General features: G+C 37.1%; 117 protein-coding genes, 4 pseudogenes and 2 riboswitches (2 of these 123 running past the window's edge). Of the genes and pseudogenes, 88 read left to right on the top strand and 33 right to left on the bottom strand.

Annotated elements, in window-relative coordinates:
* From SB717_RS10440 to SB717_RS10450, 3 genes are all read left to right on the top strand, one after another.
* Positions 1-1393 carry the 3' portion of an MrcB family domain-containing protein gene (locus SB717_RS10440; RefSeq protein ID WP_410903660.1) on the top strand. The gene continues 242 nt to the left of window position 1, outside the view, so the window shows 1393 of its 1635 coding nt (coding positions 243-1635); its start codon lies beyond the left edge, outside the window; it ends in the stop codon at positions 1391-1393.
* Positions 1347-3059 carry a DUF2357 domain-containing protein gene (locus tag SB717_RS10445; RefSeq protein WP_410903661.1) on the top strand — a complete coding sequence of 571 codons (1713 nt, stop codon included), beginning with the start codon at positions 1347-1349 and terminating at the stop codon, positions 3057-3059. Before SB717_RS10440 ends, SB717_RS10445 begins: the two co-directional genes overlap by 47 nt.
* Before the next feature lie 186 nt (positions 3060-3245).
* Positions 3246-3644 carry a hypothetical protein gene (locus SB717_RS10450; protein ID WP_013057259.1) on the top strand — a complete coding sequence of 133 codons (399 nt, stop codon included), beginning with the start codon at positions 3246-3248 and terminating at the stop codon, positions 3642-3644.
* A gap of 21 nt (positions 3645-3665) precedes the next feature.
* Here the strand turns inward: SB717_RS10450 and ku are convergent, their stop codons facing one another.
* The 4 genes from ku to sspO form a co-directional block, all read right to left on the bottom strand.
* Positions 3666-4499 (bottom strand): non-homologous end joining protein Ku, encoded by an 834-nt coding sequence (gene ku / locus SB717_RS10455; RefSeq protein ID WP_410903662.1) that lies wholly within the window; start codon positions 4497-4499, stop codon positions 3666-3668.
* A 150-nt stretch (positions 4500-4649) separates the two neighbouring features.
* The gene (locus SB717_RS10460) at positions 4650-5090 is read right to left on the bottom strand and encodes an Hsp20/alpha crystallin family protein (RefSeq protein ID WP_410903663.1); all 441 of its coding nucleotides are present in this window, start codon (positions 5088-5090) and stop codon (positions 4650-4652) included.
* Positions 5091-5242: 152 nt separating this feature from the next.
* On the bottom strand, positions 5243-5383 hold the full coding sequence (locus tag SB717_RS10465; RefSeq protein WP_013057256.1) for a small acid-soluble spore protein P: 141 nt from the start codon (positions 5381-5383) through the stop codon (positions 5243-5245).
* Positions 5384-5595: 212 nt separating this feature from the next.
* Positions 5596-5745, bottom strand: coding sequence for a small acid-soluble spore protein SspO (gene sspO / locus SB717_RS10470; protein WP_013083371.1), 150 nt, complete (start codon positions 5743-5745; stop codon positions 5596-5598).
* Positions 5746-5966: 221 nt separating this feature from the next.
* On the opposite strand from sspO, the gene acnA reads away from it, so the two are divergent.
* From acnA to SB717_RS10490, 4 genes are all read left to right on the top strand, one after another.
* On the top strand, positions 5967-8687 hold the full coding sequence (acnA, locus tag SB717_RS10475; protein ID WP_410903664.1) for an aconitate hydratase AcnA: 2721 nt from the start codon (positions 5967-5969) through the stop codon (positions 8685-8687).
* A gap of 195 nt (positions 8688-8882) precedes the next feature.
* Positions 8883-9482, top strand: coding sequence for a TlpA family protein disulfide reductase (locus SB717_RS10480; RefSeq protein ID WP_074680967.1), 600 nt, complete (start codon positions 8883-8885; stop codon positions 9480-9482).
* 212 nt (positions 9483-9694) lie between these two features.
* Positions 9695-9838, top strand: coding sequence for an FbpB family small basic protein (locus tag SB717_RS10485; protein ID WP_013057252.1), 144 nt, complete (start codon positions 9695-9697; stop codon positions 9836-9838).
* Positions 9839-9882: 44 nt separating this feature from the next.
* Positions 9883-10026 carry an acid-soluble spore protein N gene (locus SB717_RS10490; protein ID WP_074680969.1) on the top strand — a complete coding sequence of 48 codons (144 nt, stop codon included), beginning with the start codon at positions 9883-9885 and terminating at the stop codon, positions 10024-10026.
* A gap of 31 nt (positions 10027-10057) precedes the next feature.
* Here SB717_RS10490 and SB717_RS10495 read toward each other — a convergent pair whose 3' ends face one another.
* Complete coding sequence (locus SB717_RS10495; protein ID WP_410903665.1) at positions 10058-10669, bottom strand: hypothetical protein; 612 nt, start codon at positions 10667-10669, stop codon at positions 10058-10060.
* Positions 10670-10841: 172 nt separating this feature from the next.
* Between SB717_RS10495 and tlp the strand changes: the two genes are divergently transcribed.
* The 3 genes from tlp to SB717_RS10510 all read left to right on the top strand — a co-directional run bounded on the left by tlp (position 10842) and on the right by SB717_RS10510 (position 13121).
* Complete coding sequence (gene tlp / locus SB717_RS10500; RefSeq protein ID WP_013057249.1) at positions 10842-11084, top strand: small acid-soluble spore protein Tlp; 243 nt, start codon at positions 10842-10844, stop codon at positions 11082-11084.
* A 106-nt stretch (positions 11085-11190) separates the two neighbouring features.
* On the top strand, positions 11191-12612 hold the full coding sequence (locus SB717_RS10505) for a phospholipase D family protein (protein WP_410903666.1): 1422 nt from the start codon (positions 11191-11193) through the stop codon (positions 12610-12612).
* A gap of 86 nt (positions 12613-12698) precedes the next feature.
* The gene (locus SB717_RS10510; protein ID WP_074680972.1) at positions 12699-13121 is read left to right on the top strand and encodes a YbgC/FadM family acyl-CoA thioesterase; all 423 of its coding nucleotides are present in this window, start codon (positions 12699-12701) and stop codon (positions 13119-13121) included.
* Between the two features lie 40 nt (positions 13122-13161).
* On the opposite strand, the gene SB717_RS10515 is transcribed toward SB717_RS10510, so the two are convergent.
* Positions 13162-13452 (bottom strand): HesB/YadR/YfhF family protein, encoded by a 291-nt coding sequence (locus tag SB717_RS10515; RefSeq protein ID WP_074680974.1) that lies wholly within the window; start codon positions 13450-13452, stop codon positions 13162-13164.
* 379 nt (positions 13453-13831) lie between these two features.
* Positions 13832-14425: a glycerol-3-phosphate 1-O-acyltransferase PlsY gene (gene plsY / locus SB717_RS10520; protein ID WP_014459891.1), complete on the bottom strand. Its 594-nt coding sequence runs from the start codon at positions 14423-14425 to the stop codon at positions 13832-13834.
* 205 nt (positions 14426-14630) lie between these two features.
* Here plsY and SB717_RS10525 point away from each other — a divergent pair, with 205 nt between their 5' ends.
* The 4 genes from SB717_RS10525 (at position 14631) to SB717_RS10540 (ending at position 20813) form a co-directional block, all read left to right on the top strand.
* On the top strand, positions 14631-15044 hold the full coding sequence (locus SB717_RS10525) for a CoA-binding protein (protein WP_074680978.1): 414 nt from the start codon (positions 14631-14633) through the stop codon (positions 15042-15044).
* A gap of 333 nt (positions 15045-15377) precedes the next feature.
* Positions 15378-17354 carry a DNA topoisomerase IV subunit B gene (parE, locus tag SB717_RS10530; protein ID WP_013057241.1) on the top strand — a complete coding sequence of 659 codons (1977 nt, stop codon included), beginning with the start codon at positions 15378-15380 and terminating at the stop codon, positions 17352-17354.
* Positions 17351-19777, top strand: a complete 2427-nt coding sequence (gene parC, locus SB717_RS10535; RefSeq protein WP_074680982.1) for a DNA topoisomerase IV subunit A — start codon at positions 17351-17353, stop codon at positions 19775-19777. Before parE ends, parC begins: the two co-directional genes overlap by 4 nt.
* A 214-nt stretch (positions 19778-19991) precedes the next feature.
* Positions 19992-20813, top strand: coding sequence for an alpha/beta fold hydrolase (locus SB717_RS10540; protein WP_410903667.1), 822 nt, complete (start codon positions 19992-19994; stop codon positions 20811-20813).
* On the opposite strand, the gene SB717_RS10545 is transcribed toward SB717_RS10540, so the two are convergent.
* A complete protein-coding gene (locus tag SB717_RS10545; protein WP_049817118.1) occupies positions 20799-21440 on the bottom strand; it encodes a LysE family transporter in 642 nt (213 codons plus the stop codon). The two genes, SB717_RS10540 and SB717_RS10545, sit on opposite strands and share 15 nt — an antisense overlap.
* 151 nt (positions 21441-21591) lie before the next feature.
* Here SB717_RS10545 and SB717_RS10550 point away from each other — a divergent pair, with 151 nt between their 5' ends.
* The 5 genes from SB717_RS10550 to SB717_RS10570 all read left to right on the top strand — a co-directional run bounded on the left by SB717_RS10550 (position 21592) and on the right by SB717_RS10570 (position 24305).
* On the top strand, positions 21592-22359 hold the full coding sequence (locus SB717_RS10550) for a YqcI/YcgG family protein (protein ID WP_182006777.1): 768 nt from the start codon (positions 21592-21594) through the stop codon (positions 22357-22359).
* On the top strand, positions 22334-22642 hold the full coding sequence (locus tag SB717_RS10555) for a cupin domain-containing protein (protein WP_013057236.1): 309 nt from the start codon (positions 22334-22336) through the stop codon (positions 22640-22642). Before SB717_RS10550 ends, SB717_RS10555 begins: the two co-directional genes overlap by 26 nt.
* A gap of 21 nt (positions 22643-22663) precedes the next feature.
* A complete protein-coding gene (locus SB717_RS10560; RefSeq protein WP_029714965.1) occupies positions 22664-23251 on the top strand; it encodes a cysteine hydrolase family protein in 588 nt (195 codons plus the stop codon).
* A 90-nt stretch (positions 23252-23341) separates the two neighbouring features.
* Positions 23342-23833 carry a GNAT family N-acetyltransferase gene (locus SB717_RS10565; protein ID WP_410903668.1) on the top strand — a complete coding sequence of 164 codons (492 nt, stop codon included), beginning with the start codon at positions 23342-23344 and terminating at the stop codon, positions 23831-23833.
* 103 nt (positions 23834-23936) lie between these two features.
* Positions 23937-24305: a hypothetical protein gene (locus SB717_RS10570; RefSeq protein WP_410903669.1), complete on the top strand. Its 369-nt coding sequence runs from the start codon at positions 23937-23939 to the stop codon at positions 24303-24305.
* 36 nt (positions 24306-24341) lie between these two features.
* Here the strand turns inward: SB717_RS10570 and SB717_RS10575 are convergent, their stop codons facing one another.
* The gene (locus SB717_RS10575; protein ID WP_410903670.1) at positions 24342-25781 is read right to left on the bottom strand and encodes an amino acid permease; all 1440 of its coding nucleotides are present in this window, start codon (positions 25779-25781) and stop codon (positions 24342-24344) included.
* A 102-nt stretch (positions 25782-25883) separates the two neighbouring features.
* A riboswitch (Lysine riboswitch) is annotated at positions 25884-26068 on the bottom strand.
* 174 nt (positions 26069-26242) lie between these two features.
* A riboswitch (TPP riboswitch) is annotated at positions 26243-26343 on the top strand.
* 32 nt (positions 26344-26375) lie between these two features.
* On the opposite strand from SB717_RS10575, the gene thiT reads away from it, so the two are divergent.
* The 7 genes from thiT (at position 26376) to SB717_RS10610 (ending at position 34362) form a co-directional block, all read left to right on the top strand.
* Entirely contained in the window at positions 26376-26981 is a 606-nt protein-coding gene (gene thiT / locus SB717_RS10580; protein ID WP_049817120.1) for an energy-coupled thiamine transporter ThiT, read from the top strand.
* Positions 26982-27137: 156 nt separating this feature from the next.
* Positions 27138-28556 carry an ethanolamine ammonia-lyase reactivating factor EutA gene (locus tag SB717_RS10585; protein WP_410903671.1) on the top strand — a complete coding sequence of 473 codons (1419 nt, stop codon included), beginning with the start codon at positions 27138-27140 and terminating at the stop codon, positions 28554-28556.
* A gap of 26 nt (positions 28557-28582) precedes the next feature.
* Complete coding sequence (locus SB717_RS10590; RefSeq protein WP_410903672.1) at positions 28583-29953, top strand: ethanolamine ammonia-lyase subunit EutB; 1371 nt, start codon at positions 28583-28585, stop codon at positions 29951-29953.
* Positions 29954-29967: 14 nt separating this feature from the next.
* Positions 29968-30681, top strand: a complete 714-nt coding sequence (gene eutC, locus SB717_RS10595) for an ethanolamine ammonia-lyase subunit EutC (protein ID WP_029714911.1) — start codon at positions 29968-29970, stop codon at positions 30679-30681.
* A 21-nt stretch (positions 30682-30702) separates the two neighbouring features.
* The gene (gene eat, locus SB717_RS10600; RefSeq protein WP_335537674.1) at positions 30703-32052 is read left to right on the top strand and encodes an ethanolamine permease; all 1350 of its coding nucleotides are present in this window, start codon (positions 30703-30705) and stop codon (positions 32050-32052) included.
* A 139-nt stretch (positions 32053-32191) separates the two neighbouring features.
* Positions 32192-33124 (top strand): TcaA NTF2-like domain-containing protein, encoded by a 933-nt coding sequence (locus tag SB717_RS10605; protein WP_410903673.1) that lies wholly within the window; start codon positions 32192-32194, stop codon positions 33122-33124.
* Between the two features lie 47 nt (positions 33125-33171).
* Complete coding sequence (locus SB717_RS10610) at positions 33172-34362, top strand: TcaA NTF2-like domain-containing protein (RefSeq protein WP_410903674.1); 1191 nt, start codon at positions 33172-33174, stop codon at positions 34360-34362.
* Positions 34363-34415: 53 nt separating this feature from the next.
* On the opposite strand, the gene SB717_RS10615 is transcribed toward SB717_RS10610, so the two are convergent.
* Positions 34416-35426, bottom strand: a complete 1011-nt coding sequence (locus SB717_RS10615; protein WP_410903675.1) for a DUF3231 family protein — start codon at positions 35424-35426, stop codon at positions 34416-34418.
* A gap of 321 nt (positions 35427-35747) precedes the next feature.
* Here SB717_RS10615 and SB717_RS10620 point away from each other — a divergent pair, with 321 nt between their 5' ends.
* Positions 35748-36830 carry a tyrosine-type recombinase/integrase gene (locus SB717_RS10620; protein WP_410903676.1) on the top strand — a complete coding sequence of 361 codons (1083 nt, stop codon included), beginning with the start codon at positions 35748-35750 and terminating at the stop codon, positions 36828-36830.
* Between the two features lie 142 nt (positions 36831-36972).
* Entirely contained in the window at positions 36973-37407 is a 435-nt protein-coding gene (locus SB717_RS10625) for a hypothetical protein (RefSeq protein WP_013083346.1), read from the top strand.
* Between the two features lie 36 nt (positions 37408-37443).
* Here SB717_RS10625 and SB717_RS10630 read toward each other — a convergent pair whose 3' ends face one another.
* The gene (locus tag SB717_RS10630; protein ID WP_060745525.1) at positions 37444-37896 is read right to left on the bottom strand and encodes a MarR family winged helix-turn-helix transcriptional regulator; all 453 of its coding nucleotides are present in this window, start codon (positions 37894-37896) and stop codon (positions 37444-37446) included.
* Positions 37897-38094: 198 nt separating this feature from the next.
* Between SB717_RS10630 and SB717_RS10635 the strand changes: the two genes are divergently transcribed.
* Both SB717_RS10635 and SB717_RS10640 read left to right on the top strand, forming a co-directional pair.
* Positions 38095-38883, top strand: coding sequence for an HAD family hydrolase (locus tag SB717_RS10635; RefSeq protein WP_029714917.1), 789 nt, complete (start codon positions 38095-38097; stop codon positions 38881-38883).
* Positions 38884-39305: 422 nt separating this feature from the next.
* Positions 39306-39815 carry a hypothetical protein gene (locus SB717_RS10640; RefSeq protein ID WP_410903677.1) on the top strand — a complete coding sequence of 170 codons (510 nt, stop codon included), beginning with the start codon at positions 39306-39308 and terminating at the stop codon, positions 39813-39815.
* A gap of 78 nt (positions 39816-39893) precedes the next feature.
* Here the strand turns inward: SB717_RS10640 and SB717_RS10645 are convergent, their stop codons facing one another.
* The 3 genes from SB717_RS10645 to SB717_RS10655 form a co-directional block, all read right to left on the bottom strand.
* Entirely contained in the window at positions 39894-41174 is a 1281-nt protein-coding gene (locus SB717_RS10645; RefSeq protein ID WP_029714919.1) for an Nramp family divalent metal transporter, read from the bottom strand.
* Between the two features lie 156 nt (positions 41175-41330).
* Entirely contained in the window at positions 41331-42260 is a 930-nt protein-coding gene (locus SB717_RS10650; RefSeq protein ID WP_410903678.1) for a PD-(D/E)XK nuclease family protein, read from the bottom strand.
* A gap of 408 nt (positions 42261-42668) precedes the next feature.
* Complete coding sequence (locus SB717_RS10655; RefSeq protein ID WP_029714921.1) at positions 42669-43163, bottom strand: hypothetical protein; 495 nt, start codon at positions 43161-43163, stop codon at positions 42669-42671.
* Positions 43164-43579: 416 nt separating this feature from the next.
* Here SB717_RS10655 and SB717_RS10660 point away from each other — a divergent pair, with 416 nt between their 5' ends.
* On the top strand, positions 43580-44080 hold the full coding sequence (locus SB717_RS10660; RefSeq protein WP_025751765.1) for a GNAT family N-acetyltransferase: 501 nt from the start codon (positions 43580-43582) through the stop codon (positions 44078-44080).
* A gap of 34 nt (positions 44081-44114) precedes the next feature.
* Here the strand turns inward: SB717_RS10660 and uraH are convergent, their stop codons facing one another.
* The 3 genes from uraH to SB717_RS10675 are packed head-to-tail and all read right to left on the bottom strand — an operon-like array spanning position 44115 to position 46330.
* Complete coding sequence (uraH, locus tag SB717_RS10665) at positions 44115-44471, bottom strand: hydroxyisourate hydrolase (protein WP_410903679.1); 357 nt, start codon at positions 44469-44471, stop codon at positions 44115-44117.
* Complete coding sequence (gene uraD / locus SB717_RS10670; protein ID WP_410903680.1) at positions 44468-44995, bottom strand: 2-oxo-4-hydroxy-4-carboxy-5-ureidoimidazoline decarboxylase; 528 nt, start codon at positions 44993-44995, stop codon at positions 44468-44470. Before uraD ends, uraH begins: the two co-directional genes overlap by 4 nt.
* 12 nt (positions 44996-45007) lie before the next feature.
* Complete coding sequence (locus SB717_RS10675; protein WP_410903681.1) at positions 45008-46330, bottom strand: nucleobase:cation symporter-2 family protein; 1323 nt, start codon at positions 46328-46330, stop codon at positions 45008-45010.
* A 270-nt stretch (positions 46331-46600) separates the two neighbouring features.
* Between SB717_RS10675 and SB717_RS10680 the strand changes: the two genes are divergently transcribed.
* From SB717_RS10680 to SB717_RS10700, 5 genes are all read left to right on the top strand, one after another.
* Positions 46601-47188, top strand: coding sequence for a lysophospholipid acyltransferase family protein (locus tag SB717_RS10680; RefSeq protein ID WP_410903682.1), 588 nt, complete (start codon positions 46601-46603; stop codon positions 47186-47188).
* A 20-nt stretch (positions 47189-47208) separates the two neighbouring features.
* A complete protein-coding gene (locus SB717_RS10685; RefSeq protein WP_028413188.1) occupies positions 47209-47694 on the top strand; it encodes a hypothetical protein in 486 nt (161 codons plus the stop codon).
* Between the two features lie 219 nt (positions 47695-47913).
* Complete coding sequence (locus SB717_RS10690; protein ID WP_410903683.1) at positions 47914-48987, top strand: branched-chain amino acid aminotransferase; 1074 nt, start codon at positions 47914-47916, stop codon at positions 48985-48987.
* A 588-nt stretch (positions 48988-49575) separates the two neighbouring features.
* Positions 49576-49857: a hypothetical protein gene (locus SB717_RS10695; RefSeq protein ID WP_410903684.1), complete on the top strand. Its 282-nt coding sequence runs from the start codon at positions 49576-49578 to the stop codon at positions 49855-49857.
* A 412-nt stretch (positions 49858-50269) separates the two neighbouring features.
* A complete protein-coding gene (locus SB717_RS10700; RefSeq protein WP_014459925.1) occupies positions 50270-51196 on the top strand; it encodes a manganese-dependent inorganic pyrophosphatase in 927 nt (308 codons plus the stop codon).
* Positions 51197-51214: 18 nt separating this feature from the next.
* Here SB717_RS10700 and SB717_RS10705 read toward each other — a convergent pair whose 3' ends face one another.
* Entirely contained in the window at positions 51215-52159 is a 945-nt protein-coding gene (locus SB717_RS10705; protein WP_029715017.1) for an alpha/beta hydrolase, read from the bottom strand.
* Positions 52160-52384: 225 nt separating this feature from the next.
* Between SB717_RS10705 and ilvD the strand changes: the two genes are divergently transcribed.
* On the top strand, positions 52385-54061 hold the full coding sequence (ilvD, locus tag SB717_RS10710) for a dihydroxy-acid dehydratase (RefSeq protein ID WP_013083330.1): 1677 nt from the start codon (positions 52385-52387) through the stop codon (positions 54059-54061).
* A gap of 66 nt (positions 54062-54127) precedes the next feature.
* Here ilvD and SB717_RS10715 read toward each other — a convergent pair whose 3' ends face one another.
* Complete coding sequence (locus SB717_RS10715) at positions 54128-54556, bottom strand: GNAT family N-acetyltransferase (RefSeq protein ID WP_410903685.1); 429 nt, start codon at positions 54554-54556, stop codon at positions 54128-54130.
* A 364-nt stretch (positions 54557-54920) separates the two neighbouring features.
* On the opposite strand from SB717_RS10715, the gene SB717_RS10720 reads away from it, so the two are divergent.
* Positions 54921-55709, top strand: a complete 789-nt coding sequence (locus SB717_RS10720; RefSeq protein ID WP_251533527.1) for a DUF4240 domain-containing protein — start codon at positions 54921-54923, stop codon at positions 55707-55709.
* Between the two features lie 47 nt (positions 55710-55756).
* Here SB717_RS10720 and SB717_RS10725 read toward each other — a convergent pair whose 3' ends face one another.
* Positions 55757-56734, bottom strand: a complete 978-nt coding sequence (locus SB717_RS10725; protein WP_074681022.1) for a DMT family transporter — start codon at positions 56732-56734, stop codon at positions 55757-55759.
* Positions 56735-56834: 100 nt separating this feature from the next.
* Here SB717_RS10725 and SB717_RS10730 point away from each other — a divergent pair, with 100 nt between their 5' ends.
* On the top strand, positions 56835-57392 hold the full coding sequence (locus SB717_RS10730) for a helix-turn-helix domain-containing protein (RefSeq protein ID WP_013057203.1): 558 nt from the start codon (positions 56835-56837) through the stop codon (positions 57390-57392).
* Positions 57393-57436: 44 nt separating this feature from the next.
* Here SB717_RS10730 and SB717_RS10735 read toward each other — a convergent pair whose 3' ends face one another.
* Positions 57437-57721: a hypothetical protein gene (locus SB717_RS10735; RefSeq protein ID WP_028408390.1), complete on the bottom strand. Its 285-nt coding sequence runs from the start codon at positions 57719-57721 to the stop codon at positions 57437-57439.
* A 95-nt stretch (positions 57722-57816) separates the two neighbouring features.
* Entirely contained in the window at positions 57817-58155 is a 339-nt protein-coding gene (locus SB717_RS10740; RefSeq protein WP_074681026.1) for a hypothetical protein, read from the bottom strand.
* 336 nt (positions 58156-58491) lie between these two features.
* Here SB717_RS10740 and SB717_RS10745 point away from each other — a divergent pair, with 336 nt between their 5' ends.
* The 6 genes from SB717_RS10745 to SB717_RS10770 all read left to right on the top strand — a co-directional run bounded on the left by SB717_RS10745 (position 58492) and on the right by SB717_RS10770 (position 66173).
* On the top strand, positions 58492-59610 hold the full coding sequence (locus SB717_RS10745; RefSeq protein ID WP_074681028.1) for a GAF domain-containing sensor histidine kinase: 1119 nt from the start codon (positions 58492-58494) through the stop codon (positions 59608-59610).
* Positions 59611-59625: 15 nt separating this feature from the next.
* On the top strand, positions 59626-60264 hold the full coding sequence (locus SB717_RS10750; RefSeq protein ID WP_074681030.1) for a response regulator: 639 nt from the start codon (positions 59626-59628) through the stop codon (positions 60262-60264).
* A gap of 139 nt (positions 60265-60403) precedes the next feature.
* Positions 60404-60943, top strand: coding sequence for an NADPH-dependent FMN reductase (locus tag SB717_RS10755; RefSeq protein WP_074681032.1), 540 nt, complete (start codon positions 60404-60406; stop codon positions 60941-60943).
* Positions 60943-62160 (top strand): MFS transporter, encoded by a 1218-nt coding sequence (locus SB717_RS10760; RefSeq protein WP_410903686.1) that lies wholly within the window; start codon positions 60943-60945, stop codon positions 62158-62160. The genes SB717_RS10755 and SB717_RS10760 overlap by 1 nt, the downstream gene beginning before the upstream one ends.
* Before the next feature lie 132 nt (positions 62161-62292).
* Entirely contained in the window at positions 62293-65499 is a 3207-nt protein-coding gene (locus tag SB717_RS10765) for an SNF2 helicase associated domain-containing protein (RefSeq protein WP_410903969.1), read from the top strand.
* 17 nt (positions 65500-65516) lie between these two features.
* Entirely contained in the window at positions 65517-66173 is a 657-nt protein-coding gene (locus SB717_RS10770) for an MtnX-like HAD-IB family phosphatase (protein WP_074681038.1), read from the top strand.
* Between the two features lie 11 nt (positions 66174-66184).
* Here the strand turns inward: SB717_RS10770 and SB717_RS10775 are convergent, their stop codons facing one another.
* Positions 66185-67279, bottom strand: a complete 1095-nt coding sequence (locus tag SB717_RS10775) for an acetyl-CoA C-acyltransferase (RefSeq protein WP_312036163.1) — start codon at positions 67277-67279, stop codon at positions 66185-66187.
* Positions 67280-67292: 13 nt separating this feature from the next.
* A complete protein-coding gene (locus SB717_RS10780; RefSeq protein ID WP_410903687.1) occupies positions 67293-67850 on the bottom strand; it encodes a biotin transporter BioY in 558 nt (185 codons plus the stop codon).
* A 154-nt stretch (positions 67851-68004) separates the two neighbouring features.
* Between SB717_RS10780 and SB717_RS10785 the strand changes: the two genes are divergently transcribed.
* The 12 genes and pseudogenes from SB717_RS10785 (at position 68005) to SB717_RS10840 (ending at position 80166) form a co-directional block, all read left to right on the top strand.
* The gene (locus tag SB717_RS10785; protein ID WP_074681044.1) at positions 68005-69438 is read left to right on the top strand and encodes a class I adenylate-forming enzyme family protein; all 1434 of its coding nucleotides are present in this window, start codon (positions 68005-68007) and stop codon (positions 69436-69438) included.
* Complete coding sequence (locus SB717_RS10790; protein WP_074681046.1) at positions 69425-69886, top strand: GNAT family N-acetyltransferase; 462 nt, start codon at positions 69425-69427, stop codon at positions 69884-69886. The genes SB717_RS10785 and SB717_RS10790 overlap by 14 nt, the downstream gene beginning before the upstream one ends.
* Positions 69887-69994: 108 nt before the next feature.
* Positions 69995-70516 (top strand): YxiF family protein, encoded by a 522-nt coding sequence (locus tag SB717_RS10795; protein ID WP_410903688.1) that lies wholly within the window; start codon positions 69995-69997, stop codon positions 70514-70516.
* 427 nt (positions 70517-70943) lie between these two features.
* On the top strand, positions 70944-71720 hold the full coding sequence (locus SB717_RS10800) for a DUF4046 domain-containing protein (protein WP_074681050.1): 777 nt from the start codon (positions 70944-70946) through the stop codon (positions 71718-71720).
* Positions 71721-72156: 436 nt separating this feature from the next.
* Positions 72157-73779, top strand: a complete 1623-nt coding sequence (locus SB717_RS10805) for a spore germination protein (RefSeq protein WP_410903689.1) — start codon at positions 72157-72159, stop codon at positions 73777-73779.
* Positions 73769-74994 (top strand): annotated as a pseudogene (locus SB717_RS10810) (Ger(x)C family spore germination protein). The gene SB717_RS10805 and the pseudogene SB717_RS10810 overlap by 11 nt, the downstream one beginning before the upstream one ends.
* A 21-nt stretch (positions 74995-75015) precedes the next feature.
* Positions 75016-76128: a GerAB/ArcD/ProY family transporter gene (locus tag SB717_RS10815; RefSeq protein ID WP_098622035.1), complete on the top strand. Its 1113-nt coding sequence runs from the start codon at positions 75016-75018 to the stop codon at positions 76126-76128.
* A 212-nt stretch (positions 76129-76340) separates the two neighbouring features.
* Positions 76341-77441, top strand: a complete 1101-nt coding sequence (locus SB717_RS10820) for a GerAB/ArcD/ProY family transporter (RefSeq protein ID WP_074681058.1) — start codon at positions 76341-76343, stop codon at positions 77439-77441.
* A 706-nt stretch (positions 77442-78147) separates the two neighbouring features.
* Positions 78148-78525: a YxiJ family protein gene (locus SB717_RS10825; RefSeq protein ID WP_410903690.1), complete on the top strand. Its 378-nt coding sequence runs from the start codon at positions 78148-78150 to the stop codon at positions 78523-78525.
* Between the two features lie 169 nt (positions 78526-78694).
* Positions 78695-79267 carry an NUDIX hydrolase gene (locus SB717_RS10830; protein ID WP_410903970.1) on the top strand — a complete coding sequence of 191 codons (573 nt, stop codon included), beginning with the start codon at positions 78695-78697 and terminating at the stop codon, positions 79265-79267.
* Between the two features lie 134 nt (positions 79268-79401).
* On the top strand, positions 79402-79596 hold the full coding sequence (locus SB717_RS10835; protein ID WP_410903691.1) for a hypothetical protein: 195 nt from the start codon (positions 79402-79404) through the stop codon (positions 79594-79596).
* 357 nt (positions 79597-79953) lie between these two features.
* On the top strand, positions 79954-80166 hold the full coding sequence (locus tag SB717_RS10840) for a hypothetical protein (RefSeq protein ID WP_074681076.1): 213 nt from the start codon (positions 79954-79956) through the stop codon (positions 80164-80166).
* On the opposite strand, the gene SB717_RS10845 is transcribed toward SB717_RS10840, so the two are convergent.
* Positions 80141-80629 carry a CBO0543 family protein gene (locus SB717_RS10845; protein WP_074681078.1) on the bottom strand — a complete coding sequence of 163 codons (489 nt, stop codon included), beginning with the start codon at positions 80627-80629 and terminating at the stop codon, positions 80141-80143. The genes SB717_RS10840 and SB717_RS10845 overlap by 26 nt on opposite strands.
* Before the next feature lie 413 nt (positions 80630-81042).
* On the opposite strand from SB717_RS10845, the pseudogene SB717_RS10850 reads away from it, so the two are divergent.
* From SB717_RS10850 to SB717_RS10865, 4 genes and pseudogenes are all read left to right on the top strand, one after another.
* Positions 81043-81186 (top strand): annotated as a pseudogene (locus SB717_RS10850) (orotidine 5'-phosphate decarboxylase / HUMPS family protein); the annotation flags it as partial.
* 22 nt (positions 81187-81208) lie between these two features.
* Positions 81209-81763 (top strand): NAD(P)H:quinone oxidoreductase, encoded by a 555-nt coding sequence (gene wrbA / locus SB717_RS10855; RefSeq protein WP_410903692.1) that lies wholly within the window; start codon positions 81209-81211, stop codon positions 81761-81763.
* 237 nt (positions 81764-82000) lie between these two features.
* Complete coding sequence (locus SB717_RS10860) at positions 82001-82465, top strand: CBO0543 family protein (protein WP_410903693.1); 465 nt, start codon at positions 82001-82003, stop codon at positions 82463-82465.
* Positions 82466-82542: 77 nt separating this feature from the next.
* Positions 82543-83022 (top strand): hypothetical protein, encoded by a 480-nt coding sequence (locus tag SB717_RS10865; RefSeq protein ID WP_410903694.1) that lies wholly within the window; start codon positions 82543-82545, stop codon positions 83020-83022.
* Between the two features lie 142 nt (positions 83023-83164).
* On the opposite strand, the pseudogene SB717_RS10870 reads toward SB717_RS10865, so the two are convergent.
* A pseudogene (locus tag SB717_RS10870) lies at positions 83165-83272 on the bottom strand (M4 family metallopeptidase); the annotation flags it as partial.
* Positions 83273-83444: 172 nt separating this feature from the next.
* On the opposite strand from SB717_RS10870, the gene SB717_RS10875 reads away from it, so the two are divergent.
* The gene (locus SB717_RS10875; RefSeq protein WP_335537596.1) at positions 83445-83876 is read left to right on the top strand and encodes an ASCH domain-containing protein; all 432 of its coding nucleotides are present in this window, start codon (positions 83445-83447) and stop codon (positions 83874-83876) included.
* A 316-nt stretch (positions 83877-84192) separates the two neighbouring features.
* Positions 84193-84685, top strand: a pseudogene (locus tag SB717_RS10880) (peroxiredoxin family protein).
* Between the two features lie 559 nt (positions 84686-85244).
* Here the strand turns inward: SB717_RS10880 and SB717_RS10885 are convergent.
* Both SB717_RS10885 and SB717_RS10890 read right to left on the bottom strand, forming a co-directional pair.
* Entirely contained in the window at positions 85245-85475 is a 231-nt protein-coding gene (locus SB717_RS10885) for an alpha/beta-type small acid-soluble spore protein (RefSeq protein ID WP_060745551.1), read from the bottom strand.
* Positions 85476-85977: 502 nt separating this feature from the next.
* Positions 85978-86538 carry a DUF2711 family protein gene (locus SB717_RS10890; protein WP_335537598.1) on the bottom strand — a complete coding sequence of 187 codons (561 nt, stop codon included), beginning with the start codon at positions 86536-86538 and terminating at the stop codon, positions 85978-85980.
* A 238-nt stretch (positions 86539-86776) separates the two neighbouring features.
* Here SB717_RS10890 and psiE point away from each other — a divergent pair, with 238 nt between their 5' ends.
* Together psiE and SB717_RS10900 are read left to right on the top strand one after the other, a co-directional pair.
* Entirely contained in the window at positions 86777-87196 is a 420-nt protein-coding gene (gene psiE, locus SB717_RS10895; RefSeq protein WP_016764251.1) for a phosphate-starvation-inducible protein PsiE, read from the top strand.
* A gap of 513 nt (positions 87197-87709) precedes the next feature.
* Positions 87710-88450, top strand: coding sequence for a hypothetical protein (locus tag SB717_RS10900; RefSeq protein WP_410903695.1), 741 nt, complete (start codon positions 87710-87712; stop codon positions 88448-88450).
* Between the two features lie 490 nt (positions 88451-88940).
* Here the strand turns inward: SB717_RS10900 and SB717_RS10905 are convergent, their stop codons facing one another.
* Entirely contained in the window at positions 88941-90503 is a 1563-nt protein-coding gene (locus tag SB717_RS10905; RefSeq protein WP_410903696.1) for an alpha-amylase family glycosyl hydrolase, read from the bottom strand.
* A gap of 427 nt (positions 90504-90930) precedes the next feature.
* On the opposite strand from SB717_RS10905, the gene pxpA reads away from it, so the two are divergent.
* From pxpA to mug, 11 genes are all read left to right on the top strand, one after another.
* Positions 90931-91692 (top strand): 5-oxoprolinase subunit PxpA, encoded by a 762-nt coding sequence (gene pxpA, locus SB717_RS10910; RefSeq protein ID WP_074681101.1) that lies wholly within the window; start codon positions 90931-90933, stop codon positions 91690-91692.
* A gap of 24 nt (positions 91693-91716) precedes the next feature.
* Positions 91717-92955, top strand: a complete 1239-nt coding sequence (locus SB717_RS10915; RefSeq protein ID WP_074681103.1) for an NRAMP family divalent metal transporter — start codon at positions 91717-91719, stop codon at positions 92953-92955.
* Between the two features lie 52 nt (positions 92956-93007).
* Entirely contained in the window at positions 93008-93799 is a 792-nt protein-coding gene (locus tag SB717_RS10920) for a putative hydro-lyase (protein ID WP_410903697.1), read from the top strand.
* 17 nt (positions 93800-93816) lie between these two features.
* Complete coding sequence (gene pxpB, locus SB717_RS10925; protein ID WP_410903698.1) at positions 93817-94572, top strand: 5-oxoprolinase subunit PxpB; 756 nt, start codon at positions 93817-93819, stop codon at positions 94570-94572.
* Complete coding sequence (locus SB717_RS10930; RefSeq protein ID WP_335444252.1) at positions 94569-95564, top strand: 5-oxoprolinase subunit C family protein; 996 nt, start codon at positions 94569-94571, stop codon at positions 95562-95564. Before pxpB ends, SB717_RS10930 begins: the two co-directional genes overlap by 4 nt.
* Before the next feature lie 22 nt (positions 95565-95586).
* Positions 95587-96048: an acetyl-CoA carboxylase biotin carboxyl carrier protein gene (gene accB / locus SB717_RS10935; RefSeq protein ID WP_251461112.1), complete on the top strand. Its 462-nt coding sequence runs from the start codon at positions 95587-95589 to the stop codon at positions 96046-96048.
* Between the two features lie 28 nt (positions 96049-96076).
* Entirely contained in the window at positions 96077-97441 is a 1365-nt protein-coding gene (accC, locus tag SB717_RS10940) for an acetyl-CoA carboxylase biotin carboxylase subunit (protein ID WP_410903699.1), read from the top strand.
* A gap of 157 nt (positions 97442-97598) precedes the next feature.
* Positions 97599-98363 (top strand): IclR family transcriptional regulator, encoded by a 765-nt coding sequence (locus tag SB717_RS10945; protein ID WP_410903700.1) that lies wholly within the window; start codon positions 97599-97601, stop codon positions 98361-98363.
* 27 nt (positions 98364-98390) lie between these two features.
* Entirely contained in the window at positions 98391-99200 is an 810-nt protein-coding gene (locus SB717_RS10950; protein WP_098622048.1) for a uroporphyrinogen-III synthase, read from the top strand.
* A 586-nt stretch (positions 99201-99786) separates the two neighbouring features.
* Positions 99787-101115, top strand: a complete 1329-nt coding sequence (locus tag SB717_RS10955; protein ID WP_410903701.1) for a coiled-coil domain-containing protein — start codon at positions 99787-99789, stop codon at positions 101113-101115.
* 68 nt (positions 101116-101183) lie between these two features.
* Positions 101184-101696, top strand: a complete 513-nt coding sequence (mug, locus tag SB717_RS10960) for a G/U mismatch-specific DNA glycosylase (RefSeq protein ID WP_410903702.1) — start codon at positions 101184-101186, stop codon at positions 101694-101696.
* A 20-nt stretch (positions 101697-101716) separates the two neighbouring features.
* Here mug and SB717_RS10965 read toward each other — a convergent pair whose 3' ends face one another.
* Together SB717_RS10965 and SB717_RS10970 are read right to left on the bottom strand one after the other, a co-directional pair.
* A complete protein-coding gene (locus SB717_RS10965; protein ID WP_410903703.1) occupies positions 101717-102826 on the bottom strand; it encodes a metallophosphoesterase in 1110 nt (369 codons plus the stop codon).
* 146 nt (positions 102827-102972) lie between these two features.
* Positions 102973-103272: a hypothetical protein gene (locus SB717_RS10970; protein ID WP_013057177.1), complete on the bottom strand. Its 300-nt coding sequence runs from the start codon at positions 103270-103272 to the stop codon at positions 102973-102975.
* 156 nt (positions 103273-103428) lie between these two features.
* Here SB717_RS10970 and SB717_RS10975 point away from each other — a divergent pair, with 156 nt between their 5' ends.
* The gene (locus SB717_RS10975; protein ID WP_144644958.1) at positions 103429-103929 is read left to right on the top strand and encodes a metallophosphoesterase family protein; all 501 of its coding nucleotides are present in this window, start codon (positions 103429-103431) and stop codon (positions 103927-103929) included.
* A gap of 29 nt (positions 103930-103958) precedes the next feature.
* Here SB717_RS10975 and SB717_RS10980 read toward each other — a convergent pair whose 3' ends face one another.
* Entirely contained in the window at positions 103959-104183 is a 225-nt protein-coding gene (locus tag SB717_RS10980; RefSeq protein WP_014459961.1) for a hypothetical protein, read from the bottom strand.
* A gap of 149 nt (positions 104184-104332) precedes the next feature.
* On the opposite strand from SB717_RS10980, the gene SB717_RS10985 reads away from it, so the two are divergent.
* The 10 genes from SB717_RS10985 (at position 104333) to SB717_RS11030 (ending at position 114201) form a co-directional block, all read left to right on the top strand.
* Positions 104333-106315 carry a methyl-accepting chemotaxis protein gene (locus SB717_RS10985; RefSeq protein ID WP_410903704.1) on the top strand — a complete coding sequence of 661 codons (1983 nt, stop codon included), beginning with the start codon at positions 104333-104335 and terminating at the stop codon, positions 106313-106315.
* A 79-nt stretch (positions 106316-106394) separates the two neighbouring features.
* Positions 106395-106532, top strand: a complete 138-nt coding sequence (locus SB717_RS10990) for a hypothetical protein (RefSeq protein ID WP_176547879.1) — start codon at positions 106395-106397, stop codon at positions 106530-106532.
* A 196-nt stretch (positions 106533-106728) separates the two neighbouring features.
* A complete protein-coding gene (locus tag SB717_RS10995; protein WP_410903971.1) occupies positions 106729-108165 on the top strand; it encodes an FAD-binding protein in 1437 nt (478 codons plus the stop codon).
* On the top strand, positions 108162-108725 hold the full coding sequence (locus tag SB717_RS11000; protein WP_410903705.1) for an MFS transporter: 564 nt from the start codon (positions 108162-108164) through the stop codon (positions 108723-108725). The genes SB717_RS10995 and SB717_RS11000 overlap by 4 nt, the downstream gene beginning before the upstream one ends.
* A 101-nt stretch (positions 108726-108826) precedes the next feature.
* Positions 108827-109018: a hypothetical protein gene (locus tag SB717_RS11005; protein WP_025751820.1), complete on the top strand. Its 192-nt coding sequence runs from the start codon at positions 108827-108829 to the stop codon at positions 109016-109018.
* Positions 109019-109132: 114 nt separating this feature from the next.
* Entirely contained in the window at positions 109133-109324 is a 192-nt protein-coding gene (locus SB717_RS11010) for a hypothetical protein (RefSeq protein ID WP_074681134.1), read from the top strand.
* Between the two features lie 395 nt (positions 109325-109719).
* Entirely contained in the window at positions 109720-110064 is a 345-nt protein-coding gene (locus tag SB717_RS11015; protein WP_033579059.1) for a Na-translocating system protein MpsC family protein, read from the top strand.
* Positions 110065-110252: 188 nt separating this feature from the next.
* Complete coding sequence (locus SB717_RS11020) at positions 110253-111047, top strand: formate/nitrite transporter family protein (RefSeq protein WP_410903706.1); 795 nt, start codon at positions 110253-110255, stop codon at positions 111045-111047.
* A gap of 749 nt (positions 111048-111796) precedes the next feature.
* A complete protein-coding gene (locus tag SB717_RS11025) occupies positions 111797-113758 on the top strand; it encodes a GTP-binding protein (RefSeq protein WP_410903707.1) in 1962 nt (653 codons plus the stop codon).
* 131 nt (positions 113759-113889) lie between these two features.
* Positions 113890-114201, top strand: a complete 312-nt coding sequence (locus SB717_RS11030; protein WP_074681144.1) for a hypothetical protein — start codon at positions 113890-113892, stop codon at positions 114199-114201.
* Positions 114202-114259: 58 nt separating this feature from the next.
* Here SB717_RS11030 and SB717_RS11035 read toward each other — a convergent pair whose 3' ends face one another.
* Positions 114260-114781 carry an LURP-one-related family protein gene (locus SB717_RS11035; RefSeq protein WP_410903708.1) on the bottom strand — a complete coding sequence of 174 codons (522 nt, stop codon included), beginning with the start codon at positions 114779-114781 and terminating at the stop codon, positions 114260-114262.
* Positions 114782-115005: 224 nt separating this feature from the next.
* Here SB717_RS11035 and gad point away from each other — a divergent pair, with 224 nt between their 5' ends.
* On the top strand, positions 115006-115343 hold the beginning of the coding sequence (gene gad, locus SB717_RS11040) for a glutamate decarboxylase (protein ID WP_410903709.1). It continues 1066 nt past the right edge of the window; 338 of the gene's 1404 nt are visible here — the first part of the coding sequence; its start codon is at positions 115006-115008; its stop codon lies off the right edge, out of view.

Raw genomic sequence — 115343 nt, forward strand, 5'->3', positions numbered from 1 at the left:
TGAAGACGGTCAGCGCATTTACTTAGTCATGATGAGAGGAGACTCAGAAGAAGGAACCGATCTGAAAGACATTCGGTTTTTTACTCCTGAACATACCCGCGTATTGAAAGATAATCATATTGTCATTGGTACAAGCATGGAAGCGAAAAACTTTGAGGATAGAGTAGCCCTTTACCTTCCTTACAATATAGCAGACTTACCTAGCAATGATCAGCTTCAAGATGACTTGCATTTACTGCTAAGCATGCATGAACAGTATATAAAAACATACGGAATGAGCAAAGAGATGATTGGAGACAAAGACGCCATCGTCCATATTCATGAGTATATTGGGAAATCTGGATTTACATATGAACGACATGATATAGCCAACGCCTACTTTGCTTTAAAGACTAAACCGTTTATTGTTTTATCCGGAATGAGCGGGACAGGAAAAACAAAGCTTGCTCAGCTCTTAGCAGATAGTATCGGTGCCACGATTGAAAATGGAAGACAAGTGCTCATTCCGGTTCGGCCCGATTGGCACGATAGTTCAGATTTATTAGGATATATTGATTTAAGAGGAGATTTTCGCAGAGGATCGTTTCTGTCCATTATGCAGCAAGCCATTCAGCATCCAGCTTACACATATGTTGCCATATTGGATGAAATGAACTTAGCTCGAGTTGAACATTATTTTAGCGATATTTTAAGCGTAATGGAAAGCAGAAGCTGGTCAAAAGGAAAAATCAAAACGGCTCCGTTATTTCCTGGACATAAGATGTTCCGAGATATTTATTTGCCGTCTAACCTTCTCATTATTGGTACCATTAATATGGATGAAACAACTCATGGGTTTAGTCAAAAGTTGTTAGATCGTACCAACACCATTGAGTTGAATAAGATTCAGCTAGATTCTTTTGATTTTTTAGATGATAGAGATCCACCTCGGCACAGCATTGAAAATGTACAAATTCAAAGTCAATATGTTCACTTAAAAGATGCGTATGCTGAACATGCTGAGCTCATTCACGAAGTAACAAATGAACTGCTAACCGTCAACGAGATGCTTACAGAAGTCGATTTGCAAATAGGTTACCGCGTACGCGACGAAATATGCTTTTATCTAATTTACGCAGTGAAAAGCGGGATGTTTACATTTGATCAGGCATTTGATTTTCAGGTGTTGCAAAAAGTTTTGCCTCGTATTTCAGGAAGCGATGCTTACACATTTGATCTATTAAAAAACCTTTATTATTACTGTACAAATACGCTGCTCGATGATGAATTTGAGACAGCTGTCGTAAATGCAGACGGGATGAGATTTCCTAAAAGTGCACGCAAAATAATGGAGATGATGAGACGTTTTGAAGTATACGGATACACGTCATTTTGGATTAATACCGTACGTTGAAATTGAAACCGATACGTGTACGGTGGTTATAAAAGGGAAGAATAAGAAAAAAATAAAATCTGCAGAAGAAGTGATGTTTTTTTCTTGTACGGGAAAAGGAATTACACATGTAAAAGTACTAAATCAAACAAAAGGCATGATGACTTCCAAACCGCCGCTTGAGCCTTTATTTTTTGAAAATGAAACCTATCAAATTACAGTTGTTTCAAAAAATGAAACAAGCCTGTTTGTTACCCACGATTCAAAAGCAGTTGAACAAAGTTTTCAAACCGTAGGATTTCCCTACATTTTGACGGGAAATATAAGCTTTCAAAATGAAGTAGGGTATTCTACGTTTCATGTTTACAGTGAAAGAGAAAAAGAGCTGTCCTTTACTCTTGAAATTTTCCCATCAAAGATGAGCTACAAGACAGATTATGTACACATGGTTGATGAAGTGAACGGATACATTCATGATTTGGCATACGATATGCTTCGTAAAACATATATTGAAGCGAAATCTGTTTGGTCTAAGCAAGCAACATGGACGGAATTTTATCATGTTCTTTCTCACTATATGAAACCCTTTCTTCATTCTGTGCGTCAGATTGAAAATCAGCCGTTTCAATCGGTAAAAGTTGAACATGAGCTCATGAGAGGAGATCAAATAAAAAAACAAGATAGCCGTGCTATATCTTTTGTCCGAACACACCCTACCTATCTTGCATCTTCAAGCAGGGGGATTAAAATTAATCGAAATATAAAAGTAGTACCCACAAAAGCGATTGGCACCAGGCATGTGTCTACCTATGATAATCTGGAAAATCAAAGTGTTAAATGGATGATGACGCAGCTGTACCATAAGCTAACTGCACTAATTGACAAATTAATAGAAGACAGATATGTAAAAAAAGAGGCGGTGTCGGCTCTAGAAACCAATCATACCGAGTTAAAAAGGCTGTTAAACAATGTGTTTTGGCAACGGGTGAAGACTCTCCAAGCTTCAACTCTTCCTTCTACACTCCGTACGGCACCTCGCTACCGTGAAGCAAGCAGATACTTTATGTTCTTAACGCGAGGATTGGCTCTTAACGGAGAATTTTACCACCTTTCGTTAAAAGATATCGCAACTCTCTACGAATACTGGACGTATGTTAGTCTTTTAAAGAAGCTGCAAACTTACGGCAAGCGGATAGAACAAAACATTATGACAACGACAGAACAAGGGTTGAACGTGAGGATTCAGGCCTCTTACCATCGTTTTCAGGTGGGAAAAGCAGAAGTCACGCTATGGTATCAAAAAGAATATCATCATACTCATACCGTTATCCAAAAGCCGGACTTGCTGCTTGAAGTAAAGCAAGGGGAGAAAAAAAGCGTATATCTTTTTGACGCTAAGTATCGTATTAAACCAAATCACGATACGCCTTCTCCTAGAGAAGAAGATATTAATACCATGCATCGTTACCGAGACGCTATTGTAGAAGAAAATGGGATAAAACCGGTACAAACAGCGATTGTGCTGTTTCCAGGGAAAGCGGAGGGCTATAAGCAGCATCATTTTTATAAAAGTATTGAACGCGTTGGAGTGGGTGCGCTGCCTTTTTTGCCGGGAGAGGAAGGGCTAGTAGAAGAATTTATTGAAACTATTTGTACGGAAGAACCAAATCTTTTCAGCGCTGAGTAGGTAAATAGATAGAACGTGAACAAGCCTTTTTTTATGCGTTGACATAGTGTTAAGTTTTTTATGTTTTGATGACATTTCGAGATTTTAGTTGTATTTTCCTGTTGAATTTTCTAGAATAGTAGAGAATAAAACCGTATCAAAAAGAAGTCGTATCATGTGCAGAGAACGTATCAGGAGGACAACGAAGTGAAAAAGATTCTACTATTCACGTTAGTAGCGCTATTGGCAACTTTTTTTATTGACAGGGTATACAGCGAACGCAACCAAGCGCAACTTCAGCAAACCGTAATTAATGAAATCAAAAAAACAAATCAAAGTAAAGAAGAAGCTTCCATCCTTGATTTTAATGAATTATGTGATTTTAGATGGGATAAAGTATATGTTTTTGGACCGGAAACGACTCGCAGCGAGGTAAATGAAAAGCTGGGCTTCACGTGGTCTGAAGCAAAAGCAAAAGGTATTGGAAAAGATAAAAAAGATAACTTTATTGTCTTTGTAGAAAATAATCAAGTAACGCAATATTTAAAAATACCGGCGTCATATGGAACTATCGTTCCTAAGACTTCTGTTGCAAATGAAAGCTAACGAAGAAATTCGTTAGCTTTTTTATGCTTTCTTTTTTAAGGATGAAGTTTTTTTCTCTGCTGTTGATTTTGTCGGCTGTAAAGTAGAAGGATCTATGCTCACTTTTAACATTTCCATTAAATGTCGAATATCTCTTTCTTCGCTTCCGCTGCTTTTTGTAACTTCGCCTTGATTTATTTTTTGCTGAATGACGTTTTGTAAGGCGTCTCGATAGTTGTTTTTGTAAATAGACGGATTAAAAGAAGTAGATAGCTTATCAATTAATTCCACCGTCACTTGTGTATCACTTTCATTAATAGAAGAAGTACTAGATAAGTTAGGCACATCTGTGACTGAACGAAGCTCTTCTTCAAAATGCATCGTGTGAAGAACGAGAGAGCCACCCACGGAACGAATAATGGCGATTTGCTGTTTGGAATATAAAAATACATTGGCAATACCGACTTTATTCGTTATTTCAAGTGCATTTAACAACGTATAATAAGCTTTTAGGCTCGTTTCTCCAGGAGAGATATAGTATGGCTTATCAAAAAACAGGGGATCAATGTCATCTAACGAAACAAAGTGTAACAATTCAACAGCTTTGTTTGCTGCAAAGGGCTCTTTGACACTGTCAATTTCCTGTTGTGAAAGTACAACAAACTGACCGGTCGCTGTTTCGTATCCTTTAACCAGTTCATCGGATTCTACTTCTCGTCCACACGTTTGGCAATGTTTTTCTTGATGAATAGGTGTAAGGCAAACGGAGTGTAGCGTGCGCAGCTTTACATCTTTTTCTTCAATTGCTCCGTGGAGTTTAATAGGGATATCAATTAATCCAAAGCTGATTTTACCTTTCCAAGCAGTATGAAGCATAAACGTTCTCCTTTTACTCTTTTTTAGTAGTGTGCCGTAAAAAAAATTAGATATCCCATTGTTTTGAAAAGAAAAACTTTCTAAAAAAACTATGTGCTAAATAAACAATTAAATAGTTCCAATAAAGCTGCAGATGTTGTCTCTGCAGCTTTATTGGAACTCAATAGGGACTATTTGCTGATTAGATTCATTTGTCTCATGTTTAGAAATCGTAATTTCGAGGATTTCGTTACTAAATGTAGCGGTAATTTTTTTATTCATCAATGGAAATGGAAAGTCGATTGTACGTTCAACGCTTTCTTCCATTTGTTCTCTTGCAAGCGTTCCTTGCTTTTCATCATGAAATTCTCTAATACAGTATTTTTTGGCTGTCAGCTGTAAATGGTCAGGTTGTATCTGAACGATAATATCCTTAGGGTGATACCCTAATAATTCAGCTTCGACAATAAATGATTGTTCTGTTTCAAATAAATCTATACGAACGGAATCATAATCTAAATAACTCATAAAGGGATTTGAAAGCATGACTTCTAACAACTCTTGAAAGCCTTTTACAAACATTTGGTCTGCTGGCAGACGCTTGTTTTTCATTTCTGCGTTCCTCCATTATTTAAACTGTTTCACTTTACTATCATATGCGCGTTTATGTACTTAGTGAACTCCTGCGCAAAGAATAAGCTTGAAGTCCTAGCTGTCTTTTCCACGCATAAAAAAGCAAGCTCTGTAGAGAGCTTGCCGCTGTTTTACATATCATGTCCGCTATTGTGTTTTTGACGAGAATGCTTACGGTTTTTTACTTTATGAGATCCGCTTAGCGGTTCTGGCTGTCCAGAATTGCTTTTTGGCGCATTTCTTCTGATGTCTTTGCTGCTGTTTTTGTTCATAGTTAAAGCCTCCCTTTCATTTATTAGGGTAGGATAGTGACAGGGAATTTATCCGATGAAAAATTCCCCTTTCTAAAAATAGGTTTAACAAAAACAGGAAATGGGAACAAAAAAAAAGCGTCATATATAATGACGCCTTCTCGTTAGATTTCATGGAGTTAAACGATTTTGCTTTTCTAACTAGTGATTAGTATATCCAATAAGAGATTGTTTTACTGATTTTTTTTGCGTTTTTTATTATTTTGTTTCTGTTGTTCCGTTAATGGTTCATTTGAAAATTCTTCATTATAACCCGCTCCTTTTCCTTGAGCGCTAGCCGCGTTAGCTCCAGGAATGACGTGGTTTGACTTGCGTTTAGCCATGTTGAATCACCTCCGTTTCTAGCATGCGTAAAAATCAATGAAATATGAATTATTAGAAAAATAAAAGGAAGATGGAAAAAAGTTATAAGCAAAACTTATGTTAATTAATAACATTCTTTTTATTTACTTATGTATAATATTATATTAAGATAGATGGTGAAGGGAATAGAGGATGGGGTAAGTAAATCCTTTATACATAGAATTTGAAGGGGGTAAAAGCAATGACTAAAAAAGACGTTTTTAACGCTCGTTCGTCATTCGATCTTAATGGCAGCACATATAATTATTACCGCTTACAAGCTTTAGAGGAAGCAGGTTTAGGTAACGTATCTAAGCTGCCGTATTCAATTAAAGTATTATTAGAATCTGTTCTTCGTCAGGTAGATGGCCGTGTTATTACAAAAGAACACGTCGAAAACCTTGCAAAATGGGGAACAAAAGATATTAAAGATATCGATGTTCCTTTCAAACCATCTCGTGTTATTCTTCAAGATTTCACTGGAGTTCCAGCGGTTGTAGACTTAGCGTCACTTCGTAAAGCAATGGCTGATTTAGGAGGAGATCCTGACAAAATTAATCCAGAAATTCCAGTAGACCTCGTTGTCGACCACTCCGTACAAGTTGATAAAGCAGGTACAGCTGACTCATTACGAATTAATATGGACCTTGAGTTTCAACGTAATACAGAGCGCTATAATTTCTTAAGCTGGGCTCAAAAATCATTTAATAACTACCGTGCAGTTCCACCAGCTACTGGTATCGTGCACCAAGTAAATTTAGAATATTTAGCAAACGTTGTTCATGCTGTTGAAGAAGATGGTGAATTCGTAGCTTTCCCTGATTCTCTAGTAGGTACTGACTCTCATACAACCATGATTAATGGTATCGGTGTTTTAGGATGGGGTGTTGGCGGTATTGAAGCGGAAGCAGGTATGCTTGGTCAACCTTCTTATTTCCCAGTTCCTGAAGTAATCGGTGTTAAACTTGTTGGTGAATTACCAAACGGCACTACAGCTACAGACTTAGCGTTAAAAGTTACGCAAGTGCTTCGTCAAAAAGGAGTAGTCGGAAAATTCGTGGAATTCTTCGGTCCTGGCGTAGCAGAACTTCCATTAGCTGACCGTGCAACAATCGCTAATATGGCTCCTGAATACGGTGCAACATGTGGATTCTTCCCCGTTGACGCAGAAGCATTAGCATACATGCGTTTAACAGGAAGAGATGAAAAAGACATTCAGGTTGTCGAACAATATACAAAAGAAAATGGTTTATTCTTCACACCAGAAAATGAAGATCCAATTTTCACTGACGTTGTTGAGATTAACCTTGCAGAAATTGAAGCGAATCTTTCTGGTCCAAAGCGTCCGCAAGATTTAATTCCACTTTCTCAAATGCAAACAGAATTCAAAAAGGCTTTAACAGCTCCTGTTAGCAACCAAAGCTTCGGACTTGATGCTAAAGACGTGGATAAAGAAATTACGTTTAAGCTTGCAGACGGTTCAGAAACAACAATGAAAACAGGTGCCATTGCCATTGCGGCTATCACAAGCTGTACGAACACATCAAATCCTTACGTCTTAGTAGCAGCTGGTTTAGTTGCCAAAAAAGCAGTAGAAAAAGGATTGGATGTTCCAGCTTATGTGAAAACGTCATTAGCACCAGGTTCAAAAGTAGTAACGGCTTACTTGCAAAATTCAGGATTACTTCCATACTTAGATAAAATCGGCTTTAACATCGTAGGTTACGGCTGTACGACTTGTATCGGTAACTCTGGTCCATTAGCAGCTGAAATTGAAGAAGCGATTGCAGACAACGACTTGCTTGTAACGTCTGTTCTTTCAGGAAACCGTAACTTTGAAGGACGTATTCATCCATTAGTAAAAGGTAACTATCTTGCTTCTCCGCCGCTTGTTGTAGCATATGCACTGGCTGGAACAGTAGATGTAGATTTACAAAAAGATCCAATCGGTATTGATACAGACGGAAATGAAGTATTCTTTAGTGACATTTGGCCTTCTCAAGATGAAATTAAAGAAGTTGTTAGCCGTACGGTAACGCCTGAATTATTCCGTAACGAATATGAGCGCGTATTCGATGATAACGAGCGCTGGAATGAAATTAAAACAAGTGAAGATGCTCTTTATACGTGGGAGAATGATTCAACGTACATTCAAAACCCACCTTTCTTTGAAGGGTTATCAGAAGAGCCAGGTGAAGTAGAACCGTTAAATGATCTTCGCGTAGTAGCGAAATTTGGTGACTCAGTGACAACGGATCACATTTCACCAGCGGGTTCAATTGCAAAAACATCACCTGCAGGTCTTTACCTTCAAGAAAACGGTGTAGAACCAAGAGACTTTAACTCATATGGTTCTCGTCGTGGTAACCATGAAGTGATGATGCGCGGTACATTTGCAAACATTCGCATTAAAAACCAAGTAGCTCCTGGTACAGAAGGCGGCTGGACAACACACTGGCCAACAAATGACGTAATGAGCATTTATGATGCTTGTATGAAATACAAAGAGCAAGGTACAGGTCTTGTTGTACTTGCAGGTAAAGATTACGGCATGGGAAGTTCTCGTGACTGGGCAGCAAAAGGCACAAACCTTTTAGGTATTAAAACAGTAATCGCTGAAAGCTTTGAGCGTATTCACCGTTCAAACCTAGTATTAATGGGTGTTTTACCTCTTCAATTTAAAGATGGTGAAAGCGCAGATACATTAGGTTTAACTGGAAAAGAAACAATTGCAGTAGCGGTTGATGAAACAGTAAAACCACGGGATCTTGTAAAAGTAACAGCAACTGATGAAGCTGGAAACAAAAAAGAATTTGAAGTACTGGTTCGTTTCGATAGTGAAGTTGAAATTGATTACTATCGCCACGGTGGTATCCTTCAAATGGTGCTTCGTGATAAATTACAGTCTAAAACACATGCGTAAGGTATAAAGAAAAAGAGCGGTTCTCATGAGCCGCTCTTTTTTTATGCAAACGCACCGTTTTCGACAAAAAGTGAGAGGGGAATATGTTATATTATAAAAGAAAATGCCTGATAAAAGGATTATTTTAGTAGATATTGCACATATCTATTAGTACATAGATTATCATTTTTTAGAAGAAATAAAGGAGCCGATCATATGGTTAAAAAAATAATTGCGGTCTTGCTTCTAGTAGGCTTTCTTAGCTACGCACTTTGGCAAGGGCTTTCTCCAAATGAAGCATCCGATAATTCTAACTTAAGCGAATACAAGGATTTAAATATCAAAAAAGGCGATAGTGCTCGTCAGGCTTCGGGTCAAGCTTATGGGTTAGAACCAAAAGATACAGCACCTCCGTTTACACTGTTAGATACGAACGGAAAAACTGTTCAATTATCGGACTTTAAAGGAAAAAAAGTTATTTTAAACTTTTGGGCCACATGGTGTCCGCCGTGTCAAAAAGAAATGCCCGATATGCAAGCGTTTTATAAGAAATATGGAAACGACGTACAGCTGCTTGCAGTTAATTTAACTTCATCAGAAGGCAGTAAACAGGCAGTATCTAAGTTTCTGAAAGAAAAACAATTTACGTTTCATGTATTATTGGACGACCAAGATACTGTAGGAAGTAAAAAATATCGGGTGTCCACCATTCCGACATCTTACTTTATAGATGAAGAAGGTAAAATTGTTCAGCGAGTGAATGGTCCAATGACGCTTAAACAAATGGAAAACTTTGCTCAACAAGCAGTGAATTAACTTCGCTGCTTGTTTTATTAAACATGAAACTTATTTACTTTATCATCGTATATATAGATAGGTCAGTAAACATGTCAAACTTTCTTACAACTTTTCAAAAAGTATGTTTACTTATCTGACAAATTGGTTACAATATAGATAGTTGTATGATATCAGTTTCTTTAGATTTTTCAGATTTTTCACAAAAATTACATAAAGTAGGTGTTGGAATCATGAGAAAATTACGCAAACGTTCATTTGAAGAGTTAGTGCAAGAAAATAAAACACAGCTGTTAAAAGATCAGTCCGAAATTGAGCGCATTGAAATGGAAATTGAAAAGCGTTTAGAAGACCGTATGCTAGAAAGAGCTGAATAAGTTTGAAGTAAGTTGGTTAGAGTAACGGTGAGGAGGGGATAAGCATGGGAAACCCTAAAAAACAAAGCAAAACTTTTGTTCCGAATCACATCGGCACTCAACCGAGAGAAGCTGGTGGAAATAACGGAAAACAAATGCAAGATAAATCCGGCAAGCATCCTCAAGTTATTCAAACCAAAGGTGAATGAATAAAAAGTCGCTGAATTCAGCGACTTTTTATTATTTGAATTCTACTGTGAATAAATAAACGTAAGGGTTGCTCGAAATAAGCTCTTTAACAACTTCTCCGTCATCGGTTGAAAGCGGAGCAACTCGTATGCCACTGCCATCGTCACCAAATAAAGCAGCAACTGGATATGGTTTATTCATTTTCACTTTTTGTTTTCTCTCTAATCCAGTAAAGGAATAGCCGTTCATTTTTGGGGGTTTTTCCTCTTCTATTCCTAGGTTTGTATCGTTGCTTCCCACATTAAACATAACTTTGTGAGTATCATCATCGATTTTATATGTAATAGCAAACATGTCAAATTCTTTTGAAACAGTCAACCCTCCTGAAAATAAAGGTTCTTTTGCTTTTCCCTTTTCGTAATAAGTAGCTTTTACATAAGCTTCTTTTGCGTCACTAGGAGCTTTCACATCGTATGCAATGATATTGCTTTTGTAGTCCAGGTTTGTCACAGCTAACATTTTTTCTTCATGTTTTGAGTAATGATGAGGCTTCATAAAGGCACTTGCTGTCAATTTTGATGCCAATGAGGTTTGTGACATAAAAAATACGGCAAGCACTGCAATAAAGATGACGCTTAGTAATGTTATCATTCGTTTGGTCATAGCGATTCCCCCTTTGTATGTACGTATTACCATATTATGTATGTTTTATATACATATTTTAACTTGATTATAATTATATTATGTAAACTAAAATCATTTTTTTCCACTTATAGAGATGAACAAATCCGGCATACTACAATTGTAACAAAGTTATTTTGAGGAGGAAGATACAATGGCATGGAATAAACCAAATCCAGATGATCGCAGTGATAACGTTGAAAAATTACAAACAATGGTGCAAAATACAATGAAAAACATTGAAGAAGCAGAAGAAGCAGCTGCATGCAGCACTGAAGAAGAACGTCAGCGCATTCAGCAAAAAAATCACAATCGCGAAGTAAGTATCGAAGCAATGCGCAGCGAAATAAAAGATGAGTCAGAAGCTCGTCAAAATGGTTACGAAGGTACGATTTAATAAATAAAACAGCGACAATAAGCAGCTAAAAATAAACGATTTTAGCTGCTTTCTTTCTATATTTTTTTAGTAAGGTCAATACTAATACAAACTAGCGAAGAGGTTTATGCAGGTGAAAAAGAAAGTAATAAGGATTTTGGTCAGTTTACTTGTCGTCTTGATTATTGTGGGCTCTTATCACACGCATAAGCCCTTGCCTAAAGGAGTTTCATACGAAAGTAAGCCCCACAAAGTGGAAGATGTATTTCTTTTATCAGACCTAACGTATCAAGACCAGCAGACGTCTGTTTCTGAACAACATATTTTTCAAGCAGTTATGAATGCAATTGATGAAGCAAAAACTTTTATTATTATGGATATGTTTCTATTTAATGGCTACTATAACCATGGGCAAAAGTTTCCTCACCTTAGTGATACGCTTGCAAGTAAGCTGATTGAAAAGAAACGAAAACATCCTAATGTCGAAATAGTCTTTATTACGGATGAAATAAACACAACCTACGGCTCACATGATTCAAAGTGGTTAGATTCACTGCGGCTGAACGGAATCAAAGTGGTGCAAACTAATTTATCTAAGCTCAGAGATTCCATTCCACTATATTCTGCAGTGTGGAGAACTTTTGTTCAGTGGATGGGTGAAAAAGGAACCGGGTGGATAACGAATCCTTTCGGAAATAATGCGCCTAAGGTAACGGCCCGTGCTTATCTTAAGTTGTTAAATGTAAAAGCTAATCACAGAAAAGTAGTAGCAACCGATCAAAGCGTTATTATTTCTTCTGCCAATCCTCATGATGCAAGTTTTTATAATTCTAACATGGCCTTTGAAGTAAAAGGGAATATCATTGGAGATGTGGTAAAAAGCGAACAAGCCGTGTCTGATTTTTCTTACGGAGGAAGGTTACCTCTATATAAAAAGAAAGAAAAAGAAAAGGGAGACCTCTATGTTCAGCTGCTATCAGAAGGCAAAATCTATAAGCACGTATTAAGTGGTTTACATCATGCTAAACAAGGTGACGATGTGTGGCTTGGCATGTTTTATCTTGGAGATCGAGACGTAATAAAGGCCCTTTTGAAAGCTTCTGAACAAGGAGCAAACGTACGGTTAATTTTAGATCCTAACGAAAATGCGTTTGGAAGAAAAAAGTTCGGACTGCCTAACCGTCCAGTAGCGGCAGAACTCGTTAAGAAATCTAAAGGTAATATTAAAATTCGCTGGTATCATACAGGAATAGAGCAGTATCATTGTAAAACCTTATTAATTCAAAACAAAAGAAACGCCACTATTATTGCAGGGGCAGCAAATTTCACCAAGCGAAATTTAGCTGATTTAAACTTAGAAACGGATATTAAAATATCAGGATCTTCTAACGAAAAGGTTATGACCGAACTAAACGCTTATTTTGACCGTCTATGGACAAATAAAGGTCACACATATACGCTTCCCTATAAAAAGTATGAAAATAAGATGACGCGGCTGGAAACATTGATATACCGAATTCAAGAAGCGCTTAGTCTTACAACCTACTGAGTCAGGACCAAACTAGTAGGAGTATATTCTCCTTATATGGTAAGATAAAACAGGAACAGTGCAATAGTGCAATAGGAGGTAGAATCATGCTAGTATCGAAGAAAGAAATCGAAGTGCGCTATGCAGAAACCGACCAGATGGGCGTTGTGTATCATGCTAACTATTTAGTATGGATGGAAATAGGCCGAACGCAGTTTATCAGTGATTTAGGTTTTAGCTATGCACAAATGGAAAGAGACGGTGTGCTGTCCCCAGTTATTGATATACAGGCGTCATATAAAACGCCGCTTCATTATGGCGAGACAGCTGTGGTACATACTTGGGTTGAGAACTATGACGGTCTACGCGTTGTGTACGGATACGAGATTTTTAATTCAAATGAAGAACTTGCGTTAACAGGAACATCGTCGCACGTATGTGTGAAAAAAGAAAACTTTAAGCCTATTTCGATTCGTCGTAATTATCCGGAATGGCATAAAGCCTATGAAGATGCCAAAAAGCAGGGTTAAGCGTAAAAATAAAAAGCATCGATAAATCGATGCTTTTTTCTTACGCTTCGTAATGAAAGTCAGGTTCTTTTGTTTCTTCATTATAGTTCACGGTCAAATCATGACCATCAAAGTACCAAAGGTCTTCATCTTCTACGAAAAATGTTAAACCGTCAACTTTTGTTTCAACGCCAACGTTTTTAGGAGAATCTGTGCTTACACCTAAAGAAAAACCTTTTTGAACGTTGCTGCATCCGCCGTAGCGAACAAAAAAGCGAATTGTTTCGTTTCCTTCTAGCATCATTTCGTCTTTGTACCACGTAGCTGCTGCTTCTGTTACTGTTAATTTCATTAATTATGCTCCTTCCAATACTGCGGATACATTTATTATAGTAGAAAGGTAGATAAATTACCAATATATACGAATCCAGCTAGGAAGGAATGAGATAAAATAAAATAAAACGATTTAATATAGAGGTGAAGGCTTCATTTCTATATTAAATCGTTTCATTCTTTCATTTGAAATCATATTGTTTTCCAATGGTTTCCCAGCAGTGAACGCAGTAGCGGCTTCCTTCTAGCTGTGAATCCATTTTCTTATTTCGTTTGCAAATAGGGCATTTTTTCTTCACATCATTCACCTCCTTATTTTAGTATCAGTATAACTAATAAATAAGAAATGTATTCGCTTACAAAACCGTTATAAAAAAAGAAATAAGAGGAAGCTCCTCTTATTTCTTTTTACCTGATAAAAATGTGACTTTCGGTTCTGTTTTGTTAAGAATTCGCGTAATATTTGCCCGGTGTCTGTAAATGACAAAGGCTACAATTACACCAATAATCATAATAAGCATGTAGTCTTGTTTAAACAGCGTGTAGATAAAGGTTAATACCCCGGTAACCATTGATGACAGTGATACATACTTTGTTATGTATAAGCAGATAAAAAAACATAATAGCACGAAAACAAATAAAAGAGGTTCATAACATAAAATCACTCCGGCAGATGTGGCAACAGCTTTCCCGCCTTTAAATTTCGCGAAAATAGGAAAAATATGACCAATGACAGCAAATAAACCAATGAAGAGAATGTTTTGATTTGTATCAAATAAAAGCGGTAAAGAAGCTGCTAGGGTGCCTTTTAGAATGTCTCCAAGCGTAACGATAATTCCGGCTTTTACACCTAATGTACGAAATGAGTTGGTGCCGCCTAAATTGCCGCTTCCATGCTCTCGTATATCGATGCCGTATCCTAGTTTTCCAACAACTAGTCCAAAAGGAATAGAGCCCAAGATATAGGCAAGAATAGGTAATAAATAATTCATGTTTGAAAGCTCCTTTATTTCTATATCGTTTCTATTTTACCATGAGATACTTAAAAAAACATAGCTAGTTTTGGGTGAGAGACAATTATTTTAAAAAAAGAAGACGTTTACAAAAATAGAGAAAACGGGTACTATATGCAGGAAATCAACTATAAATCGCGAATGTTGTTCAGTACATATTATATAGCTAAGAGAGGTAATAGACATGTCCATTAAAATTCCTTCCCGTCAAGAGCTTGGTAAAATATTAAAAAAAAGCAAGCGCATTGCTGTAGTAGGTTTATCAGATAATCCTCATCGAACGTCTTATATGGTTTCAGAAGCCATGCAGCAGCAAGGTTACGAGATAATTCCGGTGAACCCCACAATCAACTCAGCGCTCGGCGTAAAAGCCGTATCTTCATTAAAAGAAGTTGAAGGGCATATTGATATCGTTAATGTATTTCGTCGCTCTGAGCATTTGCTTGAAGTTGCAGAAGAGTTTTTAGAAGTAGATGCAGACGTATTTTGGGCACAATCTGGTTTAATTAATGAAGAAGCATATGACCTGCTCGCTAAAAAAGGGTATACTGTAGTTATGGATCGTTGTATAAAAGTCGAGCATGCTTTAACAAAGTAAGATCTATAAGCAGAACAACCAACCCATGCACACTGCTTGCATGGGTTTCACCATGCGTTGAAATAGTAAGAGAGTTTCCGCTACAATAGACGTTAGACAGCTAGCTTTATCAGGCTTATAATCCATGAATACACAAGATATTGCTTTTATAATACGGAAATTTGTGCTAAAATCTTGTAAGTACGCAAAAATAGAAACATACGTTCTGTTGATGCGAACACTATAAAATTAAAAGATAGGATACATGATCATTTATTCTTAGACACGAAGCGCAAACGTTTGTGTTTCATACATAATGTAGTAATGTTCGTTGTGATGAAAGGGGTAGTATGAATGGCTCGGAAACAACAATTTAATTATAATGAAGATGCAATTCAAGTACTAGAAGGATTAGATGCCGTTCGTAAACGTCCTGGTATGTATATTGGAAGTACGGATACACGAGGTCTGCATCATTTAGTATATGAAATCGTCGACAACTCTGTCGATGAAGCTCTAGCAGGCTACGGAGAAGAAATTATTGTAACCATTCACAAAGATAATTCAATTTCTGTACAAGATAAAGGTCGAGGTATGCCAACGGGCATGCATAAACTAGGAAAACCAACGCCTGAAGTTATTTTAACCATCTTGCATGCAGGAGGTAAATTCGGACAGGGTGGATATAAAACAAGCGGAGGCTTACATGGAGTAGGTGCATCTGTTGTAAATGCGCTGTCTGAATGGTTGACTGTAACTATTCATAGAGATGGATTTATTTATGAACAGCGTTTTGAAAATGGAGGAAAGCCGGTTACGACGCTAGAAAAAATAGGGAAAACGAAAAAAACGGGAACAACGATTCATTTCAAACCAGATGCCACGATTTTTTCAACAACCGTGTACAATTATGATACGCTTTGTGAACGGCTCCGCGAATCGGCTTTTCTGTTAAAAGGATTCAAAATAGAATTAATCGATAAAAGGCATGATCGTCACGATATCTTTCATTATGAAACAGGTATTCAAGCCTTCGTTTCATATTTAAATGAAGAAAAAGATTCACTTCATCCAGTCGTCTTTTTTGAAGGGATTCATCATAATATTGAAGTTGAATTTGCCTTTCAATTTAACGATGGTTATTCTGAAACCATTTTATCATTTGTTAATAATGTTCGTACCAAAGATGGCGGAACGCATGAGTCCGGTGCAAAAAGCGCTATGACGCGTGCATTTAATGAATACGCCCGTAAAGTAAGCCTGCTAAAAGAAAAAGACAAAAACTTAGAAGGAACAGATATACGAGAAGGCTTAGGAGCCATCGTTTCCGTTAGAATACCTGAAGAATTGCTTCAATTTGAAGGACAAACAAAAGGAAAGTTAGGTACAAGTGAAGCTCGTTCGTCCGTAGATGCAGTTATTTCTGAAAAACTTGCCTATTTCTTAGAAGAAAACCCGGACGTAAGCTCTCTTCTTGTAAAAAAAGCAATCAAAGCTGCTCAAGCGCGTGAAGCGGCCCGAAAGGCGAGAGAAGACGCAAGGAACGGGAAGAAACGAAAGCGTCAAGAAACCGTTCTAAGCGGGAAGTTAACACCTGCGCAATCAAGAAATCCTCAGAGAAACGAACTGTACTTAGTCGAAGGGGATTCCGCCGGAGGTTCAGCAAAACAAGGAAGGGATCGCCGCTTTCAAGCTGTGCTGCCACTGCGAGGAAAGGTTATCAATACCGAAAAAGCCAAGCTTCAAGATATTTTTAAAAACGAAGAAATTAGTACAATCATCCACGCGATAGGCGGAGGAGTAGGCGCAGATTTTACAATTGATGATATTAACTACGATAAAATAGTCATCATGACCGATGCGGATACGGATGGCGCTCATATTCAAGTGCTTCTGCTAACGTTTTTCTACCGCTATATGAAACCGCTTGTGGAAGCAGGAAAAGTATTTATTGCTCTTCCACCGCTCTACAAAGTAAGTAAAGGGTCAGGTAAAAAAGAAGTGGTTGAATATTCATGGAGTGACGAAGAATTGCAAGGTGCAATTGACAAGGTAGGAAGAGGCTATATGATTCAGCGCTACAAAGGTCTCGGTGAAATGAACGCAGATCAGCTTTGGGAAACAACAATGAACCCAGAGACGCGTACGCTGATTCGTGTTCGTATTGATGATGCTGCCCGCGCTGATCGTCGTGTGACCACTTTGATGGGCGATAAAGTAGAACCTCGCAGAAAATGGATTGAAAGTAACGTAGCGTTTGGATTAGAAGAAGATCCAAATATTTTAGATAATGAAAATGTATTAACGGTCGCAGAGGAGGACGTACAATGACACAAACAGAACGCTTTTTAGATTTACCTCTTGAGGATGTACTAGGCGACCGTTTTGGTCGATACAGTAAATATATTATTCAAGAGCGCGCATTGCCGGATGCAAGAGACGGGTTAAAACCCGTTCAGCGCCGTATTTTGTATGCAATGCACGTAGATGGAAATACAGCAGAAAAAGGGTTTCGCAAGTCAGCTAAAACTGTAGGAAACGTAATTGGTAACTATCACCCTCATGGTGATTCATCTGTATATGATGCCATGGTTCGAATGAGTCAAGAATGGAAAGTTAGAAATGTATTAATCGAAATGCACGGAAACAACGGAAGTATTGATGGAGATCCCCCAGCAGCAATGCGTTATACAGAAGCGCGCCTTTCATCGATTGCTGCAGAACTTCTACGAGATATTGACAAACAAACGGTTGAGTTTGTGTCTAACTTCGATGATACAAGCAGCGAACCAACTGTGTTACCGGCTATGTTTCCTAACTTGCTAGTGAATGGATCCACAGGTATTTCAGCTGGTTATGCTACGGAACTTCCTCCCCATCATTTAGGTGAAGTAATTGACGCAACGATCATGCGAATTGATAAACCAACGTGTACAATTGAAGAGTTGATGACGGCTATTCAAGGTCCTGATTTTCCTACGGGGGGAATCATTCAAGGTGTAGACGGAATTAAGAAAGCCTACGAGACAGGTAAAGGGAAAATTATTATTCGCGGAAAAACGGAAGTGGAGTCCATTCGCGGCGGAAAACAGCAAATTGTTATTACGGAAATTCCATTTGAAGTAAATAAAGCCAACCTTGTTAAGAAAATGGATGAGCTTCGTTTAGATAAAAAAGTGGAAGGCATTGCTGAAGTTCGCGATGAAACGGATCGTACCGGCCTGCGTATCGTAGTAGAACTAAAAAAAGATGCAAATGCTCAAGGAGTACTTCACTTCCTTTATAAAAATACAGATCTGCAAGTACCGTATAATTTTAACATGGTTGCTATTGCTAAAAAGCGACCAAAGCTTATGAGTTTACCTAACATTCTTGATGCTTATATTGATCATCAAAGAGAAGTGGTAACAAATCGTTCTAAATACGAACTGCAAAAAGCACGTGAACGCGAACATATTGTAGCAGGATTGATTAAAGCACTGTCGATTTTAGATGAAGTTATTGCAACCATTAGAGCTTCTAAAGATAAGCGCGATGCTAAAAATAATTTAATTGCTAAATATGAATTTACAGAACCTCAAGCAGAAGCGATTGTGTCGCTTCAATTATACCGCTTGACAAACACGGACATTACAGCTCTACAGGCGGAAGCTGAAGAGCTAGGTGCTAAAATTAACGAGTTAGAAGAAATCTTACATAGCGAGAAAAAACTTTTTAATGTAATCAAAAAAGAATTACGCCGTGTAAAAAAGCAATACAGTACAGAACGCCGCTCAAAAATTGAAGCAGAAATCGAAGAAATTAAGATTAATCTGGAAGTGATGGTTCCATCTGAAGAAGTGATGGTAACAGTCACAAAAGACGGATACGTAAAACGAACAAGTCTTCGTTCTTACGCCGCGTCTAACGGGCAAGACTTCGGTATGAAAGATACGGACCGAATTTTAGCGAAATATGAAATTAATACAACCGAAACACTGCTCATCTTCACAAACAAAGGGAACTATTTATATATGCCAGTGCACGAACTTCCTGATATCAGGTGGAAAGACATGGGGCAGCATATCATGAACATTGTTCCAATTGATAAAGAAGAGCAAATTGTACGGGCGATACCGGTAAAAGAATTTAAAGAAAATCAGTATCTGCTTTTCTTTACGAAAAATGGTATGGTCAAAAAATCCGAATTACTTCAATATAAAGCACAGCGCTACTCCAAAGCTCTTGTCGCCGTTAATTTAAAAGGCGATGATGAAGTAGTCGATGTATATCAAACGGATGGTAAAAAACAAGTGTTTATTGCCACTCGCTCTGGCTATGGACTGCGTTTCCGGGAAGAAGAAATCAATATTGTAGGAACTCGCGCTTCTGGTGTAAAAGGAATTAACTTAAAAGACGAGGATTATGTTGTAAGCGGCGTTGTCTTCGATGAAGATGAAGCTCTATCAACGGAATTATTTATCGCCACGCAGCGAGGAGCTGTGAAAAAGACAAAAATTACTGAGTTTGAAGAATCAGCACGAGCAAAACGAGGGCTAGTGATGGTCCGAGAACTGAAATCTAATCCGCATCAAATTGCAAAAGTAAAAGTAATCTCTAAAGAACATTACATGATAGTGGAATCATCTAAAGGTCAGATCGAGCAAGTTGATCCATCTACAATGCGAGCTAGCGACCGATACAGCAACGGTTCATTCATATTGGACCAAAGCGAAGCTGGAAATTTAGTTGATGTGTGGCTGGAAGAAAAATAACAAAAAAAGTAGTAAAGTTTTTAAAGCTTTACTACTTTTTTTGTCTAATGTTTTTAAATTAAACTATGTTCTAAATAAACAATATAAAATAATTTTTCTACTCCTTATCCCAAATAAACATAATACACCTCCTACACAAGCCTTTAAGAAACTTTTGAATGTTCCAATTGTCCTAAACATATATATATATAAGAACATCTAGGAGGTGTTATACATGAACTCTTTTATTCACGTAACTCCTAAAACAAAACTTTTTGTTCGGGATGTTGGAAAAGGGGAACCCGTTCTTTTCCTTCACGGGTGGCCTGTTAACGCTAAAATGTACGAATACCAATTTACAACGCTTCCGGCCCGCGGTATTCGATGTATCGCCCCTGATCTTCGCGGATTTGGAAAATCAGATGCGCCTTTCACCGGCTATTCTTACAATCAATTAGCAGATGATATTCGCATGTTAGTAGAAAAGATGGGACTTAAAAATTATACGCTAATAGGCTTTTCTATGGGGGGAGCTATTGCCATTCGATATATGAGCAGACACTTAGGATATGGAGTGAAGAAGTTAATTTTATTAGGGGCAGCGGCTCCAAGCTTTATTCGAAAAACTGATTTTCCATATGGACTTCCTGTTGAAGAAGTAAATACAATTATTCAAAATACGTATAGAGATCGTCCTAACATGCTTGAAGACTTTGGGAAAAAGTTTTTTAATCAGCCTACCAGCTCAGCTTTTAGAGGATGGTTTCAAGATTTAGGTTTAGAAGCATCTGGCCATGGAACGATTAAAACTGCGGTGTCTTTACGAGACGAAGACTTGCGGGAAGATTTGAGTCAAATTTTCGCTGAGACATATATATTACACGGAAAAAAAGATCAAATTTGTCCATTTGATCTTGCAAAAGTTATGAATCGTCATATTTCATTTTCTACACTTATTCCATTTGAAAATAGTGGACACGGCCTTTTTTACGATGAACGTGAGAAAGTAAATGACACCCTTATTGAACTCATCGCTAAAAGCTCAGCCCATAAGTAAGGATACACATTTAAAACCGAATTGGCAGCCAAATAAAAAAAGTAAAAAACCAGCACCTAACGTAATGAGGCGAAAAAGCTTCGGCGTGATAAATTTTCTTGTGAAATGAATGCTGCTCGCAATATTTAAATTCCAAAGAATGATGCCAAAAATAATAAAGAAGCTGTGAAAAAAGACGGATAGCCACGTTTGACTTTGGAGGCTTTCGCTTAAGCTTGACCCAAATACGCCAAACCAAAACACAATATTTAAAGGGTTCATAAGAGCAATGAAGAAACCTGTAAAAAATGACTTATCTCTTTTAGCAGGGGGGGTATTTATATCTACTGAAAAGGAACGAGAGACAGCTTGTTTCATACTTTGAAAGCCAATAAATGTGAGCATGACAAAGCCAGTTGCATACAGTGCAACAGTAACAGCCTGCATCTGAACAAAAGGTGTTAACCCTATTAAAATGAGGAGCATAAATAAAATATCGGCCGTCATGCCTCCTAAACCAACTAGCCAAGAAGCCCAAAATCCTTTTGTCAGACCTCTTTTAATCATTTCTATATTAATTGGCCCTACCGGTGCTGCGAGACTAATACCTAGAATTATTTGTTTTATAGCAATCAAAAACCACTCCACGAACACAGCCTCCTTTCTAACTTGTCCAATAGTAGCTTATATATATATAGATTAGAGTTTTATAATTTAGAAGCGGCATTTAGTTAAAAATACTCATAAACTTTTTTTTTTTAATACACATGTAACGTTGATTTCCATAAGGAGGGTTTTAATGGCATCAAAAATGCTTTTTCGAGCTAATGAAATTTTAGAGTCCACGCATGTCCCGTTCTGGGGAAAAGATGCTTTTCAATATTTCCAAAGCGATATATTATCAGAAGAAAATCCATTTCCCTGTATATTAGGGGTAGAAGGCTTTAAAAAAGATTTACTGCGTTTTTCATTTGTGACTACTCCTTACAACTATCAAGATATTAGGCATGCAGCGTCGGCACTTAGAGAATACATAGATACATTTAAGAGCATAGGTCGCTATACATCCTTTGTGTTATTCTTTAAGCCTGAACATAAAGAACGTTCAATGGAAGAGTACGAAACGATGTTTTGGGATACGCTGACGTTTCTTCATCAAATTGATCAAAAGAAATGGCCGCAAGACATTCCAAAAGACCCGAAAGATGCATTATGGGAGTTTTGTTTTCACGGAGAACCTATTTTTGTCGTCTGTAATACGCCTGCTCATTCTTTACGTAAAAGCCGTAAGAGCAGAGGATTTATGATTACATTTCAGCCGCGGTGGGTGTTTGAAGGTATGACAGGGGATTCAAAAATAGGGAAGCACGTACAAAAAGTCGTTCGCGATCGGTTAAAAACATATGATGACGTATCAGCTCACCCCGAGTTAGGCTGGTATGGGCAGCAGGAAAACCGAGAGTGGAAGCAATATTTTTTACACGACGATAATAACTATACTACAGGACAGTGTCCGTTCAAATTAAAAAGGAGTGAGCAGCATGGACGTAAAAAAAGCCTCTATTAAAAAAGGAGTTGGCGGAAAGTTTGAAGAAGTAATTAAAGAGCTGCTTCCGGCGTATACTGGATACGTTGAAGTACAGCACGATATTGCTTTTCAAACACATCCGTCTCATACGCATCCAACTGATGAAATTCTTCATATACTTGAAGGATCTATTTACTTTACAGTTGAACGTGATACGGTTCTATGTCAGGCAGGAGATCGGATACATTTACCGAAACAAACGGTTCATTCTTCAAAAGCCGGTCCTGATGGATGCACATACGTTATTTCCATTTTAAAATAAAGACGAAAGAAGATGATGCTTATGCTACGTTCCCGGCCAGTGTTGCTGCTTATCGATGTACAAGAAGGGTTTTATTCACCCGAGTGGGGAGAAAGAAACAATTTAGATGCAGAAAAGAATATGCTGACGCTACTGCAAGCATGGAGGCGTCAAGACTATCCTGTCATTCACGTGCAGCATGCATCAGAAAATCCAGATTCTCCTTTACACCCAAGTTCAAAGGGATTTCAGTTCAAAGAAGGATTTGGTCCACAAGAAGACGAATACTTAATTCGCAAACACGTGAACAGCTGCTTCATTGGAACAGAGCTAGATAGCTATTTAAAATCAAATGGCTATGATACGCTTATCTTAATAGGACTAACTACTAATCACTGCGTCTCTACGACTGCGCGCATGGCTGGAAATCTAGGGTATAGGACGTATGTTGTGAACGATGCAACGGCTTGCTTTGATTGTACGTCCTACGATGGGAAAACAAAGCTGTGTGCAGAAGATGTACATACATTCGCACTGTCTTCCTTGCACGGAGAGTTTGCAACGGTCGTTTCTACAAAAGAGACACTTCAAGTTCTTCAAACCTTTCAATATGCTCAAAATCATAACTGATGTGCATGCGCACATCGGTTTTTTATGTAGATTATGTTTCTTAAAAGAAGTAAAATAAAGATAATTCTATACTATAAGGAGTTTGTACATATGATCATTCGTTATGCTAAAGAAGAAGATTTACCTATGCTTGTTGAAATTTATAATCAGTCCGTTCAAACAAGTGCTGCTACTTTTGACTTAACGCCTGTAACAGTGGAACAAAGAAGGGGCTGGTTTAATAATCATATTAGCAATGATCTTTTTCCACTTATTATTGCAGAAAAAGATGGAGTAGTAGCGGGCTATGCTTCGCTTTCCTCGTATCGAGATAAAGAAGCATACATTCAAACAGTAGAGCTATCGATTTATATTGATAAAAATCAACAAGGGCATGGTATTGGAAAACAGCTTATGAAGCGCATTTTGGAATTGGCTAAAGAACTCGACCATCACGTTGTCATTTCAGGAATTACAAAAGGGAATGATATCAGTATCAAAATGCATGAGCAATTTAATTTTACGTTTTGCGGAGAATTTAAAGAAGTAGGCTGGAAATTTGATCAGTGGCAAGATGTGCTTTTTTATCAGCTTATTTTATAAGATGTATGACACCTTTACACATTGTAACGTTTTAGTTTCATGTGTAAAGGTTATTAAAATAATAAGTTGTTTTATTATTTTAATACGAAAGGTGTTAGCTATCATGAATACACATTTTCAGTATCAACATCTAAGAGCTGTGCCGAAAAGATGGTCCAAAAAAGAACTGCATATCCAGCTGAATAGAATCAAACACAATTCTGAACTATCTACTATAGCAGCAGATCCGCTTTTTCATCTGTTAGAATGTACCCATTCTGGCCTTCAGACGAAACAAGAAATCATAGACTACATCCAAACCATTCCTAATCACCAACTTCCATCTTTTGTAACTCATTTAAGCAGGTTGATTCAGCATATTTATTATATAGAAGCTGCTGATTACCATAATCGCCCCCTCAAAGGTTATATGCTTGTTATGAAAAACCAACCCGCCTATATATCTCTTCATTTTGCTGATCAGCTCATATAAAAAAAGCTCTCTATTCAAAAGAATAGAGAGCTTTTTTTATTCGTATTTTTTCACTGTTACTTGACATTCTTTTAACGAGATAAGCTTCGACTTTTTCGTCCATTTGTATCCTAACCAAACAATTAAGAATAAAGGCAGTCCGATATAAGAAACAAGTACACCGTACCAGTCAATCGAGTCACCCATAAACGCCGAATAGTTTTGGCCTAAAATAACAACGGCACATAAAATAAAGGCAAAGATAGGGCCAAATGGGAAAAGTTTTGCATGATATGGAAGTTCACTCAAATCATGACCTTGAGCAACAAATGCTCTTCTAAAACGATAGTGGCTGATCGCAATTCCTAACCAAGCAATAAAACCAGACATACCAGAAGCGTTAAGTAACCATGTGTATACCGCACCATCTCCAAAAAATGAAGCACCAAATGCAAGTGTACCGACAAGTGCCGTTGCGATTAAAGCATTAACCGGAACGCCTCGTTTATTCACTTTTGCTAAGAACCTCGGTGCTTTTCCATCTTTCGCTAAGTTCCACAACATACGTGTAGAAGCATACATACCTGAGTTACCAGCAGATAAAACAGCTGTTAAAATAACGGCATTGATAGCTGATGCAGCAAACGCTAGACCCGCTCGTTCGAATATTAAAGTAAACGGACTTACTCGCACATCATCACTTGCTAAGGAATCCGCTGTGTATGGAATAAGCATCCCGATAACAAAAATAGCTAAAATATAAAATAACAAGATGCGCCAGAAGACTTGTTTAACTGCGCGAGGAACCGTTTTTTCCGGATCTTCACTTTCTCCAGCTGCGACTCCAAGCAACTCTGTTCCTTGGAATGAAAAACCAGCAGCCATAAAAATACCTAATACCGTAAAGAATCCACCGTGAATAGGTCCATCACCAAGCGTGAAGTTTTTAAAACCCGGTGCTTCATTGTTAAAGATACCAAAAATCATCATAATACCAATAACTAAAAAGATAATAACCGTTATTACTTTAATTAACGAAAACCAAAATTCCGATTCACCAAATCCTTTTACAGAAAGGTAATTAAGCCCAAACATAATTAATAAAAAGAGGGCACTCCATAAAATAGAGGAAGAGTTTGGGAACCAAAATTTCATAATAAGGGCTCCAGCGGATAATTCAGCTGCAATCGTAATAGCCCAGTTGTACCAATAGTTCCAGCCGAGAGCGAAACCAAAGGATGGATCTACAAACCGAGACGCATACGTACTAAACGAACCGGCTTCAGGCATATAAGCTGCGAGCTCCGCCAGGCTGGTCATCAAAAAGTAAACCATGACGCCAATGATCGCGTAAGCTAAAAGCGCTCCCCCAGGTCCTGCTGTGTGAATTGCTCCACCACTTGCTAGGAATAAACCGGTTCCGATGGCTCCTCCTAATGAAATCATCGTTAAGTGGCGAGATTTCAACCCACGTTTTAATTCTTGCTGCTCTTGCATAGATAAATACTCCTTTCGAATGTACGGAAAGAGACGGGATAACATAAAAAAAGCCCGCAGTATATGTGCGCGCTTTTAAATCTGAAAACCGCGTCAACCTTCCGTGAAGATAGCTCTTCACATCATTCGCATGATGTGACAGTTCTGTTCCTGTTCGGAGACAGCCCCAGCTTAAATCAACCGAGAAGTGATTTAAACTTCGGCAATTTTTCCTTTCAAGCAACATCCTCAATGTTCTCTGCATTTCCGTTACTTTACTATTAAAAACTGCGACCTCTACCTCATCGATTAGGATGAGGGTTTTTTATATTCAATTGACATAAAAGAAGTATATCAAATACTAAAACGATTGTCATTATAAAAAATAGATTCAGAAAATAGAAACATCTTTGAAATCTCTCGAATCTATTTTGTGACATATGGTATAATAAATAGTGTCTTCATAATACATAAATATCCGAACGTACCACAGGGGGAGCCGCCGTGCTGAGAGTGAACAAATTGTTCAGACCCTTCGAACCTGTTAGTTAACGCTAGCGTAGGAATGTGGGAATAGTAGCATATATTTGCTTACTCCTGTGTAAACCGTTTGATATGAATGATTCAAAAACAGGAGTGAGAAACGTGAATAAGGCATTACCTTTACAGGCTAAAATTGAAATAGCTATTTTTGCAGCATTAGCACTTTTACTTGATCTTTTGCCTTCCATTAAGATTGCAACGGCTGTGAGTATTTCGTTCTCCATGGTGCCCATTTTTATTATGTGCTTTCGCTGGGGAGTAAAAGGCGGAGCTCTATCTGGTCTATTATGGGGGCTTTTGCAGTTAGCAACAGGGACGGCTTATATTTTAACAGCACTGCAAACGTTTATTGAATATATTGTGGCTTTTGCTTTTATAGGTTTTGGAGGTGTTTTTTCACAATCTATCAAAACAAATTTAGCTAACAATAACAGATCAAAAGCTTTTGTTTTAATTGTTCTATCCCTTATTATCGGCAGCTTCGCACGTTATTTCTGGCACTTTATTGCTGGTATTATTTTTTGGGGATCATATGCGCCAAAGGGAATGTCCGCTCTGTGGTATTCTTTTTCAATGAACGGAATTTCAATGGTAGGGTCATTAATAGCCTGCTTAATCATTCTTTCACTATTAATTCCATCGGCATCAAGAATGATTGTAACTAAATCACACTCATAATAAAAAAGACTAAATCTACCAAGGTTTAGTCTTTTTTGTCATTTGTCACCTTTGTTTACACAAAAGCATGTCAGGTTTGATAACATAGTTAGTGAAATATTCAAAAAAATGTTTTATGATAATCACCATATTCAAACGAGATAAGGGATTGATCGTATGCTACAGAAATGGATGATGAGCATAGGGTTAGATATTGGAACAAGCACAACAAAACTGATTGTAAGCAAGCTGTTAATAGCAAATCAACAAAATCAGTTTACGCTGCCAGGCTGTCAAATTATTGATCGTCGCGTAACGTATGCAAGTTCCATCTATACAACACCTATGGTAAACGAGGTTGAAATCGATGTCCGAAGGTTAATGCTATTACTAGAAAAAGAATACAAAAAAGCAGGGATCTCCTTAGATCAAGTGGAGGCAGGCGCTGTGATCATTACAGGAGAAACGGCTCGGAAGCAAAATGCAGAGAGTATCGTTCATTATCTAGCTGAACACGCTGGGAACTTTGTTGTTGCAACAGCTGGTGCTGACTTAGAAGGAATGTTAGCAGCAAAAGGATCGGGAGCAATCGAACGCTCTCTTGAAACAAATCAAGTGATTGCCAATGTCGATGTAGGGGGAGGCACCGCTAACATCGCTTTATGTCAAAATGGCAAAGTGATAGAGACATTCACATTGCATGTAGGCGGAAGATTAATTCGTCTGAATTCAGATGGTCTTGTTACCTACGTTTCGTCTTATTTAACTGAATTTTTAAAAAATAATTCTTTGATGCTGTATGAAGGTGAAAAAGCAACATTTGAAAAACTCTCTTCTATCTGTCAATTGCTAGCTGAAGAAACCGTGAATTATGTAAGAGCACTGACTCAAACCTCTTCGCTGCTCGTTTCTCTTCATATAAGATCTTCTATCCAACCGGAAACAATCATGGTTTCAGGAGGAATAGGAGCAATGATGAAGAAACATAAGCCAAAAACAGTGAAGGAAGTGGCCATACACAGAGATATCGGTCCGCTGCTAGCGTATCACTTTCAATCCATACAGGTATCTCAAGCCGCTGAAACAACGCGCGCTACTGTCATTGGAGCCGGCATGCAAAATACAGAAGTTAGCGGGTCAACCGTATACATTGGGTCTAAACGGCTGCCGCTGAAAAATATTCCGATCATAGAAATACCCGTACAGCAAGAGGATGAGTGGAATCCGCAGCTGTTTCAAGAAAGAGCTCGAACGGCATGTATGCAGGCTTCAACTGTTTTCAGTGCAGAAGATCCTCCCGCTGCTATTGCTTTATCTCATTTTCCTTACTGCAGCTATAAGATGCTTCAAGAATTAGCAAAAGTAATAAGCGCTGAATTCATTGCTTGTTTTAAGGGAGCTAAGTGCCTCGTTGTTTTATGCGAGCAAGATATTGCAAAAGCTTTAGGACAAGCACTAGCCAAACAGAAGAAAGAATTAGAAATTATTTGTTTAGATCAAATTGATTTTACCCACGGAGATTATATCGATCTAGGGTTACCCGTAGCTGGAGAGGCAATCTCTGTTTCGGTTAAAACGCTCGCTTTTTCATCATAATCCACTGAACATACAAGGAGGAAAAGATGTTTAAAACTACCCGATTGTTAGGAGAAACATTTTCATTTTATAGCTTAAAAGAAATCATGGCCAAAGCAAACGAAGAGCGTTCTGGAGATCAGCTAGCGGGAGTTAGCGCTGAGTCAATGAAAGAACGAATGGCAGCCAAACAAGTTCTAGCTGGTATCACACTTGCTGATATTCGAAATTATCCACTGCTAAGTCCAGATGAAGACAATGTCTCAGCGTTAATCGAAAGTCAAATTGATTCATCGGTTTACGACATTATAAAAAATTGGACAGTAGGGGAGTTAAGAGAATACATCTTATCTGATGAGCATACCAGAGAAGACCTTCTTGCGCTTAGCAAAGGGTTAAGTAGCGAAATGATTGCGGCAGCTACTAAAATTATGTCCAATTTAGATTTAATTCAAGGAGCAGCAAAAATAGAAGTGCAAACCACTTGTCAAACGACTATCGGCCAAAAAGGCGTATTGGCTTCAAGAGCCCAGCCTAATCATCCTTCAGATAACTTAAAAGGAATGAGAGCATCTCTCTACGAAGCGTTAAGCTATGGAATTGGGGATGCGGTTATTGGAATTAACCCCGTTATTGACACAACGGATAATATCTACGCGCTTTTAAATGAAACAAAAAATATAATCAATGAATGGTCCATCCCTACTCAAAACTGTGTGTTATCACACGTAACGAGTCAGATGAGAGCAATCGAAAAAGGAGCATCTGCTGACTTGATTTTTCAAAGTTTAGCAGGAACAGAAGCCGGTAATGATTCATTTGGGATTTCACCCTCTATGCTCGATGAAGCAACAGCGTTAATTCATGAAAAAGGGACGGCAAAAGGTCCAAACCGCTGGTATTTTGAAACAGGACAAGGTTCTGAACTGTCAGCAGAAGCTCACTATAATATTGATCAAGTAACGCTCGAAGCTAGATGCTACGGCTTAGCTCGCCACTACAAGCCTTTCTTAGTTAACACGGTTGTTGGATTTATTGGACCTGAATATTTATATAACAGCAAACAAGTCCTGCGAGCTGGGCTAGAAGATCACTTTATGGGCAAAATGCACGGCTTGCCTATGGGAGTAGACGTATGTTACACCAACCACATGGATGCTGATCAAAACGATATGGATAATTTAAGTATGCTTCTAGGAACAGCTGGGGTGAACTTTGTAATAGGAGTGCCCATGGCTGATGACTGCATGCTAAACTACCAGTCTCTTAGTTATCATGATATCGCAACCGTGCGCAACGTACTTGGCCGTACTCCAACGCCATTATTTCAAAAATGGCTAGAAGATCAGCATATTATGGAAAACGGACGCTTTACATCAAGAGCTGGAGACCCAACTATTTTTATGAATTTGATTTAAGGAAGGTGGTTACTATGATACCAAAGTCAAATCGCGATCCGCTTGAAACACTTAAACAATTTACCCCTGCCCGCATAGGTGTCGGCCGTACGGGAACAAGACCGCTAACAAAAGACGTTTTATCTTTTCGTACAGATCACGCCGCAGCTGTAGACTCTGTATACGGAACAGTTTCAGAAGATATTCTATCTGAGTTTAACCTTTTTTCTGTGGATACAAGAGTGAAGTCAAAAGAACATTATTTAAAACGACCGGATCAAGGAAGATTATTAGCAGATGACGCTAAGAAAGAGATTTTAAAAAACTGCGTGCAGCAGCCTGATATACAAGTAGTGGTATCAGATGGACTGAGCGCTAAGGCAGTTGAAGAAAACATGAGCGACGTGTATCCTGCTTTAATTGATTCCCTGCAGTCATATGGGCTTCGTGTCGGGACTTCATTTTTTGTAAAAGGAGGACGAGTTGCATGTATGGATGAAATTGGCGAGATCATAAAACCAAAAGCACTTGTGCTATTGATTGGAGAGCGACCTGGACTGGTCAGTGCTGAATCAATGAGTGCTTACATGTGCTATGAACCTAACAAAGGCAAAAAAGAGTCTGATCGTATGGTTATTTCTAATATTCATAGAAGAGGAACGCCTCCTATTGAGGCAGCCGCACATATCGGTACCATGATTGACAAAATGATCAAGCAGCAAACAAGCGGTGTACACCTTATTGTCTAAACATCAAAAGGAGGAAACGGTATGGCGTTACAAAAACAATTAAAACCTATTCATTTATGGGCTATTTCAGTCGGCATGGTTATTTCGGGGCAATACTTTGGGTGGAATTACGGGTTTGAACAAGGCGGGATTATCGGACTTGCAATTGCAACCTTGATTGTAACCGTGTTTTATACCACGTTTATGTTCAGCTATGCAGAGCTTTCAACATCTATCCCGCAAGCCGGTGGACCCTCAGCTTATGCAAGAAGAGCACTTGGACCTTTCGGCGGATACATCGCCGGGATTGCATGCTTGCTTGAATTTATTTTTGCGCCTCCTGCTATTGCGGTATCAACAGGAGCATACCTGCACTTTCTTATCCCAGCAGTTAACCCTGTATATGCAACAGTAGGTGCCTTTATTTTCTTTGTTTTACTAAATTTAATCGGGGTAAAAGAAGTAGCAGTGATTGAGCTTACAGCTACCATTGTCGCACTAATTGGTTTATCTATTTTTTATGTAGCTGGTTTGCCTCATGTACAAACATCAAATATTTTTAACGATCATTCATTTATTAATGGTCCAACAGGAGTACTAGCAGCTATTCCATTCGCTGTTTGGTTTTATCTAGCAATAGAAGGCGGAGCGATGGCTGCAGAAGAAGTTGAAAACCCTAAGAAAAACATCCCTAAAGGGTTTATTGGGGCGATTATTACTCTAGCAACGGCAACCTTGTTTACGCTATTTGTAACAGCAGGACTTGGCGGAGGAAGCGGGAAGCTAGCTGATTATCCACTTCCACAGGCGCTGTCTTCTGTATACGGAAACAGCATTTCAACGGTTGTTGCTATTATTGGATTATTCGGATTAATTGCTAGTTTAAATGGAATCATCATGGGGTTTTCAAGACAAACCTACGCGCTTGCACGAGATGGTTACTTTCCTAAATTTCTTGCTAAAACAAATAAAAAAGGAGTTCCTGTCGGCGGTTTGTTGATTCCAGGAGCAATCGGTGTGATTTGCGCTGGATCTGCCACGTTTGCCAATGCTCTTATTATCTTGTCTGTATTCGGAGCAATGATGATGTACTGCATCAGTTTAGTTTCTCTTTTTATTTTACGCAAAAAAGAACCTAACCTGTCTCGTCCTTTTAAAGTAAATTACCCGGTAGTGCCAAGCATTGCCTTAGTATTAGGGATTCTGTGCTTATACAGCATTATAAAATACAGTGTTCTTACAACAAATTTAATGCTGTTTGGTGTTTCTCTACCTTTAATGTACGTGATTCTTGGAATTTTCCTTCTTTCAATTATTTACTATGTTCTTTATGGTTCAAGACAGCTTAAAAAAGAGGCTTCCAATTCATATAAAGAAGCATCTATTAAATAAGTAGAAAAACGGCTGCTGTAAAAGCAAGCCGTTTTTCTTGTGAAATTAAAGGGTTGAGCGTTTTTTTGTAGAATGATATACTAGGTCTGTTTGTTGGAAGAATATACATACATTTATATTAGATAAAGAAGGGGCAATTATGATGAACAAACGTAATACAATCATTATCACGGTTGTTTCATCTATTCTGTTATCAGCCTGTCAGCAAGAAGAAACAATAAAAGACGGAAATACAATGATAGTAGAAAAAGATGCAAAAAAAGTACTAAACGAACCAAAAACACAGGTAGAAAGCATTCAATCAATTGATTTGAATAAAGAAGCAATGAGCGGAAAATTTATCACAGCCTGGATGACTGATTACTTTTCAGCGTTCGGAAAAGCAATTGATCAAAACTCTTTTAATGATCTAAAAGCTTTTTTGAAAGCGGACAGTTCTTTTTATAAAGAGCAGAATCTTCTTGTTGAAAATTTCACACGACAAGGCATCGAGCAGAAGAAGCAAACGTTCCATATTGTCAATTGGTATGAAGAACCTAACCATGTGTTTAAAATACAAACCCACGAGGAAAGCTTATTAAAACAGCCCGGTAAAGATCCTTACAGCAAAGTTTGTGACCGTCTTTATACAGCTGTTTACCAAAACGATACGTTAAAGTTATCGAGTGTAGAACCATTCGACTTTTCATCTAAACCAAATACAAACACTGAAAATCCCACTACACAAACAACAGATTTACACGACTACGATGGAAAATGGACCACTGGCAATGATAACGGATCTCCTATCATTCAATTTCTTGCTACATCCAACTCGGAAGCGACGATTAAAATAAATTCGTACCAGCCACCTAGCAAAATCCGCGTGTCAACCGTTGAACAAAAAAATATTCGCTTTGAAAATAACCAAGCAACCATTGAATATGAAAATGATGGACAAGGAAATAAAGGCACCATTGTCATTACGCTTAAAGAAAACTCCATTTCGTTACTTGCTAAAACAGATCAAAATAAAAAGGCAAAATGGGGAATTCCAAGCGGTGATTACGTGCTCGATACGTTTGAAAATTAAAGACCATTTTAAGAACAGACTAAATTCGGCGTTGAGGAGGACACCTTATGCATAAAAAATGGACGATCGCATTCGTTCTACTGCTGCTAATGGTTTTGACGGCCTGTGAAGAAAAAGAAACAGTTAAGTTATCCAAACCAACCGAACCTTCCTCAGATGAAGTGATCCCAAAGGATCAAGCTAAGTCATCTATCAAGCCTGATTTTGTATCAGAAAAAAAAGCAGAAAAAACTGCGGTTGAGACGATGAATAAAATTTCAAGTACCTATAAAGAATTAGGCGAAGAGTATGAATGGGATAATGAATCTAACCCTGCTGATTATGAAACGCTAGAAAAAGCGCTAACGCCATATGCAACATCATCTTTAATTGCAACAAAGTTAAAAAGTATCTCCGCTAACTACTACTGTAAAGAATGTAATATGAGCTTTTTCCCTGATGTTAATCATGTTATTCGATTTGAACTTATTAACAATCATGCTGGACAATTTTCGGTGTCAGCCATTGAGCCAATTAGTAAAGAAGGAAGCGGCGGGCTGACCATCTACATGAATTTCAAATACGTAAATAAGCAATGGAAGTTAAATGAATGGGATGAAGTTACCTATCACCAAAAATACCTTAACATTACGGCTGATGAATATATGGAATACGTGAAGTCAATTAATCCTTCTAGCGACATTTCATACCAAGGTGAAACTACTCGCACAAATGAAAAAGGGGAAAAGGAAGAAATCTTGATTTTTAAAGAGAATAATAAAAAATATGCCATCAGCAAAATCAGTTCTCAGCGCATCGACGATTTTAAAGAAGATGAAAAAGAAAAAGAAGAGAAAGAAGAAAAAGAGTTTAATTTAAAAAATATCCAAAAGGTTGATCAAGAAACAGCAGATATTTTTATTGAACATTATTTACGAGATTTAACAAAGTCCATTAACACGAATAAATTTGAACACGTACAGCCATATATCGAGCGGGACAGTGTTCTATGGAATGATCAAAAGCAGCTTGTGAAGATGCTTTATGAAAGGGACATTCGAGAAGAACTTGTTGACTATTCAGTATTAGACGTCGAAACCGCGAGTGAAGAAGAAGGTGAAACGTTCTATACAATCCGAACAAAAGAAGTTATTTCAATTACAACGAACGGTCAAAGTCAAGAAAAAGAGTATTATCGAACGTATACCGTTTCTTATAACGATAAACGGTTGCACTTGACTAAAATTGAATCACTTTAAAAACCATCACGCAGAGCGTGATGGTTTTTATTTACAGATAAGTTCGCAGGATATCAAGATAATTCTTTCCGATCATCGGCTTGTGGCAGTTTTTCTATCCATCCTTTTTTGATCATTATTCGCCCAAAAAAGGAGATCGTTTTTAAATCCCTTAAAATAGAAGCATCGCAATGTCCGGCTACATCTATTCTCATACTAGTTATCATAGCCGCAGCATAATATGTAGTAGCCAAATGAAACAAAAATCCTGCATGAAACACCATTAGTTTATCAGAAAAAAGGGCTACATCAGAATTTGTAATTTCAACATCCAATAAGCGCGGAGACTGCAGATTTTCTTCTTGAAGTAATGAAGAAAAAATATTTATATTTTTACTGGCTGTATGCAGACATTCATCCCTAAAGTTATGGATATCTTTATCGTTGGTTACCTGTTTAAAGCCATTCACAAGCGCTTTAGCTGCAATACTCTTTTTTAAGTTAAAATAAATGTTTCCAGCTTCCATTGAGTTCAACTGTCTTTTATCTCCGAATAGGTCCATAACATATCCCCATTCTGTAATTGATTGACCTCTGTCTGTTTTAGAAAAGTAGGGAGATCGTTGATAAATACCTTTTGATATAAGAATTTCAATAGATTTATTATAAAGATCCATCGCATCAATATTGCATTGATAATAATGGTCACGGATATCTTTGCGTGCTGAAACACTAAAAGATATACTATATCCAGCTAATCCATGCATAGTCATTTCGTGTATATATACTAACCAAAAGGTGTCCGTAAACAAAGGAGGAGCATCTAGATTTACATCTTTATCAGTAAAGCCAATCGGCAAATCTAATTTTTCAGCTTTAAAAATATCTCTAAGCACGTACAAATGTTTTTCAGCCAGTTTTAAAGTAAATTCAAAAAGAGAATAAACCTCAGGATCTTTAACCTTTGCTAACACATATTTACTAATGCAAACAGACATGGTGTCTTGGATGTATTGTGTCCATAAGCTTGTAATTTCTGATGACGTCAATCTACTTTTCTGATTTTCCAAATTCGGTACATCCAATTATTACCTAAACTCCTACTAGTGTTCCCAAAACATTGCTGTCTAACACAATCAAAATACTTTAGTTAACTAACGCAAGATAACTCTTCCTTATCAAGCGTTCATATGATAAAGTAGAGAAATATGCGGAAAATAGAATTATTTTTTACATATAATGGATATTTAAATCAAAATCTTAAAAAATAAGCTTTCTAAATTGAGTTTTGAGAGGTTTTTCAAAACTTCTAATGATATTTATCACGAGTTTAAAAAAGTTCGTTATATTTAATTCTGGATCGTTTTAAAAGCATATCTTTATTTTCGATAATTAGGAGGGGTAAAATGGAAGAATTTGAATTGTCGCCTGTAAAAAATTCGTTTCGTCAGCTTAAAGAGCAGTGGGAAGAGGCAGAGCTGTTGGATGAAGATAACAACTTGAATTTAAAGCACGTTTCAGATGAAGAATTTATTCAGCTCTTTTTTTCGATGCGTATTATCAAAAAATCACTTTCTCCTCATACGATTAGATCTTACAATCAAGACATGAAAACAATTCTGTCTTTTTTCTACGAACGAGAGATTACATTAAAATCGATTGGATTTATGGAAGTCAAATTATTTAATGAAGAAATGATGAATCAATATGCAAATCGAACTGCTGCAAGAAAACTAGAATTTTTTAGAAGAATGCTAGAGTTTGGACACGCTACTCATTTTTATCCTTCGCTGTATACGACGTGGATTGAAAAACCATCTATTGCAAAAGGGCATTACAGCGACAAGGAAAAACAAAATCGCACCGAGTACCGAGAGCTAACCGATCGCGAAGCCCAAGTAATTGTAAATGCGTTAGAATCCGTCGTGCGCATTCGCCAGCATGAAAAGGAATACAAAGCGCGCAACCGCTTAATGGGAATGCTTTTGTATATGAGTGGAATGCGTTCAAGTGAACTGCTGAGTTTAAATTGGGGAAGCTTCCGAGAAGACCGCCGCGGAAATTTGGTTGTAGATGTGATTGGTAAAGGGAAAAAAGAACGCACGATCCCTGTGTTTGATGATGTGAAAGAAACGCTTTTCGCTTATCGGCAAGCGTTAAATGAAAGCACTGGACTAAGTCCTTTTGATACCGAACCGCTTTTTTACTCCATTAAAGAATACTATCGTACCGGCGAAAAAAAACGATTATCCTATACAACTTTGTATCGAACGATTAAATCAGCTGTTTATAAAGTAAAAGGAAACGCATCTATTTCTCCTCATTGGTTTCGTCATACCTTTATTACAAACAGTTTAGCTAATGACGTTCCGCTTGCGGTTGTGAAGCAAGTAGTGGGGCATTCTTCTATTGCTACAACGAACGTTTATCTTGAAAAACTTCAAGAGGATACGGTATACGACGCTTTTCGGAAATCGGGCTATCGCTAATTACTTATAATATTTTTATGTAAACTAAAAACAAATATATTTTCATTTTTACTGCTTATGCGTATGAAATAAGTTGGATAAATGAATAAGTTACTTTTCCTACAATATAATGGTAGAAAGTCGATAAAGGAGGGAGCTACCTATGACGGCTAAACATCCGCTTCACTACCATTTCGGAGAAGTAACGGAGCTTTTTCATTACATATATGAAGTTTGTGAAACAGCAGGTATTTATATTGACTGGAGCGGAACAGCCCAAACCGTTCAGCTATACCGAAGCAAAGAGTCTTTTTTATCGGGAGAACGCTATATCGGAGCTATTCAGTATGAAGGAAGCAATCAGTTTCAAAAAAGGTGGCCTTCTACTGTCAGCTTGAGATTTCGACGTGCGAACTTGTCGTTTATTTTAAAATATTGTTTAGAACAAATTGAAGACTACCGCAAAGATACGAACAAAGAACCCTTCATTAATCCAAACGCAGAATCCATCGCTTTTAAATTCACCTCTTTAACAGATGAAACCAAACAAGTGATTTCAAAAATTAAAGAAGTACTATGCATCGCCAACTACGTATAAAACCCCGCAGAATTTTACCTGTGGGGTTTTGGGTATTTAACGCAGGTCTTCTGCGTCTTGAAGCAATTGTTCGGCGCGGAATTCAAGTTTTTGTAAAGTGTCGGTATAAATTTTCACCTGCTGCTCGTTTAGCTGGGATGTTAATTCGGAAAATACCTGTTCTACAGCAGGCGTCACTTCTGTTTTTAAACGCAGGCCGTCTTCTGTTATTTGAATAAAAAACGAGCGGCGATCTTCTGGGTTTCTAACACGCTGAATCCAATTTTGTTTTTCTAGTAAATCTAAAATTTTAGTCAGCGTCGCTTGATCTTTATCTGCTCGCTCAGCTAATTGCTTCTGCGTACTATATTCAGCTTCTGATACGCGTTTTAAAACGGTCCACTGTTCTGGCGTAATTCCAAAAGGACGCAAGCGTGCGGCAACCACTCTGCTTAAGCGCTTACTTGTACGAACTGTGGGAATGCCGAATATTTCTTCTAACGATTCCATATAAAACCTCCTGCATACATACCTGCTGTGATTATATCAGCTCTTTTAATTTCTGTAAATTTGTTTGTAAAGGTGACGACTTATAAAAATAAATTTGTAGAATAAATTGCAAATACACTAGACTTATTGTGTGTATCCTTGTAATCTAGTGTAAGAATAGTTAAACTTTTTCAAAAACAGTAGGGGGTACACACATCCATGATTAAGGCGGTATTTTTCGACTTAGATGACACGCTACTTTGGGATCAAAAAAGCGTAAAAGAAGCATTCGTTGCAACATGTACATATGCAAGTGAGAAATATAATCTGAAACCTGAAGAACTAGAAGAAGCAGTGCGTAAGGAAGCAAGAGAATTATATGCTTCGTATGAAACCTATGAATTTACGCAAATGATCGGCATTAATCCGTTTGAAGGATTATGGGGGGATTTTTTAGACGATCATGATGAATTCCGCAAAATGAAAGATATTGTTCCTACTTATCGCAAAGAAGCATGGACTCGAGGTCTTCGTGCCCTAGGAATTCACGATGATGCTTTTGGAGCGGAACTAGCCGAGCGTTTTCCGTTAGAGCGCCGCAAAACACCTTTTGTGTACGAAGAAACGTTTGAAGTGCTTGATCAATTAAAAGGAAAGTACAAGCTGCTGCTGTTAACAAACGGTTCACCTGACTTACAAAATACCAAATTAGACATTACATCAGAACTGGTTCCATATTTTGATGAGATTGTGATTTCAGGGGCATTTGGTCGCGGTAAGCCGGATCCGTCTATTTTCGATCATGCTTTATCACTTATGGATTTAAAGAAAGATGAAGCAATTATGGTTGGAGATAATTTAATGACAGATATCTTGGGTTCTTCTCGTGTTGGAATGAAATCTGTATGGATTAATCGTCATGATAAAGAGCGAAATGAAGTCATTCCTACTTACGAAATTACCCATTTAAGTGAACTGCATTCAATTTTAGATGAACTAAATTCATAATACAAACAAAAAAGAGGCGTAAATCGTCTCTTTTTTGTTATAAAAATAAGTACAGAAGTCTCTGCAGGTTCTATATCCGTTCAAAATCCCCCTGACTTCAGTCAAGATTATTAATTACATACAGAAAAAAACGCCTGTCTTTTGTTTTATAGAAAAAGAAGGCGTTTTTTTGTAAAACCATCTTGTTTGTCATAGAAAGAGCAAACCATACTAAAACCCCTGAATAAAAAGAAGGAATATACAAGGGAAGCGGAGCAAACGATAGACACAAAAAGAAAAAGAGAATAGATATAAAGCGCGTTAGTGTAGTCAAGTTCAAAAAGAACGTGTATCATTGTAACTGCTGGTAACAAAAGATAGACATAGAATATAAATAAAAAGTTATGAGAAAGGAAAAGGTGCGTACATCACGTTAAAGACATATGAACAATAAACATACAAAAACAACTACTGAATTTAGTAATAAAAAAATAAACATGCATTTAAATAGAAAGCTATCAGCCGCTATTATAGCTGCGTTTCTTTTTACTTTACTTTTTTGTTTTATGCCAGGTATAAAAGAGTCAATTCCCAATTTTTCTATAAAAAAAACCAATCCGCATTTCATTGATTTATTTCCTTTATACCTTTTATTTTTTACACCCTTCTTTTTAATAATGGGTACGTTAGGCACGGTTATCGTTGATTTATTAGTCAGTGCTTTTGTGAAAGACCGTAGTAAAAAAATTGATTTAATCATGTCATTCATATTTCACGCCATTTTTGGGTTATTAATGTTTGAATTCGGAATGATGGGCGTCATTCTTATTTTTATTGTTGATCGCATTCTTTCAATCCGTAAAGAAAACTATTCTTATTTATATCCACTGGGTTGCTTAGTACTGTCGGCTATTATTGGAACTCTTGTCTATTTCATTTCTACTATCGTTTAATAAAAAAGAGGCCCAATTGTTAGACTATATCTAACTTTTTAGGGTCTCTTTTTTGTTTTTTCTTGAAAGTTTGATTTACTATGCGAACGTTTGATAAATCAAAAAGATATTTAAACAAATGACTAATGCAGCTATCACCCAAGCTACAGCCGTTGTAGCTTTATGATTAACCAATCCGCCCATGATTTTTTTGTTGCTTGTAAACATGATAAGAGGAACGAGCGCAAAGGCAATTCCGAACGATAAAATAACTTGACTGACAACTAGTGCACTTGTTGGATTTACGCCAAGTCCGATAATCAAAAGCGGCGGAATAATTGTAATGAACCGGCGAAGATATAAAGGAATTCTGCGTTTAATAAATCCTTGCATGATGACATCTCCAGACATTGTTCCGACCGAAGAACTTGAAAGTCCTGAAGATAATAATCCAACTCCGAACGCAATAGCTGCAAAGGGACCAATTAAATGTTCAAATTGTGTAAAAGCCACGTCCAAATCTTGCACGTTTAGTCCGTTTTTAAAGAATAGAGCGGCTGCGACAATCAGCATGCTTGCATTAATTGCACCAGCAATAATCATGGCAATCACAATATCAATAAATTCAAAGCGGAAAATCGCTTTTTTCTCCGATTCTGTAGTTCCTACCACGCGGCGCTGCGTAAGAGCTGAGTGCAAATAAATCGCATGTGGCATAACTGTAGCACCTAAAATTCCAGAGGCTAACAGCACGCTGTCTGTTCCGTGAAATTGAGGGACAAATAGGCCGTGGACAACACTTGCGCCGTCTGGATGCGCAAGAAACATTTGAGTCCCAAAAGCTAATACCACAATAAAAACCATCGCCGCAATAGCTGCTTCTAGCAGTCGAACACCTCGTCTTTGTAACTCTAAAATAGCAAAAGAACCTACCGCTGCGATAAGTGCAGCAGGGAACAAAGGAATATGAAATAATAAATAAATTCCAAGAGCAGCCCCAATAAATTCTGCTAAATCCGTCGCCATAATGACCAGTTCTCCTTGTATCCAAAGCCCAAAAGAAACGAAGGACGGAAAGTGTTCCTGTGCTATCTCGGGTAAATTCAAGCCCGTTGCAATCCCTAATTTAGCTGATAACGATTGAATTAGGACAGCCATTAAATTAGAAATTAATACAACCCAAAGCAGCATGTATCCATATTGAGAGCCTGCTGCAATGTTAGTAGCAAAATTACCTGGATCAATATAAGCAACCGCTGCGATAAAAGCAGGACCTAAGAAAGGCAATAATCGCTTAATTCCTTTTGTTTTACCCGACAATACGTCTTGAGCACTTAGCTGCATAGCTGATAATGCTTTACTGCCGTTTTGATCTTTCATGTCTAGTGCTCCTTTCTTTGATGAACAATAAATAGCCCAAGCTAATTTTTTTATATGAAGTATAAAATGTTTCCTTAATGCAAATTATATGCTAGCAAAGGTTCTTTTGACAATAAAAAAGTTCAATAAAAAATATAGACAATTTCCACGTGATTTTTATCCCGTTTGGCACAATTCTTTAAAGACACAGCTGTGACAGGAGGCAGCCGTATCCGCTTGAGGGAAATGCTCAAGCGAAAGAGGCTGATTTACCTCTGAGTGTTCCAAAAAAGCTTTCATATAGTCAATGCTTGTATTAACTTGTCGAAGAACAGCTTCAATTTGGTGAAGAGTAAGCTGATACGTACGCGCACTGCCTGAAAGCAAATATTCGTTTCGGACTTTTATTCGATCAACGGAAATATTATATTCAGCTAGCACGTAGAGAGCGTATATCGCCAGTTGAAACAAATCATCTTTTGTTTGTTTACTTGTTTTCCAATCAACAATCGTAAATTCGTCTGTAATTGGATTTTTAAAAAGAGAATGAAAAGGCGCATATACTTTATGATCATACACATTTATAGAACGAAACGACTGATGAGGCTCTACTTCTAAAGAAGGTGAGGATACGATGTCGCAAAACGATTTACTTTGTAAAAAGTTATGCACACAAATGTGTACCCGCTTTTGCATGTCTTTAAGATCTTTTTTAGAAATATAGCCGTTTTCGTAGAATTCTAAAAGCATCTTATACTGAGCAGGCTTATGATACCAAAGCTCTCCATAGTCAGTGGAATCACGCAGTGCGTTATTTAGTAGCTGCTGCACTTTCTCGACTAAGTTTTGTTCACTCGGGACAAGCTGTGTAGATGTATAGTCAGAAATAGCCTCTGTAATCACTTGACGGACGGCTTGTCCTACGTACATAGATAAAGTAGAAACTTTTTTTAATCGATAAGCGCTTTGAGACTGTGCAGAAGCGCTGTCAAGCCATCCGTTATGTGAGACATAATAATGATATGCATACTTTCGTTTGCACTGTGTAATCATTTTATGCCTGGAGTACGACCATGAAAATTCAGGGAAATCAGTGATTTGAAACAAGCTATTCACATCCTTTTTCAAAAACTGCGCATAGGTTGGTCTATTAGTGTATTCGTACATGAATTAAAATAGACTAAAAATGTAGAAAGTGAATAGCTACGCATGCATATTATTTTGTGGATTCTCGCGAAATATGTATAAATAGAAAAAACTATTTAAAAATTGATTGCTTTTTTCTGCTGCTAGTGTTATATTAATAAAGCGATGAGCTAATTTGTGTAAGTCGAAGGATATGCTTTCGAGCTAAACGTGTGAATGTGGTCACACGGTCCCCGCCACAAACGCATCAAAGACGTCCTGCGTGGACGTCTTTTTCATTTTATAAAAAAAGAGAGCATATTGCTCTCTTTTTTTATAACTTTTTGATCCCTTTTATCATTTTTCCTCTTTTATTTACTGCAACCAAACTTACTGTATTTGCACATTTGCCGCATATTGTATTGTTCCTCTTGTAGAGTTAATCACAATATCTACAACGTAAAAACCTTGATTTTTAGGAATCTTAAATTCATTATTTTTGACAAACAGCTTGGTTTTTTCGCCGTTATTTTTCCATATATGCACACTCATACCACGAATATAAGCGCCGTCTAGGTTGGAAAAATGGAGCTTAACCAATTGTTGCTGCTTCAATGGGATGCTTTTTTGCTGCGATATGTATGTATATAAATCATATACATTTATTTCTTTTTTTGTTGTTGAACGGCCGTTTGACCAGTTGATAGAACCTTTGTGAAGGTGATAGGTATGTTCGTTGACCGCAAGCGCAGCTTCAGGTTTGTTTTGATCGTATTCTTCCTCTAGAAAGAAAGCGCTGTTCTTAAGTAAAAGTAAGAAGAACACCATAACAGCTCCTAGACCGCTTAAGACATATACACCACGTTTTGCGGATTGTACTTTCATAATAATTTCCTTTCACAGACCTATAATTAAGGAGGATAGGTACATAAAATTTCCACTTTTTCTATTCTAAACGATTACAAATAAAATTACATTTATTGCTTTCTTTCTTCACAAAAAACAGGATAATAGTCATATGTTTGCTATAAAATATCTCCTTAAATCCAATTCAAACCTATAGAAAAGGAAGGAAAATGGAAATTGAAAGAGGGAATCTAAAAAATTTACAGAAGTTGATAAGTGATTTAAAATTATACAGAGGAAAAAAGTATTTCAAAAAAAGGGAGATTAGTAGGTTTTTTGTTCTACTTCCACTTCTTAAAAAGTCGTATTTTTCGTAAGAAACTGTAAAGCTATATTTTATAAAGGTGAACCAATACATATACAAACAAAAGGGACACAGAAAAAGGGGGATCAGCATGGAAATTAGAGAACTGGAATTACATGATGCTGCAAACTTTGTAGATTTGCTTAAACAGATTGAAGAAGAAAGTAAGTTTATGCTGTTCGAAAGCGGAGAGCGAAAGCTGAGTACAGATCAGCAGGAGAAAAACATCGAAATCTTTAAGCAGCAGCCAAACTCTACGATTATTGTAGCAGAAGAAAGCGAGATGCTTGTGGGATATATAGCTGCAACAGGGGGCGAAGCTAACCGAAACGCTCACATCGCTTCTTTGACATTAGGTATTCGAAAGACGTTTCAAAATCAAGGGATTGGGACGGCTTTAATTGGTGCACTCGAAGAATGGGCGAGAGAACATCATATTCATCGTCTTGAACTGACAGTCGCTATACAGCATGAAAAGGCTCTTTCTTTATATGATAAAGTAGGATTCGAAATTGAAGGAACAAAAAAACATTCACTGCGAATTGGCGGTTTGTTTATTGATGAATACTATATGTCCAAATTGCTCAACTAAAAAAGAAACGACGTTTAAAGACGCCGTTTCTTTTTTAACTACCTCTATAAATTTGGTATCCCCACGGTGACACAAGCAAAGGGACGTGATAATGTTCTTGTTCAGAAGACAATCCGACTCGAACAGAAACCTGATTTAAAAAGGGAGGATTTGTTGTTTGGACCTCTTGTGTTTTATAATATTCCCCAATATGAAACAAAAGTTCATAATCTCCTGATTCAAACGCTTCAGAAGAGAAGAGCGGAGTTGCTAACCTCCCGTCTTCATTTGTAGTACCGTGTGAAATTTTTATTCGTTTACTTTCCGACTGAATATGATAAAAATCAACTTTGACAAAAGCAGCCGGACATCCGTGGGTAAGATCTAAAATATGCGTTGTGATTTTAGTCATGCTCGTTTCTTTGTCTCCTTATCTTCAGTAATTTTATCAGTTAAGCGAAAGAAAGCAATTTTATATACTTCTTCTAACGCTGTATCAAACTCTATTTGCTTGGTATTTAGTAAACGACTTTGCATTGCCTCGTAGACATCTTCTTTTTGTTTACCTCGTACTGCCAAAATAAAAGGAAAAGGAAACTTCTCCATATACCTTCCATTAAGAGAAGAAAACTGTTCATACTCATTTTGTGTTAAGTTTTGTAAGCCTGCCTTGGTTTGTTCTTCAGTAGAAGCAGATGTCATAGCGATATTTTCACCTAGATTTGGATGAGCCTGAAGCAACTTAAGTTGTTTTTCTACAGATGCTTGCGCTACAATTTCTTTCATCTTTCCGTGAAGTTGTTCAACGGAAGAGAAAGGGCGCTTAGAATAAGCCTCTTCTGCCACCCAAGGTGAATGTTCAAATATATCACCAAGTAGTGAAACAAAATGATTCTTGCTAAGCTGATTTACATACTGCACAGATACGTTATTCATACTACGCCACCTTTATTTTATTTCTGAATAATCTGTCTTCTCTAAAGAGACAGAAGGTACTTTTCGTTCAAGCGATGCGTTAAAAAAGAGATTTAATAAAATTGCAGCTAGACTTCCCGTAATAACTCCATCACTTACAATTACGCGCAAAGCACTTGGGAGCTGAGCGAATAAATCAGGTACCACCGTTACGCCAAGGCCGAGTGAAAGAGAGCACGCAATAATCAGCAAATTTTCTTGTTTGGCCAAATCAACAGCACTTAGCATTTTGATGCCTGATGAAATAACTAAACCAAACAACACGACCATTGCTCCTCCTAAAACAGGAGTAGGAATAATAGTTGTAAAAGCAGCTATTTTAGGAACAAGTCCCAGTAGTACGAGAATGAAGCCGGCTACCACCACTACATTTTTTGTTTTTACTTTTGATAATTGAACCAGTCCTACATTCTGAGCGAATGTATTGTAAGGGAAAGCATTAAATAGCCCTCCAAGAACAATGGCGATTCCTTCGGCACGGTAGCCTTTTGTAAAATCTTTTTCCGTTAATTCCCGATCACACAGCTTTCCTAACGCTAAAAATACGCCTGTAGATTCAATAATAATGACCAAGCATACGACGATCATCGTTAAAATGGGCCCAATTTCAAAAGTGGGCATCCCGAAATAAAAAGGAGTGGGAATGTGCAGCCAAGAAGCTTCATTAAAGTTAGTGAAATCAACTTTCCCCATTAATACAGCAGCTATTGTTCCGGCTACAATTCCGATTAATACGGAAAGAGAGCGAAGAAAACCGCTGAAAAATCGATTTAAAATTAAAATAAGCGCTAGAACACCAAAAGAAAGAAGAAGATTAGAAAGAGAACCAAAATCTTTGCTCCCCACTCCTCCTGCCATATTTCGGACAGCGGATGGTACAAGCGATAAACCAATCATCGTCACAACCGTTCCGGTGACAACAGGAGGGAAAAACTTAATAATTTTGCCTAAAAAACTTGCTGCCAGTACGATAAAAATACCACCAGCAATAATCGCTCCGTAAACAGCACTAATTCCATATTGAGTTCCAATTGCAATCATAGGAGTCACCGCTACAAATGAGCTTCCAAGTACAACAGGAAGACCAATTCCAAACCACCTGTTCGTCCAAGCCTGCAGCAGCGTAGCTAGTCCGCATGTCAGTAAATCAATAGCCACGAGATAGGATAAGTCATGGGCATTTAAATTCAATGCGCGTCCCACCATCAACGGAACGAGAATGGCGCCCGCATACATAGCAAGTACGTGCTGTAATCCCAATGAAGCTAGTCGAAACGGTCGATTTTGGTTATTCACCTAAAAACCTCCTTTAATTATATCACATGTAATGTTAATAAATATTACATTTAAAATGATACATTAATAGTAAAATGTTTTTTGATAGATGTCATTAGTCAAGTTGACTAAAAACAGAAGAAACAATATCTGATTTTATACAATGTAGAGAGAAGCAGTGAAGCTATTGTGTAAAAAGATGTTACATTCTTTTTTTAGTATCAACCCTTAATATCAAGTGATATAATTTTTGTATATATTTTCAAATAATAGAGAGAAGAGGAAACATTTATGTATAATGTCGCGGCTCACACATGTAAATTTTTATTGAAAAGGAGAGGGAAGTTTCACGTAAGGAACAGAGAGTATCTGCCAATGGATACAGGCTTTGTGATCGCTTGTTCGCATAAAGGATGGGTAGACGTCGTAGCGCTTGGTACCGCAGTTTTGCCGCACCAAATTCATTTTATGGCAAAAAAGGAGCTATTTAATCATATACTTACTAGTAATGTATTAAAAAAACTTAACGCATTCCCAGTAGATCGTAATAATCCAGGACCCAGCAGCATTAAAACACCTATTAAATTGGCAAAACAAGGACAAATAGTAGGGGTTTTCCCTAACGGCACGCGAACAGAGGAAGACGTTCCTCTGAAAAGAGGGGCAGTCACTATAGCAAGTATGGCAAAGGTTCCTATTGTACCCGCAGTTTACAAAGGACCCGCAAATGTAAAAGAGCTATTTTCAAAGGATCCCATTGTCATTTCCTTTGGAAAGCCTATCTACCTTGCTGAAGGAAAACTGACAAAAGATCGGCTCGCCGACGTGTCAAATCACTTAACAGCTTCGATTCGTGCGTTAGAGGAAACAGAAAAATAACTTCATAGCGGAGGTGCATCATGAAGGATTGGGTACAGAGAAAGCTAAACGATGTGATTAGTGATGATGTGCAGGCAAAAATGAAAGAAAAGATGGCTGAAAGCGGTGTAACCGTTCCTATATCCGCTTCTATGCTAATGCGAATTTTTCAAAAGCAAATGACAAAGCAAGATCAAATTCAGCAATTTTCTATTTCATTTCAAGACTCCTATATTCACGTGAATGGAATTATTAAAAAATTTCTGGTGAGAATTCCATTTTCTATTGTGCTAGAACCTCTTGAAGCAAAAGAACGTACGCTTGTATTCAAAATCCATGAAATGAAACCTCTTAATCAAAATTGGATCAACTATCGAATTTTTCACAAGCCGCCCGTTACTACGTATGAAGAAAAACAAATTCATATCAACCTCAATGAAATTGATAAAGTAAAGGTCATTCCAGTAGGGAAAATCAAACAATTTTCAATACAAGATGAAAAGCTTCGAGTGAAAATTGGTTTATAAATGGTTGTAAATAAAATGTAGAAATAGTTTTTTTAGAAAGAAAACCTTTTCAGTTCAGCACTTAATTCGATTAGGTGCTATTTCTTTATAATTTTTATAAAATTTTTAGAATTTTTCGTCTCTAACTATTGTGACACGCTTCCCTAAAGTTGTACAATGTAACTTATATAGAGGTTTAAGTGAAAAACCCGTAAATATAAAGAGCAAGGAGAAACAACTATGACAACTTATTCAATCGATGTAACACTAAGTCAAACGAAAAAAGAAAAGCCGCAATCTGATCAATTGCAGTTCGGGAAAGTCTTTACGGACCATATGTTCATTATGGATTATACAGAAGGCCAAGGATGGCACGATGCTCGTATTGTACCTTATCAACCTATCACATTAGATCCAGCATCCATGATCTTTCATTACGGGCAGTCTGTTTTTGAAGGACTAAAAGCATATGTAACAAAAAAAGAGCAAGTATTATTATTTAGACCAGATGAGAATTTCAAACGTTTAAATAAATCAAACGATCGTCTTTGTATTCCTCATGTTGACGAAGACTTAGCGCTAGAAGCGTTAAAACAGCTGATTAAAATTGACCGCGAATGGATTCCTACTGCTGAAGGTACATCACTATACATTCGTCCATTTGTCATCGCGACAGAGCCTTACTTAGGAGTAGCGCCATCTGACCGCTACCAATTTATCATTATTCTATCTCCAGTTGGCTCATATTATAAAGAAGGGATTGCTCCTGTAAAAATTGCGGTTGAAAGCGAATTTGTTCGTGCTGTAGCCGGAGGGACAGGGACAGCTAAAACAGGCGGAAACTATGCTTCAAGCTTAAAAGCTCAGCAGCTTTCTGACTCAAAAGGCTATTCACAAGTACTGTGGTTAGATGGAGTTGAACGCAAGTACATTGAAGAAGTAGGAAGCATGAATATTTTCTTCAAAATCGATGGAGAAGTAGTAACGCCATCTGTGAACGGAAGCATTCTAGAAGGAATTACGCGTAAATCCATCATTGAGCTGCTAAAACACTGGGATATGCCTGTAACTGAGCGCCGTATTTCTATGGAAGAAATTAAGCAAGCTTATTCCGAAGGTAAACTAGAAGAGGCGTTTGGAACAGGTACAGCTGCAGTTATTTCTCCAATTGGCGAACTATTTTGGAATAATGAGAAAATGGTCATCAACGGTGGAAACACAGGAGAAGTATCACAAAAACTGTATGACACTCTAACAGGTATTCAAAATGGTACAGTGAAAGATCCATTCGGCTGGGCAGTGGAAGTAGAATAAATTTCGATAATCGAATATCTTTTTACGTAAAAGAAGCGGGACAGCTCCCGCTTCTTTTTTTGTTTGCTGTCGAATAGTCCAAAAGAAATAAGTTATTTTTGAATATTTAGAACTATTTATATACTTTTATTGTAAAATAAAATATAATTATCCTTATAAAAGCAATACGTTGTCTGTAGTGAAATTCACAGCATTACTTATTCGTTATAAGGGGGAGAACAAAATGCTTTTTTTATCACATGATGAAAAAATTAAACAGCTGGCTTCACACTTAGCTGAACGACTCGAATGAGAATTAAACCAAGAAACCTCATATGAACAAATGCACGTGCTCATCGGCTATTTGTTTGCTTCTCATTTAATCGAGCACCGTCCTACTGGTTATTACGTAAGGTCTCAATACCCTGAGCAGCTAAAAGATTTATATGAAACTTTACACGTCCATCAATAAATTATCTCTTCCTCTTTTGTCCTATATCGTGTAGAATTTTAGAAAATATATGATTTTCTAGTTAATGGCAGAGCTAGGATATATCGTGGTGTGGCATTTACCTTTAAATGATTAAGTAATGGCTTTAGAGGTGAATAATGTTAGCGCAGATCAAAGAAATGAGTTTAGATAAAAATCGTCGTAATCCACATTACCGCGTGTTGTTGCAGTGTCCAGACGGGAGTGAACTATTCATTCACTTTAATTATACATACCGATCAAAAATATATTGGTCAAGAGATGTATATTACAACAATGTTCATAAAAAATCTCAGCTTGCTTGGTATACCCAAAGCGTAGAGGAAATGACTGCTCAGCAGTTTCTTGAAGAGCTAGGAACTAAAGTAAATGAACATTTCAACTTTACACTGCGACGATAACCAAAAAAGCGCCCTTTAACAAGGGGGCTTTTTTGGTTGGTTATTTTATATAATTAAAGACAAAATAATACATTTTCTCTTTAATAATAGTCATTTTTTCCTTACTTTTTTTTATCAAAATTGGCGAGATACTCCGTTTAAGTTATCTATCTAGTGATGAAGAGACGGGTTGTGTTTTATCGCTAACTTTTATATAATGAACGTACAAAACCCTCTATTTATATCGGAAATAGAGGTGTTTTTACTATGAAAAAGATACAAAATGGCAAAATATCTGCGGATGAACATCATTTTTCGCAAAAAAATTAAAATAATGTAAAAGTTTATGTTAAAATGGCAATGTTGCGTGAACGAATTAACTAAATTTACGCAAGAATGCTATTTACATACGTAAGAAGGAGAGAGATTTAAGATGGCAAAGACGTTAATTTTTGGACATAAAAATCCTGACACAGATACAATCTGTTCTGCAATTGCATACGCTGATTTAAAGAATAAATTAGGTGTAGACGCTGAACCAATTCGATTAGGCGATATTAACGGTGAAACGCAATTTGCTCTTGAAAAGTTCAACGCTGAACTACCACGTTTCGTTGATGAAGTATCTAAAGAAACAAATGAAGTTATTTTAGTGGACCACAACGAACGCCAACAAAGTGCAAACGATATTGATCAAGTTCGTGTACTTGAAGTAATTGATCATCACCGTATTGCTAACTTTGAAACAGCAGATCCTTTATACTATCGTGCAGAGCCAGTTGGATGTACGGCAACAATCTTAAACAAGATGTATAAAGAAAACGGCGTAGAAATCGAACCTAACATAGCAGGTCTTATGCTATCAGCTATCATTTCTGATTCTTTATTATTCAAATCACCAACTTGTACAGACCAAGACGTTGCAGCTGCTAAAGAATTAGCGGAAATTGCAGGCGTAGATGCAGAAGAGTACGGATTAGCAATGCTGAAAGCTGGAGCTGACTTAGGCGATAAAACAGCTTCACAATTAATTTCATTAGATGCTAAAGAATTCAGCATGGGTACAAGCAAAGTAGAAATTGCACAAGTGAATGCAATTGACGTAAATGACGTTTTAGTACGCAAAGTGGAACTAGAAGAAGCTATTACTAAAACAATCGAAGAAAAAGGATTACAATTATTCCTTTTAGTTGTTACAGATATTTTAAACAGCAACTCTACTGCATTAGCATTAGGTTCTGCTGCTTCAAAAGTAGAAGAAGCGTACAACGTAACGCTTGAAAACAATACAGCGGTCTTAGAAGGCGTTGTATCACGTAAGAAACAAGTAGTACCTGTATTAACATCTGTATTTGCTTAATAAAAAAACGGTTCGTGTCTACACACGAACCGTTTTTTTGTCTATTTGCACGTTAAGCCAATTTAGTATATCTTCTATCACTTCATCTTTATTTAATTCATTTAGCAACTCATGACGGCACTCTTTAAAAAAGCGGTAGCTTATATCCTGCAATCCTGCTTTTTTAAAGTCGTTATATACTTTTAGTACACCTTTTGTATAGCTGCCTACTGGATCTTGTTCTCCAGATATCAAATAAATAGGCAGGTTTAATGGAACTAGCTTTATATTAGCTAAGTTAGAGATTTGTTTGATTCCTGTTAGTAAGTCATAGAAAAAACCTGCTGTGAAAATCCCTCCGCAATAAGGGTCATTTACATATAAATCTACAGCATCATTATCTTGACTTAACCAATCAAAAGGCGTTCGAGCAGGATGAAAGGATTTGTTGTACTGTCCAAAAGAAAGTTTATCAAGCAATGGACTAGCAGATCGTAACCCTTTTCTTTTTTTCTCCATTTTCGCAGCTAATATGCCGCCCCGCAGTGAAAGGGAAGGAATGCTGCCAGTACCTGAGAGCATCGCACCATGAATGTGCTCTGTATCCAATTGAATATATCTTCTCGTCAGAAAAGACCCCATGCTGTGACCGAAAAGAAAGATTGGTAGGCGAGGGTGTTCCGTTGAAATGTGCTTAGTCAAAGCAATCATGTCATAAACTACGGTGTCAAAACCATTTTCTTCAGCAAAAAAACGCTTTTCTTCATCTTTCAAAGCTGTTTGACCGTGGCCGCGGTGATCATTTCCATATACGATGTAGCCATGTTGAGTTAATACATTAGCAAAGTATTCGTAGCGTCCAATATGTTCGGCCATTCCATGGGCTATTTGGACAACACCTTTTGCAGAATGGTTTTCAACTTCCCATTTTTGTGCAAATATTTCTTTTTCTTGATGACCTCTGTAATAAAAGGATTGTTTCATGCTCAGCATCCACCTTCTGTTTTCCTGTAAAATAAGGGATATATGTATATATTATACTAATTTATGCAGGTGATTTTACTATTTTAAAATAAAAAATGATTATTTTGTCATAAACCTTTACAAACCTTTGTGTGATTTGTTAAATTAGTATTTATATTAAAAATTATTAAACAATTTAAAAAGATTTAGTTTTTAATAGGTTAGATGAATACGGAGGGAATTATTGTGGCAGAATTAAGAAGTAACATGATCAAAAAAGGATTCGACAGAGCACCGCACCGCAGCCTACTGCGCGCAGCTGGTGTAAAAGAAGAGGATTTCGGCAAACCGTTTATTGCGGTTGTCAATTCATATATTGATATTGTACCAGGTCATGTTCACTTACAAGAGTTTGGTAAAATCGTAAAAGATGCGATTCGCGAAGCTGGTGGCGTACCTTTTGAAATGAACACTATCGGTGTAGATGACGGTATTGCGATGGGACATATCGGTATGCGTTATTCATTACCAAGTCGTGAAATCATTGCTGACTCAGTTGAAACGGTAGTATCTGCTCACTGGTTTGATGGAATGGTATGTATTCCAAACTGTGATAAAATCACGCCTGGGATGTTAATGGCTTCATTACGTCTGAATATACCGACAGTTTTTGTTAGCGGCGGACCAATGAAGGCTGGCGTAACGAGCGACGGTCGTAAGATTTCTCTTTCTTCAGTATTTGAAGGCGTAGGAGCTCATCAAGCGGGTAAACTTGATGATAAAGGATTGCTTGAATTAGAACAATTCGGCTGTCCGACATGCGGATCTTGTTCAGGAATGTTTACAGCGAACTCAATGAACTGCTTAGCTGAAGCGTTAGGACTTGCTTTACCTGGAAATGGTACAATCTTAGCAGTTGCTCCTGAACGTAGAGAATTTGTTAAAAAATCAGCTAAACAGCTTATGGAATTAATTAAATTAGATTTAAAACCACGTGATATCGTAACAGAAAAAGCAATCGACAACGCATTTGCTTTAGATATGGCGTTAGGTGGTTCTACAAATACAGTTCTTCATACGCTAGCTCTTGCGAATGAAGCTGAAATTGATTATCCGTTAGAGCGTATCAATGAAGTAGCGGAACGCGTGCCTCACTTGGCAAAACTCGCTCCTGCTTCAGATGTATTTATTGAAGACTTACATGAGGCAGGAGGCGTATCGGCTGCTCTAAACGAGCTATCTAAAAAAGAAGGAGCTCTTCATTTAGATACGATGACGGTTACTGGAAAAACGCTAGGCGAAAACATTGCAGGATGCGATGTAAAAGATTATAACGTTATTCATCCAATCGATAAGCCGTTCACAGAAAAAGGCGGACTTGCTGTATTGTTTGGTAACTTAGCTCCAGACGGCGCGATCATTAAAACAGGCGGTGTTCAAGATGGCATTACTCGCCACGAGGGACCGGCAATTGTATTTGAGTCTCAAGACGAGGCGCTGCACGGTATTGCTAACGGAAAAGTAAAAGAAGGACATGTCGTAGTCATTCGTTATGAAGGACCAAAAGGCGGACCGGGAATGCCTGAAATGTTAGCTCCAACTTCTCAAATTATGGGAATGGGACTAGGTGCAAAAGTAGCATTATTAACAGACGGACGCTTCTCTGGCGCTTCACGTGGATTATCAATTGGCCACGCATCTCCAGAAGCTGCTGAAGGCGGACCGCTAGCATTTGTAGAAGATGGTGACCACATCGTGATTGACATTGAAGATCGTTCGATGAATGTTCAAGTTTCTCCAGATGTTTGGGCAGAACGAAAAGCAAACTGGAAAGGCTTTGAGCCAAAAGTGAAAAAAGGCTATCTTGCAAGATATTCTAAACTTGTAACTTCTGCAAGCACAGGCGGAATTATGAAAATCTAATAGCACAAAAAAAGGCTCTCTACGGAGAGCCTTTTTCTTTACTAAAGCAACTGTGCAAAAGAGTTTTTAACACGTAAACTCTTTTTTCATAATAACGTGTGGAATACCGTCTTCCATAAAGACATCAGAAGCAGTCTTATACCCTAATTTATGATAAAAAGGTTCAGCCTGAACTTGACCGTGAAGCTTAGATTGAGTTAATCCTTCTTTTTTCGCTGCTTCTTCTAAGCTGGTGACCACTTCTTTTCCAAGTCCATATTTTCTAAATTCTTTTAATACACATACCCGCTCTATCTTAGCGAAACCGTCTAATATGCGGAATCTTCCAGAAGCAGCTGGTTCGTTGTTATAATAAATCAACATATGTTTTGCCGTTTCTTCATGCTCATCAAATTCATCTTCTAACGGCACTCCTTGTTCTTCAACAAACACTGTTTTACGTATATGAAATACGTCTTCAAGCTGCTCTTTTGCTATAACATGCTTAATTTTCATCGAAAACCCTTCCTTTGCTGCGAATTTATGATTCTTTTTTGTATAATAAAGATATCTAATATAAAAAAGTATAAAGGAAAAACGAAATGTTGTAAATGCAACAAAAATAAACAAATGAAATATTGCGTAAATCATGTTTAATTTCTCGCTGTTTGAACTGTATCAGTAGCATTAAATTTAAATGTTAAGCGCAGTATCATCAAAAAATAGCACTTTAGCTTTTAATAAACTTTAAAAAGAGTTAAAATCAACTGAAACATGTTAAAAAAGCAAAGAAAAGGGATTATGAAGCGTCGTGGCTCTACATAACTTGTAAAAAGAGAAATATTTAAAATAGTAGTGGGATGAAAAAGGGGAATGTATCATGCAAATAACCTTAGTGTATAAAGATGAACAATCGAATAAATTTTGGAAAGTTGAAAGAAGAGACAGCAAGTTAGTCATTCACTTTGGAAAAGTTGATACAGCCGGTCGAATGCAAGTAAAGGAGTTTGCTTCCAAAGAAGCTTGTGAAGCTGAAGCTGAAAAGCTGATTCGTGCAAAATTGAAGAAAGGATATAAGCCTTTAACTTGTTCAATGCAAGTAATGAAAGACAGCACGATGTCAGAGGGTCTCTTTTGGGAACTGATAAAAAAGGCGAAGACAAAATTAGATGTCGACGAGCAAATGGAATGGCTCCGCTCCACGCTAGCAAAGCGTTCTGAAAAGGACATTTTTCGTTTTGATCAGCTATTAAATCAGCATTTTGATCAATCCTATACTTCTTCATTGTGGGCAGCAGCTTATATTGTAATGGGCGGTTGTTCAGATGATTGTTTTGATTATTTTAGAGCTTGGCTTTTATATCAAGGAAAAGACATATATTATAAAGCGATTGAATCTCCTGAGACGATGATTTCTGTGCTTAAACCATTAGAAGCAGAAGGCTATGCTCCTCAATTAGAAGAAATACTTTCTGTAGCGTGTGAAGCTTACGAAGAAAAGACAGGTTTAGATAACGACTATTATTATGATAAATATGACCAGTTTGATCCAGTGTGGTACGATGAGCAAGATTTGGATCTTGATTGGGATGAAGATGATGAGGATGGTTTACAGATGCGATTCCCTGTGCTTTGGAGTCGCTATTGGAACAATCATCTTGAATATTAAAAAAGAGGAGATGAAAACCTTTAAAAAGATTTTCATCTCCTCTTTTTTTATTTTGATAGAGTACGTGAAGGGGCGGCCGAAGACAGTTTTGTTTTTTTGTTTAGCATACTGTTCATAATCATTCCAATTACAATTATCGTCATACCAGCTAACGCAATCCCTGTTGGCATACGTCCATTTAATAAAAACACTTCGCCAAGAACAGTAAAAATCATGCTTCCCGATTGAGTTGCTTCAACCGCTCCAAGCAAACCTAAATTTTCTTTTGCCAAGTCTGTTGCGTAAAAGAACGTCATCGTAGCAATTACACCTGAACTCATCGCTAATATAAAAGCTTGCGAAAACTGAGGAGCTGTTGGCATACCAGTTGTATAAAATCCATATATCGCATAGATGATACTTAGCGGTATACTGCCGATAGCCATACCTAAAACACGTTGAAATGTATCTAATTTCCCTTTGCAAACTTCCATCATTTTTCGATTTCCAAGCGGATATAAAAAAGCAGCCATGACGACAGGGAGAAAACCCAACACAAACTGTGAAAGCGTGATGTTTTCAGCTTCTTTAACTTGCATGAGAATCACACCCGCTAAAATAAACGTTGAAATACCAAGCGTTTTGAGTGGAATGTTTCCCCTTACTTTTTTGTTTCCGTCTGCAGTTTGAATAGTTACATAGAAAAGTGGAGAAATGAGCGCACCTGCCAAGATCGTTACTTGCCACGTTCCAGCTATGAGCCATGACGGTCCAAAAAGTGAAGAAAAACTTAATAATGAATAAAATCCAATTCCTGCAAGAGTTCCCCAGCCTAACCAAGCGAAAGGATGCTTTTTCATTTCCATCCATAATGGTGTAAACTTCTTTTGTACAAGTACTAAAATGAGTAAAATAGGTAGTGCTAATAAAAAACGAAGAGATGCTGTCCAAGCCCAGCTTGTTCCAGATACATTCATGGCACGATTCACAATAAATGTAGCAGAAAAGAACATGGACGAGAGAATCCCCCATAAAATTGCTTTCATAGTTTTTCCTCCTAATTAATAAAAATACCTAAATATATATTATAGTATACTTAGATACAAAAAAAGTGTATCATAATATACAGAAGAAAGGAAGAAAAAAATGCATTCAGAAGAAATGATGAAAAAGGTAGGCAACGAGCTCAGAAAAATAAGAACACAGCGAGAATTCACACTCGATGAATTAGCAGATAGGACGGGAGTCAGCAAACTCACGTTAGGGAAAATTGAAAGAGGGGAGACTAATCCAACCCTAGGAGTAATGTGGAAAATAACAACAGGTTTAAATATCCCTTTAACTAAATTAGTGTCAGTAGAACCTTCAGTGGCTGTATCTAAGTGCGGAGAAGGTTTTTCTCTCAAAGGACCGGACGAAGCGTGGAAAGTAGAATTTATTTTTCAAAATCAGATAGATTCAACTATTGAAATGTACCGAGCCTTTCTTTCTCCTCTCGCTACATATTGTCCCGAACCTCATCATAAAGGATTAATTGAAGTAGCAACGGTAATGGAAGGAAGAATTGAAATGAAAATAGAAGAAGAGCTATACGAGCTAAAACAATTTGACTCTATAAAATTTGAAGGAAGTCATGTACACTCATACAAAAATCTTGAAGAACGTCCCGCTGTTCTGCATTTACTGCTAAAATATGAGGAGTAAAACGGCAGAGCCGCAGTAAAACGAACCATAAAAAATGATTCGTTTTACTGCGGCTCTAATAGCTGTTTATTCATCAGCTTGTTTTGATAGCTAATATATTTTTTTACTTTAATGATACTTAATGAATATTCTTCAATCAAACGGTGGATAGATTGAACCATACATTCTGGGTAATGATGTTTTTTCTGTAAATACACTTTATACTTTCGAATTTGTCTTTCGAAATATAAAATAACTTGTTCAGGCGTTTTTACCAGTAACGATTGCATGTATTCATTTACTTGCGTTTCAAGAAACGAATAGCGATTTGTGATAAAAAATGTCTTCATCTTATTTTCCTCCCTATAGGTTATTGGTACAAAAAAGAAACCCTTGTGCTAGGATTTCTTTTTTGCTTTTTATTTGAATCAGCTGTGCGCAACTTTTAGGCACTGATACTTGAAATCGAAGACTGTCTATATTTTTTTATTTTGCATTTTATATATGTAGGCGTTTCGCTGAAAAGATTTGCTACATGTGCAATAGCTCCGTAATACGTTTTGGCATCCATCATTTCTTTATTCACAATATAGTCATACAGAGATGATTCAATATCATCAACAAAAGCTAAAATGTGACGCTTTTCGAATAGGAGTTGATAAAGTTCATTAATTAAGTATGGGCTTTGATCAAATTTGTCTTGAAGCTGCTCTATCCGGTACTGTGTCATAGGCACTTCACACAAGATAATGTATCGTAACTCTTCTAAAAATAATTTATTCATCTTTCTCACATCCCTATTCTGTTAATAATTATATAATAGCACTATGCCTTTATATTTGGAAGCGTTTTCAATGGATTAATTTTAATATTTTTTTCTTCTCATTTCCCTTCATTTTTTCTTTTCTTACGTGAATTATCTGTAGTATAGTTCGTTTTGCATAAAGACTCTAGCTAATTGTTAAACTACCTGACATACTTTTTAAATTTTTTATTTTTGATGTCAAAAACCCTTACATCCCTAAGCGGAAACACCTTAAAAATAACGTCCTATTAGTCGGAATCTTCTTTAATTGTGGTAAAATAAAAAATGGAAAATACATCATATAGGAGAGAGGCTATGGAAAAAGATCATATTTCAGAGCTTAAGATTTTAAAAGACATTGCCGAGATTTTAAATGAAGGCACTAATTTACATACAATGCTTCACGATGCTCTTTTAAAACTGCTGCAAATAACAGATTTACACACAGGATGGATCTTTTTTATTGATGAAAATGGAAAACATGAGATGATTGCCGCTCAGCATTTGCCGCCAGCTTTATTAAATAAAACCGCTCAACCTATGTGTAACGGAAGCTGCTGGTGTGTTGATCGATATATGGATGGCCGGCTTCAAAAAGCGTCTAATATTATGGAGTGCAAGAGACTTGAAGATTCTGTCACTTATGAGTGGGGAGATACACACGACATTACCCATCACGCAACGGTTCCTTTACAAGCAGGGGATGAGCGCTTTGGATTATTAAATGTAGCTGCCCCTCATAAAATTCATTTTGAACAGCGAGAGCTTGATTTATTAGGATCTGTCGCTCTTCAAATTGGAACGGCTATCAAGCGGATTAAGCTGACTCAATCTCAGCAGGAAGTAAAACTTATTGAGGAAAGAAACAGACTGGCCAAAGATCTTCACGATTCTGTTAATCAGCTGTTGTTTTCAATTAATGTCACAGCCAAAGCCGGAAGCAGCTTAGCAAAAGATGTGCAGTTAAAAGAGACTTTTTCCTTAATCCAAGAAACCGCTCAGCATGCTCAAGTGGAAATGAAAGCATTAATTTGGCAGCTTCGTCCTCAAGGATTAGAAAACGGCATTGTCAGTGCGTTAAAAAGCTATGGTCAAATGCTAGGGCTTAACGTAAAAGAACAAATTAAAGGAGTGTCCGTTTTGCCTGCTGTGATTGAAGAGACACTGTGGAGAGTTGGGCAAGAAGCTTTTAATAATTGCCGAAAGCATGCGGGTACCGCAGAGGTACATTTAAACGTAAATATAAGCAAAGAACAAGTGATCATGAAAGTCCGAGATAGCGGCAATGGGTTTATGTATAGTGCTTCAGCAGAATTGCCGACGCTCGGGCTAAAAACCATGCATGAGCGAATAAAAAGATTAAATGGAAAACTATCTGTTACAAGCAGCATAGGAAACGGAACGGTTGTGGAGGTATCCATTCCTCTTTCATAACGGAAAGGAGCGCACATGAAAATAAAGATTTTAATCGCAGATGATCACCACGTCGTCCGAAAAGGACTTGTCTTTTTCTTACAAACACAGCCTGACTTAGAAATTGTAGGAGAAGCTTCTAATGGGGAAGAAGCTGTAAAGTTAGCGACATCTCTAGAACCTCATATCGTTTTAATGGATTTATCGATGCCGGTTCTCGACGGAATCGAAGCAACAAAAGAATTAAAAAAACAAGCACCGCATGTACAAGTCATGATTCTAACAAGCTTTTCAGATCAAGATCACGTGATACCGGCACTAGAAGCTGGAGCTTCAGGCTATCAGTTAAAAGAAAGTGATCCAGATGAACTTGTAGCAGCTATTCGAAAGCTAATGAACGGAGAAAATCAGCTTCATCCAAAAGTCACCACACACTTGCTAACACGGTTAACCAAAAGCAGCGAAAAGAAAGTCAATTTTATTGATCACTTAACAAAACGAGAAAAAGACGTATTAAAAGAAATTGCAAAAGGAAAAAGCAACAAAGAAATCGGTGCTGCCTTACATATTACAGAAAAAACAGTAAAAACACATGTGTCTAATATTTTATCCAAGCTTGGGGTTCAAGACCGCACTCAAGCTGCTCTATATGCTGTTCAGCACGGAATTTCCTAACCTACGACTTTAGTTGTAGGTTTTTCTCTGTTCATCTCAGTCTATATTGGTAGCTTTCTTTCTATCAATAGCAGGACGAAAAAAAGTTTGATCACCCATATACTATACATATAACCAAACGACAGAGGGGTAGATAAATATGAACATACTTATTATAAATGGAAGTCCTAGAGAAACAGGACGAACAACACAAGTGACAAGAGAACTTCACAAAAGCTATCAAAGTTCTTTTCTAGATTTAAGTAAATTGTCGCTTCCTATATTCACAGGTGAACCTCATCAGTATGAAACAGAAGAAGTACAAGAGCTGATTAAAAAAATAGAAAAAGCAGATGGTATTTTACTTGCGACGCCCGAGTACCACGGAGCTATGAGCGGAGCGTTAAAAAACGCGTTTGACTTTTTAAACAGTGCGTATTTTGCGCATAAGCCCGTGGCACTTTTAGCGGTAGCAGGAGGAGGAAAAGGAGGCATTAATGCTTTAAACAACCTTAGAACCGTTGCTCGCGCTTTGTATGCGAATGTTCTATCTAAGCAGCTGGTATTAGACCCTGCAGACATCGTGGAAAAAGGGACTTTACGAAAAAATGCAGCTGACGGAATTCATGAATTAGTTAACGAACTGATTCTTTATACACAAGTATCTAAGCAAATTTTAGAAGCTAAGCAAAATGTGTGATGAAGGCGCTTTATAAAGACCGTCGCTTTCAAGCCGTAGTAGCTGCTAATGTTTTATCCTCTATCGGTTCCGGTATTACAATGCTTGCCATTCCTTTACTGTTAATTGCATCTCCAAATGGGAATAAACTATTTGGCACAATTATGCTGATTATGACGCTAATTAGCTTTGCAGCTACTCCGTATATTGGCATTCTTATTGATCAAATGTCACGGAAAAAGTTATTGCTAACGGTAGAATTTATCGGTTTTACCACGGTCATGCTATTTGTTACCGTTGGTTTTGTTACAGACTATTCAACAATTCACTACGTCATTTTGTACGGAACCGGAAACCTTTACTACACGTTTTTTTATCCAACGATTTTTGCGTTAAATCAAGAAATTTTTTCAAAAGATGCGTTTCAATCATTAAACAGTATCATGGAAATACAAGGTCAGCTATCTAGTATGCTTGCAGGCGCTCTGGCCAGTCTAGTCATTACTCGTTGGTCGCTTCAATGGATTTTAATAGTCGATGCAGCTACGTATATAGCTGCATTCCTTTTTCTATTGAGTATTCCCTATAAACAAAGCAGGGAACGAAGCGACAAAAAACACACTGCGATGAAAGAGGGATTAGCATTCATAAAAGAAAATCGCTCGGTATCTATTTTTTTACTGCTTTCTTTTATGCCTTTCGTTGCTGTGATGATGACGAACTATTTGTTTCCTATTTATCTGACTCAAGAATTAAAAGCAAGTCCAGCAGCGTATGGGATTGAGAGTGCCGTATATGGTTTCGGAGCATTAACCGCAGGGATATTCGTCGTATCTATTATGAAAAGAACAGGCACTGAGCTAGCCATTATGCTTAATATAAGCCTTTTTGCACTCGGAATATCTATCATCTTCTTTATGAAGCTTCTGCCCATTTACTTTTCTATTGTGTTTTTTCTTGCTTTTGCAAATGCAGGTACAAGAGTAGCTCGAAATACGTTTATGATGCAGAAAATACCGAATAGTATCGTGGGAAGAGTGGACAGCTGTTTTCGCTTTATTACGTTAGGGATTCGTATTTTATTGATTTTCTTCTTTACGTACGTTACGGCTAATGATCATATAGGACTTGCTTTTTTAGGACTTAGCCTGCTTTTATTATCATCCGCCGGAGCAGGATGGATACTTTACAAAAGAAAACAGCGAAAACAGTCTGCACTGCTTAAGAGTGTTTTATAATGTCTGTTGCATGTTATAATAGAAGAATTGACAAATAATGTTCAACGTTTATGACGTTGGACATTATTTGTTCTGAATAGAAATTAAACAGCAGCAGCATTGACTGTTATGCGATTGGAAGATTGTGAAGCGATGATAAATAAAACATTAAACAAAGAACAATTAAAAGATTCGTACTCAAGCAGAACATACTATAGAGGACACACGTATTACAAGCAGGGGCGTGTGCTTGATTTGGAATACAATGAACAGACCACTACGTGGACAGCATCCGTTCGAGGTGCGGAAATGTATACGGTAATGGTTGAACAAAAAGGAAATTCTTTTTATTCATTTTGCGATTGTCCTGCTTATCACGAGTTTTCAGAATGCAAACACGAAGTAGCTGTTTTATTAACCATTTGCGATGAGCGCGCAAAGCCGCAGCCAATTAAAACAAAGCCTTTTCGCCAAAGCAAAGAATACGAAAATGTAAATCATTTTATCGACTTATTTTCGAGCTATCAGCAAACAATAAGCGATCACAGAAAATATGCAGATAAAGATCCGTTGAAAGTAGAATTTATTTGTAAGTCTTACTCAGAAGAATTTTTACGTTCAGAAGGAATGTACGTAGCGCTTGAAATGAAAGTGGGCGTCGACCGGACGTATGTAGTAAAAAACATTCAAGAATTTTTAACAGACACTAAAGAATTCCAAACTCACGAATTTACCAAGCGCTTCGAATATGACCCTGCGGAACATTTTTTTATAGAAGAAGATAAGAAAATCATTGAGCTGCTGATGGATATTATGACCAATGAATCATTTTATAAAAATTCCTATTCTATGTATCGTTCGTCCGCAAATAACAGAGAACTAATCATTCCATCCATCGTAGCCAAAGAGTTATTTCAATTGCTTAAAGATCGGAACTTTACATTTATTCATGAAGGACATTCGTATGAAAATATTATCTTTGCTGAAAGCTCAGCTCCCTTTTCGTTTCAGTTAAACAAGCACCCGGCAGCTGGGTTTGAGCTAGACTTTACGGAACTTCATCAAGCTTCATTTTTCGATCGATACGGCTGGCTATTTTTAAAAGGGACGTTTTATGAGCTATCTCAAGATCAGCGTATGCTTCTTGAAGGGCTTAGGAAAACGGCTCCTTTGAAGCCAGTCGTACCTATAGCAGAAGAGCAGATGGGCAATTTTTTATCTCACGTTGTTCCGGGACTAAAAAAAGTGGGGAAAGTGGATATCGCAAAAGAAGTATCCCATCAAATTATTGCACCTGAACTAAAAGCAAACGTATTTGTTGACCGTGAGGATGAACAGCTGTTTGTGACGCTTCGGTACAACTACGGAGAGATTTCGATTAATCCATTTTCACCCCGGTCTGAAAAATACGATAAAATCTTAATACGAGATTTAGAAAAAGAAGATCGCGTTATGGACTTAATTGAAACGGCTCCTTTAAATATTTATAAAAATCAGCTGTACTTAAATCAAGACGAATCATCTCTATATGAATTTTTGTTTCATATTGTACCAAAGCTTGATGAAATAGCGGATGTGTATATTACAGATGAGATGAAAGATTATGCTTATACGGATTTTTCTGCGCCAGTAACAACGGTTGACATTCAAAATAGTAATGGGCTATTAGAAATTAATTTTGATTTAGGAGACATTGATCATCAGACCGTCCAAGATGTTTTAAAATCTGTTTTAGAAAAGAAAAGCTATCATCGTCTAGATAACGGTGCTTTTATCCCTCTTGAAAATGAAGGCTTTGAACATATTCAAAATCTGTTTCGTGAGCTGAACGTAACGGAAAAAGATTTAAAGGATAACTCATTGCAAGTACCTTTATACAGAGGAATGCAAGTGGAAGAAATTATGAGTGCGGGTGATAAATCAGCGGCTAAGTTTGGCTCATCATTTAAAACATTACTTACACAGCTCAAATCTCCGGAGGAAATGGATTGGGAAGTACCGGAATCCTTGCAGGCATCCCTGCGTGATTATCAGCGCAATGGGTTTAAGTGGTTTAAATCTCTGTCTCACTACTCTTTAGGAGGCGTACTGGCTGATGATATGGGGCTTGGAAAAACGCTTCAAAGCATTGCCTATATTTTATCTGAAAAAGATCATGACGAGGATAGCAGTGCCTTTTTAATTGTTGTGCCGGCTTCCTTGATTTATAACTGGCGCAACGAATTAGAGAAATTTGCACCGAATTTAACGGTTCAAACCATTACAGGAACGCCGAGCGAGCGTGAGGAGAAGCTGAAACGAACAGCTGACGTATGGATCACATCCTATCCAACGCTGCGTCAAGATATTGATTTGTATCAGCACCTTCACTTTCATGCTTTAATTCTAGATGAGGCTCAGAGTATTAAAAATCATACAACAAAGACAGCAGTAGCTGTTAGGACTATTTCAGCTAAAAAACGTTTTGCGCTGAGCGGTACGCCAATTGAAAACTCACTTGACGAGCTTTGGTCAATTTTTCAGACCATTCTTCCGGGTTTATTTCCAGGGCTTCGCCAGTTTAAAAACATGTCATCGGAGCAGGTCAGTCGAATTGTAAGACCATTTTTACTGCGACGAGTAAAAAAGGATGTATTAAAAGAACTGCCTGATAAAATTGAAACAACTCATTTATCTGAGCTGACTAAAGAACAAAAAGAGTTATATGTAGGCTATTTAGAGCAGTTAAAATCATCTTTAGCCGGTGAAGATTTTAATAAAAACCGAATGAAGATCCTGGCGGGATTAACAAGACTGCGCCAGATTTGCTGTCATCCGTCTTTATTTGTTGAAAATTACGAAGGGTATTCAAGCAAATTAGAGCAGCTGCTTGAAATTACAAGAAATGCGGTTGCCAACGGAAAACGTTTGTTAATCTTTTCTCAGTTTACAAGCATGCTTCATATTATTCGAGAAGAGCTTCAAAAAGAAAACCTTTCGTACTTTTACTTAGACGGTCAAACGCCATCAAAAGAACGAGTGGAAATGGCGGATCGATTTAATAATGGAGAACAAGACATTTTCTTAATTTCATTAAAAGCAGGAGGCACGGGTTTAAATTTAACCGGAGCTGATACGGTTATTTTATATGACTTATGGTGGAACCCTGCGATTGAAGAACAAGCGGCAGGCCGTGCACACCGCATTGGGCAAAAAAATGTTGTGCAGGTCATCAAGCTTATTTCTCAAGGAACTATCGAAGAAAAAATTTACGGCTTGCAGCAAAAGAAAAAAGAACTCATCGAACAGGTTATTCAGCCGGGAGAAACAATGCTTTCTAGTTTGACAGAAGAAGAGCTTCGAGAACTGCTTAGTATGTAGCAAAGGATGTGTAAGGAATGAAAAAATGGGCGTTTGTATCAGATTTTGATGGAACAATTTCAAAAAAAGATTTTTACTGGATTGTGATTGAAAAGTATTTTCCAGAAGGTGAAGAACTTTTCCACCGATGGAAAGCAGGAGAAATGAAAGATATTGATTTTTTATCTACTGTTTTTCAATCCATTCACCAAGAAGAACCAAAAATTTTAGAAGAAGTAGCGAATATTCCAATTGATGAATACGTGCCCGCTTTTATTAAAGCTGTTCAGGAAAACGGCGGAGATTTTTATATTTTAAGCGCTGGAACAACGTACTATATTAAACCGATTTTAGATAAATACGGTGTTGAAAAAGTGGAAGTTTATTCGAATGAAGGCTATTTCCATCAAAACAACGTTCACTTGCATCTAGACCCTGCTCACAGATGGCATTCAGAACGCTACGGCATTGATAAATCGGCTGTTATTAAAGAACTAAAAGAGACATACGAAACGATTTATTTTGCTGGAGACAGCGAGCCGGATTCACATCCCGCAAAACATGCAGATGTTACCTTTGCGAAAGATGCTCTGCAAGATTTACTGCGCGAACAAAACGTTTCATTTGTTCCGGTTGAGACATTTAAAGATATTGAGCAATATTTGATGAAACATAATGTAATAAAAAAGGCATAAAAACAGCGGTATTATTTGATTACTTCAAATAATACCGCTGTTCCTATTCCGCCTCCGCTTCCTAAAGACGCTATGACATATCGCACGTCACGGCGCTTGCTTTCATAAAAAAGACGCGTAGCTAAAATAGCTCCCGATGCTCCGTAAGGGTGTCCTAGCGTCAATGCTCCTCCGCGAATATTTACTTTTTCTTCTGATATTCCCAGTTCTTGCATACAAGCAACAACTTTAACGGCAAAGGCTTCATTGATTTCAAATAAGTCAATATCATTTACCGTAAGAGAATTTCGCTTCAAGATATTTTTAATCGCAGAAACGGGCGCAGTAGCAGGGTAAAGAGGTGACACTCCTGAAATATCAGCGTCAATAAAACGCAAAACGGGCTGAAATCCTAAGGCACTTGCTTTTTGCTCTTCCATCACAAGTGTAATACAGGCTCCGTCGTTAATTCCACAGCTGTTTGCTGCAGTGACGGTGCCTTCATTTTTTAAAAAGACGGGGCTGGCTTTTTGCAGCAGCTTTGTTAGGTTTCGCTTTTTCATAAATGCTTCATCGTGTATCACGTTTGGAAAAGGAAGCGTTTCTTCTTCAAACAATCTCTTTTCAAAAGACTCCCAGCTTCTTTCATGGCTTAAAAGAGCATATCTGTCCTGCTGGTCTTTAGATATGTTGTATTGCTGGGCTACGTTTTCTGCTGCAATCCCCATATCAGGGTCACCAATTTTATCAGGAGAAAAACGTGCTCTTTTTTCAAAAGGAGAAGTACTTGTACTTTCAACGCCTCCAGCTAAATAGCACGTTCCAGCGCCTGCTTTTATCAAATAGCTGGCCATTCGAATGGCCTCTAAGCCAGCTCCGCACTGACGATCAATGGTCATTCCCGGGATAGAAAAAGGGAGGTCTGCTTCTAAAGCGGATAGCCTAGCTACGTTTCCTCCTGGACCTACAACATTTCCTAACATAACGTCATTAATTTCATGTTCAATTCCGGCGCTAAGATGTTTTAATAAAGGAGCCGCTAGCTCTTGAACGTGAAAATTTTTAAGGACGCCGTTTTCTTTTCCAATCACTGTACGCTTCGCTTTTACAATAGCTGCTTGATAGATAGTCATCACTTCCTTACATAGAGGACGTTTTAGAACGGCCAGGTACCGCTACTGCTTTTCGAACTTTTGTAATTAAATAAGCTGCTATGATTGCTTTTATGCAGTCACCGGGAATATAGACTAAACTTAATTGAAGAGATTTCCAGAACGGTATGTGAAGTAGCATCGCTTGTACAGGAATGCCAAAAGCGTAAACTAGCAAAATTCCAAACAGGACATTTGTTATGAATACCTTTGTAAACGTAAGGGTTTTCAATTTGGATAGTGTCCATCCTATAAAGAAAGCTGCAAATATATAGCTGATTAAATAGCCAGCGCTTGGACTAAAAAATACGCTCATACCACCGCGCCCTCCAGAAAGCAAAGGGACTCCTACAGCTACTAAACATAAAAAAATAAATTGGCTTAATGCGCCTAACCTAGCCCCAAGAATACCTCCTGCCAGCATAACTCCCATCGTTTGAAGAGTAATAGGAACGGGTGTAAAAGATAAAAAAATAGGAGGGACGAGTCCTAGAGCTCCCATTATAGCCGTGAATAATGCAACGTACGTCATATCTTTTGTTTTCATCGTAAACCTCCGCTATGTATGATAAAACATGACTATCGTATCTTATTAAACATAAATTAGTCAACTTAATTTTTATTAAAGTTTACATTTTTTCTTTTCTCAAATCCGTATTTAAGGTACACTAAAAGTAAAATAAAAGGGAGCTTACGGAGTAATGAAACGAATTGAAGAATTAGTTTTTAATCAGTGTCAACAAACGCCTGACAGACTCGCACTATCGGATTCTATTAATAAGTTAAGCTACGGTCAAATGTGGAATCGTGTATGTAAAGCCGAACAACAGCTGCTGGAAAAAGGAGTGGAAAAAGGAGAGCTCGTTGCTTTAAGTATGCCAAACAATGCCGCAGCTGTTGTGTCATTTTTAGCGATTTTAAAAGCTGGTGGAATTGTGATGCTTTTACATAATGAGCTAACAGAGGCTGAAGTGGATACTTATTTTTCTATTCAATCCCCGAATTGGCTATGGAAAACGTCTTCTTTAACTAAAATAAGAGAAGAGAAAACGATGCTGCCCTTACGGCAAGTAAATGAACTGTCCGACCTATTTTTATTTGGGTTTACCTCTGGATCAACAGGGAGACCAAAAGGATTTGTAAAATCACATTATTCTTGGTCTTCATCATTTCAAGAGTGGTCAGATATATTTTCTTTAGAGCAACACGACAAAGTGCTTGTTCCTTTACATATCTCGTATTCTGCCCAGCTTTACCCAGTTTTGCATGCGCTTTGCAGCGGCATGCACGCTATCATGCTAGAAGCGTTTACACCTTCGGCTGTTTTTAATAAGGAAGCTAGCTGTATGTCTATTACACCCGCATTAGTTTCTCCGTTGCTTCGTTATGCACAAAGCAGATCAAAAGAAAAACGACTTCTGCCAAAGACCGTGATTTCAGTAGGAAATAAATTATCTCCTTCCGTTCGAAAGAAATTTTCACAAGCGTTTCCTAATTCCTTTCTGTATGAATATTACGGATCTTCTGAAATGGGATTTGTTACGGTGCTTTCACCACATACAGCTGAAACGATGCCTCATACAGTAGGCTATCCTGTTGACAGTGTAGACGTTTTAATCCTGAACGAACGTGGAAAAGAAGTAGAAAAGGGAGATAAAGGAACACTATTTGTGAAAACAACTCAAGCATTTGAAGGGTTTGTTAAGGACAGTGAAGAAACGAAACGCTCATTTTTTAACGGATATGTTACGTCGCACGATATTGCGGTTCAGCTTCCAGACGGAAGCATTACGATCGTAGGGAGAGATAAAAACGTAATTAAAAGCAGCGGAAGCTTAGTATATGCTGAAGAAATTGAAGAGCTGCTTTTACAAATACCGGGCGTTAGCGAAGCGGCCGTTTTTAGCGTAGTAGATGCTGAACGTTCAGAAGTCGTAGGTGCAGCAATTGTTTTAGAGAACATTTCTCTTTCTGAGGTGAGACAAGTGCTGGCAAAACAAGTATCTGCTTATAAAATCCCGCGCGTATGGAGAGTTTTAACGTCCTTTCCGCGAATGAAAAATGGTAAAATTGACAAAGCAACGATATACAGCTACTTTACAGAGAAAGAAGGGAAGACATATGATTTCATTTGAACCCGTTACAGCTGACACGATGTATATTGTGTCAGAGATTGTCAATTCAAACGAAGCTTATAACGTGTTTGAAAACGGTAAGAAAGAGAGAAGTGAAGAAGAGCTTTCTAAAGAATACATGAACGAAAAAACGGACAGTTACTTTATAAAAGCCGACGATACATACGTAGGGGTTATTGATTACATGAAACAAAACCCAAACGATGACCATCCGTGGATTGGAGCTTTTATTATTCATAGCGCCTATCACAATTTCAGTTTCGGAACGCAGGCATATCTAGCGTTTGAAGAGAAGCTAAAAAAAGAAGAAGGACTTTCCGTTCTACGCCTTGGTGTCCTGTCTCAAAATCCTAGAGCCGAGCTGTTTTGGGAACGTCTTGGTTTTACACAGTACGCCACTAAGCCGCTGCATCATAATCAAGTTAACTGCTTGGAAAAAGAACTGTAAAAAAATCCGTGGGTTTATCCACGGATTTTTTACTGTACTGGAATGCAAATGGAAGAGGTTCGCATTTTCACGTGGTAGATGGGTTAAATTCTTATAAAAAAGGTAGATATGATCAAAGAAGCACCCATTACCAAGAAAATCGTTCAGGATACAAAAAGCGAGGGAAGAACAATAGATAACTATTTAAGAAAAGAAAAAAGAGCTGAATTAAAGAGAAAAAACTACTTAAAAAGAGCTGAAGAAGATTTCAAAAAATGCATTCCAGATATTTCATCGTTTGAGATAAATAACGAAAAAGTTTACCTGGACAAACTAGAGTTTATTTATTCGTCAAAGCTTAAACTTAAGGTATTCTTCGAACATGATGAACAAAGAATAAAAGTTGAATTAGAAGAATTCCAAAACAAAATAAAGGGTTATCTCAATCAAAAAGTTGTAATTTACAATGGTAGAAAACATGGACAATTGCCTAATTTAATAATTAAATTAAAAGATTTTTATGAAAACTTAGAAAGTGTATTAGATTATACAGAAGCTAATAATTCTGAAGCGTATTTCTGGTTCATACTTATAAATATTGATGAGAAATTTGGCATTTTCATCAGTGAAAATGATAGATTTTCTATATAAATCAAAAGTTCAAAAAAGTATACTTTTTTGAACTATATATTTTGTAATATTGTTAAATTTATACAATTATTCCTACTTTAAATTTGGGTTTAAATATTATATCTATAATTGCATAAAAAAACCTATTCCCTGGTGCTGTGATGTGGGAATAGGATCAATGAATTAAGATGACATTTCGAAAAATCTCCAATTAACATGCCTTTTTTATTTTACAATAAATTAAATTAGAAAGCGATTACATTTTCTATTTTAAACACAAAAAAATTTGCAGCATAGAAAGGATGGCGGACTCGCTGGAGTTTGGTTTCCAAAACCAATATGCGCGAGTATATTATGTATCTTTTTAGATTCAACTCTATTCGTATATAAATTCCATTATTATACATAATAATAAACAAATATACTTTCTCAAAAGGGGCTTTCGATAGTGAATAGAGAACAAGTCATTGAAGTTTACCAAGATGTTCTAGACAAGAGAAGAAAACGATTTCCGAATCATTTCTTTGTAGGCCATGAAGGAAAAAAATATATTCGCTATATGACATGTTATCTACTTGAGCAACGATTATCGATTCCTATTCACGAGATTCCTCTAAGGGCAAAGGCAGGCACTTTATGGTCTCATCGTCTTAAAGCACCGGCTATGCTATATGGATGGAATTATCACGAAGTCATTGATAATGCCTATCCAGGAAGGTTTAAACCTTGGCAGTTTCAACAAGCTCCTGATAAATATTGGGATGGAGAAGAGGGAAAAAAACGAGCTATTGAAGCAGTAAAGTATGTAATAGAGGAAGAACTAAAAATCCCTCTTAAAGAAATTCCTATTCAGATTAATATTCACTTTTTTAATCAACATAGCCTAGGGGGGGTCTTTTCCCTTTTCGGACAATCCCCTTTTCAAGTGGTAGAAGCTATTTATCCTGGAGTCTTTAGACCTTGGCAATTTGCCCATGTTCCCATGAATTGTTGGAAAAATGAAAAATACGTTCGAGAGGCAATGGTCGATTTTTTATTCAAACAGCTTCATTTCTCTTCTTATGAGGAGGCTTTTCTCCAATTAAAAGGAAGTCATTTCACCGATTTTCAGTTAACTGGTCTCTTTCAAATGGCGTTTGATTCCAGAATGAACAATGTGAAGGAATGGATAAAAAACCAACTAACGAATATAGACAATGAATTATCTTATGTGGATCTTGATTAATAAAAAAACCAATTGAAACGAATAGATTGAACTACGCCCCTATTATTTTCATTTACTTTTTTAAAAGCGATTTATAAGTATGCAGTTACTTGCTTTAGTTTCTCTTCTTTATAAAAAGATACGTAGATTCAGTAAAAAAGAAACAGAAGAAAAAAAGCACAAATAATTAAGCTACTTCCATTACCCTAAAGGGACTCACGGCGTTGGCCAATGTCTGATAAATACAAAATATTGGAAAATATCGATACTTAAAGAAAAATCCATTAAACATCCCATCATTAAAAGGCTAATTCCTATGATTTCATATCTATCACGCTCCATTTAATAGGTTTTTCCCTTTCACCTATTAAGAGACAAAAAAGAATTTGTTAATTTTTACATAAAAGCCCCTTATATGGTTAAAGTAATAAAAACTGAAAGAAGGGTGCTTAAATTTATGCCTTCGTTTTTTAAAGATCGCAAACCAAAAAAGAAACCACAAATGGATGACGAAAATCAAAGCACTGATTATCCAATAGAACTGATACAAGTTTCATTATCAGACAATCTTAATATAATTAAGCAGAAAACCGGAAATAGCTCAGATGTTGTTATCCGTGAAATAAAAATGGGAATAAATTTCGACATTAAAGCAGCCATTGTTTATGTAGAAGGAATTGTAGATAATCAAGCGATTCAGGAATTCTTACTGCAATCTATAATGAAGGATGATCATAAAGAAGTAATAAATCCGCACAATGCGTTAGAACTGCTTTCGGAAGATATGATGACAATTGGGAACATCTCTTCCATCACTAACTTCGGTGACATGTTTGCATCTTTAATGGCAGGCGATACTCTTATTTTAGTGGATGGAGTAAATCGAGCATTAAGTGCTAGCACCAAAGGTGGAGAAAAACGTTCCATTGTGGAATCTACTACCCAAATGGTGGTACGAGGGCCAAAAGGAGCATTTACCGAGTCTCTTGGGACCAATACAGCTATGGTACGCCGCATCATTAAGACCCCCGATTTATGGAGGGAATCTTTAAAAGTGGGACGTGTAACAAAGACTGATGTGACATTTATGTACATACATGGTATTGCCAATGATAAAGTCGTTAAAGAGATTCGTCAGCGATTGCAGCGAATTGATATCGATAGCATTTTGGAATCCGGTTATATTGAACAACTAATAGAGGATCAAACATTCACCCCTTTTCCCACTATGTACAATACGGAAAGACCTGATGTTGTAGCAGGGAACTTGTTAGAGGGACGGATTGCTATATTTGTGGATGGAACCCCTTTTGTACTGATTGCACCTGCTGTGTTCATGCAGTTTTTCCAATCGGCTGAAGATTATTATGCCCGGTTCGACATTGCAACCTCGATTCGTCTCTTACGTATTCTTATGTTTATGATTTCCCTAATTGCGCCTGCTACCTATGTCGCCGTTACAACTTTCCATCAGGAAATGGTACCAACCACGCTCATTGTAGCCATTGCGGCACAAAGGGAAGCTGTTCCCTTTCCAGCATTTGTGGAAGCCCTTCTTATGGAGCTAACCTTTGAAATTCTACGAGAAGCAGGAATACGCTTACCTAAAGCTATTGGTTCAGCCGTATCCATTGTTGGGGCCCTTGTAATTGGCCAAGCAGCTGTTCAAGCAAGTATTGTGTCACCAGCAATGGTTATCATTGTATCAATTACAGCCATTGCCAGTTTTGCCACACCTTCCTTTGACATGGCGATTTCAGCTCGTTTAATTCGTTTTTTGTTTATGATTGGTGCAGCCACATTTGGTTTCTACGGCATCATTCTGTGCCTGTTAATGATGGTTGTTCATTTATGCGGCTTACGCTCATTTGGGATACCTTATATGGCACCATTTGCTCCCTTCATTCCCGTAAACAATGGGGATACTATCGTAAGATTACCGTGGTGGACGCTGAGACAAAGACCGCGATTAATTACGGCTAACACGGTTCGAGAAGGAACAAATCAATACCCACACCCGCCTGCATCTCGTGGTATGGTGAATCGGGACCTTGAAGAAGGTGACAACAATGAAGCGTAAAGGAACTTTTCTCTTATTGATGATGTCAATGACGTTCTTGCTCACCAGTTGTTGGAGTAAAAAAGAGCTAACTGACCTTGCCATCGTGGCAGCTATGGGTGTCGATAAAACAAAAGATGGAAGATACCATCTAACACTCCAAATTATTAATCCAGGGAACGTGGCAGGAGGTATGGTAGGAGGAGGAGGTACCCAAAGCCCTCCTGTTACAATATATTCGGCTTCGGGAGACAATCTAGTCGAAGCAAGTAGACGGGCTTCAGGCAGAATCTCTCGACGATTGTATTATGCTCATACAAACTTAGTCGTAGTGGGAGAAAAAATGGCCAGAGAAGAAGGGCTTAATACATTAATTGATGCGTTTGATCGAGATCCGGAATTTCGGAATACTTCCACCCTCGTAATTGCGAACCATTCGACCGCAGCTGATCTTGTGAAAACGTTAACACCAGTTGATAAGATTCCAGCGAATAAGGTGTTAAAAACTTTAGAATTCACGGAAAGAAAATGGGGAGAGAATGTAAAAACATCGCTTCAAGAAGTGATGAAGAGCCTTGAGTCTCCCGGAAGAGGAACCGTCGTATCAGGATTTCGTCTAGTTGGGAATCCCCAGCAAGCACAAAAGCTAGATAACCTTCAGGAAAGTGAACCTGAAGCAACGCTTCGAGCTTCCGGAATTGCTGTCTTAAAACAGGGAAAACTAGTGGACTGGCTGTATGGAAAACCAGCAAGAGGAACGGTATGGATTCTCGACAAAATCCAAGGAACGGATATTAATATAGATTGGGAAGGAAGGAAAGAAGTAATTGCTTATCAAACTGTACGACAAAAAACAAGTGTGTCTGCTCAAGTGAAGAATGGGAAACCTCATATTTCTGTTCATACGCGTGTTGAAGGAGACATCAGTGAAATGGAGGTACCTGTTGATATCACCAATCCGAAGGTTATTACAAAAATCGAACAATCAGTGAGAAAAGAAATAAAAAAAGAGCTACGGAAAGCTATTGAACGTGCACAAAAAAACAAAACGGACATTTTAGGATTTGGCGAAGTCGTTCATCGTACTAGACCAAATCAATTTAAAAAATTAAAAACAGAATGGAATGATGTCTACTTTCCCAAGTTAGATGTAGATATTACAGTGGAAGCCTATGTACGTCGAGCTGGCTTACGAAATAAATCGTTTCTTTCAGGGTGAAAGAGAATCAAAAGTAAGAAAAAGGAGGTGCCAGTTAAATGGAGAAAGCAAAAATTAGTGCCAGTCAGCTCTTTATTTTAATGGTCCTGTTTGAGCTGGGGAGTGCTTTACTGGTACCTCTTGCGATAGATGCAAAACAAGACGCTTGGCTTGCGATTCTGCTTGGAATGGTATGCAGTTTCACTCTATTATTAGTCTATCATAAGCTTTATACCTATTATCCCAACCTCTTGCCTACAGAATATATGCAAAGGATTCTAGGGAAAGTACTTGGAACCGCACTAGCCTTTGTTTACATTCTTTACTTTATGTATGATGCTTCAAGAGTTCTACGCGATTTTGGTGAGATGCTGTTAACTTTTGCCTATGCTGACACACCTTTATTCATCGCGAATGCCTTGTTAATGCTTGTCATTATTTACACCATTAGAAAAGGAATTGAGGTCATAGCTCGATCCGGAGAACTACTTTTTATTTTTATGTATGTCCTTGCGATTGCTGGCTTTATCTTAATTGTTTCTTCGGGGTTAATTGAGATTAAAAATTTACAACCTATTCTGGAAGAAGGGTTATTTCCTGTCCTAAAAGTGGTATTTACTCAAACGTTGTATTTTCCATTTACAGAAGTCATTGTATTCACCATGATTTTTCCATATTTGAATAACCCTAAGAAGGCAAAGGTAACCATGCTATGTGCATCAGGATTAAGTGGAATCAATTTAATTATTACCATGCTCATTAATGTCTCTGTACTGGGTGTTGATTTAACTGCACGTTCACAATACCCACTTCTTAGCACAATTGAGAGCATCCAAGTAGCTAATTTTTTAGAACGTCTTGATGTATTTTTTATGCTTGCCTTAATCATCACTATCTTCTTTAAAATCTGTGTACTATTTTACGCAGCTGTCGTAGGAACTGCTAGTCTGTTCAAGGTTAAATCACCTTCACGGTTATCGTATCCTTTAGGGTTAATCATTCTCTTTTTATCTATTACCATTGCGAGCAATGTTCAAGAACATAACCACGAAGGACTGAAGGTGGCAATGTTTACTATACACATTCCTCTTCTTGGGCTTATTCCTCCTTTGCTTCTTCTTGTAGCTTTCTTTAAAAATAGGAAGAAGCATGGGAAAAATACCTTTAACTAGCTAATTTTCATATGGAAGATTGTCATCTCTGTTAAATTCCCCAGTAAAGTTCTTACCTATGGAAAGAATACTTTTAGCCTAGAGTTAAACTTAAAGCCAATTTAGTATCTATTACGTAACGTTCAAAAAATCGAAAGTGTTGAAAACAGTAAAGACTAATCGAAAAAATTAAAATATTTCCTTAAATACAGTTGAAAGGGAAGGCGGATTGAATGGAGAAAGCTAAAATTAGTGCCAGTCAGCTTTTTATCTTAATGGTTTTGTTTGAGCTGGGTACTACTTTATTGTTACCTATTGCCATGGACGCAAAACAGGACTCTTGGCTTGCGATTCTGCTTGGAACAGTATTCAGTTTTGTTCTGTTTCTAGTCTATAATAAACTTTACTCGTACTATCCAGATATTTTACCTACAGAGTACATGCAAAAAATCTTAGGTAAAGCAGTAGGAAGTGTACTGGCCTTTCTTTATATCTTTTATTTTATCTATAATGTAGCAAGGGTTCTACGTGATATCGGTGAGATGCTGTTAACCTTTGCGTATCCCGATACCCCTTTGTTTATTGCGAATGCTCTATTGATTCTTGTTATTATCTATACAGTTCGCAAAGGTATCGAAGTAATAGCCCGATCAGGAGAAATCTTTTTTATAATCATGTATATCCTAGCCATCACTGGCTTTATTCTAATTGTATGTTCAGGGTTAATCGATATTACGAACTTACAGCCAGTACTTGAAGAAGGGATATTCCCACCCTTGAAAGTTGTTTTTACTCAGATCTTGTATTTTCCTTTTAGTGAAGCGATTGTGTTTACAATGATTCTACCGTATTTAAAAAACCAAAAGAAGGCCAAAGTGACCATGTTATGTGCATCAGGGTTAGCTGGTATCAACCTGACTATTGCCATGCTTATCAACATTAGTGTACTTGGTGTTGATTTGACTGAACGTTCCCAATTCCCTCTTCTTAGTACCATACAAAGTATCCAGGTAGCTGACTTTTTAGAACGTCTTGATGTGTTTTTTATGATTGCTTTAGTTACAGGTGGCTTCTTTAAGATAAGCGTGTTGCTTTATGCGGCTGTCATAGGAACGGCCAACTTATTTAGGATTAAATCATCTTCACAATTGGCGTATCCTATAGGACTCATGATTCTATTTATGTCTCTGACTATTTCTAGCAATTTTCAAGAACACCTCCATGAGGGATTGGGGATAGAAATGTTTGTTTTGTATATTCCCTTCTCTGCGATTATTCCTGTTCTGCTGCTGCTTGTTGCTTTTTTGAAAAATAGAAAGAAACAGAGAGGATAAAAGGTTCATTTTCCTGGTTTTTCTTATGATGAAATAACTCTTACAATCCGTTGAATCCTTCTAAACTAGTGTTTATCAATGTGATTTTAAACTATGAGGGGTGTTTTTTTGTATACTTGGTTTTATGATCATTTCATCAACACAATTCTATTTCCTCTTACTTGTATAGTCATGGTAGCCATCCTATTAAGTGCATATGCGTACTTTAAATTTAGAAAAACAAATAATTAACAGTTACTAAAGCTTGTTGATTTCTAATGTGGACCTTTCTCCTTTAAAACTTGATTATTTATACAAGATATTGTTATTGCTTATATTAATGGTTTTAAAAAAGTTCGCTATCTAAAAGAGTCAGTCACCATAATGTCATTTATCGGCAACAAAATAAAAAGCTACCTCGGCAGTGGACGCGAGGTAGCTGATAAATAGGGTTCACACGTATAAAGCGTATGATAAACGGTTTCTGACAAATTTTGGTATATTTTTTGCTATAAATACTATATTTTCCCGTAAAAGCATATGAATAAAAGCTGCATATCCGATGAAAGGCACCCTACCAAGAATCCTTCTCCCAAAAGGGTTCTTTTTTGATATGTGTTCCGGAAATATGGATTATGGCAACTAAAATTGTATAGAGTGCACACATATCTTTTATGTTAAACCTTGTTCGAATAGTGTAAGATAAAGCTCTACATAACAAGAAAAGGTGGAGTTAAATATAAGGAAACTAACTATATTAGATGAATTAAAGCAGCTTAATAATGACCTGTATCATCCATTTCCCCATGAAGACATTCGTAAAATACAAGATAAATTTAGTGAAAAATTACATGAAGACGATCTGTTAACCGCAGACTTTAATAGCTATTGGATGAATATTGCTGGCAGTTTAAGCTACATGTTGAAAGGTAAAACGAAGAAAATTCCTCAAAATCAGATCGATGAATTAAAGTTGACTTTTTTCGAAGCTTTCCCTCAATATTCTTTTTTAGAAAAAGAAATAGATGCCTATCTAAATTTGCATGAAGAATATAGGATTTATGAGAGAGTAAGAGAGCTCATGTTAAGTTATTTATTTAATTGAACCCAGTAAGGAAAAAGAGACGACTATTTAAAAAGTCGTCTCTTTTTATGCCGATAAATCACATTACGTCAAATAGGTTTATATAGGATAAAAATATTAGATGACAACCAAAACACTTAATTTTTCTTTGTGGTAATATTAGGTTACTACTAAGGTGGTGGTGATAATCATAGAACATAAGTGGCTTGATTGGGCGAAGCAACTTCAATCCCTTGCACAGGCAGGATTAGCTTATTCAAAAGATATTTATGATGTAGAGAGGTTTGAACTAATAAGAAATATAAGTGTCGAAATGTTATCACAACAAACAGGTATGGAAATGACAGTCATAAAAGACTTATTTGCAAGTGAAACTGGTTACGCAACACCTAAGGTAGATATTAGAGCCGTGATCTTTAAGGATAACAAAATATTAATGGTCAAAGAAAATTCAGATGGTAGTTGGGCGCTACCTGGTGGCTGGGCTGATATTGGGTTAACTCCAAGTGAAGTAGCAGTTAAAGAAGTAAAAGAAGAATCAGGATTTGACGTGAAAGCTGTCAAATTGTTAGCTGTAATGGATATGAAATGTCATCCACATCCTCCTTCACCTTTTCATATATATAAAATGTTTATTCAATGTGAAATCATTGGCCGACAACCGATGAAGGGTGTAGAAACAAGTGCTGTGGAATTCTTTGCTGAAAATAATTTGCCACCCTTATCGATAGCTAGAAATACACAAACACAAAATTTTATTTAAATCATTAATTTATTTAATTAAGAGCATGTTTTCGTTTATATTTTTCGAAACATGCTCTTTCTTTTTGATTATTTGTAAGTGGTACTAATATTTTGAGTAGAGATTATTTAAAAGTTACAAGGAGGGTATGATAGATGGCATTATTTGATGAAAGAATCCTAGAAAAAGAGAAACCTATTTTAAAGGAAAAAAAGACAAATAAACCCCTTCTCTTTGATGAAAAGGAAATGGATAAACGGATCGCTCAAACAAAGAAAAAGAATCCTTTTTCTCTGTTACAACCTCCAAAGGCTGCTGTTTTTTTCTCTAAAAAGAAGCCGATATTATGAGTTCATACACAGGTCGTAAATAATTGATGAAGGGATACTTTTTATGTATAGCTCATTAGGGTCATCACATAATAACAGTGTAATGGTATTGTTCTCTCTCTAAAGAGAGTCAATCACACTTACCCTACTTCAATCTTCCTTCTAACTGATTGAGTGGGGGTTCTTTTTTATGTGTATTTTAAGACGCTGAAATTTGCATCGAATGACCATTTGCAAAACAAACGTTAATTTCGTCAGAGAACGTTTCTCTACATTTCAAAATCGTCGATTAACTAGGTTTTTATTTATAAATGATTGTGACAATACCTGAGCAGCGTTTTCAAGTTCTTCTCATGCTCATGTGAGTGAAGTATCTATTTGGGTAACTTAACAGGATGGAAAAATGAAGATCTGTTCGGTACATTAACTGGTTGGGAAACATCCGGTAATCCATTCGCGACTAAACAATTAGATTTGTTTATCTTTGAAGAAGCAGAACCAGTTGGATTTCCACCTATAAAACAAGAGGAAGACACAAGATCACTTTTTCTAGTAAGAGCGCAGGTTAACCCTCTTGTTTCTTTTCTATAATGTTAATAATTGCAATTACTAAACGACTAAATAAAGCTCTTACATTAAGGCTAATAAGGCTATAATACCATTTCCAGCCTTTTTGCCACTTAATTAGTTTCGTATATTTTTCTGCCCATAACTCAACTAAAAATAGCGAACTGATGGTAAGTACAATCTTATATACAATTTTAAAAGGATTATCATTTTTTGTTAAATGATAAAGCCATAAAGAAACAGTTGGTAAACATAAGAAATCAAATAAAACATTCGATTTAAACTCTTTAGGTATATAGCGTACAGGATATTCAAGTATTTGACGGTTAACCAGAAACCTGTCAACGATAGCATTTGTATATCCATTCATAAACAAGACCAATAGTGAATCTTTAATAGGAGTTTTCTTTAAAACAAAGGGTAAGCTACCTAAAAATATGACGGTTATACACTTTAGAAATCGTATTTCTAATTTTTTACTTTTCATATATTTTCATCTCCTTGCTTAGTCGTAAAATTAGTATTAGCTGGTCCATGATTTACGATGCAACAGTTTTCCTTTTTAATGTAAATGTAAAAAAATAAACCATGACAAAATTTTCTTGAATAATTACATCCGGTTAGTATCAAAAACTGAATAGGCGAGTGGTCTATCGAAGAAAAAGCTAGTACTTATCATTTACGGCTCAGGTGTTTAAGGAGAATGGCATCACATTGACGCATGTAAATAGTAAAGTACTCTTTTAATAAGTACTTTACTATTTACATCTGTTGTAAAAAATAATGAGTATACTAAGAAACGTGCTAGTGATTAAATAGCTTTTCGAAAGGAAACATTTACACCAGTATAATGACAGACTATAGCACTATATAAAATCATATTAAAAGGAGCGAATATAAATGAAATTACAATTAGCATTAGATCTTGTCAATATTCAGGGAGCTATTGAATTAGTGAAAGAGGTAGAAGAGCATATTGATGTTGTAGAAATTGGTACACCTGTGGTGATCAATGAAGGTCTTAAAGCAGTGAAAGAAGTAAAGCTCTACAGGTACAAACTATCAAATGGCACAGTGGGCAGCAGAAGGAGCAAAAGAAGCAGGCGCTGAAGTAAAAGTATTGAAAGTTCCAGAGACAGCTCCACAAGCCGCAATTGATTCAAATCCAGCATGGAAAGCCCATACAGAAGAAACAAAATCTGTTCCAGAAGTAACATTAAACGATTTAGAGTGGGCAGATGCTATTGTCTTCAGTATTCCAACTCGATTTGGTAATGTACCAGGTCAAGTGAAGCAATTTTTAGATACAACTGGTGGACTTTGGTTTAATGGAAAACTAGCAAATAAAGTGGTTAGTGCAATGACTTCTGCGCAAAATCCTCACGGTGGTCAAGAGCAAACAATTTTATCATTATATACAACAATGCATCACTGGGGAGCAATTATAGCATCACCTGGCTATACAGATCCAGTTATTTTCGGATCTGGTGGAAATCCATATGGTACAAGTGTAACAGTTGACCAAGACGGTAACATGGTTGAAGATGTGCAAGCGACTGTTAAACATCAAGCAAAACGTACAGTAACAGTTGCAGAGTGGGTTAAAAAAGGAAATCAATAATTAAATACTAAGAAATAAGTAAAGCGATATACTTCCTGATTTTAATTAGGAAATGTATCGCTTCTTTTCTTTCCAGTGAAATACGTAGGAGTCGACTAGTTAGAATCGAGAAACAAAATATGTTACCAACAGTTGAGATGTTATTTTTGTAAGTATATTCTCAGCAATAAAGTATTATTCTACGGGGAAATGGAGATAGTAAGTCTGTTAAATTCTAAAAAACAACGGAGTGAAATAATGGAAAAATTAATGCTAAGAGGATTACTTGCTTTGTGCTTACTTTTATTTCCCTTTTTGGCGAAAAAGCCTCACTTTAAAGAAATGCTTATTGTTTTTTTCTCAAAAGGCGTTCTAGCCACTCTTATCGATGCGTATGTAGTAAATACGAAGAGAGTTGAGTATCCGGTACGTCCTTTTCCTAAAATTTTCTCCACAAATATTATTTTTGATGTTTTGTTTTTTCCCTTGTTAAGTATGGCTTGGGTTAGACAGTCATATAACGATAATATTCCAAAGATTTTATTAAAAAGTTTAACTTGGAGTATACCAATGAGCCTTTCTCAATGGTATTTAGAAAGGAACAGCAAATTATTTAAGTGGAAAAAGTGGTCTCCATTTCATACTTTTGGAAGTGTTAGCTTTACACTTCTTACAATTAGAGCTCTAGCAGGCTTAGTAAAGAAAGTTGACGGTACGCACTAATTAAAAGTAGACTGACGTACTTATTAAGCAATTAGGTATTAGGAGAATTTATATATCTAAAAAATAAGGTTGATTTCATGAGAAAAACAACAAAATTAGAAGCAGTTCTATGGAGTGTTGCTCTACCAGGGTTTGGACAACTTTTAAATGGTCAACTCATTAAAGGACTGACTTTTATATTCTTGGAGTTTTTTATTAATACAAAAAGTTCTTTTAATCATGCGATTCTTTATAGTTTTCTTGGACAAATTAACAAGGCCATTGAAGTAGTAAATTATCAATGGTTAATGTTTTACCCTTGTGTTTACATGTATGCAATGTATGATGCTTATAAATATTCTACAAAGAATACTCCATATTTATCTTTCTTGCCCTTTGTTAGTAGTGCATATACGGTAACTGTAGGATTGATGTATTCCTCTAAATTACAATTTCGTAATGTTTTGTTAGGACCCATATGGCTTCCAATGATATTTTTAGTTCCCGGATTAATCTTAGGTTTCTTAGTTCGTTATATATTAATGAAATGCTTAAAAAGATCAGATGAATGTTCTTAGTTTTTATTAGGAATTTGGATACTTAAATAAAGAATATTGTATGTTAATTAAAATTGACTTTTACATGCCGTTTCATATTTTTTTCTTTCTAGAATTCCTTCCGTTACGTAAACTTCCACAATTGGTATAACAAACCACATTAAATCTGTTCGTTTAAAGCTCCAGGCTGCTTTTCATATTCTAGCCCGCTTGTGAACTGGGTCACTACAAGTGTAAGTTCGTGCCCAATCACATCTAGTGAGTTTGTAAAACCCAACAAAAATAGTTCGCTGATTAATATATGATATTAATGATCACTGGTCATGACTCATGCCTCATAAATTGGATCTCTGTGAACTGATATTCTGCCTTTTGCTCATAATATTCCTTTAAAGGGACACTCTATAATCAAAATAAACTTCTATAGATTGGAGGCTGTCAGAGTGAAGGTTTTATCAATGATCCAGCCGTGGGCAAGCCTTTTTGTCCTTAGAGAGGCAACATATGAAACAAGGTCATGGAGAACGAATTATCGGGGGCCACTTGCCATTCACACAAGTAAAAAAATAGATAAAGACGCCTCTAACCATATAGCCATAAAGTCGTTGCTTGGTAAGCACGGATACACACCAGAGAATCTTCCAACTGGCCAGATCATTGCTGTATGCAAACTTGTAGATTGTTTGAAGGTAACTGAAAACAATGAGACATGGGCCATTCTGGAGGATGGTCGAATCGTATCAGGGAATGACTATTTTATGGGTAACTTTATAGTGGGAGGTTATGCTTGGGTAGTTGAGGATATGCAGATGCTGGATGAATTTATTCCAGCAAAGGGACAGCTAGGATTATGGGAGCATGTTTTAATTTTATAGGAGCTGATACATTGCACACGATACGCTGAATCAGCTCCTTCAGGAACCCACCTTTCACGCACAAAATCTTCTAGCTTCTTTATTTTTTCAGACATCCTACCGCTCTACACATAAAATCCCACTCTATATAGACTAATTTACCTAATCAAACTAAATCAAACCTTAGTCTGTTGGGAAAATGTAAGATAGCTTACATACTCTGTTACAAATCACTTAAAAAATAAAAAAGTAAATAACATTACATATTTCTTATCAAGAGTAAGGTAATATTGTGGTCAACACTTGCAAAGTGAATTAAGATATTGGAGGTACCAAAATGACTCAATTAAAATTGAATGAAAACATCCCTAACTTTATTCTCCCTTCCACTACCGGTGAAACATTTTCATATGAGACTCATCAAAAAGAACATCAAAGCTGGCACTTAATTATTTTCTTCAGAGGGGCGTAGTGTCCAGTCTGTGTCCAAGATTTAAAAGACTTAGAAGAAAATAAGAATTATTTTGAAAGTAAGAATGTGCATTTAATCACTATCTCTATGGATGAACTTGATAATTTAAAGTAAAATGGCAGATGAATACAATCTTTCATATCCTGTCTTATCAGATGAAAATTTAGGGGCTTTAAAAGCTTTTGACGTATTCTTTCATGGTGAAGACGCTCCATATGAAGACCATGGAGCTCACGGGGAACCTGCCTATTTCCTTGTAGATGAGAAAGGACGTCTTCTTTATCAACAAAAACAAACAAGCCCTTTTGGTTGTCCTACAAGTACAGAGCTAAGAAAATTACAGAATGTTTTTGAATGATAAATTAATCTATAAATAATTACGAATGTAAGGAGGAAAAAGGTTCTATTTGTCCTCAGGTGGAGTAAATAGTCAAACTTTGATTTTTATAAGTTAATTTATCTTTTTACTCCTTTATATGAAGGGTTTTAATTTTATATTTTTGATTGAATATATCTTATTAAAAGCAAACTAAAGTTAAATACTTTTAAATTTTCTATTGAGTTATCGTTAATATAACAATTTCTTAAAAGGGGAGTAGAAGATAGATTGGTATATAATAAGAAGGAAAACCCACAATTTTTCTATAGAGGATGTAATAGCTGAAACTACACAGCATTACTCTTCAATAGTCACGGTCTACTTATCTGTCTATGAAAAGACCAAGAAAAACTCTTAGAAAATACTCCATTTCCTTATTCGTTATTGTAGAAGATAAGCGTATCGGGTATAAAAGAAGGGATTTATCAAGTGTGAAGAGATGTTTTCTTAAAAACAATAAGGCTACCTACAAATGTAGGTAGCCAAAGCCATCAAGACCTATTTAATTATCTAACCTTTTATAACTCTTCACGAGTTATTAGCGAGAAGTTCCAGATTGTCCTGAAAAGCCACCAGCTAATTGTTGTTGAGCAGTTGCTACAAGACGTTTTGTGATTTCTCCACCTACTGAACCATTTGCACGAGCTGTTGCATCAGCACCAAGGTTTACACCAAATTCGCTAGCGATCTCATATTTCAATTGATCGATTGCTTGCTCAGCACCACGTACTAATAATTGATTACGACTACCACTATTGTTGTTTGACATGTTGATTCACCTCCTTGTATGCTTTTAAGATTCCTTTTGTTCAAAAAAAGAATACAAGGTAAATATTGGATGAATAATAAGATAGAATTCAGTGATAATAAACCTGTTGAAAGAAAAAATTTCATCAAGAAATAACGAAATTCAGTGCTTTCATCTCTTTGTTGATTCAAAATTTATGTTTGCCATGTGTGAAAAGGAATATAACGACATCGTTATATTCCTTTTTCCTTAAAAGAGGGAACCTTAAATATTGAGAATAAGTATAACCAATGAGAACAAAAGGTTGTACACTGATAAAAATCCAGTGCTTTTTTCATACGTCTCTAATTAACATAGTACTTGATCTCGGCACAAAAATAAGTAATGCACTATTTTTGAATAGATTATTTATTTCTTGTAGATCACTTCGTAACCGACATATATAACGAATAGAGCTATGAAGGTAATTCCTATTTCTATAAATGATCCGCAGATTATCCCTTCAACACATATTTCACTATTATTAACAGAGACTCCCATATCTAACACCCCTATACATAACAATGTTAGAACATATTAAAGCTTCAAGGTTTTGGGATTTAATTGTATCCTCAATATTTGTATCTTTAGCTAAAAGCAATGTTATAAACGAATCATAGATTCCCATAAACGCAAAATCCATATTTTCATCTGTGATAATTGACTCGTTAGGAGATAAGTTAGCCATTTCTAAAGATGAAATATCATTAACTTTAAATGAACCGTTTGTGTCATGAATAGGTTCAGAAATATATAAAGTATTTGCCCCTTTTGAACAGAGAATCTTTATTAAACCATTTAGTATAAACAACGATGTACGATCTTCTTCTGGGTGATAAAAATCAGGATTATACTTAACATAAGAAGCTAACTTTTTATATTCATCATTAGGATATATATGTTGATAAGGATTTGCCCTCTTTGATTTCTCCCAACCAGAGGGCATTTGAATAAAAGGGTGGAATAAAATAGCAGCAGAATTAAAGTCATTAGGTAATTGGGACAAAATAGGTAAATCTCCATCGATCCATATATAATCCAACAAAACGAGACATCTCCTTTGAATATACTTAGTTATGTACATTTTATATACAGAAAACAGTAATTTCTAGTCAACATAATCATGGTTATGTTAACTAATAATGTATAATATATACGTCTTTATTTAGTGTAATGTATGAATTAAAATAAACATTCTAACAAACAATTTGTACCGGCTAACCATAAATCTAAAACAGAAGATATAATAAAGTAAAGAGGCTATGTATGTAGGAGGCATATTGATGATACAACAAAACAAAAGACCGAACTTTAAGGTTTCACACGTTCTCCGGCTTATCTTAAATACAGCATTGATTTTACTAGCTGTTACTTTATCCGTTTTGCTTGGCAAGGAAATTTTCCATTTCATTCATTTCTCTATTTTTAATCGAGGAATTGAGACTCACTACAAAATTCTTGAAAGTATCTTAGTTTTCTTTTTGTATTTTGAATTCATTGCAATGATCGTAAAATATTTTCAGGAGAATTATCACTTTCCTCTACGCTACTTTCTTTATATTGGCATTACTGCATTGATACGTCTGGTTATTGTAGAGCACGATAACCCAGTTAATACACTTTTGCATACTTGCGCTATTCTTGTGTTAACTATCAGTTACGCCATTATAAAGTTTTCATCAAAACAAAAAGAGAAACTATAGTTGCGCCTTTTAAAAATAGGATATCTTTTTTTACATTTTTGTGAAAAATACCAGTACGAAGGCTTTCAAGAGAATCTATGCGCTATAGATTTATATACATAATTCACTTCCGAAAATTTATCGTATGTAAACTAATAAAGCCGGAAAACAAAACCTCACCCTTGAATCAGTGAGGTTATATCATTCCTGTGAGGTTTTTGTTGAAAGTAAAAACTATCAAATGGAAAAGATGGAAGACAAAAGTAAAAGTGAAGCAGAATAATACAGGAAATATTTTGTAGTTATTCACATAACAAACCTTTAATGGTACAATATCTCTCAACAAGTAACTAGTTATATATCTCTAAGAATAAAAGGCGGCTCAGTCGCTTTTTTATTTTATCTGAAATTACAGCAAGATATTAAATTATTAACCCTCAGTCAGAAGTAATGAAACTCATAATATCTCAAAAAAGGCTGCCAGTTAGTTTGCGGTCTTTTTTTAAGTAAAAAATAAAATACAAGGGGTTTGTTATGAAAAAGAAATGGCTTTACACATCAATAGCATGTGCTTTCGTTCTCCTTAGTGGATGTGCTTCAGACATTCAACTAGAATCTATTAAGCGAGTTACGGATTCAACAATCAAAAATTCTATTCTTGACGACTATTTATCAAAGGGAACAAAAAGCTTATCATACTCGTATGACGGAGGAGAAGGTAAGTACAAAATAAATATAGCTGCTGATGTTGATAGCGCGTTTTATGACAACAACCCTTTAGGCATATTTAATATTCTTTCTAGAACTACTGAGGGAATAGGTAGTGATCTAAGTAACTATTGTGGAAATACTAAATGTGAATTTGGTACGCTCACTGTATCATCATCTAAGGGTGACTCATATTCAATGAATATCAATAACAAGGATGGCGACGAAACGTTAGTACATAATGATGAAAAGATTAAAAGGGAGGATCTGCTAGAATACAAAGATCCCGATGGTGTACCGCCTGATGAAGAATACACCCAGAATGAAGATGTTTCTATTTCTGATGATGCCGTTTATGAGTTTATGGAAAATCAATTAGATCAGATGACAAATGGCGGCCAGAATTACATATCTGAAGTACATTGCACAAAAGCCATAAAGGCTACTGTTAAACGATTTAATCTAACTGTAGAAGAAGTAGTTAATATCTATATGAGTAAAGCACATCTACATGGCTCACCCTATACAAATGATTTTCAGTATGGTGAGGAAGCGTTTAACTTATAATCGACTTAAAAGCAGCTTTCACTTAATAATCTAAGTAGAGGCTGCTTTTTGTTATGGTAATTTAGTTCATACAAATGTCTATGATTGAATTTAGAGGAAGGTTGTAGCTCATATTAAATACTCAGCTATGTGGTAAAGAGACTGTTGCCTATAATATTGATTATGTTAACTAAATTGATTATTATTGATTATTTAAGAAAATAATTTCTTTTGAAATTTTTTCCTTTTGCAAAAGAACTTAAAACGATTGTACACTTTTTTACTATGTATACGTTATAATACAGAAAGAAAGATTTAACACACTGTATATTATTAAAGTTTCACTGTTTACACTTGCTGAAGATAAATGCTGTATTTTTTACAACTTATATCAATCATGTAACTGTTTTCAAAAGAGGGCAGGGCGGATGCGCGAGTACGACAGTTGTAGCATAGGAGGAATAAAAAACCTCTAAGTGATTACCAGATAATCACTTAGAGGTTTTTTAAATTATTTTATCAAAATCGTTGTATTAGCGGGAATCACAAGCTGATTTTTAACCTTTTTTACACCTTTTTCACTAGAGAAAATCAATTTACCTTTTGCTGCTACAGATACTTTTATAGGTTGATTTGAAATATTATGATACACGCTAATCGACTTACCTTTATACGTGCGGCTATAGGCAACGACTTCTTTTTGATCTAGTGAAATAGATTGAAGCGTTCCTTTTACTAATTCTTCATGCTGCTGGCGTACACGAATCATTTCACGATAATGATTTAATAAAGAATCCTTTTGCTTGGTTTGTGCTTCTATTGACACACCATTGCTGCCTTTGTTATATACAGGTGTTTCCCAGCTGGTTTGGCCAAGTCCGTTTCCTTCGTACCAGCGGAATGGTTCACGAATTAATTCATCAGGCTTTTCGCCGGTCATGCCAATTTCTTCACCGTAATAAATATACGGATTGCCCGGAAGTGTAAGTAAGATAGAAGCAGCTGATTTTGCTTTATTTACATCGCCGCTTAACTCACTCATGACGCGATTTTGGTCATGGTTGGTTAAGAAAATGCCGTCAATTTTATTTGGATTGTATGATTTAAAAAGCTCATCAGTTGCCGCTGCTGCAGTGGCAATTCCTTGATCATTTCCTGCTTTTACAGAGCTGACAATTTTCCCTGCTAAATCAAAGTTAAATAAAGAATCAAGTGATTGATAGTAAGGAGCTACCACTTCCGGCTGATCCCATACTTCACCCGTTAGATATACGTTAGGATTTTCTTTTTTCATCGCATCTCTAAATTCATTCCACCAAAGGATATTTTTCTTAGCGCCTTCAGGTGTTTGACCTTTAAAGATATGAAGCGCAGCATCTAAGCGGAAGCCGTCAACGCCTTGCTTTAGCCAAAACTTTCCGACATTAATCATTTCTTTTCTTACTTCAGGGTTATCGTAATTTAAGTCAGGCATTCCTTCCCAGAACGTTCCGTAAAAATACTCTCCGTTTGGAGCTTTATGCCATACTTGCTGTCCCCAAGATCCTTTTTCATTCAAGTCGGTATTTTTATCAGCCCAGATATAGTAATCTCTGTACTTGCTGTTTTTATCTTTTAATGCAGCTTGAAACCAAGGGTGTTCACTGCTCGTATGATTCACCACGAGATCCATAATAACTTTTACGTCTCGTTTGTCTGCTTCTTTCATCAGTTTGCGAAAATCTTGCAGATTTCCATACTGCGGATCAATATTATAATAGTCCGTTACATCATATTTATGATAGCTGGGAGAAGGGTTGACCGGCATCATCCAAATCCCGTTTACTTGAAGATCATTCTTTGTATGAGAATTGCCATCATTTAAATAATCCAACTTTTGTGTAAGACCTTTTAAATCACCATGTCCATCTTTATTTGCATCGTAAAAAGAGTTTACATACACCTCATAAAATACACCGTTTTTATCTGCTGTTGGAGGTTTACCTTTATGTACGGTTTCGGCGTGAACGCCTGTTGATAAGCTAGCAGCCAGCGGCAGTGTTAGAGCTAAAGCTGTCCATTTTTTCCCTTTCATCGTTTCATCCCCCTTTTTTTGCAATCGTTTGCATAAATTGACTACAATTGAAATATAGCACCTCTTTGAAAACGATTACAACGAAAATTTTATTTTGATTATTTTGAACTAGTAATTATTCTGACAACCTAGTTATTTACTGTGTCCAATGGCATTAAGCGGCTGCATTATATTAAGGCTATAGATAGAAAACACCAATAAAATAAGGAAGCGTTATCTAAATAAAAATAATGACTATGTCAAATATTCTGACAATGTTGTTGTTCAATTCATCATCTCGTGCTAAAATCCAAATATAACTGAAAAACGGTACTGCAGTTCCGAAAAACGGAACTTGGAGTATTGATGCAGATAATATAGCTTGGATTTTCCTTACTATCTGCAAATGATTACGCTTACATTAAAGGGTTTAAGGGGGAAGAACGCATTGAGTAAAGTGGATTTAAACTGTGATTTAGGGGAAAGCTTTGGTGCTTATCGCATTGGCAATGATGAAACAATTTTAGAGCATGTGACGTCTGTAAACGTAGCCTGTGGATTTCATGCAGGAGACCCGAGCGTCATGAGAAAAACGGTAAAATTAGCTGCTGAAAAACAGGTGCAAATTGGTGCTCATCCTGGTTTGCAGGACCTTATCGGTTTCGGACGAAGAAATATGAATATTTCACCTCAGGAAGCTTACGATATCGTAGTCTATCAAATTGGTGCATTAAACGGTTTTTTGCAAGCGGAAGGGGTATCGATGCAGCATGTAAAGCCTCACGGTGCACTATATAACATGGCTGCTAAAAATAAAGCTTTGTCTGAAGCAATAGCAAAAGCTGTTTATAACGTAAATCCTGAGCTGATTTTGTTTGGGTTATCTGGAAGTGAGCTGATTCAAGCAGGTAACAAAATTGGTTTAAAAACGGCTAACGAAGTATTTGCAGACCGTACCTATCAGTTAGACGGTTCTCTCACTGCTCGTACAGAACCAAATGCTTTAATTGAAAATGACGACGAAGCTGTTTCTCAAGTTATTACAATGGTGAAAGAAGGGAAGGTAAAATCTCAGCAAGGTAAGGACGTAGAATTGCAGGCAGATACGATTTGCATCCATGGAGACGGAGCTCACGCACTTGAATTTGCCCGTCATGTCAACCGTTTTTTACGAGCATCAGAAGTGGTAGTTAAGGCTATTTCACAATAAAAACTACATACAATCAGGAGGAAGATGATATTGGAGCCAATAAAAAAATCAACACCTCAACAAAAGCTTTCGGCTGCGCCTAAAGTAAACTGGACGTTAATGCTTGGAGCCGCTTTTTTAATGGCCACATCGGCTATTGGACCAGGCTTTTTAACTCAAACTACCGTATTCACACAAAATTTAGCTGCAAGCTTCGGATTCGTTATTTTAATTTCAATTATTCTTGATATCTTTGCTCAAACCAACGTATGGAGAATTATTGCCGTTTCTGAAAAACGCGGACAAGAAATCGCCAACATGGTATTTCCCGGATTAGGATACGTGCTCGCTATTTTAATTGTAATTGGAGGACTTGCATTTAATATTGGAAATATTGCCGGTGCCGGTCTTGGATTAAATGCGATTACGGGTATTTCTCCAACAGCCGGAGCTGCAATTAGTGCAGTTATTGCTGTATTAATCTTCGTTGTAAAAGAAGCTGGAAAAGCAATGGATCGCTTCACGCAAATTGCTGGTTTTGTCATGATTGGGCTGATGCTATATGTAGCAGCTACCACTTCACCTCCCGTTGGAGAAGCTGTCGTGAAATCTATTAAACCTGATCAAATCGATATCATTGCAATCGTTACGCTTGTTGGAGGAACTGTCGGTGGATACATTACCTTTGCCGGCGGACATCGTCTTTTAGATGCTGGGGTAAAAGGCATTGATTCTTTACCTCAAGTAACCAAAAGTTCTGTAACAGGCATTCTCATTACTTCCGTTATGCGAATCGCTTTGTTTTTAGCTGTACTTGGCGTTGTGTCTAAAGGATTACAAATTGACCCAGCCAATCCTCCAGCATCCGTGTTTCAGCTTGCAGCAGGAAACGTCGGTTATAAAATCTTTGGTATTGTTATGTGGTCTGCCGCTATTACGTCTGTAGTGGGAGCTGCTTATACATCTGTTTCGTTTATTCAAACGTTTAGTGAAAAACTTAATAAAAACTCAAATTGGATTATTATTGGATTTATTATTATTTCAACTCTGTCGTTTGTCTTAATTGGAAAACCTGTAAAAGTTCTTCTTTTAGTTGGAGCAATCAATGGATTAATTCTGCCGATCGCTCTTGGGACGTTACTGGTTGCTGCATACAAAAAAAGCATCGTTGGCGAGTATAAACATCCTTTATGGCTTACCATTTCTGGTGTACTTGTCGTTATTGTAATGGCTTTAATGGGCGGCTATACGTTAATGGATCAACTTCCCCAATTATTTAAATAAAACAATGTGCCCGCACGTAAGTTGCGTGTGGGCAATGATGGGAGAGAGAAATATGACAACCCTTTCACAACTAACTCCAGCTGAACTTCGTCAGCAAATCCGTAACAATCAGCTTATTCAACCAACGGCAGGCATGGCAAACGGCTATGCCCAAGCTAATTTAGCTATTTTACCAAAGCAACAAGCCTTTGACTTTCTATTATTTTGTCAGCGTAATCCTAAATCTTGTCCTCTTTTAGATGTAACGGACGTTGGATCTCCTGTTCCAAAGTTTGCGGCTCCGTCCGGAGATATTCTTACAGACCTTCCGAAGTATCGAATCTATGAAAATGGGGAACTGGTAAAAGAAGTAACCGATATCATAGACTATTGGACAGAAGATATGGTAGCTTTTCTTATCGGCTGCAGTTTTACATTTGAACACGCACTTTTAAACAACGGCATACCTGTTCGTCACATTGAAGAAAACTGTAATGTCCCTATGTATAAAACAAATATTTCATGCGCTGAAGCGGGAATATTCCGCGGCTCGACGGTCGTTAGTATGCGTCCAATTCCTCAGCAAGACGTAGTGCGGGCAGCGCAAGTAACTTCACGTTTTCCAGCTGTACACGGCGGGCCTGTTCACATTGGAAACCCCGCTGCAATAGGCATTGAAGACCTTTACTCTCCCGATTTTGGCGATGCTGTTTCCATTAAAGAAGGCGAAGTGCCCGTGTTCTGGGCTTGTGGTGTAACCCCCCAAGCAGTAGCAATGGAAACAAAACCTTCTATTATGATTACACATGCTCCGGGGCATATGTTTATTACAGATATTCGAGATGAAAAACTAGGTGTTTTATAAAAGAAAGAGGTGCAGATATGAATCAAACCGTCACAAAAGTGTCAGCTGTTATTTCTCCTCTTGGCGACTCAGCGCTTGTTATAACGTTTGGAGATAGTATTCAGTACGATATTCATAAACAAATCAAAACGTGCAAAGATTCGATAGAATTAAATCCTTTTCCTGGGTTTATTGAATGCGTACCGGCATTTACGAACCTTACGATTTTTTATAACCCTCTTGAAGTGGTAGCAGCCGTGAAAAAGAAGGAGAAGAAAGAATTTGTGTCTCCCTTTGAAGTAGTGTCTTCTTTCCTTCAAAGTAAATTAGAAAACGAACAGGCAGAAAAAGAGTTGGATCATCGTACGGTTTCCATTCCAGTTTGCTACGGAGGAGAGTATGGACCTGATCTTGAATATGTCGCTCGTCACCATAACTTAACACCAGAAGAGGTAATTAGTATTCATTCTGAAGGCGAATACTTAGCGTACATGATTGGATTTGCTCCTGGATTTCCGTTTCTCGGAGGATTATCTGAAAAAATTGCTACGCCTCGCCGGCCGTCTCCTCGCACCTCTATTCCTGCCGGTTCGGTTGGTATTGCAGGAATGCAAACAGGAGTGTACCCTATTTCCACTCCCGGAGGATGGCAATTAATTGGCCAAACGCCTATTAAACTGTTTTTACCAGAACAAAATCCGCCAAGTTTGCTGCAGGCTGGGGATATTGTGAAATTCGCCCCCATCTCTAAAGAAGAGTATCAAGAAATACTGGCAAAGGAGGAGGGGAAATGAGTATGCGAGTAAGTAAAGCCGGATTATTAACGAGTATTCAAGATTTAGGGAGAAGAGGGTTTCAGCAGCACGGTGTGATTGTAAGCGGTGCAATGGATTCTTATTCTCTCCGAATTGCTAATTTATTAGTTGGTAACGATGAAAAAGAAGCGGGACTTGAAGTTACACTAATGGGGCCTACCCTTGAAATAGAAAGTGATTGTCTAGTAGCAATCACGGGAGGAGACTTAACTCCCTCGGTCAATGGAAAGCCAGTTCCGATGTGGAAACCTTTATTTATTCAAAAAGGAAGCACGTTATCATTTGGACCTTGTAGAACCGGTTGTCGTTCCTATCTATCTGTAGCCGGGGGATTTGCTATTGATGAAGTGTTAAATAGTAAAAGTACGTATTTGAGAGGCGAAATTGGTGGCTACAAAGGAAGAGCATTACAAACAGACGATGTTTTACCTCTATCTGTTACTGATGCTTCGAAGCCTGCTTTTCTTTCCAATGAACTGATAAACGGAGTATATACTTCTTCATGGTCCGTAAATTATAAAGAATTTGTTCATTTTACAAAGAAACCAAGTGTCCGTGTTATGAATGGCAGTCAATTTGATTTATTTACAGCTGAAAGCAAAAGTCATTTTATGAAAGAGTCTTTTAAAGTATCGAATCAATCAGATCGAATGGGCTATCGAATGGACGGACCTTCTCTTCAGCTTCAGGAAAAAAAAGAGTTATTATCTGAAGCCGTCTCACAAGGTTCTGTTCAAGTCCCGCCAGATGGAAATCCTATTATTCTGTTAGCAGACCGTCAAACCACGGGGGGATACCCTAAAATCGCTCAAGTCATCACAGCGGATTTACCGCTTTTGGCTCAAATAAAGCCTGGAGAATCCATTTACTTTTCTCACATATCGCTTCATGAAGCAGAAAAAATCTATTTAGAAAAAGAACAGCTGCTGCAAGAATTGAAGATTGCTATTAACCTTGCGTCAACTAAATAACACAAAATGGGAGTGACTAAAAATGATAAACGTACGTGAATTGCAAGAAGTTGTTTCATTAATGAATGAATCCGGTATTCAAAAGCTCCATATTGAACATGAAGGTACAAAAGTTATCATTGATAAAGCGGGAATTCCTTTAGAAGACATAGCTGTTACGGAAGTAAAAACAGAGGAAGTGAAAGCCGCTGACGCTGAGCAAACGCCTCAAGATTCTATGTCTGTAAACGCAGCAGACAATAATGAAAAACAAATCTTATCACCAATGGTTGGAACATTTTACGCCAAGCCAGAAGCGGACGCCGGTCCCTTTGTTCAAGTAGGACAAACAGTTGAACGTAAAGATGTTGTATGTGTAATTGAAGCGATGAAGCTGTTTAACGAAGTCGATGCAGGAATGGAAGGAGAAGTGCTTGAAATTCTTGTGAAAGACGGAGATGTTGTTGAGTTTGGGCAGCCTTTATTTACTGTAAAGTCACACTAAAGTATACATACTGTCAGGAGGAGTCATTATGTTTAAAAAGATCTTAATCGCAAACCGCGGCGAGATTGCAGTTCGTATCATTCGGGCTTGTAAAGAGATGGGAATAGCAACTGTGGCCGTGTATTCAGAAGCAGATAAAGATGCGCTTCACGTGAAGCTAGCAGATGAGTCATTTTGTATTGGTAAAACGTCTTCTAAAGAAAGCTACTTAAATATTCGTAATCTGCTTACCGTAGCGCAAGTAACCAAGGCAGACGCTGTTCATCCCGGCTATGGATTTTTAGCTGAAAATGCTGATTTTGCTGAGATGTGTGAATCCTATGACATTACATTTATTGGTCCAAAAGCACAAGCCATCCGTAAAATGGGAGCAAAAGCTGTAGCACGAGCCACAATGAAACAAGCCGGCGTGCCTATTGTACCTGGAACGGAAGGACTGATTGAAGATAGTAGCACCGCTATTCCAGTAGCAAGAGAAATAGGCTATCCGATCATCGTAAAAGCTACAGCGGGCGGTGGCGGAAAAGGAATGCGACTGGCTCATAGCGAAGAAGAGCTAGAAAAATCAATTCGTCAAGCTCAGCATGAAGCAGAAACTGCCTTTGGAAACGGCGGCGTATATCTTGAAAAATATTTAGAAGAGCCAAAACACATCGAAATTCAAATCATTGCGGATGAAGAAGGGAATGTGGTTCATTTAGGTGAACGAGATTGTTCGATTCAACGCCGCCATCAAAAGTTGGTAGAAGAAGCTCCGTCTCCTGCGGTAGAAGAAAACCTTCGTGCTAAAATGGGCAAAGCGGCGGTCTCGGCGGCTAAAGCAGTTGATTATACAGGTGTCGGAACAGTTGAGTTTCTATTAGATAAGCACGGGCATTTTTACTTTATGGAAATGAATACACGAATTCAAGTTGAACACCCTGTTACAGAACTTGTAACAAACATTGACTTAATTAAAGAACAAATTTCAGTAGCAGCAGGCTACCCGCTATCATTTGCTCAGCAGGATGTTCAGTTAAAGGGATGGGCAATTGAATGTCGGATCAATGCAGAAAATCCAGCTAAAAACTTTATGCCTTCTCCTGGAAAAGTCGAGATGTATTTACCTCCTGGCGGCTACGGAGTTCGTGTAGACAGCGCCGTTTACCCAGGCTATGAAATTTCCCCATTTTATGATTCAATGGTGGCGAAATTAATTGTAACGGGGAAAGATCGAAATGAAGCGATTCAACGAATGAAACGCGCGCTCGAAGAATTTATCATTATAGGCATTCATACAACCATTCCTTTTCATTTAGAATTACTGAACCATCCTTCTTTTAAAGAAGGGGATTTTACAACCAAATTTCTAGAAAGTAACCCTATTTCAATTAAAGAACTAGAAACGGTGTAAGAAAGGAAAGTGCTCTTATGGTGTAAGAAAGGAAAGTGCTCTTATAAGGGAGTGCTTTCCTTTTTTTCTTCATGTATAATAAAAAGAACATATGATTAGCTAGTAAGCTATACGTCTATCAAATACATATATTCGCACAAATAAGGGAGAAGGTTTTATGCAAGCTAACAATAAAACAGTCGTTAAATCCATGCAGGTTCTCACGCTTTTTATTAAGCACCCTAAGCTTACCTTCACAGAAATGATGGAATATTCAGGCGTTCCGAAAACCTCTTTGCACCGGATGGTTGGTTCGCTTGAAGAGATGGGATTTTTAACAAAAGATGAGCAAGGATACTATTCGCTAGGACTTTTATTCTTGCAATTTGGTCAGCTAGTGGCTAATCGCTTAGATATTAGAAATATCGCAAAGCCTGTAATGAAAACGCTCCGAGATGAAGTAGAAGAAGCGGTTAACTTAATTGTACGAGACGGGAATGAAGCTATGTATATTGAAAAAGTAGATACGCTTCATCCAGTGCGTCTCTATACATCAATTGGAAGGCGTTCACCTCTTTATGCAGGAGCTTGTTCACGCATTATCTTGGCGCATTTACCCGAAAAAGAACAAGAAGCATATATTAGTCAAACGGAGCTAGCTCCAATAGGTATTGGAACCATTACAGATAAAAAACAGTTAAGAAATGTATTAAAAGAAGCAAAAGAAAAAGGGTATACCATTAGCACCTCTGAATTAGAAAACTTTACAACATCCGTGAGCGCGCCGATTGTAAATCATCAAAATGAAGTGGTTGCAGGCATTAGCGTAGCGGGAATTGAAGCAAGATTTCAAGGAGACAGACTGCCGTTCATTATTCAAAAAGTAACAGAAGCGGCGAGCTTAATTTCTGAAAAACTCGGTTATCAAAGATCATTAAAGTAGCATACACAGTAAAATGGAGGTAGACCATTGAAACGATTAGAAGGTAAAACAGTCGCACTCGTAGGTCAGCGTAAAGTAGAAGAAATCAGTAAAATTGTTAAAAATCTTGGCGGGACCCCGCTTGTACGACCTGCACAAGGAACCATCTTTTTAGATGACACACACTTAGAAGCAGATATTAAAGAACTGGTAAAAGGAAATTACGATTGGTTTATTTTTACGACAGGCGTCGGGACGGAAATTTTGTATAAAACAGCAGATAAGCTAGGGCTGGCCGACGAATTCCTTTCTTCTTTACAAGCAGCCAATATTGCTGCACGCGGGTATAAAACCGTAAATATGTTAAAAAAGCTAGGCGTTACTCCAACTGTTCGAGATGATGATGGAAGTACCGCAGGACTCGTCAGAGCGCTTCATTCGTTTTCTTTTAAAGAAAAGCATGTAGCGCTTCAGCTTCACGGAGATCCTGCACCAAAATTAATTGATTTTCTATCGAATCAAAAAGCCCAATTTAAAGAGATTTTACCGTATCAGCATATTCCGCCAAAAGCAGAAGTCATGGAACAGCTTATAAACGAATTAATAAGCGGAAAAATTGATGCTGTTAATTTCACAAGCGCTCCGCAGGCCAGATTTTTATTTTCTTTTGCAAGAGAACACGGACAAGCTGATCACATTCGAGAACTCTTTAAAAGCTCTGTAGTAGCTGTATCCGTAGGAAAAGTAACCGCTGCTGCTTTAAAAGAAGAAGGAGTAGATCGTATTGTTATTCCTGATCAAGAGCGAATGGGAAGTGCAATTGTAGCTTTAGAACATTATTATCAGCAGCGTGATTAAAAAACCTTCTCGCCTTATGGCGAGAAGGTTTTTTTGTATGGCTTCATCCAAGTGTTGTCGAATATTGTTTAAAAATTGCCTATTGCCCTCTTTTTGAACTTCTTCAAACATCGAATAGAAATAAATTCATTGTTATTCCAGAAAATCATTTTCAAATATTGTAAAAATGGTAGATAAAGGGTAAAAATAGACGGATATGTTAAAGAGTTGTTACGTTTCTTTTAGAAATATCTTAAATCTAAACAGCTTAAACAATGGTAATTATCTACTTTATAACACTAAAAACATTGCTGTTTGAAGCTTGATAGATCTTTCACTTGCATGGAGAAATAAAGGTATATTTTTGCAGGCAAGAAGTGAATGTATACACAAGCGTTAAATGTTACATTACTGAAATACAATTGTAATATTGTTATTCTTTTTTTGAACGCTTATCGTGGTATAATTTTCGTAGATTTTTATTAGCATATTTAGCTATTTATCGACAAATACAGTGAACTTTACATAAATTGTAAGACTTTTATACATATTGATACATAATTAGAAATTACTAGTTTAACAGAGCGAGAAAGCGGAGGAATTCATATTGAAAAAGAAAATGCTTTTACTTAATACAACGGTTTTATTAGGTCTAGGAGGAGTTTTATCAACCCCAGCATATGCCTCTACCATTCAGGATATGGAATCACAAAAATCTCAAATTCAAAAGAAGCGCCAAGATGTGCAATCTAACATCAAAGCAGCTTCTGATGAATTAACACGCCTTCAAGCAGAACAAGATCAAATGAAAGCACAGCTTGAGCGATTAACATTAGCAGAAGAAGAAAATAATAAAAAAGCCCAAAAAACAGAAGCGGATATTAAAGAAACGTCTAAACAAGTAGCCCAGCTTGAAAAAGAAATTAAGCTGCTTCAAGAAAAACTTGAAAAGCGAAATGATATTTTAAAAGACCGTGCACGTTCCATGCAAGAAAGCGGCGGTAACGTAGAGTATTTACAAGTTTTACTTGGTTCTTCAAGTTTTGGTGATTTTGTAGACCGCGCGCTAGCTGTTTCGACTATTGTAGATGCAGACCGTGGTATTTTAACAGAAACTAAAAATATGCAAGACGAACTAAAAACAAAACAAGCGGATGTTAAATCTAAGCTTGCTAGCTTAGAAGATATGAAGGCAGAACTGGATGAAATGACTGTCCAGCTAGCAGCTCAAAAGAAACAAAAAGACGCGTTGGCAAAAGAACTAAAAGATAAAGAAGCAAAAAATGAAGAACTAAAAGCTTCTCTACAATCAAAAGACAGCTCTCTTGCGAATGAACAGTCTACGCTTGAACAAAATATTAAAGATCAAAAAGCTGCAGAAGAAGCAGCTGAACAAGCGGCTAAAGAGGCAGCTAAGAAAGCAGCTGAGCAAGCTCAAAAAGCAGCGGCTGCGCCAGCTGAAAAAACCGATTCATCTTCTGCTAAGGCAGAAGCACCAAAAGCAAGCAGCAATGATGTTGCACCTACAAGCGCTCCGGCTCCAAAAGCTAGCAATGTTGTAACGGTAGGAAACCGCTGGATTGGAAACTCTGCTTACGTATTTGGCGGAGGACGAAGCCAATCTGATATTAACCACGGTTTATTTGACTGCTCGTCATTTGTACACTGGGCATATTCTCAAGTAGGTGTTAACCTTGGATCTCTTGGATCTGTAAGCACAGAAACGTTAAAGCATGCTGGAACGCAGGTGTCTTCTAGTCAAATGCAGCCTGGAGATCTTGTTTTCTTCGATACATATAAAAAAGACGGCCACGTTGGTATTTATGTAGGAGGCGGCAAGTTCATCGGTGCTCAAAGTTCAACAGGTGTTGCAATTGCAAACATGAGCAGCGGCTATTGGAAACAAAAATTCAACGGACGCGTAGTTCGTATTTAATAGGGTATAGTAAAAAGAAAACATTCAAATTGAATGTTTTCTTTTTACATTGTAAGGAGCGTATGACTATGAACTCTATTTTTGATCATATACAGCCCAACTTAGATATTTTATTTGTCGGTTTTAATCCAAGCATCCGTTCCGGTGAAACGGGTCATCATTTTGCGAATCCAACCAATCGTTTCTGGACGATTCTTCATAAAGCAGGTTTAACAGATCGTAAATACCGCCCTGAGGAAGATCACTCGTTATTACAGCTAGGGTACGGTTTAACAAATATTGTAGAGCGTCCTACAAAAGCAGCTGATGAGATTACAAAAGAAGAATATGCGGAAGGCAGAGAAATCTTAAAGAAAAAAATCGCTGCATACACGCCTAAAATCGTTTGTTTTGTTGGAAAAGGTGTCTATCAGCAGTACAGCAGACGCAAGCAAGTAAAGTGGGGCAAACAAGAAGAATCGATGATATCAGGAATAATGGATTTTGTTGCCCCGTCTTCAAGCGGGCTCGTTCGGATGAAAGTAGATGAAGTAGTGGCTATTTACGCAGAGCTTCCGAGGTTGCTGCGTACATTAAAGTAGAGAAAGCCCTAAGGCTTTCTCTATTTTGTAAATGAAATATCAATTTGAATAATTTCTGATCGGCTTCCGATTCGAAGCGGAGGCCCCCAAAAGCCAAATCCTGAAGAGACAATGGTATGAAGTTGATTAGTTTGCTTGTAGCCCCAATCAATTTCAAATAACCGCTTTGTGATCAAATGATTAGGTGCCATTTGTCCTCTGTGAGTATGGCCGCATAGAAGTAAATCTACGCCCGCTTGTTCCGCTTCTTTTAAAGAAAGCGGCTGATGATCCATTGCAATGACAGGAAGAGAACGATCCGTTTCACTCGCTAAATCGAAAAAGCTGTCTCGATTTTTATCCGTCTTATCTTTTCTTCCGATTAAGTACAAGCTATCGCCTATGTTTAACACTTCATCCATTAAAATAGGAATGTTCATTTCTTTCATTCTTTCCACAAACTGAGGGATCTTCCCGCCGTAATACTCATGGTTTCCCAAAATTCCATATGTGCCTAAAGGCGCTTTGAGCTGTTTCATCATATAATCCATTTCTTTTTTAAAGAATACGTAGGGGTCATCGTCAATAATATCTCCAGGAAGTAAAATAAGATCTGGCTGTATCTTTTGTACATGAGTAATTAACCGCTGCAAATGTTTTTTGCCGGACAATGTGCCAAAGTGCATATCAGATGCTACGGCAATGCGAAGGTTTTCCCGATTCGTCTTTTTAGCAAGTGAAATCGTATATTTCCTTACCACAGGACTGTAAGCATTATACGTACCGTAAGCAAAAATGAATAAAAAAGCGGCAATCATGAAAAATCCAATGGAATCGATAGCTGTAGAAAGCGAAGCGCCTAGAAGAGTAAGAACATATACGGCTAGATTACTTATAGGAAGCAAAAGCACTGAATATTGAATAAATCCTAACCAATACGATCCTACAACCTTAAACATGCTCACTTGTTGAAACGCACGACTGATGATAAAGGAATAAGCAAAAAACACAACGATCACCGTAAGAATCCATTTATTGTCCACTTCAAACATTGTGTGAAGCCACACCCAAGCGTTCCATCCGATGTACAGAACGAATAAATTATATAAAATAACAACTAAAATAGACCTTACCAACACACTTACTTTCATACGCTAACCTCTTTTCTTTCATCCGTAATTCCACTATAGCTCATTTTTATTGCTTCAACAAAATTTTATCTCTTCTTCTCATCAATAAAATTTCTGCGTGTCGCACAAACGAAAAAACACACCTATACAACAGGTGTGTTTTTGTATTAATGATGGTGATGTGCGTGGTGAAGGCTGCTAATCACAAATTCAGGCTCTGGAACGTGGAAATATTGAATCCATACGCCTTCTAAAAATTTCTCGCGTTTATCTAAAATGATATCGATATCTTTATCTGTTTTTACGATTTCATCATGTTCAGTCGGCGTATCGAATTTCCAATCATAATGCGCGTGATCACCGTGGTCGATAGTTACATATACGCGGATCATTTTCCCTTGACCTTCTGGGCTAGCCAACGCATTTTTTAATACTTTTGCTGCGTTTCGATTAATTTTTACTTCCATTTCGAAAACTCCATTCTGTAACTTAGTATGTAAAGTATTTTCGCAAACTTAAACGAAAAAGAGAAATTTTTTGCCTGACGCTCCGTATAGAGTTGCTTCATTCCAATGTAATACGCTACACTACACCATATTGAATGAAAAAGGAGCGTATCATAAATGAAGATTGTTATTTTAGGTGACACTCATATTCCAAAAAGAGCGAAACATTTTCCGAAAAGACTCTTAACCGAACTGAAAACAGCTGATGCTATTATTCATACGGGAGATTTTCAAACGATAGATGTATACAATGACCTGCGTGTGTTTGCTCCTGTACATGGGGTGATTGGAAATGTAGACAGTGAAGAGCTTCAGCAAGCACTACCATCTTCATTACTTCTTCCGTTTAACGACGTTACGATTGGCGTAATCCACGGTCATGGCAAAGGAAAAACGACTGAAAAACGTGCACTTTTGGCATTTGAACATGAACAAGTCGACGCAGTAATTTTTGGCCATTCTCACATTCCTACTCATAAACAAATTGGTGATATTACGTTGTTTAATCCAGGTTCCGCTACTGACAAGCGGCGTGAAAAGCAATTTTCGTTTGGACTGCTGTACATACAAAAAAACACGCTGCGTTTTGAACATGTTTTTTATGATTCTAAAGACTAAAACAAGAGAAGACTCTTGTTTTAGCATTTTTACGTTGTATGGTCTAAATGAGCAATATATTCGTGAAGCTTATTTTCTTCGTAATCATTTAAGTCGTGCATCGGAATAACCTGCTGAGTTTGAGGATCGGTTCCTCTTACTTCTGCAATTTTTACTCCTTCTTTATAGATATTAAAAATATCTTTTTCTTCCCCGCGCTGAACCTTTTCTGTTTCAAACATTGAAAAAGACTTGCTGTTTTTACTTTCTTCCATTAAAATCACCTACTTTTTTTATCGTACTCTTATCTTTTCACACCCATTGTTAATTATGTATACACTCGATGACTAAAGGAATATGAAGTCTGGCCGATAGAAAGAAAGTGCACAATCACTTTTAACTACGGAGAGAGAGGCTACATAGCATGGAGAGAGTAAGAAAAAAAAGGTCCCTTAATAACTTTAAGACAAAGCTGGTGCTAGCATTTGCAGCGATCTTATTAGTACCATCTGTTACGATAGGTGTATCAGCTTACATAACGGCGAAACATGAAATTGAAAACCAAATTATTAACACAGCACAGCAAAATGTACAGTCCATTAACTCGGTGATTGACGATACCATTGGACCAAAAATTCATGATGTAGAGTTTTTTGCATCAGTGGTAAACAACGAGCGCTACAATGAAAAAGATATGGCTACTTTAAGCAAAGATTTTAACTTATATGCTTCGCTTCATCCAGAAGCCGTCAGCATTTTTACAGGAAATCAGCAGGGGAAGTTTATTCAATCGCCAAAAAAAGTGATACAAGCAGGCTATGATCCCAGAAAACGAGATTGGTACAAGCTAGCCATGCAGAATAAAGGAAAAACAGTTGTCACTGAACCTTATCCATCAGCCTCTACAGGCCAGACCGTTATTACTGTAGCAAAAACAACGGCAGATGGTACCGGGGTTATTGCTTTAAATTTAGATATAAGCCGCATTAATAAAGCAGTCAGCAAAGTAAAAATCGGAGAAAAAGGATATCCATTTCTTTTGGATGGAGAAAGAAAATATATTGTTCACCCTACGGAAAAAGCAGGTACAAAAGCGACAGATTCTCTTTTTGACAAGCTTTATGCAAAGAGCTCCGGGTCTTTTGAATATACCTTTAACGGCGATGAAAAAAAGATGGTCTTTACGACAAATAAAACAACAAGCTGGAAAGTTGCAGGCACTATGTATTCATCAGAAGTGAATGAAGCAGCACAGCCTATCTTTTACAAAACACTATTTATTATTGTAGATTGTCTGATAATCGGGAGTCTTACCATTTTTGTGGTATTACAATCAATTATTAAACCGCTCAAACAGCTTAAGAATCAGGCTCTAAGCGTTAGTGAAGGAGATCTGACAACAGCGATTACCGTCAATTCAAAGGATGAAATCGGCGAGTTAGGGTATGCTTTTAGTCAGATGCAAAACAATCTTCGCACATTAATTCAAAATGTTGAAATGAGTGCAGAGCAAGTGGCTGCTTCTTCAGAAGAGTTAACGGCCAGCTCACAGCAAACGAGCGCTGCGACTGAACAAGTATCGGTTGCGATACAAGAAGTGGCTTCTAGTGCAGAAAAACAAACGACTGTTATTGACCAAAATGCAGCTTCTTTAGATGAGATTGTACAAGGAGTTTATACGATTGCCAAACGTACAGAAACTGTTTCTCAGCTATCAAATCACACAACGTCTGAAGCAGTAGAAGGTGGAAAAGCCGTGAAAGAAACGGTTGAACAAATGGAATCCATTTCTCAGTCCGTCGAGCTATCTAATACAACGATTCGTACTTTGTTTCAACGTTCAAAAGAAGTTGGAACCATTTTAGAAGTAATCAGCGGCATTGCTGCTCAAACAAATTTACTAGCCTTAAATGCTGCAATCGAAGCGGCACGAGCTGGGGAACACGGAAAAGGATTTTCTGTTGTAGCAGCGGAAGTGAGAAAGCTGGCAGAACAATCACAAGTGTCTGCGTCTCAAATATCTGAGCTTATTCAAGCTATTCAACAAGATACTCAGGAATCTGTACATACAATGGAGCAAGTTACAAACAAAGTTGAAGAAGGACGAACAATTTCCCAAACGGCTATTCAAAAGTTCGAACAGATTCTAAGCAGCATGAATGAAACGACTCCGCAAGTTAAAGAAGTGGCTGCGACTGCTCAGCAAATTTCAGCAGCGGTTGAAGAAGTGGCTCGTACAGCAGGTGAAATGGCCATCCTTGCTAAAGGAAATGCAGCTACATCTGAAGAAGTGGCTGCATCAACTGAAGAACAGCTGGCTTCAATGGAGGAAATTGCTGTTTCCGCACAATCTCTGTCTCAAATGGCAGAACAATTAACAGCGCTCATCAGTAAATTTAATTTATAAACTTTCGTCAAATCGTCATAGACCTCTTTTATATTGGAAAAAGTAGAACATACACATATGAAAGAGGTGACACGAGCTGATGAAGCAAACAAAAATGACCTTTGAGCCAGCTTCAATTAACGATGATATGCATGCGAAGCTTAAACAGCTAGAAGAACAGTTTCAACAAACGTTAGGAAAAAGAGTAGCTTTAGTTGCATACGAAGCTGAAAAATAAAAAACAAAAAAAGAAAAGACACTAGGTCTTTTCTTTTTTTGTTTCAATAAGGTTAACATACATTAAATTACAAGTTTTTTTCATATGTTTTCTCAAAATAACACTAATATAGTGTAATTTTACACTATATTAGTGTTATTATACTTTTAATATGGTATAATTTCACAGAAATAAAGAAAGGAGCTTACAGTTTGTGATGAAGAAAAACGTGTTGTTAGGAATTTTTTTATCTATTTATCTAGTAGGTTCGTATACCTCTTATCATATGTATAAACAGCAGCAAAGCCGTCCTGTAACGGAGGATGTTGCTCAGCTTCTTCCTACAAAAGTCAAAGAAATAAAGCATGGAACCACTGAAAAACAGTTGAAAAATTGGGTGAAAACCGCTTCACAGCATCATGAAAAAATAGCGATTTCAGGCATGCAGCACAGTCAAGGAGGGCAGACGTACTATCCGAATGCTATTTTACTTGATATGAAGCAGTACAATAAAATTATAGATTACAAGCCCAGTCAAAAAGAAATTACGGTTCAAAGCGGGACAACGTGGAATGATATTCAGCAATATATACATAAGGACGGCCTTTCTCTTAAAGTTATGCAATCACAAAATATTTTTACCGTTGGAGGTTCTATTAGCGTGAACGGACACGGCAGAGATATTCGATACGGTTCTTTAATGGATACGGTCAAATCTATGCATCTCCTACAGGCGGACGGATCTATTATCGAAATTAGCCGGACAAAACACCCTGAGCTGTTTTCTTTAGTAAACGGAGGTTACGGGTTATTTGGGGTCATTTTAGATGTGACGCTTCGTTTGACGGACGATGAATGGTACGAAGATGAAATTATCCATTTAGATTATAGACAGTATACAGCGTATTTTAAAAACTACGTACAGCAGAACCCTGACGTTCGTATGCATATGGCGCGTATTTCTGTTTCTCCTAATCAATTGCTAACAGATATGTACGTCACAAACTACCGTTTATCTTCTCAAAATACTTCTACTGTAAACGAACCGCTCAAAACAGAAAAAATAGTGGCGCTTCCTAAATTTATGCTAGGACTGTCTCGGTACAGCAACTGGGGAAAAGATATGCTGTGGGAAACACAAAAGGCTTATTTCTTAAAACAAAATGGACGGCTTGAAACAAGAAATAATGTTATGCGTTCTGAAAGTGATTTTATGGAATACGAAAGTGCTAGCCGGACGGAAGTTTTACAGGAATACTTCGTTCCGGTGGATGAATTTGCTTCTTACATCGATGATTTACGCGAAGTGTTAGCAACTGAGAAATTTAATTTACTGAACATTACTGTTCGCTATGTAGAAAAAGACAATAAAGCAGTCATGTCTTATGCAAAAGACGATATGTTTGCTCTCGTTTTACTTATTAACCAGAAAAAAGACCATCAAGGCATTTCTGATACACAAAGAGTTGTCAGAAAAATGGTGGATGTGACGCTTCAGCATCAGGGAAGCTATTACTTGCCTTATTACGGCTACCCAAGCAAGAAGCAATTAGAAGAGGCTTACCCTCATACAGCCGCCTTTTTTAATTTAAAAAGAAAATATGATCGGAACGAAACGTTCGTTAATTTATTTTATAAGGAGTATGGAAAATGACGTACAAACAACTCTTACACTCACAAAGCCTAATGATTACCGCAAGCAGTATTGCTTTTCCCTTTTATCTTTTACTGCTTCGAAATCTTGGCGATAGTTATTCACAATTTGGCTTAGCTTACGGAATTTTCGCTTTAACCGCAGCTTTAAGTCACCCTTTAATCGGTTCATGGAGTGACAGAGTAGGAGAAAAGCGCTTGCTTCTTTTATATACGTTTGGGATGGCAGTTGTTATGCTTGTGATTCCCGTTCTATCAACTATTACGCAGGTGTATATCATTCAAGTTATAATGGGGCTACTTGGAGCTCTTCAAAAAACAGCAGAAAAAATAGCGTTATCTAGGCAGACAGATCGTGCTCATACGGGAAAACAAGTAGGACACTATCATTTATGGACCTCTATATGGGCAGCTTTAGCCGTGATTGCAACAGGGTATATCATTGATTTTCTTACAATCGGCAGCCTTTTTTACATCACTTCGTTTATGTACGTAGCGGCAGGGGTATTAATATGGCAAAAACCAAAAACAATCGAGCTTGAACGCCGCCATTTGCTGTAAAAGCATATATGGACAGGTCACTTGAATTTTTTAGTTCGTATTATAAGATACTATAAAAAATTTATGTTCTCCCGATATAAGTACTGAAAGGAGAAACGTTTATGCAAGGTATAAGTATATCAGGGCAAGATGCATGGTCTTCTATTATAGTATCGTTCGCTATTTTCATCATCATATGGGGTCTGATTCCAGGCTTAACTATAAAGTATGTATGTAAAAGTCAAACACTAGGTATAGCAAGTTTTTTTGTTGGTATTGCCTATGGGGTTAAAGCAGGTCATTTCCTTATTTAAATACGATTTGGTGTAAGTAAGCTTGGACCGCTATTAGCTAAGTGGGAATCCCTTTTGTTTCCTGTTATTTTTTTAGAGCGATTCTCCATAATAACAGTTAAAGAGGTGAATCCGATGACAGATAACAATGTTGGGTTTGGAATTAGCGGAGGCGAAGAGACTAGAAAAAAATCTACTGTTTCTAGCGAAGCTTCTATATCTAATGATGTACAACAAAACCAAAAACAAGATAACTACGAAAAGCTTAGCCATCAACTAAATTCATTATCTGATGATGAATTTAGAGCAGATCGTGATGAAGATTAAAGGTTACCCATCCAAAAAGAATATTTAAATTAAATAAAGTATTATGAAAGTAAACTAAGTGGATTCCATAACTTTGACGTGATAGCATTAACTACTGGTACAAACATACCACTTGACTATTTTGACATACTATCTTGTCAAAGTTCTTAGTTATTTCTTTGATAACTAAGAATTCATTTGTAACCTTTAAGTAGAGATATAAAGGTAATCCTTCACTTCAATGAGTGAAGGATTTTTTTTATTTCGTAAAAGTTTTGCAATCGTTTGGATTAATGATGATAAAACAGATACATTGTATACAATGTAAACGTCGTCATGTATAATGTAACTTATTCTTAGTTGAACACTTGAATGAGCAGGATAGACATACTCGAGATAAGCGGAGGCATACACCGGTGTCTAAAAAAATACATGATTTTAATGATATTATCCGAAAGCTGCGCAAAAAACTTTTTGGAAAAGGTCCAGAACGAATTCATACTGTATTCGTTCAAAACATGGCTATTTCAACTTTGTACGGCAACTTAACGCCAGCTGAACAATTTATCGCGAGAACAACCGAAGGTAAAGAGACGGTACATATGGCAAGAACGAAGCTTATTCAAAACCTTTATGCTTCATCTCCTCCAGAAGGACTTGAGGACTTGTTAGGAGCTAAGCTGAGCTATTTATTTTCCGATATCAAGGTGGAAGAAGATATCGCCGTTTCAGTATTTGTGTTTGAAACCAATATTCAGTAGAACAACGTAAAATACATAATTTAATTAAATGAAAGAGAAGTAGGATCTGCTTGTTTTTTATTTAGTTTTATTATAGATAATGATGACTGATATACTGTAAAGAAAGTGCAGGATTATTAGGCAGCATTCAAAAACCTTGTGTAAAAGGTGTTTTTGAGTGCTGCCTTTTTTAGTTAAGGAGGAGTTTTATGGCATTTCATAAGCCGGATAAAATGTTAAACATCGCTTTAGAAGCGGGGGTTTCAAAGACGAAGTTATCCCTTTCTTCTATTCTAATGCTTGGGTTTTTAGGAGGCGCGTTTATTGCGCTTGGTTTTTTACTAGATGTGCGCGTCATTGGTAATTTACCAGCTGAATGGGGAAGTTTATCGAATCTTTTAGGAGGAGCCGTCTTTCCTGTAGGTATTATGCTGGTCGTACTTGGGGGAGCAGAGCTCATTACGGGGAATATGATGTCTGTTTCCATTGCCCTGTATGCAAGAAAAATTTCGCTTCGTCACTTGCTTCATAACTGGTTTTGGGTTACGCTTGCTAACTTTTTAGGAGCCATATTTATCGCGTATTTCTTTGGACATATTGTCGGGTTAACAGAAACGGGGCCTTTTTTAGATAAAACGGTAGCAATTGCTCAAGCTAAAATTGATGATTCGTTTTTTAAAACGCTTATTTCTGCTGTGGGCTGCAACTGGCTTGTATGTTTAGCTATTTGGCTTTCATACGGCGCTGACGACGTTACGGGTAAAATTCTTGGGATTTGGTTTCCGATCATGGCATTTGTTGCGATTGGCTTTCAGCACGTTGTAGCCAATATGTTTATTATTCCCGCTGCCATTTTTGCAGGTCACTTTACATGGATTGATTTTATTGCAAATATTATCCCTACCTTTATTGGAAATATGATAGGAGGAGCTGTATTTGTAGGCCTTATTTATTTTTCTTCTTATCAAAGTAAACAAAAAGAACAATTAAAAAAAGCTTCTTAATCAGGGTTTATCAGTTGTCATTAAAAAAGCAGCCTCTTAGTAAAGAGGCTGCTTTTTGATTGGGAAAGATGAAAAGATATATTTTTAACAAATTATGTATGATAACATATAAATCAATTAGAATATGGCGCCATGAACATTTGAATTCGTAATATTATTTTCATAATAATATTATGGTTAACTAGATGGTAATGAATACATTTGTAAGGGAGTGAAAGAAATATTGAATATTGGTATAGGATTGATTCTACTATCTGTCGTACCACTATTTCTTATATCAGGAATGTTTTTACGCAAAAAGAGAAAAAAGGTATGTAGCAACAGTTTGTTAATCGCAGGAACATTGATTTTATCAGCAGGTCTATTATTACTTACTGGTTTATATGATCCGTATGCAAATCATATTTAATAACTTATCATACTAACGGAGAGTGAAGAAATTGAAGTTCATGTTTGCTGTTTTATTGATTATATTTGGCAGCATTTTAGTTGGGGTGACTAGTAACAGTCTAGGCGCGACAGGTAATAACATCATGCATTTAGCTGGAATTGGGTGACTTATAGCAGCTATTTTTATAGCAAAAAGCAAAAAAGATACCAAACGCCGTACAAAAAAGGAATGCGATGTTTAATCACGCATTCTTTTTTTGACATGAGCGGCTCTAGGCCTTTGTCGTCCACTTTTTCTTACGATTATTATAAAATAGGGAGTAACAGCTATACATACAGCAGTAAGGTGGTATTTAACAATGAAACAATCTAACAAAACGATTGGTATCGTAGCACACGTGGATGCAGGGAAGACTACGTTTTCCGAGCAGCTTCTTTATCATACCAAAAGTATTAAACACCGAGGAAGAGTCGACCACAAAGATTCCTTTCTTGATACCCATACGATTGAGAAAGAACGAGGAATTACGGTATTTGCCGATCAAGGAACTTTTTCATATAACGGTTCTACTTACTATTTAATTGATACGCCGGGCCACGTCGATTTTTCACCTGAAATGGAACGTTCTATTCAAGTGATGGACTATGCGATTGTTATCTTAAGTGCAGTAGAAGGAGTCCAAGGCCATACAGAAACCGTTTGGCAGCTGCTTCAAAAACATCGTGTGCCCGTATTCTTTTTCATCAATAAAATCGATCGTGTAGGAGCAGATCCTGAACGTGTTATAAACGATATTAAACATAACTTAACCCCCGATGTTTTTGACATAACGTCAGAGCTTATAGATGGCTCGTTAAGTGAGGATCTTATTGAATTTACAGCTGAAAAAGATGAAGAGCTTTTAGATGCATTTATGGAAGGCAAGAATGATCAAGCCTATTGGAGAGCGGCTATGCAAAAGCTTATTCAAACCAATCAGCTTTTCCCGTGTGCTTGTGGATCAGCTTTACAAGATATCGGCATTGAAAGTTTTTTAGAAAAGCTCGATTTGCTAACAGAAACTCATTACTCACAGGAAGAAGCATTTTCAGGGCGTGTATATAAAATCCGACACGATGAAAATGGAATGCGCATCACGTTTATCAAAGCTCTGAGTGGGACACTGCAAGTGCGTGATGAAGTGTCTTATGAAAAAAACAGAGAGCTATACGAAGAAAAAATCACTCAAATTCGTGCTTATAACGGAAACACATTTAAAAACGTTAATGAAGGTTCAGCCGGCGAACTTTTTGCGGTTACGGGGTTGTCTTCACCATCGATTGGAGACGGTCTTGGAACGTTAAAAGAAAGCTGCTCCTACGAACTTTTACCTACGTTAAAATCAAAAGTTGTTTTTGATCCTTCTGTTCATCCAAAAGAAGGAATTAAACTTTTTCAATTATTAGATGCTGAAGACCCTTCTTTACATGTGACGTGGGAAGAAAGGACTCAAGAGCTTCATATTCATGTGATGGGAGCCATTCAGCTTGAAGTCCTCGAAAAACTGATAAAAGAACGTTTTAATATAAACGTACAGTTTGAAGAACCAGAAATTTTGTACAAAGAATCCATTCAAAATACAGTGATGGGCTACGGGCATTTTGAACCGTTGAAACACTATGCAGAAGTTCATTTGAAAATAGAGGAAGCGGAACGAAACAGCGGAATTACCTTTGAAAATGCTTGTCACGCTGATGATTTATCCATTGGGTATCAAAACCTAGTCCGTCAGCATATATTTGAAAAGCCGCATCACGGTTTGCTGACGGGGTCGCCTATTACTGATTTAAAAGTGACGTTATGTACTGGACGAGCTCACAACAAGCATACAAGCGGAGGAGATTTTAGAGAAGCAACCTACCGTGCACTGCGACAAGGGTTAGAAAAAGCAGAAAATATTGTGCTGGAACCGTATTATGACTTTAAAATTAAAGTAGATATTGATCAAATGGGAAGAGTATTAGCTGATGTTCAAAGCGCACACGGCCGCTTTGATTCTCCTGTAACAATTGAAAATAAAGCGATTATTACAGGCAAAGTTCCTGTTGCTACTTTTATGAACTACGGTTCGACGCTAGCATCTTTTACGCATGGAAAAGGAGCGATGTCTCTATTATTCGGAGGGTATGAACGCTGTCATAATGAAGAAGAAGTTATTGAACGAATCCGCTACAATAAAGAGGCGGATCCCGAATACAGCTCATCATCCGTCTTTTGCGCAAAAGGACAAGGCTATACGGTTCCTTGGAAAGAAGCAGAGGAAAAAATGCACTGTTTATAAAAGTACTGTAGCAATTGCTACAGTACTTTTTTTGTCAGGGGCTTTTATCAGTTGTTTTCTCTATACCTTTACAATAAAATCCACATTATAGTATAGTTTACTTATATTTCTAAAAAAGAGGTGATAGAAACGTGGATGCTACTGTTAAAACAACTAAAAGCGGGATAATAGGCGGCGTTCTTGGAGGAATTTCACTTTTATATGTCATTATTAATACTTTATTGATCCTTAACTTTTTCACAGGGCTTATTGCGGCCGAAAAGCTTCAAGGACTGCCTATTATCGCACCTATCTTTTTAGTTCCGCTGATGATTGTTCCTGCAATTATTGGTTTTTTTATAAAAAAAGACAAGCTCTGTCTATGGGCGATTATTTTAAATATCATCTTGTTTCTTGTACCAATTGGCTATCACGTCATCGGTACGTTAGTATTCGGCCCTTAATTAAAAAACGAACAAACTTCCATATAAAGTTTGTTCGTTTTTTTATATCACATAACCACTATTGAGCCGTAGCATTAGCTGTACTGCTGTTTTCGTCTTTGACCATCATCCTTACGCCTTGTACCACTGCAATTCCTTCCCACTTATCAAGATCAGGTTCAAGAAATTCTAAAGCAAACGTGTGGGGACGTAATGACAGAAAAGAAGAGAGTGTACGGACTTGAATAATAGGAACGCCGGAACGCAGAACGTCGAATCTGCGATCTGTTATATTCCCCGTAATTTCATATGTATCGCCATCGTTTCTGATATAAAGATACTTCTTTTTAAAAAAAGTAAATTTTCGCTGAATCATGCCAACTTCATTTCCGTGGTGATCAGAAATAATCAGCTTCGGCATAAGGGCAAACATTTTAGATTTACCTGTAAATATAATTTCTTCGTCCTTTAAAATCTCAAATTTATTAGCAATAGATAACTTATATGCGACATTTCCAATGACGTCTTGTGATTCATTATAAATAGGAGATTCACCTAACTCGAAAAACTTGTCTTGCAAGATAATCCCTTGTTTCTCCATTTAAAAACCTCCTTTAGAATATATTACCATATTTTTCACCCTTTGAGTTGTGCCAAGCAGATTTTTATGAGTATCACTAAATAAAGATCACCCTTATGTGCTGCGGATAATGGAAAGAATGAAAATAGTCTTCAAAGCTCATAATGTGTAAAGGAGACCTGCTTGTTATAACACCAGGTGAACGTAAAGCAGTTTGTTAGATATACATAAGGAGATGATACTTTATGCCTCAATGGCATCCGCATCGTGAACAAAAAAATTTACCTGATGAATTTCCTGTTAATCCGCTTTTTTCTCGACAAGGAGAAGTGACGATTCCAAGGCTGCGTATCAGTGATCAAGGTATGCTTCCAGAAACAGCTTATCAAATCATTCATGATGAAATTGCTTTAGACGGAAATGCCCGTTTAAATTTAGCTACGTTTGTTACTACTTGGATGGAACCTGATGCAAAGCGTTTGTACGGCGAATCTTTTGATAAGAATATGATTGATAAAGATGAGTATCCGCAAACAGCGGCTATTGAAGAGAGATGCGTACGTATTTTAGCGGATTTGTGGAA

It is taken from the genome of Priestia sp. SIMBA_032 (assembly GCF_046535215.1).
Lineage (GTDB): Bacteria > Bacillota > Bacilli > Bacillales > Bacillaceae_H > Priestia > Priestia aryabhattai.

Bases quoted from the DNA above. Each gene is read 5' to 3' on its own strand.
- ku (WP_410903662.1), bottom strand. From the start codon at position 4,499: ATGCTTCATACTGCTTGGAAAGGTAAAATCAGCTTTGGATTAATTGAT.
- SB717_RS10460 (WP_410903663.1), bottom strand. From the start codon at position 5,090: ATGAAAAACAAGCGTCTGCCAGCAGACCAAATGTTTGTAAAAGGCTTT.
- SB717_RS10465 (WP_013057256.1), bottom strand. From the start codon at position 5,383: ATGAACAAAAACAGCAGCAAAGACATCAGAAGAAATGCGCCAAAAAGC.
- sspO (WP_013083371.1), bottom strand. From the start codon at position 5,745: ATGGCTAAACGCAAGTCAAACCACGTCATTCCTGGAGCTAACGCGGCT.
- acnA (WP_410903664.1), top strand. From the start codon at position 5,967: ATGACTAAAAAAGACGTTTTTAACGCTCGTTCGTCATTCGATCTTAAT.
- SB717_RS10480 (WP_074680967.1), top strand. From the start codon at position 8,883: ATGGTTAAAAAAATAATTGCGGTCTTGCTTCTAGTAGGCTTTCTTAGC.
- SB717_RS10485 (WP_013057252.1), top strand. From the start codon at position 9,695: ATGAGAAAATTACGCAAACGTTCATTTGAAGAGTTAGTGCAAGAAAAT.
- SB717_RS10490 (WP_074680969.1), top strand. From the start codon at position 9,883: ATGGGAAACCCTAAAAAACAAAGCAAAACTTTTGTTCCGAATCACATC.
- SB717_RS10495 (WP_410903665.1), bottom strand. From the start codon at position 10,669: ATGACCAAACGAATGATAACATTACTAAGCGTCATCTTTATTGCAGTG.
- tlp (WP_013057249.1), top strand. From the start codon at position 10,842: ATGGCATGGAATAAACCAAATCCAGATGATCGCAGTGATAACGTTGAA.
- SB717_RS10505 (WP_410903666.1), top strand. From the start codon at position 11,191: ATGCAGGTGAAAAAGAAAGTAATAAGGATTTTGGTCAGTTTACTTGTC.
- SB717_RS10510 (WP_074680972.1), top strand. From the start codon at position 12,699: ATGCTAGTATCGAAGAAAGAAATCGAAGTGCGCTATGCAGAAACCGAC.
- SB717_RS10515 (WP_074680974.1), bottom strand. From the start codon at position 13,452: ATGAAATTAACAGTAACAGAAGCAGCAGCTACGTGGTACAAAGACGAA.
- plsY (WP_014459891.1), bottom strand. From the start codon at position 14,425: ATGAATTATTTATTACCTATTCTTGCCTATATCTTGGGCTCTATTCCT.
- SB717_RS10525 (WP_074680978.1), top strand. From the start codon at position 14,631: ATGTCCATTAAAATTCCTTCCCGTCAAGAGCTTGGTAAAATATTAAAA.
- parE (WP_013057241.1), top strand. From the start codon at position 15,378: ATGGCTCGGAAACAACAATTTAATTATAATGAAGATGCAATTCAAGTA.
- parC (WP_074680982.1), top strand. From the start codon at position 17,351: ATGACACAAACAGAACGCTTTTTAGATTTACCTCTTGAGGATGTACTA.
- SB717_RS10540 (WP_410903667.1), top strand. From the start codon at position 19,992: ATGAACTCTTTTATTCACGTAACTCCTAAAACAAAACTTTTTGTTCGG.
- SB717_RS10550 (WP_182006777.1), top strand. From the start codon at position 21,592: ATGGCATCAAAAATGCTTTTTCGAGCTAATGAAATTTTAGAGTCCACG.
- SB717_RS10555 (WP_013057236.1), top strand. From the start codon at position 22,334: ATGGACGTAAAAAAAGCCTCTATTAAAAAAGGAGTTGGCGGAAAGTTT.
- SB717_RS10560 (WP_029714965.1), top strand. From the start codon at position 22,664: ATGCTACGTTCCCGGCCAGTGTTGCTGCTTATCGATGTACAAGAAGGG.
- SB717_RS10565 (WP_410903668.1), top strand. From the start codon at position 23,342: ATGATCATTCGTTATGCTAAAGAAGAAGATTTACCTATGCTTGTTGAA.
- SB717_RS10570 (WP_410903669.1), top strand. From the start codon at position 23,937: ATGAATACACATTTTCAGTATCAACATCTAAGAGCTGTGCCGAAAAGA.
- SB717_RS10575 (WP_410903670.1), bottom strand. From the start codon at position 25,781: ATGCAAGAGCAGCAAGAATTAAAACGTGGGTTGAAATCTCGCCACTTA.
- thiT (WP_049817120.1), top strand. From the start codon at position 26,376: ATGAATGATTCAAAAACAGGAGTGAGAAACGTGAATAAGGCATTACCT.
- SB717_RS10585 (WP_410903671.1), top strand. From the start codon at position 27,138: ATGCTACAGAAATGGATGATGAGCATAGGGTTAGATATTGGAACAAGC.
- SB717_RS10590 (WP_410903672.1), top strand. From the start codon at position 28,583: ATGTTTAAAACTACCCGATTGTTAGGAGAAACATTTTCATTTTATAGC.
- eutC (WP_029714911.1), top strand. From the start codon at position 29,968: ATGATACCAAAGTCAAATCGCGATCCGCTTGAAACACTTAAACAATTT.
- eat (WP_335537674.1), top strand. From the start codon at position 30,703: ATGGCGTTACAAAAACAATTAAAACCTATTCATTTATGGGCTATTTCA.
- SB717_RS10605 (WP_410903673.1), top strand. From the start codon at position 32,192: ATGATGAACAAACGTAATACAATCATTATCACGGTTGTTTCATCTATT.
- SB717_RS10610 (WP_410903674.1), top strand. From the start codon at position 33,172: ATGCATAAAAAATGGACGATCGCATTCGTTCTACTGCTGCTAATGGTT.
- SB717_RS10620 (WP_410903676.1), top strand. From the start codon at position 35,748: ATGGAAGAATTTGAATTGTCGCCTGTAAAAAATTCGTTTCGTCAGCTT.
- SB717_RS10625 (WP_013083346.1), top strand. From the start codon at position 36,973: ATGACGGCTAAACATCCGCTTCACTACCATTTCGGAGAAGTAACGGAG.
- SB717_RS10630 (WP_060745525.1), bottom strand. From the start codon at position 37,896: ATGGAATCGTTAGAAGAAATATTCGGCATTCCCACAGTTCGTACAAGT.
- SB717_RS10635 (WP_029714917.1), top strand. From the start codon at position 38,095: ATGATTAAGGCGGTATTTTTCGACTTAGATGACACGCTACTTTGGGAT.
- SB717_RS10640 (WP_410903677.1), top strand. From the start codon at position 39,306: ATGAACAATAAACATACAAAAACAACTACTGAATTTAGTAATAAAAAA.
- SB717_RS10645 (WP_029714919.1), bottom strand. From the start codon at position 41,174: ATGAAAGATCAAAACGGCAGTAAAGCATTATCAGCTATGCAGCTAAGT.
- SB717_RS10655 (WP_029714921.1), bottom strand. From the start codon at position 43,163: ATGAAAGTACAATCCGCAAAACGTGGTGTATATGTCTTAAGCGGTCTA.
- SB717_RS10660 (WP_025751765.1), top strand. From the start codon at position 43,580: ATGGAAATTAGAGAACTGGAATTACATGATGCTGCAAACTTTGTAGAT.
- uraH (WP_410903679.1), bottom strand. From the start codon at position 44,471: ATGACTAAAATCACAACGCATATTTTAGATCTTACCCACGGATGTCCG.
- uraD (WP_410903680.1), bottom strand. From the start codon at position 44,995: ATGAATAACGTATCTGTGCAGTATGTAAATCAGCTTAGCAAGAATCAT.
- SB717_RS10680 (WP_410903682.1), top strand. From the start codon at position 46,601: ATGTATAATGTCGCGGCTCACACATGTAAATTTTTATTGAAAAGGAGA.
- SB717_RS10685 (WP_028413188.1), top strand. From the start codon at position 47,209: ATGAAGGATTGGGTACAGAGAAAGCTAAACGATGTGATTAGTGATGAT.
- SB717_RS10690 (WP_410903683.1), top strand. From the start codon at position 47,914: ATGACAACTTATTCAATCGATGTAACACTAAGTCAAACGAAAAAAGAA.
- SB717_RS10695 (WP_410903684.1), top strand. From the start codon at position 49,576: ATGTTAGCGCAGATCAAAGAAATGAGTTTAGATAAAAATCGTCGTAAT.
- SB717_RS10700 (WP_014459925.1), top strand. From the start codon at position 50,270: ATGGCAAAGACGTTAATTTTTGGACATAAAAATCCTGACACAGATACA.
- SB717_RS10705 (WP_029715017.1), bottom strand. From the start codon at position 52,159: ATGAAACAATCCTTTTATTACAGAGGTCATCAAGAAAAAGAAATATTT.
- SB717_RS10715 (WP_410903685.1), bottom strand. From the start codon at position 54,556: ATGAAAATTAAGCATGTTATAGCAAAAGAGCAGCTTGAAGACGTATTT.
- SB717_RS10720 (WP_251533527.1), top strand. From the start codon at position 54,921: ATGCAAATAACCTTAGTGTATAAAGATGAACAATCGAATAAATTTTGG.
- SB717_RS10725 (WP_074681022.1), bottom strand. From the start codon at position 56,734: ATGAAAGCAATTTTATGGGGGATTCTCTCGTCCATGTTCTTTTCTGCT.
- SB717_RS10730 (WP_013057203.1), top strand. From the start codon at position 56,835: ATGCATTCAGAAGAAATGATGAAAAAGGTAGGCAACGAGCTCAGAAAA.
- SB717_RS10735 (WP_028408390.1), bottom strand. From the start codon at position 57,721: ATGAAGACATTTTTTATCACAAATCGCTATTCGTTTCTTGAAACGCAA.
- SB717_RS10740 (WP_074681026.1), bottom strand. From the start codon at position 58,155: ATGAATAAATTATTTTTAGAAGAGTTACGATACATTATCTTGTGTGAA.
- SB717_RS10745 (WP_074681028.1), top strand. From the start codon at position 58,492: ATGGAAAAAGATCATATTTCAGAGCTTAAGATTTTAAAAGACATTGCC.
- SB717_RS10750 (WP_074681030.1), top strand. From the start codon at position 59,626: ATGAAAATAAAGATTTTAATCGCAGATGATCACCACGTCGTCCGAAAA.
- SB717_RS10755 (WP_074681032.1), top strand. From the start codon at position 60,404: ATGAACATACTTATTATAAATGGAAGTCCTAGAGAAACAGGACGAACA.
- SB717_RS10760 (WP_410903686.1), top strand. From the start codon at position 60,943: ATGAAGGCGCTTTATAAAGACCGTCGCTTTCAAGCCGTAGTAGCTGCT.
- SB717_RS10765 (WP_410903969.1), top strand. From the start codon at position 62,293: ATGATAAATAAAACATTAAACAAAGAACAATTAAAAGATTCGTACTCA.
- SB717_RS10770 (WP_074681038.1), top strand. From the start codon at position 65,517: ATGAAAAAATGGGCGTTTGTATCAGATTTTGATGGAACAATTTCAAAA.
- SB717_RS10780 (WP_410903687.1), bottom strand. From the start codon at position 67,850: ATGAAAACAAAAGATATGACGTACGTTGCATTATTCACGGCTATAATG.
- SB717_RS10785 (WP_074681044.1), top strand. From the start codon at position 68,005: ATGAAACGAATTGAAGAATTAGTTTTTAATCAGTGTCAACAAACGCCT.
- SB717_RS10790 (WP_074681046.1), top strand. From the start codon at position 69,425: ATGATTTCATTTGAACCCGTTACAGCTGACACGATGTATATTGTGTCA.
- SB717_RS10795 (WP_410903688.1), top strand. From the start codon at position 69,995: ATGATCAAAGAAGCACCCATTACCAAGAAAATCGTTCAGGATACAAAA.
- SB717_RS10805 (WP_410903689.1), top strand. From the start codon at position 72,157: ATGCCTTCGTTTTTTAAAGATCGCAAACCAAAAAAGAAACCACAAATG.
- SB717_RS10815 (WP_098622035.1), top strand. From the start codon at position 75,016: ATGGAGAAAGCAAAAATTAGTGCCAGTCAGCTCTTTATTTTAATGGTC.
- SB717_RS10820 (WP_074681058.1), top strand. From the start codon at position 76,341: ATGGAGAAAGCTAAAATTAGTGCCAGTCAGCTTTTTATCTTAATGGTT.
- SB717_RS10835 (WP_410903691.1), top strand. From the start codon at position 79,402: ATGGCATTATTTGATGAAAGAATCCTAGAAAAAGAGAAACCTATTTTA.
- SB717_RS10845 (WP_074681078.1), bottom strand. From the start codon at position 80,629: ATGAAAAGTAAAAAATTAGAAATACGATTTCTAAAGTGTATAACCGTC.
- wrbA (WP_410903692.1), top strand. From the start codon at position 81,209: ATGGCACAGTGGGCAGCAGAAGGAGCAAAAGAAGCAGGCGCTGAAGTA.
- SB717_RS10860 (WP_410903693.1), top strand. From the start codon at position 82,001: ATGGAAAAATTAATGCTAAGAGGATTACTTGCTTTGTGCTTACTTTTA.
- SB717_RS10865 (WP_410903694.1), top strand. From the start codon at position 82,543: ATGAGAAAAACAACAAAATTAGAAGCAGTTCTATGGAGTGTTGCTCTA.
- SB717_RS10885 (WP_060745551.1), bottom strand. From the start codon at position 85,475: ATGTCAAACAACAATAGTGGTAGTCGTAATCAATTATTAGTACGTGGT.
- psiE (WP_016764251.1), top strand. From the start codon at position 86,777: ATGATACAACAAAACAAAAGACCGAACTTTAAGGTTTCACACGTTCTC.
- SB717_RS10900 (WP_410903695.1), top strand. From the start codon at position 87,710: ATGAAAAAGAAATGGCTTTACACATCAATAGCATGTGCTTTCGTTCTC.
- SB717_RS10905 (WP_410903696.1), bottom strand. From the start codon at position 90,503: ATGAAAGGGAAAAAATGGACAGCTTTAGCTCTAACACTGCCGCTGGCT.
- SB717_RS10915 (WP_074681103.1), top strand. From the start codon at position 91,717: ATGATATTGGAGCCAATAAAAAAATCAACACCTCAACAAAAGCTTTCG.
- SB717_RS10920 (WP_410903697.1), top strand. From the start codon at position 93,008: ATGACAACCCTTTCACAACTAACTCCAGCTGAACTTCGTCAGCAAATC.
- pxpB (WP_410903698.1), top strand. From the start codon at position 93,817: ATGAATCAAACCGTCACAAAAGTGTCAGCTGTTATTTCTCCTCTTGGC.
- SB717_RS10930 (WP_335444252.1), top strand. From the start codon at position 94,569: ATGAGTATGCGAGTAAGTAAAGCCGGATTATTAACGAGTATTCAAGAT.
- accB (WP_251461112.1), top strand. From the start codon at position 95,587: ATGATAAACGTACGTGAATTGCAAGAAGTTGTTTCATTAATGAATGAA.
- accC (WP_410903699.1), top strand. From the start codon at position 96,077: ATGTTTAAAAAGATCTTAATCGCAAACCGCGGCGAGATTGCAGTTCGT.
- SB717_RS10945 (WP_410903700.1), top strand. From the start codon at position 97,599: ATGCAAGCTAACAATAAAACAGTCGTTAAATCCATGCAGGTTCTCACG.
- mug (WP_410903702.1), top strand. From the start codon at position 101,184: ATGAACTCTATTTTTGATCATATACAGCCCAACTTAGATATTTTATTT.
- SB717_RS10965 (WP_410903703.1), bottom strand. From the start codon at position 102,826: ATGAAAGTAAGTGTGTTGGTAAGGTCTATTTTAGTTGTTATTTTATAT.
- SB717_RS10970 (WP_013057177.1), bottom strand. From the start codon at position 103,272: ATGGAAGTAAAAATTAATCGAAACGCAGCAAAAGTATTAAAAAATGCG.
- SB717_RS10975 (WP_144644958.1), top strand. From the start codon at position 103,429: ATGAAGATTGTTATTTTAGGTGACACTCATATTCCAAAAAGAGCGAAA.
- SB717_RS10980 (WP_014459961.1), bottom strand. From the start codon at position 104,183: ATGGAAGAAAGTAAAAACAGCAAGTCTTTTTCAATGTTTGAAACAGAA.
- SB717_RS10985 (WP_410903704.1), top strand. From the start codon at position 104,333: ATGGAGAGAGTAAGAAAAAAAAGGTCCCTTAATAACTTTAAGACAAAG.
- SB717_RS10990 (WP_176547879.1), top strand. From the start codon at position 106,395: ATGAAGCAAACAAAAATGACCTTTGAGCCAGCTTCAATTAACGATGAT.
- SB717_RS10995 (WP_410903971.1), top strand. From the start codon at position 106,729: ATGAAGAAAAACGTGTTGTTAGGAATTTTTTTATCTATTTATCTAGTA.
- SB717_RS11000 (WP_410903705.1), top strand. From the start codon at position 108,162: ATGACGTACAAACAACTCTTACACTCACAAAGCCTAATGATTACCGCA.
- SB717_RS11005 (WP_025751820.1), top strand. From the start codon at position 108,827: ATGCAAGGTATAAGTATATCAGGGCAAGATGCATGGTCTTCTATTATA.
- SB717_RS11010 (WP_074681134.1), top strand. From the start codon at position 109,133: ATGACAGATAACAATGTTGGGTTTGGAATTAGCGGAGGCGAAGAGACT.
- SB717_RS11020 (WP_410903706.1), top strand. From the start codon at position 110,253: ATGGCATTTCATAAGCCGGATAAAATGTTAAACATCGCTTTAGAAGCG.
- SB717_RS11025 (WP_410903707.1), top strand. From the start codon at position 111,797: ATGAAACAATCTAACAAAACGATTGGTATCGTAGCACACGTGGATGCA.
- SB717_RS11035 (WP_410903708.1), bottom strand. From the start codon at position 114,781: ATGGAGAAACAAGGGATTATCTTGCAAGACAAGTTTTTCGAGTTAGGT.